Origin of the sequence: Robinsoniella peoriensis (genome assembly GCF_000797495.1) — a bacterium.
GTDB classification, from domain to species: domain Bacteria; phylum Bacillota; class Clostridia; order Lachnospirales; family Lachnospiraceae; genus Robinsoniella; species Robinsoniella peoriensis.
Map to the genome: position 1 here is coordinate 57,672 of NZ_JTGN01000005.1, position 115,343 is coordinate 173,014.

The following is a 115,343-nucleotide window of genomic DNA, read 5'->3' on the forward strand; positions in this document are numbered from 1 at the left end:
CATCATGAATATTCAGATAGCCGTCTTTTAACGCTTCGATGATAATCACTCCTGTTCTGTATTGATAATCTCATTATAAGTGATATTTGGAAAAAAGCAATTGGAAAATGAAAGGAATTCTAAAAAAACAATTGTTCTGTTTTTTGAAAGGCAGTATAATAATCAAATACAGAAAAAAGCCTGCAGATTATACGATTTGCATGCGGATTGGAGTTCATATGGAATACATACCGGCAAAGACTATTGTTACCAGAACAAAGAGCGCAGATTCCTGGTTTGGAATCGATTATAATATGAATATTTATAAAGGATGCTGTCACGGGTGCATTTACTGCGACAGCCGCTCCGAGTGTTACCGCATTGATGATTTCGACCGGGTGAGGGCGAAAGAAAATGCTTTGCAGATTATCCGGGATGATTTGCGAAGAAAAGTAAAAACAGGAGTAGTAGGAACAGGTGCCATGAGTGATCCCTACAATCCTTTTGAAAAAAATCTGATGCTTACCCGTCATGCTTTGGAACTTGTTGACGCTTTTGGTTTTGGTGCTGCAATTGCGACAAAAAGCCCCCTTATCACAAGAGACATAGATATTCTGGAAGAAATAAAGGAACATTCACCTGTTTTGTGCAAGATTACCGTAACTACGGCAGATGATGAATTATGTAAGAAAATAGAACCCGGGGTGGCGCCTTCATCCAGCCGTTTTGAAGCCCTGAGAGAATTGTCCGCACATGGTATCTTTGCGGGTATTTTGCTGATGCCGGTGCTGCCTTTTTTAGAGGACAGTGAAGAAAATATACTGCGTATCGTGCAGCTGACAGCAGAAATGGGCGGTAAATTTATCTATCCTGCCTTTGGTGTGACTCTGCGCCTGAATCAAAGAGAATGGTATTTTGAAAAGTTAGATGAATTATTTCCTGGTGAAAAACTGGTGGAAAAATATATCAGGCGATTTGGTAATTACTATGAATGCAGAAGTCCCAGGGCGAAAAAATTATGGGGAATATTTGCAAATGAATGCGAAAAGTTTGGAATACGTTATAAAATGCAGGATATTATTTACGGTTATCAGAAGAACTATCAGATTACCCAATTGAGCTTGTTTGATTTATAAAAGAGGGAGAGTAATTATGGATCATAAATATATACGGTCAATAAAAATAGAGTGGGAAAAAACAGATCCGGATGCTTACTATCGTGATATTAAAGCACTGGCTTCCATAAAAGAACTGGATTTTCACCAAAATATTACTTTTTTCGTTGGGGAAAATGGTTCCGGGAAATCTACACTGCTGGAGGCAATTGCGGTAGCATATGGCTTTAACCCGGAGGGCGGCAGCGTTCATTACAATTTTTCCTCCAATGACACCCATACGGATTTGTGGAAGCATCTTCGTATCGTAAAAGGCATTCGAAAAGCAAAAGACGGGTTTTTCTTAAGGGCAGAGAGTTTCTACAATGTGGCAACTAAGATGGAGGAACTGGCGAAAACCACTGGCGGAGGAATCATGATGGATCCGGCATTCTTGAGCGGTTATGGAGGAAAATCGCTTCATCACCAGTCGCATGGGGAGAGTTTTCTGGCGATTGTACAGAATCGTTTCCGGGGAGACGGGGTTTATATTTTAGATGAGCCGGAAGCGGCACTGTCGCCCCAGAGACAGTTGACGCTTTTATTATATATCTCACAGCTTGCAAAAGAAGGATCACAATTTATCATAGCCACGCATTCGCCTGTTTTACTTGGTATGCCGGATGCCGGGATATACTCTTTTGATGCTGACAGTGTATTACCCATAGCATATGAAGATGCAGAATGCTATCAGGTAATGGAAATGTTTATCAATCATCGAAAAGTAATTTTAGACCGGCTGCTGAATGGCGACGAGATATAAGGTATTATTATATATGGAAGAAACTAGTGTCTTCCGGCATAAATACGCCGAGAGGATCTAGAACCCAGACGCAGTATATTTTCCAAAATAAAATATTTTCATATAATGCATCCTTTTTCCAATCGTATCTGTCTAATGATTGTAAACACATAAAAGTGCGGAAAAAATGTGGAGAAAATGCACTTTGAAAAAGGAGGTGTTCCATTGAAGCATCTGGTAATCAAGGCACAGAAAAATGATGAAGAGGCTTTCATCAAGCTTATGGAATTAAATAAGCAGAGCATGTACAAGATCGCGAAATCTTATCTGCACCACGAGGAAGATATTGCTGATGCCATGCAGGAAACGGTTTTAAAGTGTTATGAAAAGTTAGAAACATTGAAAGAGCCAAGATATTTCAAAACATGGCTGGTTCGTATTCTGATTAATAATTGCAAAGACATTTTAAAACAAAATAAGTCATTATGCCTGATGGATGAGTTCCCGGAATTGGCTGATCCCGACCTGCCCCAGGATAACCTGGAATTTACAGAACTTTTGAATGCTCTGAATGAGAAGTACCGTACAATCCTGATCTTATATTATGTAGAAGGTTTTAATACAAGAGAGATTGCAGAACTTCTGGAAATGAATGAGCATACGGTGAAAAGCCGCTTGCTTCGTGCAAGGCAGAACTTTGCAAGAGAATATCAAAAGGACATAGCCTGTGCAGGCAGGTAGTAAGTTGGAAGAAAATAATAAAATAGAAAGGATGCCACAATTTTATTCTTTCAATCTGCTTTATCGTGGCCATATTACACATTATACTGTAATATGCAATGGGTGAAAAAATGGGAAAATTATATTCGGAAGAAGAAGCTAAGAAAATTTTAAAAGAAGAAATTACAACTTCAAATGTGGTTGACCAGAAAATGAATCAGGCATATCAGGAAATTCGAAGTAAAAAAACCGGAAGAGGAAAGCGTCGTGCTTATAAGAAAGTAGTTGTGGCAGCAGCGGCGGCAGCACTTATCGCAACCACTTCCTTAGTGGCTCTGGCGGCAAATGGATTCTTCCAAAAAGAAGTAGTGGAAAGCAATGATTCGGTATCGTATAAGTTTACGGTTGATTATGAATTAAGTGCAAATAAAATTGATGTGAAGCCTGGGTATCTGCCGGAAGGGTATACAACTGAATTTGCCGAGAATAAATTCTGTAAAGAAGATAGCTGGGGAAACGGAATATCCATCATTCCTATGACTACAGTGGATATTGACCGGATCAACAACGAATTTTCTGTGGACAAGATTGAAAATGTGGAAAAGACTACTTTAAATGGGATGGAAGCCCATGTAATTACCGTAAAGGAAGCGGAAAAATACAGGAGGGGGAACTGTGTGCTCTTATTTAATCCTGAGGATGGTTATGTCATAGAGGTATGGGGGTTCTATGACGTTCCGGTTGATGAATTAAAGAAAGTGGCAGACCAGCTTATAATAGAAAAATCCCAGGATGAAACGGTGGCACTCCCTACAGCTGAAGAGTTGGAAAAAGAAAAGGAAATGCAGCTGGAAGACCAGAAACGGGTTGAACAGTACCAGAAAGCAAAAGAAGCAGGAGTTGGAGAAGACAGGATTGTGCCCATAGGACAGGAAATTAAGGCTCAGGATTTCGATGATGATGAGCTTGCTGCAGAAGGTGGTGGGTTCAACAAATTTGGATATACCATTGAAAGCGCACAATATGTGGATACCATATCAGAATATCCAAAGGAAAATTTCTATAATTATGATGAGGAGATAGCATCCTGCCTGAACGAAGACGGAAGCCTGCGCGATCATCTTCGCCAGAAGATGAGTGAAGACGGCAAGTTGAATGTTGACGAAAGTACGGAAGAGTCTGTGGGAAGTAAGTTCCTGGTAGTGGATGTCCAGGTGAAGAACTATGCTGAAAAAGCAGTGGATGCCCCGTTATATCTGAATATTGCAAGGCTGCAGCAGCGTGCAGATGGGACATATGACCAGGACAGCAAATGGGAATATATGCCTGTTCCTATGGAGAATTGGCCGATACTTGAGATGCCGGTATACTTTGATAAACCGCAGAATGTAGAAGGCAATGACAGAATTCATCAATTTTTCTTCCGTACGATTCAGCCGGGTGAAACGTTAAGCTATACCCTGATGTATGTAATAGATGATGATATGACTGGGGAAATATTCCTGGCACCGCCAATCACAAGCGCAGACGCGGAACTGACCACGCAATATTTTTCCTTAAAAACTAATTGACAATTTCTGAAAGAAGTGATATTGTTAGTACTATAGTTGATAAGAGTAAATGCAATGAAGAGGAATAGTACAATTATTTCTGATTACAGAAAGCTGTCGGTTGATGCGAGACAGTTGAGGAAGAAATTGGAACTCACCTTGGAGCGGCTGCCCCAAATTCTTAATATAGTTTAAATGCTGGATAGAGAAAAGTAGACGCAGACGGAACCCCAACCGTTATCTGGGTAGGATATAAGATTCTATTGAATCCGTATCTGATGAGTGTATGAAGAAATTCATAAAATAGAGTGGTACCGCGCAAGACAAGTATATTTTAGTCTTTCGTCTCTAAATGACAACGGGATTGTCAGGAGACGAAGGACTTTTTTTGTTTCCTAAAATAAGTTGTTATCGAGATTTGCCTGCTGAACAGGTGTGGCAGGATGCAGATACATGTTATCTGACATTTAAGAATTGCAGACGATTATCAACATATACATGGAACAGGCGGACATGGCAAAACAAGAAAAGGAGATTAAGAATATGAAAAATGTGAATAAGTACACAAGGCAGTATTTTATGCCGCCAGTAAATGCAATGAACTGGGCAAAGAAGGATCATATTGAAAAAGCACCAATCTGGTGCAGTGTAGACCTGAGGGATGGAAATCAGGCTTTAATTGTTCCTATGTCATTAGAGCAGAAGATAGAATTTTTTAAATTATTAGTAAAAGTTGGATTTAAAGAAATTGAAGTTGGATTTCCGGCTGCGTCGGATACGGAATATCAGTTTTTGAGAGCATTGATTGAAAAAGATTTAATTCCTGATGATGTTACCATTCAGGTGCTGACACAGGCGAGAGAACACATTATCCGTAAAACCTTTGAAGCATTGAAGGGAGCAAAAAAAGCAGTTGTTCATGTATATAACTCCACTTCCCAGGCACAGAGAGAACAGGTATTTAAGAAATCAAAAGAAGAAATTCTGAATATTGCAGTAGAGGGTGCATCGTTATTAAAGAAACTGGCAGCAGAAACAGAAGGAAACTTCTCATTTGAATACAGCCCGGAGAGTTTTACAGGAACAGAAGTGGAATATTCCCTGGAAGTATGTAACGCAGTATTAGATGTATGGCAGCCGACTCCTGACAATAAGGTTATCATCAATTTGCCAAGTACGGTTCAGCATTCAATGCCTCACGTATATGCAAGCCAGATTGAATATATGTGTGATCATATGAAATACCGGGAAAATGTTATCGTTTCCCTGCATCCGCACAATGACAGAGGATGTGGTGTTTCCGATGCGGAAATGGGTATCTTGGCAGGTGCTGACAGAATTGAAGGTACTTTGTTCGGCAACGGAGAGCGTACCGGTAATGTAGACATTGTGACTTTGGCAATGAATATGTATTCCCAGGGGGTGGATCCGGAACTTGACTTCAGTAACATGCCTGCAATCTGCGACGCATACGAAGAGTTTACCGGAATGAAGATTGATATGAGAAGCCCATACAGCGGTGCGTTAGTGTTTGCGGCCTTCTCAGGTTCCCACCAGGATGCAATTGCAAAGGGCATGAAATACAGAGAAGAGCATGACTGTGACCAGTGGACAGTTCCATATCTGCCTATCGACCCTACCGATGTGGGAAGACTGTACGAAGCAGATGTTATCCGTATCAACAGCCAGTCCGGAAAAGGCGGTATCGGATATATTCTGGAACAGAATTTCGGCCTGAATTTACCTGCAAAGATGAGAGAAGCAATGGGGTACGCAGCGAAATCCGTATCGGACGAACAGCACAAAGAACTTATGCCGGAAGAAATCTTCCAGCTGTTCAAAGACAAATACGAAGATATTACAACTCCATACGATATTACAGAAGTACATTTCAAACAGCATAATGGCATCATAGCAGAAGTTGTAGTAGATGTAAATGGAGAAAGCCGCACTGCTATTGCAGCCGGTAATGGACGTTTGAATGCCGTAAGCAATGCGCTTAAGAAACAGTTCCGTCTGGAATACGATTTAATTACTTACCAGGAACATGCATTAGAACAGAGTTCCAGCTCCAAAGCGATCGCTTATGTGGGAATCCGCAATAAAGACGGCGAACTCTTCTGGGGTGCAGGCGTAGATCAGGATATTATCCAGGCATCTATTCATGCATTAGTTACAGCAATTAATAATATGGTTGCAGAATAAAATAAAATTATATAAAAAGCCTTAATATTTATGTGTTTATCATAAATATCAAGGCTTTTCCAATGCAATGCAATGGTGTAATCATTGCCGTATTATTTGATGTGCTGCGGAATATAATAATGATCAGATAAGTCCGTTATCTTTACACAGCGCTTCGATACTGCGGTCATATGTGGCTTCCGCTTCTGCTGAAAAGAAGCAGCCGGGTACCCCTTCGTTATTGTCACGGTGATGAGCCACACATTCACAGCATTTACCGTGACGGGGGCAATCGTATGTACAGGTACATGGTCTTTTGTTAGAACAGCCCATTATATAGTCCTCCTTATGTTTAGTGAGACTATTTTATCAATAAAAAGTAAAAATTGCAAGTTAAGAGATATATAGAGAGGAGCATCAGGCCCCTCTCTGATAAAAAATCTTATTTGCTTTTGTTTACGAAAGATTCGCAGTCTGTACATTCGATCTTAGTTGGGTTAGATTCATGTGTTCCAACTTTGATAGCATTAAGTGTACAATAGTTTTCTGTTTCTGCATGATGAGTGCAATTGTTTACGGAACATTTGATGGATTCGTTTTTCATATTTTTCACCTCCTTGATAATGGTACTAAATAGTTTGCACAAAAATGAAAATTATATACCTGCTGAAGCACAAAAAAAAATATTTAGAAGGAAAATCTAATGCTAAATTTTAAATGTTATCCACAGAAGAACCGACAGACAAACCCAGTAAATTACAAAATTATATAAAATATTTCAAAATAATTAAATTGTTGCAAAAATATTACTGAGAGATTAAATCAACATTAAAATGCCCAAAAACAAAGGGGTTTAGAGAAAAATGTTGTAAAATGTAGAAAAATAATCCATAAAAATAGTAAAAACTTGGAAAAAAGAACTAGTAATATTATATAAAAATATGCACATAAAATCGTTAAAATATATAATAAGTGCACATATCAACAATGTGATAAAAAAATGTACATGTAAGATATTACAAAAATATGAATTCGTGCTTGACACATTCTTTTCTTTTCAATATAATTGCAATACACAGACAAGCGAGGGGGCTTTGTGTACATAATATTTGTTTTTAAATATTTAAAAATATAAAAATAAAGGGGAGCAATTATTTTAGGAAAGATGAGGAACGCCGTATGTGGCTGTTAAAATCGCTAGTTAGGAAGTTGTACAAATTAAAAAAATATTTGTTCAGACGAAGATACCGCGGATGCCGTATTAATTGCGTAGCTGCTACTTTTGTTGCAGTTATATGTACTGCAGTCCTGCTTTGTGCAGTCGGCTTCAGTGATGGCGGTAAAAACAAGGTATATGCCGTTACACAACAGAATGCGGTTTCAGACGAAACACCGCAAAAGGCGAAAGATAAAAAATTCCAGGCAGGCCTTATGGGTATCATGAATTGTATATCCAGTATGGAAGAACTGTCCAGGTCTTCAAAAGCACAGGAAGTATCAGGAGCAGGAGAGGAAATACTGGTAGGTGCATCCAAAGCCAGCAGGAGAGAAGTAAACAGGATGACAATTGAAAAGGGAATGGAACAGGCCGGTGCAGTTGGTTACAGTGCTTCGCAGATTGTGAAGGACAACCATATGCCGGTGGAAGATTACGATGCACTTCTTCGCATAGTGGAAGCGGAAGCAACCGGCGGGGATATGAAAAGTAAGATTCTGGTGGCAAATGTAGTGCTGAACAGAGTGAATAACAGCCATTTCCCGGATAGTATTTATGATGTTGTATGGGAGCGGGTGAATGGTGATCCGCAGTTTTCGCCCACGGCAGACGGAAGAATTGACAGTGTTACGATTTCGGATGAAACAATTGAAGCAGTTGACCGTGCTTTAAATGGGGAAGACTATTCCGAAGGGGCATTGTACTTTATTGCAAGATCCAGTGCAGACCAGATTAATGTGAACTGGTTTGATACCAAATTGCAGAAATTGTTCGTGTATGGCGGACATGAATTTTTTACATACGAAGGTTATTGATAAATAGGCGGCTGCGTTTTTGTGCGGCTGCCTTTTTTCGTCTTGTGTACTTTGGAAAGGTATGCTATAATCTGTACTTAAAGAATATAATTTAAACCAAATGTAAAGGATGAAGATGATGGATTTGTTATACAAAAGTACGAGAAGTAATGAAACTGCAGTAACAGCTTCCCAGGCAATTTTAAAGGGATTATCCGCAGACGGTGGGCTATTTGTTCCATCCGGCATTCCTGCATTAGATGTAGACATGGAGACTTTGGCAGGTATGAGCTACCAGGAAACAGCATATGAGGTTATGAAGCTGTTTTTTACGGATTTTACAGAGGAAGAATTAAAATCCTGTATTGCCAAAGCATACGATGAAAAGTTTGATACTACTGAGATAGCACCGATTAAGAAAGAAGATGGCGCTTACTATCTGGAGCTGTTTCATGGCGCTACAATTGCATTTAAAGATATGGCACTTTCAATTCTGCCTCATTTACTTACAACTTCAGCGAAAAAAAATAATGTAAAGAATGAAATCGTAATTCTGACAGCTACTTCAGGAGATACCGGAAAAGCTGCTTTAGCCGGTTTTGCAGATGTTCCCGGTACCAGAATTGTAGTTTTCTATCCCAAAGACGGTGTTAGTCCGATACAGGAAAAACAGATGGTTACCCAGAAGGGTGATAATACGTTTGTTGTGGGGATTAATGGAAACTTTGATGATGCACAGACAGGTGTAAAGAATATATTCGGGGATAAGGAACTGGAAGCACAGATGGCAGATGCCGGATTCCAATTTTCTTCTGCCAACTCCATCAATATCGGACGTCTGGTGCCACAGGTGGTTTATTATGTATATGCTTATGCAAAATTATATGCGTCAAAAGAGATAGACAAATCTGAGAAAATCAACGTAGTTGTACCGACCGGTAACTTCGGGAATATTCTGGCTGCATATTATGCTAAGAATATGGGGGTGCCGATTGATAAGCTGATCTGCGCGTCTAATGATAACAAAGTATTGTATGATTTCTTTACAACCGGTACATATGACAGAAACCGTGAATTTATTCTTACCACATCTCCATCTATGGATATTTTGATATCCAGTAATCTGGAACGCCTTATTTATAAGATTGCCGGAGAAGATGCGGATAAGAATCTTGAAATGATGGCTGCCCTTGGCAAAGAAGGTAAGTACCACATTACGGAAGAGATGAAGGCACAGCTTTCTGATTTCTGTGGTAATTATGCCACGGAAGAAGAAACTGCACAGGAAATTGCTTCGGTTTACCAAAAAACCGGATATATCATGGACACCCATACAGCAGTAGCTTCCTGTGTATTTAAAAAATACGAAGCAGAGAAAAAAGATAATAACAAGTCTGTAATTGCATCTACCGCAAGTCCTTATAAATTTACAAGGAGTGTTATGGATGCTATTGATATGAAGTATGATGCTATGACTGATTTTGAATTGGTAGATGAGCTTTGCAAGATTTCTAAAGTGAAAGTTCCGGGTGCAATTGAAGAAATCAGAACAGCTCCGGTACTTCACGATACTGTTGTAGAAGTAAATGAGATGAAAGACATCGTGAAAAAGTTCTTAAATATATAAGCGGGTCTTGGAAAGGCAGGGTTTTGTTATGGATAGTATGTACATGCTCATGGATTTACTTTTCGTAGGCTGCGGCGTATATGTTTTATATGCTTTTTATCTTATGAAAACAAAAGGTGAGATAAAAGAAAATGTTTTGTTATCCAGAGATATCTCGGTTTCAAAATGTAAGGATAAAGCAGGTTACATCAAATATATGACACCAAGGCTTTTAGTCTTTGGTATTGTATTGCTGATCATTGGAATCGTCAGTCTTATAGGTGACTATTTTAAAATTTTGGGAATGGGGTCATTAATCATTCTGGCAATCGGACTGATTGTGATGGTATGGTTTGTAATGATTACCAGAAAGTCAATGAAAATATACTGGTAAATATTAAAAAGAGTTTCAACCGCTGTGTCATGGTGGTTGAAACTCTTTTTATAGATAATAAGATAAGCCTATTCAGCCGATCCGCGTTCATGGAGTGGTGTGTACTCTTTATGCTTGGCAACACTCTTGTAAGCAGGACGGATAATTTTTCCGTTATTTGCCAATTCTTCGATACGGTGAGCGCTCCATCCGACAACACGGGCGATTGCAAAGATCGGGGTAAATAACTCAGTCGGAAGATCCAGCATGCTATAAACAAATCCGCTGTAGAAGTCTACGTTAGCGCTTACACCTTTATAGATTTTACGTTCTTCGCCGATAACCTGGGGAGCCAGGCGCTCAATCATGGAGTAGAGCTTAAATTCTTCTTCCCGGCCTTTTTCTTTAGACAGGCTTTCTACAAAAGATTTAAAAATATTTGCTCTTGGATCTGATAAGGAGTAAACCGCATGTCCCATACCATAGATCAATCCGGCATGGTCAAATGCTTCTTTGTTTAACAAGCGTTTCAGGTAATTTTTGATTTCACCTTCATCGGACCAGTCTTTTACTGATTTTTTCATGTCTTCAAACATCTTAACTACTTTGATATTGGCTCCGCCGTGTTTCGGTCCTTTTAAAGAACCAAGAGAAGCAGCCATAGAAGAGTAGGTGTCAGTTCCGGATGAAGAGACTACATGGGTTGTAAAGGTAGAGTTATTACCGCCGCCATGTTCCATATGCAGAATCAGTGCAACATCTAAAATCTTGGCTTCCAGTTTCGTGAATTTGCTGTTTGGACGTAATATGTGAAGTATGTTTTCAGCGGTAGATAGTTCTGGCTGGGGTGAGTGGATAAAAAGGCTGTTGCCGTCGTGATAGTGGCTGTATGCCTGGTAGCCATATACAGAAAGCATAGGGAAAAGGCTGATTAACTGCAGGCATTGTCTAAGGACATTTGGAATGGAAACGTCATCTGCCCTGTCATCATAGGAATAAAGTGTCAGGACGCTTCGTGCAAGGGTGTTCATCATATCCTGGCTTGGCGCTTTCATAATGATATCCCGGACAAAGCTGGTAGGCAGTGTACGGTATGTAGCAAGCAGGTTGGAAAAGTCACGTAACTGCTCTTCCGTTGGAAGTGTACCGAAAAGAAGCAGATAAGTTACTTCTTCGAAGCCATAACGGTCATCATGGATGAACCCCTGGACGATGTCTTCCACATCGATACCGCGGTAGAAGAGTTTACCTTCACAGGGAATCATTTCGCTGTCTACAACGGTATAAGAGCGGATCTCTGCAATGTCGGTCAGGCCTGCAAGAACGCCCTTACCACTAATGTCACGAAGACCTCTTTTTACCTCGTATTTTGTGTACAGCTCCGTGTTGATCTGGCTGGTATCAGTTGCCAGCTTAGATAGAGCGAGAATATCAGGTGTAATTTCTGAATACGTACTCATAGTTGTTTCCTCCTGTTCTGTTTTAGTGTGCTAAAGGATTAAAATCCATTCTTTATCATATCATAAATTGGAAAAGAAAAATAGTAAAATTTTTTAATTGTAAAATATGTATAAAATAAGAAAAATAGATTGTTAATTGCTTGACATTTAAAATTAATGATGCGATAATAAAAACAAATTTTGAACAGTGAGATCCGGGTGGATAACACCGCCCGGTATATTTATGCAATAGTACATAATTTCTGGTAAATCATTCTTTATTGAATTATATATTGAAATTGAATGAATACTAGAGTATAATATTTATATAATAACATAAACAGTAAGTTACCTGGGGTGTTCGACAATCCTATCATTTTGAACCTACATGTACTTTTATGGGATTCCTACATTGCTGTGAAGGATGTCAGGCCACCGATTGCAGTGGAAGACAGATGTCGCAGTTGCGGTTACCCACCTAGCTTTGCTAGGAGTCAAAAGATAGGAAACGGCACTTTGGGGCTTACAAAAAAGAGCATTTGCTTAGCAGATGTTCTTTTTTTGCGTTATTATGTTGTTTGAAAAATGTGGAAAAACAAGTTGTAAGCTTTTTAGACTGGGTGTATAATAGTGACATCGTATAAAGATCGATATAAGTACATAAAACTAAAAGGAGCAGACAGAGATATGGGGATGAAGACGAGTTTGTTTGGGAAAACCGGAAATGGCCAGGAGGCCAAAATTGTTACGATTATGAATAAAAAGGGCATGGGGATTGAAGTGACAAATTATGGAGCTACCCTGGTGTCTGCAACAGTGCCGGATGAAAAAGGCCATATTGAAGATGTGTTATTAGGATATGAAGATGTTACGGATTATGCTGCCAACGGCGGTTTCTTTGGAGCTGTGATCGGAAGGAATGGCAATCGTATCGGTAAAGCAAAAGTAACGATTAATGGTGTGGATTATCAGATGGAACAGAATGAAAATGGCAATAGTCTTCACAGCGGAACCAGAGGATTTGATAAGGTAATCTGGGATATGGAGCTTCTGGAAGAAGAGGCAACAGTAAAATTTACCCATCATAGTCCGGATGGAGATGAAGGACTGCCCGGAAATTTTGATGTTACGGTATCTTATACACTGACAGATGAAAATGAAATCAGGATTCATTATACAGGGGTGTCTGATGCAGATACGATTGCAAATATGACAAATCACAGCTACTTTAATCTGGCGGGCCATGATAAAGGGACGATACTGGATCACACCTTATGGATGGATGCAGATGCCTTTACCGTAATCGATGAAGAATCTATTCCGACAGGAGAGTTGAGAAGTGTGGAAGGAACTCCTATGGATTTCCGGAAAACAAGACGTATTGGTGATGATATTGATGATACATATGAACAGATACAGCTGGCTCACGGCTATGACCATAACTTTGTATTGAATCAAAATGGTGAAGAAAAACTGCGTAAAATAGCTAAGGTAACAGATCCGTTAACCAAAAGAACAATGGAAGTTTACACGGATTGTGTAGGTGTACAATTCTATACCGGAAACTTTATTGAAAAAACACAGATAGGAAAAGGCGGCATCGCATATCAGAAGAGAAGCGGATTGTGTCTGGAAACACAATTTTTCCCGGATGCGCCTAATCATGAGCATTTTCCTTCTTCCATTTTGAAGGCAGGGGAAGTTTATGATACAACAACAATCTATAAATTTGTATAGGATTGTAAAGATTGAATTTGAGCAGGTCCGGCATTTTAACTCTTTTGGCAGTACAATTTAATTGTATTGTCAAAAGAGTATAAAATGCCGGATCTTTTACTATTTCAAAAAAATAACACTATGTCCTTATTTCACGTTCTTTTTCTCCTGTTTTTGGATATACTAGTAAATAAATGAAGAGAAAACAGGAGCAAGGAATGAAGGATGACAATACCTTTGGAAAAATTCTTATATTAAGCGGCTGTATCATGGCTTTTTTACTGCTGTGTTTTTATGACACTTATAAAAAAAAGGGTGATGATGTCCTGAATAAATTACAGGAGACAATTCAGACAGATTTGGCAAAGCAAAAAGAAGCCCCGGAAACAAATGAGACAAAGACGGCTAAAAAGAAGTCCGATGGAAAAGAAAAAGAAAGTAATCAGCAGGCAGCAGACGAGCAGAAGCAGTCGAAGGAAGAGGAAACGCAGGATGGACAGGCGGCACCCGGGGATACACAGACTGCAGCACCGGAAAATCCCCTCATACGTGTTTTGATTAAGACAGATGATTATGCAGGTGAGTATCATAGTAGTGTTACTCTTCAGTGCAGTTCGGATTATGTGCTGCAATATGGAGAAGCAACAGAAGAACATCCGTCTTCTGAACCGCTGACGATAACTGCCGACAGCCCTTATTTGAGTAACGGTGTATTGAGAATCCAGCCAAAGGGAGAAGACGGTGAGATTACTTTGCCGGGGTTGAAAAGGGGTTATGAAAATCCATCGTACCTGGGGAACTTTGAAATTGTAAAAAGGGATGCAGGGCTTCTTGTTATAAATGAGCTGCCCCTGGAAACTTATCTCTGTTCCGTTGTGCCCAGTGAAATGCCGGCTGCATATCCGCTTGAATCTCTCAAAGTGCAGGCGATCTGCGCCAGAAGCTATGCGCTTAAACAGATGCAGAACGGGCGGGGAGCTGAATTTGATGTAGACGTTGACGATAGTGTCTCCTATCAGGTTTATAATAACCAGAAGCGGGATGAGCGTGCTACAGAGGCCGTAAATGCTACCGCCGGAGAGGTGATGCGTTCCAATGGAGAAATTGTAGATGCGCTTTATTATTCTACATCCTGCGGTGTGAATCTGAGTCAGGATCTGTCTCAGGAAACAGTTTTTGCCTCATTTATGACAACTGATAATCATACGGCGTATGAAGCAACTGAACCCTGGTACCGCTGGAAGGCTGTTTTTACAGTCGATGAGCTTACGCGGCTGGCAAATGCGTGGCAGCCGGGCACTGGGAATGTAACGTCTCTAAGTATCGATTCCAGAGAAACAAACGGGGCAATTGCGAAATTTACCGTTCAGGGAGAGAATCAGAATATTTCGGTAGAGGGAGAGTACACGGTTCGTAAATTGCTGTCCCCTGCCAATATTGCGGTAGTGGAACAGGATGGAAGCGAAGCCACCGGTATGTCACTGCTGCCAAGTGCATTTTTTTATCTGACTCCCAATTATGAAAACGATGCATTGGTAAGCTATACGCTTACAGGCGGTGGATACGGGCATGGAAAAGGAATGAGCCAAAACGGAGCAAGGCATATGGCGGACGCAGGTATGGGATATGAAGAAATATTAAAATATTTTTATGGTGATGTACAGATTGGATAAAAGATTAATATGTCCCTCTAAAAATGCAGAGCCGTTCAAACGTGTGCAGAACGTGCGTGGGTCAAACATGCGGGCTTGCAGTGAGACCAAAAACGTGCTATGATTGGTTCACATAAAAAAGTTAGAGGGGTATTATGAAAGCTATTTGCACTATCATCAGATTTATTTTGAATTTTTTGAGGAAAGCTAAGCGGGACCGTGTGGATGCTTATTCTGCACAGTCTGCTTTTTATGTTATCATGAGTTTTATACCCTTTATCATGCTCCTGCTGACTCTGCTCAAGTATACCCCGCTTACTCCGGACGATGTGGTGGATATGGTAATGGGTGTTTTGCCTGCTTCTTTTCGCGAGGTTCTGGATGGACTGGTGGGCGGTGTCTATACCGGATCTACCGCATTGCTGTCAGGAACGGCTATTGCTGCCGTGTGGGCTGCGGGAAGAGGAGTTATGGCAGTTACAAACGGGTTAAACTCCGTTCAGGGAATTCGTGAGACTAGAAATTATATTTATATGCGTCTGCGTTCCGCATTCTATACAGTGCTCTTTCTGGTTTCTATTGTAGCAGCAATGCTGTTGCTGGTATTTGGAAATCAGGTACATGATCTGATCATCAGATATGTTCCTCTTCTAAAAGAATTCTCCGGATTTATAATCAGCGTCAGAACCATTGCAACAATTACGCTGCTCACGCTGCTATTTATGGCGATGTATAAACTGCTGCCCAACCGTAAGGACAGATTTGCCAACCTTCTACCCGGAGGATTATTTACGGCACTTGCCTGGTCCATTTTTTCTTATGGATTTTCCATTTATTTTGAAATGGCAAAAAGAATGTCATCCATTTACGGAAGTCTGACATCTGCTGTTATGGTAATGCTGTGGCTGTATTTCTGCATGTGGTTTATATTCATTGGTGCTGAAATTAACTGCTATTTAGAAGATAGTTCGAGTTTTGACTTGACAGATTAAGTAAATATGATAAAATAGGTCATAGTAATAGTAAGTGAGCAATATAAAATTTATTAATAATAAAAAGCGATGAAGGTGTCAGTAGAAGATCATTTTCTTACAGAGAGAGGAAGCCGTCGGCTGGAAGCATCCTTAAGTTCAGATGATAAATTCGAATTTCCCACCGGAGCTGCATTTTTGAAATCACAGTAGGAAATGCCGACCATGCGCGTTAAGCATACTTAATTAAGAGCCTGCAGCAGCAGGAATTAGGGTGGTACCACGGAACTCCAAGCTTCGTCCCTTACACCAGGGGGATGAGGCTTTTTTTGCGCGAAAGCAAAGAGGCAAAGGGCGATAGCCCGCGACCGAGCCGTCAGGCGAGGTGGCACGCCGGATGAACGGCTGCCAGCAAGTGAAGGGATGCGAGTAAATAGCCTGCTTGCAGAGCGATTTGCACAAGGATCCACAAGAACCAGATCAATTGAAAAGGAGAATTAAAATGAAAGACAAATTGCAAGCTATCAAAGAAGAAGCATTGAGTCAGATCCAAAATTCCGATGCACTGGACAAATTAAATGACGTTCGTGTGTCATTCCTGGGTAAAAAGGGGCAGCTGACAGCAGTTTTAAAAGGAATGAAAGATGTAACACCGGAAGAACGTCCACTGGTAGGACAGATGGTGAATGATACCAGAGCTGCTATTGAAAACTTTTTGGAAGAAACAAAAAAGAAGTTAGAATCTAAGGTTCGGGAAGAAAAATTAAAAAGTGAAGTGATTGACGTTACACTTCCGGCGAAGAAGAATAATGTAGGTCATCGTCATCCAAATACCATTGCTTTAGAAGAAGTGGAACGTATCTTTGTTGGCATGGGATATGAAGTGGTGGAAGGACCGGAGGTAGAGTACGATCTTTACAATTTTGAAAAATTAAATATTCCGGCGAATCATCCGGCTAAGGATGAGCAGGATACTTTTTATGTAAATAAAGACATTGTTTTAAGGACACAGACTTCACCGGTACAGGCGCGTGTAATGGAACAGGGCAAACTTCCTATCCGTATGATTGCACCTGGAAGAGTATTCCGCTCCGATGAAGTAGATGCTACACATTCACCGTCTTTCCACCAGATCGAAGGATTGGTAATTGATAAGAATATTACATTTGCAGATTTAAAAGGAACGCTGGAAGAGTTTGCAAAAGAATTGTTCGGGCCTGAGACGAAGACAAAATTCCGTCCTCATCATTTCCCGTTTACAGAGCCAAGTGCAGAAGTAGATGTGACTTGCTTTAAATGCGGCGGAGAAGGATGCCGTTTCTGTAAAGGTTCCGGATGGATTGAAATTCTGGGCTGTGGAATGGTACATCCTCATGTTTTAGAAATGTGCGGCATTGACCCTGAGGTCTACAGCGGTTTTGCATTTGGTGTGGGACTGGAACGTATTGCTCTTTTGAAATATGAAATTGACGATATGAGATTACTGTATGAAAACGATATTCGTTTCTTAAAACAATTTTAAAGGAAATTAAGTAAAGAGAGGAAAACAGAATGAATACATCATTATCATGGATTAAAGCATACGTTCCGGACCTGGAAGCGGATGCACAGGAATATACGGATGCAATGACATTGTCAGGCACCAAGGTAGAAGGATTTGAGAGGCTGGATGAAGATCTGGAAAAAATTATAATCGGACAGATAGAATCTATAGAGAGACATCCGGATGCAGATAAGCTGATTATCTGCCAGGTAAATGTGGGTACGGAAACGGTACAGATCGTAACAGGCGCTCCAAATGTAAAAGAAGGAGATAAGATTCCGGTTGTTCTGGACGGTGGACGCGTAGCGGGCGGACATGACGGCAAGAAGACAAAAGGCGGAGTAAAGATCAAAAACGGAAAACTGCGAGGAATTGAATCCTGCGGTATGATGTGCTCTATTGAAGAACTGGGTTCTACAAGAGAGATGTATCCGGAAGCACCAGAGTATGGTATTTATATTTTCCCGGAGGATGCAAAGGTAGGAGAAAGTGCCATACATGCGCTGGATTTAGACGATGTTGTATTCGAATATGAGATTACATCCAACCGTGTGGACTGCTATAGCGTAATCGGTATTGCCAGAGAAGCGGCTGCTACATTTAATAAAAAGTTTGTACCTCCGGTTGTTGCTAAAACCGGAAATAACGAAGATGTAAATGATTATATCAAAGTGACAGTACAGGATACGGAGCTGTGCCCCCGCTACTGTGCAAGAGTAGTTAAGAATATTAAAATAGCTCCATCACCGAAATGGATGCAGAGACGCCTCGCAGCAAACGGTATCCGTCCAATTAATAACATTGTCGATATTACCAATTATGTTATGGAAGAGTACGGTCAGCCTATGCATGCTTATGACTATGATACCATTGCAAATCATGAAATCATTGTGAGACGTGCAAATGCAGATGAGAAATTTGTTACCCTGGACGGTCAGGAAAGAACGATGGATGAGTCTGTTCTGATGATCTGTGATGGGGAAAAAGCAGTTGGTATTGCCGGAATCATGGGTGGAGAAAATTCTATGATTACGGATGATGTTAAAACAATGCTCTTTGAAGCGGCATGCTTTGATGGAACGAATATCAGACTTTCCAGTAAGAAAGTAGGACTTCGTACGGATGCTTCCGGTAAATTTGAAAAAGGGCTGGATCCAAATAATGCCCAGGCAGCGATAGACCGTGCATGCCAGCTTGTAGAAGAGCTGGGAGCAGGAGAAGTTGTTGGCGGTATGGCTGACGTGTATGGTAAGAAGAAAAATCCGGTTCGTATTGGTTTTGATGCTGATAAGATTAATACGCTGTTGGGAACTGATATTTCAAAAGAAGAAATGCTGGGATATTTTGAGAAAATTGGATTGGAATACGATGCAGCGGCAAACGAGATTATAGCACCTACTTTCCGCCATGATTTGTTCCGCATGGCTGATCTGGCTGAAGAAGTAGCAAGATTTTATGGTTATGACAATATACCGACGACACTTCCAAGAGGAGAAGCAACCACCGGGAAGCTGACCTTTAAGTTGAGAATCGAAGAAGTGGCAAGGGATATTGCAGAATTCTGCGGTTTTTCTCAGGGTATGACGTATTCTTTCGAAAGTCCTAAGGTGTTTGACAAACTGCTCTTGCCGGAAGATTCGGAATATAGAAAGGCAATCCAGATCTCTAATCCTTTGGGGGAAGATTTCAGTATCATGAGAACCATTTCTCTGAATGGGATGCTGACCTCCCTGGCATTTAATTACAATCACAGAAATAAAAATGTTCGTTTGTATGAACTTGGAAATGTATATCTGCCAACAGAACTTCCGCTTAAGGATCTTCCTGATGAGAGAATGCAGTTTACGCTTGGAATGTATGGAGAAGGTGATTTCTATACAATGAAAGGTGTAATTGAAGAGTTCTTTGAGAAAATAGGACTGCATGAGAAGGAAACCTATGATCCCAGGTCTGGCAAACCGTTTTTGCATCCGGGACGTCAGGCAAATATCATTTACAATGGAAAAGTTGTGGGATATTTGGGCGAAGTGCATCCGGAAGTAGCGGATAATTATGATATTGGCGATCGTGTTTATGTTGCAGTGCTGGATATGCCTCTGGTAGTGGAAATGTCTACCTTTGACCGTAAGTTTGAAGGAATTGCCAAGTTCCCTGCAGTTAACCGTGACCTTAGTATGGTTGTGCCAAAAGAAATTCTGGCGGGTCAGATTGAAGCTATGATTGCACAGAGAGGCGGCAAAATATTAGAAAGCTACCAGTTATTTGATATTTATGAAGGCTCTCAGATTAAAGAAGGATTTAAATCCATTGCTTACTCTATTACATTCAGGGCTAAAGATAAAACGTTGGAAGAAGCTGAAGTTTCTGCAGCAATGAAGAAAATTTTGAATGGCTTAGAATCCATGGGAATCGAGCTGAGACAGTAGTTATGAAAATTTATATAATGAGGCATGGGGAGACAGACTGGAATACCCAGAAACGTCTCCAGGGCCGCACGGATATCCCGTTAAATGAAAATGGGAGAAAATTGGCAAAGATTACGGCAGAAGCTTTAAAAGAGATACCATTTGATCTGGCTATCAGCAGTCCGCTGGAACGGGCTCTGGAAACAGCCAGAATTGTAATGGGAGAACGCAATGCTCCTATATTAACTGATGAGCGGATTATAGAGATCAGCTTTGGTGTTTTTGAAGGGATGATAAGCGGCAGGGAAAACTACGAGATTCCGGATCCCGAGTTTTCTAACTTCTTTCGGGCACCGGATAAGTATGTTCCTCCTTCAGATGGAGAGGATATCCGATCTCTGGGGGAGAGGACAAAAGCATTTATGGACGATATTTTAAATCGTGAGGAGTATCAGGATAAAACAATCCTGATTACAACTCACGGCGGTGCAATGCGGGGATTACTCAACAGCGTGCGTACGTTTGAAATGTCTGATTTCTGGAATGGCGGAGTTCCGAAAAATTGCTGTGTGGCAATTCTGGAATGCCATGATAAAAAGGCAGAAGTGCTGGAAGAAAATAAAATATATTATGAGGTATGAAAAATGCCTGTACCGGAAGGTGCTTTTTGGTTGTATCCGCAACTGTGAAGTTACCCTATGGTACAGGCATTTTCTGTTGTTACTGGAATCCTGTTTCGTAATCTTGATATTGGATGAAAATAATGTCGTTTCCGGAAATAATGACAGGGTTTAATTTTTTAATACTTCCGATGGAATCGATTTAAATAAATTAATATTGGGTGTATGGTTGGTAAATGCGGCGAAGAAAAATGCTAACAGAAGCAGAAGGCACAGGCACAATATATTCGAAGTGTGATTTCCCGTTTTTTTGCATGCACTCAAGTACCAACTGCAAAAGTAACAGATCAGAACGCCCAGGACAAATGTCAGAATATCCATGGCCAGGTAGTTTGTTCCGATTATACCGGTGTAAGTATAAAAGAATGCAACGATAAACAACAATCCTGCGAAGCATCCGATTGTTTTGGCGGTGACAAAGGAGGAAAAGTTCTTCCCAATCAAAAAGTATTCAATAAATGTGAGAAACAGAAAAGGAAAGAATAACATTTTCAGGTGTTCCCAGGTGGATTCATTAATCGGGGAAATAAAGGCAATAAGGTAATGGTAGCCGCTCCATTTATATATAAAGTGGAAAAGAGTTCCAAAAACGATAGCCAGCAGGGCAAAGGTAAGCTCATAGTAAAAGTATTGTTTTTTAATTGATTTCATAGTTATACCTCCTGCATACCGCGGGCTCCGCCTGCGATACTGCATTAATAAATAGTTTGATAGGAAGTTTCAAACGTACCTCCAAAAGGGGATTTTAACTTAGTGTATGGGATATTAGAAAAATTATGTAAAAGATTAGAATTAATCCATTGCAATTATATATAAATTTTGATAAAATAATATATAAATAATTTAATTGGACGTTTATATGCGATAAAATCGTGTGAAAGGAAGGGTATATTCGGTTATGAAGGTGAGTATAAAAAGTATTAGCGAGAAGACCGGTTTCTCGCCGGCTACTATTTCCAATGCGCTTAATCATAAAAAAGGTGTGAATGCGCAGACATCAGCAGAAATTTTTCGTGTGGCTAAGGAGATGGGATATATCAGTGAATCCAGTATTCGTAAGATCAAATTTGTCATCTTTAAAAAGAATGGTTTGATTATCGATGATACGCCATTTTTCTCGCTGTTGATTGATGGATTCGAGAAGGAATGCCGGGAGTCAGGGTTTGAGATGGTTATATGCCATTTGAACCAGAAAGATGAAGACTATGAAGAACAGGTGCACTGGATGATTAATGACAGTGCGTCTGCTATTGTATTGCTTGGCACGGAGCTTATGGAAGAGGATGTGAAGATCTTTAAAAGCGCAGGATGTCCGTTTTTAATGCTGGATTATTGGGCTGGAGATATGTCATTTAACGGAGTGCTGATTAATAATGCGGATTCTTCCAGGAAAGCAGTGGAGTATCTGATTCAAAAAGGCCATAAGGAAATCGGTTATCTGAGAGGGAGTTTTCGTATTAAGGCATTTCGTTCCAGAGCGGTAGGCTATGGTACTGCAATGCAAAAAGCAAATCTTCCGGTAAAAAATGAGAATACGGTAACCCTTCCCACTACATTAAATGGAGCATACCAGGAAATGCTGAAGTACCTGCAGAAGAAATCAAAATTACCTACGGCGTATTTTGCGGACAATGATATGATTGCCCTTGGTGCAATGAAAGCGCTTCAGGAAATGGGATACCGGGTACCCGAAGACGTTTCGCTGGTTGGTTTTGATGATCTCCCTTTCAGTGAGATATCATCCCCGGCGCTTACCACCCTTCGCGTACCAAAGCAGGAGATGGGGAAACTTGCAGTGCGCCGGGTAATTGATATGATTAAAAAAGATGATGACCAGGTCAATACAAAGATTCAGGTGTGTACGAAATTTATTGAACGTAATAGTGTTTGCGAACGGTCGTAAAGCACGCTTGTTTGAAAACAGCCGGGGGAAACCCCGGCTCAGACTGCATATAGATCAACTCCATTTGAATTTACCGGGAATAAAAATGTGTTCCTGCCGGGCGCATATCCGGCGTAATGGGAAGCTTAGATTAATGGGAAGTAAAACAGGAATCCGCCGTAATAAAAGGATATCCTGATAGTTTACTTCCCATTTTTTTGTCTTTTTGTATAGTTGTATTATCCTATCAGTAATTATCACAGCGCGCTCTGTTAATTTTCAAATAAAATTTGATTAGCAATTTACTTTAAAGGGTTATACTCTAAAATAAGATTTGCCCCCACAATAATTATTTAAAAAAGTTTGTAACGAATTTTATACTTGAGAGTCTTATATACGAAAGCGAGGTGAGAAAGTGACAGATTTTAACGAAATATACAAGCTTTATTTCAGGGATGTATATAAATATGTTTTATCCTTAAGCAGAAATGAAGCAATTGCTGAAGAAATAACCCAAGAAACTTTTTTTAAAGCACTAAGAAATATCGACAAATTTGAGGGGAAGTGCAAACTTTATGTTTGGCTATGTCAAATTGCCAAAAACTGTTATTTTACTTCTGTTAAAAATGAACAGAAATCAACAATGTTAAATGAAACACAGGAAACTGCCAATGAAGTAAACATTGAACAGAGTTTATTGACAAAGGAGAGTGCCTTGGAAATCCATAAAGCCCTGCACAGCTTAGAAGAGCCTTATAAGGAGGTTTTTACACTGAGAGTTTTTGGAGAATTATCTTTTCAACAAATAGGCATCTTGTTTGAGAAAACGGAAAGTTGGGCCAGAGTCACTTACCATCGAGCCAAAACAAAATTAAAGGAGAGACTATAATATGAGTATAAATTGTGAAGTTGTCAAAGATTTACTGCCGCTGTATCACGATAATGTATGCAGTGAAGACAGCCGTAAGTTAATTGAGGAGCACTTATCCACCTGCTTAAAGTGCACAGAAGAGCTAAAGCAAATAAATGAAGAAATTTTGACAGTAAGTCATACGGAAGATATAAGCCTGATAAGTAATATTTCGAAAAAATGGAAGCGAGATATATTATCTGCTTTTTTACTGGGTACCTTAATGCTTTCGATTCTGGCAAGCATTGGCTGTGCAGCAGCATTTATGGCAATAGGAAGCTATGTTACGGCAGAGGGTGTATTAGTGGAACCCTTTGCATTAATTCCAATTGCATATTTTTTTGCATTTACTGCGATACTGTCTGCAATCGGCTTAGCTGTCACTTATCTTGTGAAGCACAATAAAAAGAAGAGGGAGATAAAGAAATGAAAAAAGCTTTTAAAGTAATTGGAATTATAGTTGCCGTAATAATCAGCATTGTTATAATACTGGCTGTTCTCCTGCTGATCAAGGGTCCAAGTGATGTTATTGTTTTAACGGAAGAAGAATTGAATGCGCAGAATTCCGAGCAAATTGAATTATTTTCGAACATAGATATATCCGGTTTTAACACGGCAACGCTAACCGGTGAAACGGTATCTTCCGACATTTTTAAAGATTATGAAATTACAATGATAAACCTGTGGACAACGGATTGCAGCCCCTGTATTGCTGAAATGCCCGATATTGCAAAGCTGTATAATGCAAAACCAAAGGGCAGCAATATTATTTCAATTTGTGTCGATACTGTGAATCTAAAAAAAGATATAGACAAAAAAGCAGTTAAATTCGCGACCCGAATTATGAGTGATGCAGGTGTGAATTTTATGACACTTATTCCTGACCAAGTGCTTCAAGAGGAGCTAACAGACCGGACGAATATTTTTCCGACAACTATTTTTGTAGACAGTAAGGGCAAGGTGGTCGGAGAGCCTCATTTTGGAGGTACATCAGAAGATGATTACAGAGAAGCGATTCAAGATAGAATTGCTCTTGTTTCGAATAAAACAGAGCAGAAATGAAAGGTGTTAATATGAAACTCACACGTCTTATTTACTTTAAATTTTATATTCTGGTAGCATCACTGGTGATGATAGGAATTGGTTTTATGCGGGAGGAACAATTCACGGTTCTAAAAAAAGCAGTCAACATTTGTCTTGAGTGCATAGGGATAGGCTGATGAATCAAATGAAAAACAAAAGACATATCATTCAGCTGATCTCTGCCATTTTTACAAATGGGTATTTGGCCGGGTACACTAAGGGAAAAATATTCACGGGAAACACAAAGCTGTTTTGTGTGCCGGTACTTAATTGTTATTCCTGCCCAGGCGCACTGGGTTCTTGTCCGATAGGGGCACTGCAGGCGGTATTGGGAGATCACAACTATAATTTTTCCTTTTATGTTTTCGGGTTTATTATGCTGTTTGGTGTTTTACTCGGGCGCTTTATCTGTGGATTTTTATGCCCTTTTGGGTTTATACAAGACTTGCTTTACAAAATTAAAACCCCGAAGCTAAAAATACCAGGCAAGGTCGATAAACTCCTGCGGTATCTAAAATATATTATTTTACTCGTTTTCGTTATTGCTTTGCCGATTATTATTACAAATCAATATGGAATGGGAAATCCATTTTTTTGCAAACTGATTTGCCCCGCCGGAACATTAGGCGGCGGTATCCCCTTAATGGCAATTAATGAAGAATTAAAAAACACTATAGGGTTATTGTTTTATTGGAAATTAGGCATATTGATTGGGATTTTGCTATCTTGCATTTTTGTTTATCGCCCCTTTTGCAAGTACCTTTGTCCATTGGGAGCACTGTATGCCTTATTCAATAAATTCAGTTTTTATCAGCTTGCCATTGATAAGACAAAGTGCACTAACTGTAAGCTGTGCGTGAAAAACTGCAAAATGAATGTGGAAGTTACAAAAGATATCAATAGTAAAGAGTGCATCCGCTGCGGCGAGTGTAAAAGCATCTGCCCACATATGGCGATTAGTTCCCGTTTCAGCAGATAGTCACTGTTTGGCATTCGCTGCAGCACGTTTCGGAGTGCCGGCAAAAAGCCGGGCGCGCCTGGCTTTTTTAATCTTGTAGAGCAGGCACTGGAGGCTTTTGGGTCATGGATCGATCAACGGAAGTCAACCCGGAAGGATAAAGCTGTCACATATAAATTACTCCAACTCACAAAGGGTCGGAGTAATTTTATTTTATGCCGCGTCATTATTTGGTAATTGCAATGTAACAAAACAAATCAAATTGCAAAAATTTAAATGTTTGTAAAAATAAATTCAAGAGTTGAAAATGTAGTTTTATATAAATATTTATGTGAATATATATAATCTTTATATTTTAATCAATATTAATGTAAGAAATGCACAAAATACAACAAGTAACATTGTTAAAATATACAGAATAACGATAATTTACTTGAATAAATTTAAATATTATGGTAATATTGGTTTAAATCAAATTTAAATAAATTTAAGAGATAACAAGAAAAGACTTGAATATTTAAAGAATGATTTAAATTATTCAAAAAAATATCTTATTCAGGAGGATTTCATTATGAAGAGTAAAAAGATTATATCATTATTATTGGTATCAGCTATGCTGGCTGCAACGGTTCTGAGTGGATGTTCCGGCGGAGGTTCAGGGGCTGGGACAGATGCCGGGACGGAAGCGGGAACTGCAAAAGGAAGTGAAGCAAAGCAAAACGGTGCGTCTTCGGGAGATTCCACAGAAGTGACATTCTGGACATTAAATACCAGGCAGAATGCAGTGGAACCAATTGTGGAAGAATTTAATGCAGCACATGACGATATGAAAGTTACCGTTGCTTATTATGATACCGATGGTATTAAGGATGCATGTAAGGTTGCGGCCTCTTCTAAAACACTTCCGAATATGTGGTTCAACTGGGGCGGAAGCCTGGGCGGATTCTATGCGGAAAACGGACTTACATATGATATGACGGAATATGCAGGGGAACATAAATGGAACGAAACATTCAGTGAAGGAGCGTTGACGCTGTGCGAACTTGGCGGACAGCTTTCCGGTTATCCAACCAGCTACAATGTACTTGACGTTTATTATCGAAAAGATATTTTTGAAAAATACAATATTGCAGTACCTTCTACCTTTGAAGAGTTTGAGCAGGCATGTGCGGTATTAAAGGAAAATGGTATTACACCCATCTCCACAGCGGGACTAAACGGATGGCATGTAATGCGTTTTGTAGAACTTTTAATTGAACACTATGCCGGGGCTGAGGAACATGATAAGATGAATACCTTTGAAAGCAGTTATGATAATGATGCTACGGTACAGGCACTGACAAAATATAAAGAATTCTGTGATAAGGGTTATTTTCCGGAAGGATTTGTTACAGCAGACCCCAATGATACCCAGATGGCAGTATTTTCAGGAACAGCCGCAATGGATATTCAGGGACAGTGGTACGATGGAAAAATCGTACAGGAAGAACAGGATATTAATCTGTACGGAACATTCCCGTTCCCTTCAGGCGGAACAAACAGATTATCGGCATTTGTGGAGATGACACAGTTTAATGCAGACAATACGGATGCTCAGTTAAATGCTTGTGTGGAATTTATGGATTATTATTACAGCAAAGAAAATACAGACAAGTATGCAGAGTATTATAATCTGCCGCTTCCAAAAGCAGATGCAGAAATGCCGGAAGGGCAGCCCAATGTTCCGATTATGCTGGAAACAGCGGAAAAGAATGGTACCTTTACAATTACCGATCAGGCTTTCCCGACAGAAATTGCAGATGCCCTGTTTGATGTGCAGGACGGAATAGCAAACGGGCAGACCTCACCGGAGGATGGAGCAAAGAAGATCCAGGAAGCGATTGACGCTTACAATAATAAGTAAGTTCCCATGATTCTGTACCGGCGGGTGGATTGCTTTGCCTGCCGGATAACAATAGATTGGAGTGAAACCATGAAGAAAAAAACTAAAATAGACTGGGGTGCATATGCATTTATGATTCCGGCAGGGATTATCTATCTCTCCGTAATTGTTGCGCCAGTGTGTTATTCCTTTTTTATAAGCCTGTTCAAATGGAATGGAATCGGCGATATGGAATTTGTAGGGGCAAAAAATTACATACAGTTATTTACTAATGACCCGATTTTTATAACCGCTATTAAAAATAATCTGATTTGGATTGTGCTGACTGTTTTTGTTACGATGACGGTAGCACTGGCCTTTGCAGTAATATTGAATAAGAAATTTAAGGGGCGCACATTTTTTCGTGGATTCTTTTATTTTCCATGTGTAATCGCTCCAATCGCTGTATCGATTATCTGGAGATGGATTTATAACCCTAATATCGGATTTATTAATCAATTCTGCCAGGCACTTGGAATTAATTTTTCCCAGAGCTGGATATCAGATCCGAATGTTAGCTTATATGCAATTTTTGCGGCATCTTTATGGCAGGCAATCGGTCAGCCTATGATTCTGTTTCTCGCGGGACTTCAGGCAGTATCAATTGATGTACTGGAGGCAGCAACGATTGATGGGGCATCCGGCATTAAGAAATTTTTCTTTATTACTGTACCGCTTCTGAAAGAGACATTTGTAATCGTCATAGCGACTCTGGTAGTGGCAGCCATGAAAGTATTTGATGTGGTGCAGGGACTTACCGGCGGTGGGCCAAATAACTCCACACAGATGCTGTCTACCTATATGTATTCTCAGACTTTCCAGTACAATAATGTAGGTATGGGAACGACGGTAGCGTGTATTATGGTTATCATCATGCTGGTTGTAATTGTGCCGTATGTTGTATTTACGGCGAAAGAAGATTAGGAGGCTGTTATGGACGGAAAACAGATGAAATTTTCAAAAAAAGTGATCCTGTATGTCATATTGGCGGTACTGGCGCTGATCTGGATTGTTCCTATGCTCACCCTGCTTCTGACAGCGATCAAAGGAAAAAAAGATTTCTACAGCGGGCTCAGCCTGTTCAGCGTTCCGACAGAGATTGCCTGGGATAACTTTACCAATGCAATTACCAAAGGAAGACTGCTTACTTACATGAAAAACGACCTGATTGTTTCCGGTCTGAAGGTGCCCATTGGAATTGTTATTGAAGCTCTTGCTGCTTTTGCACTAACCAGGCTGAATATCAAACATAAAACCGGATGGTTTGTGTTTTTCCTGGTGGGAATGATGCTTCCCATGCAGACAGCACTGGTTCCGATCAATATTATCTACAGTAAATTAAATCTTTTAAATTCTTATTTCGGTTTATTTTATGTATATGTTGGTTTTGGAATTTCTTACGGCATTTTGATACTCAGAGGATTTTTTAAAGGGATACCAAAGGATATCGATGAGGCGGCTTATATTGATGGCTGTACCAGGTGGCAGATGTTCTGGCGGATATTACTTCCCATTGCAAAACCGGCAGTGGCGACGCTTATTATAACGGATTTTCTGGCAACCTGGAATGAATACCTTTTAGCAAGCGTTATTATAAATGATAATATGAAGAAGACGGTTCCGGTAGGTATTATGACTTTTGTTGGGGAACATGGTACGGATTATGGTTATCTCTGTGCCGGTGTACTCTTATCGGTGATACCGGTATTGGCAGTCTATCTGATTTTCCAGCGCTATTTTGTAGAAGGTATGGCAGGAGCTGTGAAATCGTGATGTTTCATAAAAAGGGATAGGAAATGGCAGTCAGACAGAACTGTCTGCCGGGAAAGCGAGGATATAGACATGAAATTACGCGGCTATGAGAAACAAATTGAAAAGTGGGATATACTGGAGATTGCCTGCGAAGGACCGGATGATGGAAATCCTTTTGTGGATTATCAGATCCGGGGTGTATTTGAAAGTAAGAATGAAGTAAAAAGCATAGATGGGTTCTATGACGGAAATGGGATTTACAAAATACGGTTTATGCCATCTTTTGAGGAGAATTATACATTTGAGATTACAGGAAATTTTAGCGATGAGACAGTAAAAGGGGATTTTATTGTAACGGCTCCATCCAGGGATAACCATGGACCGGTGCATGTGGCTAATACATATCATTTTGCTTATGAAGACGGAACCCCATATTATTCCATCGGAACTACCTGTTATGTATGGGAACTGCAGTCTGAAGAGTTACAGGACAAAACACTGGAGACCTTGAAGAACAGTGCATTTAATAAAATCCGGTTTTGCATTTTTCCAAAGCATTATGACTATAACCTGACAGAACCAAGATCTTATCCGTATGTGGGATCCCCTTGTGAAAGCTCGGTGCTCACCAAGGAAAACTTTATGGAATACAATGGGTTGGCAGAGGGCAATGACTGGGATTTTGAACGGTTTAACACAGAGCATTTCCAGCATATTGAAAAGTGCATCGGGCAGCTTCGTGATCTGGGAATTGAAGCGGATCTCATTGTGATGCACCCATATGACCGATGGGGATTTAGCATGATGAATGAAAAATGTGATGATCTGTATTGGAAATATGTAATTGCCCGCTTTGCAGCTTATCGAAATGTGTGGTGGTCCCTGGCAAACGAATACGATCTGATGCCTCAAAAATCCATAGCGGACTGGGAGCGTTATGCGAAGATCATCTGTGATTTTGACCCATATGCCCATCTGCGTTCCATCCATAACTGCAAACCTTTTTACGACCACTCCAGACCATGGATTACCCATTGCAGTATCCAGCGGCAGGATGTCTATAAATCTGCTGAACTGGTAACAGAGTGGAGAGAGCGGTATAAGAAACCGATTGTGCTGGATGAAATAGCCTATGAAGGGAATATTCAGCATGGATGGGGAAATATCAGTGGAAGGGAACTTACCAGGAGATTTTGGGAGGCATCCCTTCGGGGCGGCTATGCAGGACATGGAGAAACTTATATGCATCCCCAGGATATTCTCTGGTGGTCCCACGGCGGTGAACTTCACGGAGACAGCCCGGAAAGGTTCAAATTCCTCTATCGTATATTAAGTGAAACACCAGGTATGGGGCTGATGCCAATACAAAGAGGATGGGATGAAATATGTGCAACGGCTGAATCCACCACAGCAGCAGGCAAACCGGTACAGGATTATTATTTGTGCTATTATGGATTCAATCGTCCTGCTTTTCGGGAGTTTTATTTTGATGAAGAGAGCAGATTTGAAGTGGAAGTGATCGATACCTGGGAAATGACAATAGAAAAGAAAGGCGTGGCATCCGGGAAGTTTAAAGTGGAACTGCCAGGGAAGGAATACATGGCAGTGCGGCTTCGGCGTGTATGAAAATAGAAAAGCAGAAATTTTTATAAATGATATAGGTAAGATTGGGCATGACGGGAGTCGTGCCCTTTTTGCTGTGGATAAAAGCTAAATATAAGAGTTACGGAATTTTATATAAATAATAATTCAGTTCGTTTATATAAAAAATTATAGTAAAATTTATATGAATATTTATAGCGATTCGCCATATTTGATGTAAAAAGCGTATTACTACTAATATAAAAGATGTTTTTCACAAATTAAGTACTGCAAAATTAGAGGAAAACAACAAAAATTAAATATAAGAATAAAATTTTATATAAAAATACTTGAATTATTTACATAAACGTTTATAATATAAGTATAGAAAAAGATAAATACAAAGTAAATAAATGAAACATGAAAAATCAAATTGGAGGTAAGGATTATGGCACATATCAAATTAGGTTATGCACCTACCAGAAGGAGTATTTTCAGTGCTCCGGACGCAATCAAATACAGAGGTCTTACAGCTGACCGGTTGAAGGAACTGGGCGTAGACTTTGTGGATATTACAGATATCAACGAAGAAGGACTTCTTTATAATGATGAAGATATGCTGAAAATTGCTGAGAAATTCAAAACAGAGAAGATTGACGGTTTATTCCTTCCGCATTGCAATTTCGGTACGGAATATGAATGTGCAAGACTGGCTAAAGAGTTAAACGTACCTGTTTTATTATGGGGACCGCTGGATGAAAGACCAGATGAAAATGGTGTTCGTCTGCGTGATACCCAGTGCGGATTATTTGCAACCGGCAAGGTTTTAAGAAGATTCCAGATTCCATTTACCTATATGACCAACTGCAGATTAAATGATCCGGTTTTTGAGCGTGGCTTAAAGGATTTCATGGCTGTCTGTAATGTAGTAAAAACATTTAAGAAAATCCGTATCTTACAGATTTCCACAAGACCTTTTGATTTCTGGACGACGATGTGTAATGAAGGCGAACTTCTGGAGAAGTTTAATATTCAGCTTTCCCCGATTCCGATGCCGGAACTGACGCAGGAGATGAAGAAAGTAAAAGCAGAGAAAACTGAAGTAGAGAAGGTAATTGCTTACATAAAAGAAAATATGGAAATCCAGATCAAAGAGGATGAAGTGGAAAATGTGGCTGCATTGAAAGTAGCTATGAAGAGTCTGGCGACAAAGTACGGCTGTAATGCGATTGCGATTCAGTGCTGGAACTGCCTGCAGTCAGAAATTGGAATTATGCCTTGTGCCGCCAATGCGTTATTAAATGATGAAGGTATCCCGGTTGTTTGTGAAACAGACATCCACGGAGCGATTACTTCCTTATTGGTAGAAGCAGCAGGCATGGACGAGACAAGAAGTTTCTTTGCTGACTGGACCATCCGCCATCCGGATATTGAAAATGGAGAATTGCTGCAGCACTGCGGTCCATGGCCGATTTCCGTTGCAAGAGAAACGCCGAAGCTGACTTATCCGCTGGCATTTGATCATCCGGGAAGCATTACGGCAGAAGCCAGACACGGAGAAGTTACGCTTGTCAGATTTGATGGAGACAATGGAGAATATTCGATGCTTCTTGGAAATGCAAAAGGCGTGGACGGACCAAAGGGTATGGGAACCTATCTCTGGGTAGAAGTGGATAATATTAAGCGCCTGGAGGATAAAATCGTCTGCGGACCTTACATCCATCACTGCGTAGGTATTCATAAAAATGTTGTACCTGTATTATATGAAGCATGTAAATACATCAATGTGAAACCGGATTTATATGATCCGATTGAAGAAGATGTGAAAGCATATTTAAGAGGAGAATGAATCTATGAAGAATTTAAAAGCATTGTCATTTGAACTGCGAAAAAATGTCCTGGATATGATCTATAAAGCAAAGACCGGTCATATCGGCGGTGATTTTAGTGTGATGGACGTTTTGGTTACCCTTTATTTTAAGCAGATGAATATTTCTCCTGATAACCAGGATGATGAAAACAGAGACCGTATTGTTCTCAGTAAAGGTCATTCAGTAGAAGCATATTACAGCGTACTTGCTGCAAAAGGATTCTTTCCTATTGATGAAGTAATTGAGCAGTTTTCTACCTTTGGGAGCAAATATATCGGACATCCCAATAATAAACTTCCAGGTATTGAGATGAACTCCGGTTCCCTGGGACATGGACTTCCTGTCTGTGTCGGCATGGCGCTGGCAGGTAAGATGAATCAAAAGGATTACCGCGTTTATACGGTTATGGGCGATGGTGAACTTGCGGAAGGCTCCGTATGGGAAGGTGCTATGGCAGCAGGACATTATAAATTAGATAACCTTGTTGCAGTGGTCGACAGAAACCGTCTTCAGATTTCCGGAGGTACGGAAGAGGTTATGGCACATGATGATCTGGATGCCAGATTTGGCAGCTTTGGATGGCATGTAGTTCATGCAGACGGAAATAATATTGATGCTTTAAATGCAGCATTCGAAGAAGCTAAAACGGTCAAAGGAAAACCAACGGTAGTCATTGCAGACACTACAAAGGGCTGTGGCGTTTCCTTTATGGAAAATCAGGCAGCATGGCACCACAAAGTACCAACTGCAGATGAATACGAAAAAGCAACTATTGAATTAGCAGAGAAAAAGGAGGCGGCTCTTCATGAATAAGATTCCAAATCGTCAGGCTATATGTGATGTATTAATTGAAAAAGCAAACACCGATAAAGATATTGTGGTATTATGCAGTGACTCCAGAGGTTCCGCATCCCTGGCTCCATTTACGAAGGCTCATCCGGATCAGTTTGTTGAAGTGGGAATCGCAGAGCAGAACCTGGTAAGTATTTCAGCAGGACTTGCAAAGTGCGGCAAGAAACCATTTGCGGCTTCTCCTGCCTGCTTCTTATCAACAAGAAGCTTTGAACAGGCTAAAGTAGATGTGGCATACTCTAATACGAATGTGAAATTAATCGGTATCAGCGGCGGGATCAGTTATGGTGCCCTTGGAATGAGTCATCATTCTGCACAGGATATTGCGGCGCTTGCCAGTGTTCCCAACATGAGAGTTTACCTTCCAAGTGACAGACATCAGACAAAGTGTCTGGTAGAAGCTTTGCTGCAGGATGAAAAACCGGCATACATCCGTGTCGGCAGAAATGCAGTAGAAGATATCTATGAAGAAGGAAATGTTCCATTTGAAATGGATAAAGCAACCGTTGTTACACAAGGTAGTGATCTTGCAATTGTTGCCTGCGGTGAAATGGTAAAACCGGCTGTAGATGCAGCTGCTATGTTAAAAGAAAAAGGGATTGGGGCAACAGTTCTGGATATGTACTGTGTGAAACCACTGGATAAAGAAGCAGTAGTGAAGGCTGCCGGAAATGCGAAGGCAGTGATCACAATCGAAGAGCATGCACCCTTTGGAGGTCTGGGATCAATGGTCAGCCAGGCAGTTGCCAGCGAATGCCCGAAAAAAGTCATCAATATGACCCTGCCGGACGCTCCTGTTATCACCGGTACGTCAAAAGAAGTATTTGATTACTATGGCTTGAATGCAGAGGGGATTGTAAAGAAAGCCCTGGAAATTCTGCAGTAATTTGTATATTGGCAATGAAGAAATAGAATGTTATAAAAAACTGTATTCCCATTTTGCTGAGATGTTGTGCAGTAAATGGGGCATGTGAGGAAAGTGTGAAAGAAAAGCACTTTCACACTGCTGATTTGGAATAGCACAAGCTGGCTTGCGCTATTCATGGAGATAAGTGTGAAAGAAAAGCACTTTCACACTGCTGATTTGGAATAGCACAAGCTGGCTTGCGCTATTCATGGAGATAAGTGTGAAAGAAAATCGCTTTCACACTGCTGATTTGGAATAGCACAAGCTGGCTTGCGCTATTCATGGAGATAAGTGTGAAAGAAAATCACTTTCAAACTACTAATTCAGGAATAGTGCAAGCCAGCTTGTGCTATTCAGAGGGTGTAACTATGGCGAAAAAGTATGTTTTAGGAATAGATCAGAGTACCCAGGGAACGAAAGCATTGCTTTTTGATGAGGAAGGAGCGCTCCTTTACCGGAGTGACCTGCCTCATGAGCAGATTATAAATGAAAAAGGCTGGGTATCTCATAATCCGATGGAAATCTATCGGAATACAGTCCAGGCAGTTAAGAACCTGCTGGAAGAGAATAAGATTGATAAGAATAAAATTGAAGTTATCGGCATCAGTAACCAGAGGGAAACAGCACTGGTTTGGGAAAAAGAAAGCGGTCAACCGGTTGCAGATGCCGTTGTCTGGCAGTGTGCAAGAGGGGAAGCTATCTGTAATCAGATAGAAGAGAAAGGCTGCGGTGAAATGATCCGTTTACATACGGGATTGCAGCTGTCTCCCTATTTTTCAGCGGGAAAGATTGCATGGGTATTACAGAATATTCCGGGAGCCCGAGAAAAGGCTGATCGTGGTGAACTTTGCTGCGGTACAATCGACAGCTGGCTGGTCTATAAACTGACCGGACATAAAATATTCCGTACGGATTATTCCAATGCCAGCAGAACCCAGATGTTTAATATCAGTACATTGACCTGGGACGAAGAAGTGTGCGGTTTATTTGGTATACCAGTGAAATGTCTGGCTGAAGTGACTGATTCTAATGGCTATTACGGAGAAACGGATTTCGAAGGATATTTTGATCACCCGGTAGCGATACGTGGTGTTATGGGAGATTCCCATGGTGCGTTATTTGGACAGGGATGTCTGGAAAAAGGCATGATAAAAACCACATACGGTACCGGATCTTCGGTGATGATGAATATCGGAGAAGAGCCGGTACTGAGTAAAAAAGTAGTAACTTCTCTGGCATGGAGTATGGATGGTAAAGTGAACTATGTACTGGAAGGGAATATAAACTATACCGGTGCAGTGATCACCTGGCTGAAGGAAGATTTAAAGCTGATTCAGTCTGCAAAGGATACAGAAGAACTGGCCAGAATGGCAAATCCGGAGGATCATACTTATCTGGTACCTGCATTTTCAGGATTATCCGCACCTTACTGGGACGGCAAGGCAGCTGCAATGATCAGCGGTATTACCAGAACGACAGGCCAGGCTGAAATTGTGCGTGCAGGACTGGAATGTATCGCATACCAGATTACGGACGTGGTCCGTGCCATGGGTGATGAATCCGGAATTGAGATTGGCGAACTCAGGGTAGACGGAGGTCCCACAAAAAATGGCTATTTAATGCAGTTCCAAAGCGATATGCTGGGAATCGGAGTACAGGTACCCGACCAGGAGGAACTGTCAGGAATCGGCGCGGCATACGCCGCAGGAATCGCCGTAGGAATGTATGACAAAAATCAGATCTTCGACGGAATGAAGCGGACTAAGTTCACACCTCAAATGGCTAAAGCGATGCAAAAAGCCAAGTACGAGGGGTGGATAAATGCCGTTAAGATGGTGTTGACTGAAAAGTAGACGCTATTTAGATATAGGCTGTGTACGAAAGGAGGAGGAAGCAGGCAATTGTCCGCTTCCTCCTCCTTTTAAATGTAGTTCCATGAATACCCGCGTGCCGCCAAAAAGTGCTCCGGCAAGGTTAGAAAATGCCCCTATTTAAGATAAGCAAGACTTCTAATTATTTTCCAAGAATCTCCTTCAAATCTTCTCCCGCATCCCCTGTCGGATGAATATTGAAATTAGCTACCAGATATTCCAGTACGTTTGGAGATATAAATGCCGGCAGTGTAGGACCAAGGTAAATATTCTTAATTCCAAGAGATAAGAGTGTCAGCAGGATGCAGACAGCCTTTTGTTCATACCAGGAAAGCACCAGGGTCAGAGGCAGTTCATTTACATCACAGGAGAAGGCATTTGCAAGTGCAACAGCTACTTTAATGGCGCTGAATGCATCGTTGCACTGTCCCATATCCAGGATACGCGGCAGTCCGCCCAGTGTTCCCAGGTCTAAATCGTTAAAACGGAATTTTCCACAGGCAAGAGTGAGGATCAGGGAATCTGCCGGTGTTTGTTTCACGAAGTCGGTATAGTAGTTTCTGCCCGGTTTTGCCCCGTCACATCCTCCAACAAGGAAGATATGCTTCAAATCACCGGAGTTCACAGCATTGATTACGGTATCTGCTGCGGCAAGAACGGTATCGTGTCCGAATCCGGTAGTTACCTGTGTACCGCCATTGATTCCGGGAATAGTAACTGCTTCGTCATAACCGCCCAGTTCCAGGGCTTTTTTAATAACAGGAGAGAAATCTTTTGTGCCGCCCGCTTCATCAATATGGGCCATGCCAGGGTAGGCAACTTCAGCCGTTGTAAATACACGGTCCTGGTAACTTTCTTTGGGCGGCATCAGGCAGTTTGTGGTAAACAGTACCGGAGCCGGAATGTCAGCAAATTCTTTTTGCTGGTTCTGCCATGCTGTACCGAAGTGTCCTTTTAAGTGGGGATAAGCATTTAATTTTGGATAAGCATGTGCAGGCAGCATTTCCCCATGGGTATAGATCTGAATGCCCGTGTCCTTTGTCTGTTCCAGCAGCAGTGCAAGATCGTGGAGATCATGACCGGAGATAACAATAAACGGTCCTTTTTCCATAGTAAGGGAAACTGTTTTTGGGGATGGGGTTCCGTAGGTTTTTGTATTTGCAGTATCTAAAAGCTCCATACATTTCAGGTTGACCTGACCTGTTTCCATTACGAAAGGCAGAAGTTCTTCCATGGTGTAATCATATCCAACAGCGAAAAGGCCCTTGTAAAAGAACTCATTTACTTGTGTATCCTGGTAGCCCAGTACCATTGCATGGTATGCATAAGCTGCCATACCGCGCAGACCGAAGAGGATCAGGGATTTTAAGCTTCGTATGTCCTCCTGGGCATTCCAGAGCATGTCACAATCATAGTCATCATTTCTGGAACAGGGAGATCCGCAGGAGCCGCATTTTGGAATTAAAGCATCCTTTTCCTGATGTACCCGGCTGATCAGCTTTTCAATTGCTTCATCATCAAAGCTTACATTTGTGAGTGTGGCAAATAATCCTTCAATCATAATGCGGTGGGTGGATGCAGAGGGGGTATTGCCGTCTGTGGCTCTTGCAAGACCAATCAGTGCTCCTGTTAACTGGTCCTGAAGTCTGGCTGTACTTTCCTTTTTGCCGCAGACCCCGGATTTTCCTGTACAACCGGTACATCCGGCTGTTTGTTCACATTGAAAGCAAAACATTTTGTTCATAATTAATTCCTCCATATTTTTTAATTTATAATTTAAAGAGCGATCTCCCGCAAAGCGGATCAACCATTTAGCTACAGCAGTTTTAAGACACGCTCTAAAGTGCTCATGGTAACCTTGAATTACATATAAATGAAAAGGCAAGTCTGAACTAAACAGAGACAAATTCCGATTTCAGAATTTTACCGTCGATTGAAATAATTACCACCCGGCAGGTTAAATTTTTACCGCTTTGCGCCAGGGCAGTTTTGACTGCATGTTCCATACCTCCGCAGCAGGGAACTTCCATGCGTACTATGGTAATGCTTTTTAAATCATTTAAACGGATGATTTCTGAGAGCTTTTCGGAATAATCCCCATCATCCAGCTTCGGGCAGCCAATCAGTGTGATATGATTCTTTATAAAGTCCTGATGAAAACTGCCATAGGAAAATGCAGTACAATCGGCTGCGACTAACAAATCCGCCTGGTCAAAATAAGGTGCCTGTACAGGAACCAGTTTGATCTGTACCGGCCATTGGGAGAGCTCGCTTACGACAGGGCTGTCCGTATTTACGGGTGTGTGTCTTTCGTGGCTGATTGTGTGGGATCTGCTTCCCGGACATCCGCCGTGGTGCCCATGGTGCTGCATAGAAGTATCCGGCTGCGCCAGTGATTTGCGTTTTGCTGCCATGTTCGCCAAAACGGCTTCTTTATCGTAAGCAGGTGCCTCTCTTTCTTCAAAGGAAATAGCATCCTCGGGACAAGCAGGCAGACAGTCGCCAAGACCATCGCAATAATCTTCTCTCAGAAGTACAGCTTTGCCCTTTACAATCCCGATAGCACCTTCGTGGCAGGCATCGGCACAAATACCGCAGCCCGTGCATTTCTCCTCATTTATTTTTATAATTTTACGTATCATATAGATTCCTCCTCCTGCATATCACAAGTCTTCTTGCAATATCGCGTAAATATATTGTTTATAGCTTGAATTCTCAAACACGTTTTAAGATTTATCCCTTGACTTCATGCTCAAATTCTACTATATTAAAAAGAAAAGTTCTGTTGTAATTACAACAAAAATGAAAAAAAGGAAAAATAATATGATGCAGTCACCGCTTTTTAAAGGTATCGAAGAAAATGATTTGAACGAGTTGATGAAATGTCTGAATGCGAAGGAGTCGGCATATGAGAAAAACGAATTTATATTTCGGGCGGGAGACAGAGCTTCTTCTATTGGTGTTATCTTATCCGGAGCAGTATATGTATTAAAGGAAGATTTCTGGGGAAACCGTACCATACTGGCAAAGTTAGAAGAGGGAGATCTGTTTGGAGAGGCATTTGCCTGCAGAGAAGAAGAGAAGCTTCCGGTAAGTGTTATGTCGTCTGCGAAGTCCCGGATTTTATTTGTGGATTATCGGCGGATTATAACCAATTGTCCCAATACCTGTGTATTCCACGCCAGATTAATTGAAAATATGATTCGTATTCTGGCCGGGAAAAATGTGATGCTGACACAGAAAATGGAGCATATGAGCAAAAGAACTACCAGGGAAAAAATTTTGTCTTATTTATCGGCGCAGGCTGTCCGGAGCGGGAGCAATGCATTTACGATACCATTTAACCGCCAGGAACTGGCTGATTTCCTCTGTGTAGAGCGAAGTGCAATGTCTGCAGAGCTGGGAAGAATGCGCAGGGAGGGGTTACTTACCTGTGAGAAAAGCCGGTTTGTGCTGAATAAACAATAATGTATACTCACCACAAACCGGCTTTTTCTAATGGTTTTACAGAAGTTTTTTCCCGCCATCTTTTGTAAGATATTCCACAACATCCTTTACCTGATTCAACTGCCATACATCTTTTAGAGGAATTTCTGTTTGAAAACGTTCCTCAAAGGCACAGACCAGATTGGCAACATCCAGAGAGTTTAAAGCCAGATCTGCAACAAAATTGGTATCGTAGGTTAAAGTTTTAATTCCAGTGATCTGATAAACGGTTTCCTCAATAATTTTAAATGCCTGCTCCTCAGTCATGGGCGGTATCACCTCTTTTCAATTTCTGAATGGATGTTTTGCGAAATTCAGTTTCGGAGATTTTTATAGAATAAATACGCATATAAGTAGGAAGCGCGTGATTTAGTTCCAATACTTCTTCCTGAATCTGCTCCAGTACCTGAAAGGAGGACATCCCGTGTGTCTGGGCTGAGTCGGCATAAATAATCACGGACAGCTTTACATCATCGGCTGCTTTTCCGTTACTGGCACCATAGACCATGGCTTCTTTTACCAGCGGAAGCTTTAAAATGCGTTTTTCCAGTTCTTCCGGAACTACTTTTTTTCCATTACTGAATACGATCAGGTTCTTTTTTCGTCCACTGATATATAAATGGCCTTTGCGATCCATATATCCCAGATCCCCGGTTCGAAACCAGCCATCTTCAAAGGTTTTTTTGGTCATTTGAGGATTTTTATAATACCCTTTAAATACCGAGGGTCCTTTTATAAGAATTTCCCCATTGGAAAACTTAACTTCCATTTCCGGAAGCAGCAGACCTACAGACGCGTACTTATTGTCTTTGTTGCGGTTGACACTTACCAGAGGGCTGCATTCTGTGATGCCGTATCCCTGAAGAACAGTAATGCCGTATGCTTGAAACTCTCCTGATATTTCTTCATTCATATGAGCGCCGCCGCTGATAATCAGCGTTGCGTTTTCCCCAAGAACCTTTTTGACGGCATCATTCAGATAAGGTTTGCCTGGCAGGTGGAGTTTTTGAAGCTTTTCATACTTCTGTACAGCATTAGCTGCTTCCTCACGTATGCCGCATCGTTCCTGTTCCAGGTGAATGCTCTTTAAAAGGGTTTCGGTAATCATAGGAACAGATAAGATCAGGGTGGGAGAAAAAAGTTTCAGTTCTTCCATCAATGTTTTCAGGTTCCCATTGATGCAGATGTTCTGCCCCTGGGTTAAGACGTTGATAGCGCCGCAAACCAGTGAATAGGTATGGTATAAGGGCAGGGGAGTGAAAACACGGTCTCCGGTCGTCACCAGCGCCTGGGCGTTACAGGCATTGTGCAGCAGGTTTCCATGGCTGAGCATCACCAGCTTTGATGCACTGGTAGTCCCTGAGGTATTGATTAGAAGTGCCAGGTCATCCTCCTTTACCGCCGCCATAACGGGAGCCAGCAACGTATCGTCTGGATCGCAGGGAGATGATTTTCTGATGCATTCCCAAAAGGATAAGATAAGGTCGTTTTCCCCATAGTCCATAGAAATAATGGTCTCAGCAGGAAATGTACTTTCTTCCGTCAGGGAAATAAATTCTCCGGAAACCACGGCAGCCTGTACGTCGGCATGATCCAGCATGCGGCAGATCTCCACAGCCGTCTGTTCCACATCAATGGCTACGGTTACGCTGCCAATGCAGCCGACTGCCCAAAATGCTACCAGCCATTCGTAACGGTTTTCACTGATAATGGCAATGTGCTTGCGGGAGAGTCCCAGTGATGTAAGTGCTTTTGCGAAAGCGCAGATATCCCGGGAGAGCTGCTGGTAAGAATATTCAAATAACTCCCGTCTGGAATTAAAAATGGTAACAGCCGTATTATCTTTATGCAAAGGAGCCATTTTAGACAGGCATTCCGGTAAGGTGGTGTATTGATGAATTTTATTTAGCGGATATTTTCGATTCATAAATTCCTCCATGGGGGTCTGATTTAATAAGTCCACTGTAATTCCTGGTTCATTTGTTCGTAATTGGATTCAACTATATTGATAAATACATCAACCAGCCTGCCGTCGAATTGTGTGTTTCTCCCTTCGCGCAATTCACAGAGCGCTTTTTCCAGAGATAATTTCTTGCGGTAATGGCGGTTAGACATCATAGCGTCAAAGGCATCTGCAATAGTGATGATACGTGCCTGGAGGGGAATCTCTTCTCCCTGGCGCTGATTGGGATATCCGCAGCCATCATATCTTTCATGATGGGACAAAACAATATCATCCAGATCCTGAAACATGTCGATGCAGGAGAGGATTTTTGCACCCATTCTGGGATGGAGGCGGATACTGTCATATTCTTCGTCAGTCAGTTCTTTATTTTTACACAGTACGGAGTCTGCAACCCCTACTTTACCAATGTCATGGAGCAGTCCCGCAACACGTACACATTCACAGAAGGAATCGTTTTTGTTCAGTGCTTTCGCCAGCTTCAGGCTATAATAGGATACCCGGTCGGAATGGCCTCCGGTATAGATATCTTTGGCATCTACAAGAAGCCGAAGGGCTTCTACTGTCTGCATATAGCTTTCCTTTAATTTCGATATGGCTTCAGCAAGTGCTTTGTTATTGGTGTTTAAGAGAATATTTAAAATGGTATTGTGTAAAGCGGTGGAGATCTGTTCCACATATACAGAGACCAGATAAGCCTGCACTTCATCCAGGGCGTTCTGTCTGCGCAGTCCGATTACCCCCAGCCAGGCATCCCTTCCGCCGGGGAGGGGGAGAAGCGTTAGATTATCCTCACTGATGATTTTATTTTCGGACAAACAGGTCTGAAACAGGTCGATACGGACCTGAAAATCTTCTTTGCTAAAGGTTTCGAATTCTTTATCAAAGCAGCCTGTTCCGCAGAATACGTTCTCAGGGAGTACATCTACCGGCATGGAACGAATGATATTTCTGGGCTTCAGCCACACAAAAATATTCCGGTTACCAAGTAAATGATGGATCTGATCCATGATCTGTCCGGCTATATCTGTTAAGGGAAGCAGATGATGAAGCCGGGGGATACCGGAAAGTATCTGGGTAAGTCCATCCTGATATCTTTCTATGGTTCTTATCTGGCGGATGGATTTGAGGCTGCTTTCTACCAGCAGTTCCAATTGGTCGAAACGGTCCGTTTTTTCAAAATAACCCTGGATATCTAATTCACGGATTGTATTCAGGGGCGGTGCGATCTCTTTATGACCGGTCAGTAAAATAACAAAAATTCTCCGGTCAAATTCCCGAAGGCGAGCCAATACTTCATCGCCGCAGATTGGAGACATCAAAAAGTCGAGAAGCAGTATATCATAAGAATGCTGTTTCATTTGTTCCAGTGCATTTATTGGGTCATTTGATGTATCCACGGTAAAACCGGATGCATCAAAATAAGAAGACAGAGCATCGGTGATATTACAGTCATCGTCTAATACCATCATTGAAAAACCATTTTTTTCCCGACCTATTCTGTTCTTGCGCATACTAATACCTCTCTTTAGCTTATTTTATTCGGCGGATACCGGAATTTTTACGTAGAAGACAGCGCCGCCAGCCGGATTGTCCTCTACCCACATACTCCCACCAAATTTACCCCTTATCAGGCCTTCTGAACTGTAAAGGCCTAAACCGGTTCCATTTGCTCCCTTAGTCGTAATCATGCTGTGAAAAAGCTTCTTTTTCACCTCCGGCGAAATACCGGGACCGTGATCAGCGACTTTAATAATAATAAACTCATCTTCCAGATAAGGATTCAATATGATTTCCCCGCCTGTCTCTTTCATGGAGTACACAGCATTATCAATCAGGTTGTTTAATACCTGTACCAGATTATTTACATCTCCATTTAATAAAAGTTCAGGGGGTACCTTATTTATAATAGTTAATTGGCATTTGTTCTTTGTCAGGCTGTGATTCATCAGCAGCTGTACCTTTTTTACGACTTCGTCCATGGAGAATTCTACAATATCTGAGGTGTTCATATTAGTAGCCAGACCTTTTACTGTAGTAATGATATCGGACATATAGCTGCAGCAGCCGCGGATTTTAGCCAGCCATTCTCTCATTTCCTGTGCGATTTCCTGATGGTCTTCCAGAGTTACCGCAGGGTCATCAATGCTGAGTTCATATTCTGTTACCAGGTTGCCCAGACTTTCCACATTACCGGAGATGGACATAATCGGTGTTTTCAGGTTATGGGAGATCCCGCCCATCATCTGACCCAGGGACGCCAGGCGCTCTCTTTCCATGGTACGGCTTAAGTTCAGCTGTTCCCGTTTCATGTTTTCTTTTAGCTCGGTCACATCTTTTAACAGAGCGACAACACCCACCATGTTGTTCTTCTGAAAGATGGGAGATACTTCAACGGAATAGTAGAATTTTCCGTCTTCACGCAATACAGCCTGTTCATAAGAGATAACACTGATAGACTGTTTACAGATGTCAAAAAAATTCAAAAGGTTATAGATTACATCTTTTTTTCGGTCTTCCAGAGCGTCTACGGCGTTTTGAAGATAAGTATCCACCTTCATACCGTAAGATTCCCCAAAGGTTTCCTCAAAAGCCTGATTCGTATTCAGAATAAAGCCATCAGAGGAGATTACTGCATAGCAGTCTGAAATATTATTTAAAATATTTTCCTGGGCAGTCGGCTTGATCTGCAGGAAATTCAGGTAATAAATAGCAATACCATGAAATGCTATCGTTACCAGAAAAGCCAGTGGTGTGGCTGTTATGGGCAGAGGGAGTATTTTCAGCGTTGCAACTAAGTTTACAAGGACCGGTATCCCAAGACCGGCGGCAAATAAGGATGCCTGCCACAATATTCCCCTGTTCCTGCATTTATAGCCATAGCGCAGACTGATGATAATAGAAGCAATACAATAAACATAATACTGGGTACCGGATAATATAAACAGCGGACCAAACTCCACCTCTGAAGCATAGATGGAAAAATTCCGGTAAAATAAATGATGGTACGGATTGGTAAATACAATCAGTGATGTCATAACAGGAAGCAGGTATAATAAATAATATGCCTTTGGCAGATGTGTAAACTGTTTAACAAAGGTTATGGAAATCAACAGTGTAGTTACGACCATAAGGGCACATGCCGAACAGGTTATGGCATCCATCAGCATCAAAAGGTTCTTCCTGGAATCCGGAATACATAAGATTCCCAGGATAGCAGTCATCCAGATAAGTAAAAAGACGGAGGATGCCACATAGAGCTTTTGAATCAGTTTTAAGCGTCCTTTTGAGATGCAGCTGATGATGAAAAAAAGCAAGATAGCAATGGCGATATCTACGATATGAGGGGCTATTCCCAGCAAAATTTATTCCTCCTTCCGGGTGCAGTCAAAGCACCGGCTGATTTTTGTAAGATCCGGCTGGGGCCAGGTAAATCCAAGCTGCTGCAGCTGATAAGCCGTATCCCTTGCCTGAATCTGAATCTGTGTATGGAAAGCGGTGCCGGAAAAATAAGCCTCGGCAACTGCCTGAATAAAAGGAGAACTGTTTTGTGCAGCCTGATCACGGAGCAATTCTTCGAATTCTTCCCGTTTAGCCAGTTCCATATCACAGCAGGATTTTAAAATATCTCCCAATGCGGATTCCTGGGGATTGATTACATGGAAAGCAGTGCCCGGCTGATATAATAATTTTACGATTGCCTCCGCACACAAATCCACGCTGGTCATTTCCATAAATACACGGTCAAATTCCCTGGGAATCTTCTTTAAAATCAGCAATCCCCTGATAATGCGGTAAAATGCATTACTGTCTGGATTTAACTGGAAGACGCCGTCTTTTGCCCGGGAAACCAGGCGCCCGACACGGAAGATCCTGGCATTTACACCATCCTCTATAGCTTCGGCAACAGCAGCTTCCGCAAGAATTTTGCTTTTTGTATATGGATTATCCATCCAGTTTTGCCCCATGTCCAGATCACGTTCGCTGTAAAATACAGGGAGTCCGGGGGCATCCATAATATATTCTCCGGCTACACTGATTGTGGAAATATGTATCAGTGCGGCAGCGGCATCTCTGGCAAAAGCTATGCAGTTTTCGGTTCCAAAGGTATTTGTAAGGGCAAGCTCATCATTTGGGGCATAGTGTCTTACATCTGCTGCACAATGGATGACCATATCAACACGATCTGTCAATCGTTCATATTCGGGTGCTGATATGCCAAAATGCTTAAGGGTGATATCACCGTTTACAATTTCTATACGCCGGGAGACAAAAGAGTAAAAACTTTCTCCAAAATAGCTGGAAATAACTTCTTTAAGCTTCTTTTCCCCTCCGGTACGTACCAGGCAGATTAATTTCTCTATCCCGGTTCCAAGCAATTCATACAGCAGATGTGCCCCCAGATATCCGGTTGCGCCGGTTAAAAGAGTTATCCGGCTTTTTGGGACAGCCTTGTTATTGTCAGGCAGAAACCTTGCAAGCCTTTCTGATTCTGCCCCTGTTTCCACAGTGGCGGCTGTTTCCGGATGGATCTGGTTACGGCTTCCTGTTATTTTCTCAATCTGACCCGAAAGAGTGGGACAGCTGTAAAAATCATTTAATGAGAAATCGATGTGGTTTTTGTAATACTGGCTGAGTACCATAATTGCAGTCAGGGATGTTCCGCCCTGTTTAAAAAAGGAAACATTCCAGTCCGGCTTTTTCCCAAGCGCTTCTTCCCAGACTGACTGCAGTAATGCCTCCTGAGGATTAGCAAGGGGCTGTCTTTTTGGTATATTCTCTTTCGGCGGTTCCATTTCCATCAGCTGTCGGATATCCAGCTTACCACTGGCGGTACGTGGAAGAGCACTTAACGGAATAAATATAGAAGGAATCATATAGTCGGGCAGCTGTTCCATTAAATAATCCCTTAACTTTTCCTCTGTGTATTGATTGGCAGGAACCAGAAATCCCCTCAGTGACTGCACCATATCATTGTTCTTCACAGGAACTACAGCCGCTTCAGAAGCAAAGCGTGACTGAATGATCTGGGAGGCAATCTCTTCCGGTTCAATCCGGTGACCGTTTAATTTCAACTGGTTATCAACACGCCCCAGGCATTGCCAGTTCCCGTCGGCACGAAGCCTCCCAAGATCTCCTGTTTTGTACATGCGCTGGTTTGCGCATAGCAGATCCGGTACAAATACCTGGTTTGTCAGATCTTCCCGGTTAATATATCCTGCAGCCAGGCATTCCCCGGCAATGTAGATTTCGCCTACCGCGGTTGGGGGAAGTGGGCGCCTGTTTTCATCCAGCAGATAATAACGGCAGTTTCCGATAGGTTTTCCGATGTGAATGCTCTCAGATACAGTCACATTCCCCAGGCAGTTGTGAACAGAAGTTTCCGTAGGTCCGTAAATGTTGTAAATCCGGGCATTTGTCAACTCACGGATTTTATCCCTCAGCGAGAGGGTCCAGGGTTCCCCAAGCAGGATGATAATTTCAGCTTCTTTTAATGCTTCACAAAATGCGGAATCGCCCAGGCACATCTGAAGCCTTGATGGAGTCATCTGTATAATTTTCCCCTGGTCTTTTATAATCCGGTCTGCCAGTTTCCAGGGAAGAAGCATTTCTTCTTCATCTGCTATGGAGATGCATCTGCCGTTGGCAAGGGCAAGCAGGGTTTCTGTAGTAAATACGTCAAAAACACAGTTGGATGCGCAGAGGACAGGACTGCCGTTTTCACCCAGCAGAGGGGTAACGGTACCTGACAGGTTGGAAATAGCCTTGTGCAGCATCATAACGCCTTTCGGCTTACCGGTGGAACCGGATGTATAGATTACATTTAACACATCCTCCGGGGTTCTTTTGAGTTCCGGAGTCCAGTGGTCATCCAGGGTAAAATTCAGGGGAAGCACCGGGCAGGCTGAAATATCAGGGGGCGTGACAGAATCTCCCAATAACAGCAGACGGGCTTTTGCATTTTCCAGCATATAGGAAATGCGTTCCGACGGAAAATCAGGATCTACAGGAAGATAAGCAGCGCCTGCTTTTAAAATACCGAGCATGGTTACCGGCATGTCCCCGTCACGTTTTGGCATAAATGCAACCACATCCCCATGGAGTACGCCTTCCCGAATCAGGTAAACAGCAAGAGCATCGGAACGCTGTTTTAACTGTGCAAAGGTATAACTGGAATTTTCACCCCAGCAGACAGCTGTACTTTGCGGAGAAAGCAGGGCATAGCGGTCAATCATCTGATCAACCATTGCGGCGTCATAAGGCATCCGCATCTGATTTGGTATTTCCAGTAACTGCAGCTGATCCACAGGTGCTGTGGGAGATACTTCACTGAGAGGCATTTCCGGATGGATCAGCATGGTTTCCAGAATATGGAGGTAGGACCTGCTGTAAAATTCCATTGTGATACGGTCAAAAATATTTTTCGCATATTCCAGTGTGAAACGGTATCCATCAAGGGTATGTATGGTCTCCAGGTGTAATTCCACTTTAGCTGCATGAATGTCGGAAGGTACCATCTCAAGGTGTGCATCACCCAGAGAGAATTCAGAAGGGTTCACGGGCGCCAGGGAAAATAAAGCGTGATACAGTGCCTGGCTGCCACGGCGTTCCTCTGTTTGTGCCAGATTAACGATCTCTTCTAATGAAAGATCCTGATGATCCAGCATATCCAGTACGTCCTGTTTTACTTCCTTTAAATAAGCCATAAAATTCTTGTCGGAAGAAGGATTTAATAAAACAGGCAGCGTATTCACAAAAACTCCGGTAAGTTCAGACAGTTCCATGTGCCGCCGTCCGGAGACGGGAGATCCGATTATCAGATTTTCATTTCCGGCAAATTTGGAAAGCATAAGCGCATAGACACTGAGCAGCAGCATATATGGGGTAACCTGATGAGTTTTACAAAATGCTTCGAAAGGAACCAGTATATTTTGCGGCATGCTAAATACGACTTTGTCCCCTTCACCCAGAAATTCTTTCGGGCGGGGGCGGTCAGTCGGCATGGTCCATTGTGGTACAGATCCCTGTAAACGGTTTTTCCAATATTCCCGCTGTTCCAGGAGCCATTCTTTGGGCTGCTGTTCCATCCACCAGGCATAGTCTCGGTATCGGACCGCAGCAGGGGCGGGGATTTCATTGCGGTAATATTGATCCAGCCTGGACAGGGTAAGGGCACTGCTGATTCCATCGGATATAATGTGATGCATATCAAAAAGCAGATATTGTTCCCGGGCTTCTGTTTCCAGCAGCATTACCCGAAAGAGCGGAGGAACGGCAAGCTCAAATGGACGCACAAATTCTTCCAGTGCCTCATGTGGGTTGTTATGGCTTCTACGCTCTAAATGGAATTCTGCTTCTGAATGAATACGGGAAACAACATTCATTCCCTCAATTTCAAAACCGGTACGCAGCATTTCATCATCCGCGATTAACTGCAGCAGTGCGGCTTCCAAACGATCAGCATCAATCGGGGTAGAAACACGGAATACACCCGGCATATGATAACTGATACCGGTATTATCCAATTGCTGTAATACATAGAAATTTTTCTGCGCCGCTGTAAGAGGGTAGGTACTGCGGTTTGGTGCCGGAGGTATTTTACCCTGCCGCGGGCTTACAGCTACCGGTTCGCCTCTAAGGAAGTTGCCAAAGCGGCGGATCGTATTATTGGCATACAGATCGGAGATTTTCGGTAATTTCGAAAACACTGCCTCTACCTCTGTAAGCATGGCTACTGCATTTAAGGAATCCCCGCCGGATAAAAAATAGTTGGTGTGAATGCCAAGCTGCTCATTGGACAGCAGCCTTCTCCATATTTCCAGCAACTTTTCTTCAATTTCATCAGCAGGAGATTCATGTTCATCGGGAAGCTCCGGCTTCTGAAGGTTATTATAATCTGTCTTTCCGTTAGCCGTCAGTGGAATCTCGGGAAGCTTCACAGCCAATACGGGCAGCAGGTAATGAGGGAGGTAGCTGGAGGCGAATGCCAGCAGGTCTTCCCCTGAAAGATTCTGATCTGATGTAAAGTATGCAATTAAATGATGATCAAAAGCACGTACGGCTACATTTTTAACCAAAGGATGATTTTGGAGCTGTTCTTCAATTTCTGCAGGTTCTACGCGGTGTCCCAGAATCTTCAGCTGACTGTCAATACGCCCCTGGAAGACGATCTCCCCTCTGGAATTCCAATAGCCTAAATCTCCGGTCCGGTATAGACGTTCACCTGGAAGATAGGGGTCAGCAACGAATTTCTGCGCCGTCAGCTCCGGAGCATTCAGGTATCCTGCGGCAAGACAGGTTCCCCCGATATATAATTCTCCGGCAGATCCGATGGGAAGAGGGCGCATAGAATCATCCAGGATATAAATGCGGCAGTTTGCCATAGGTTTTCCGATGGTGATCATTTCGTTGCCGGATACCACACTGTGGCTGACTGCAACGGTTGCCTCTGACGGTCCGTATTGATTATACAGCCGTGCAAGAGTACAGGAGCGCAGAATCTGGTAGATTTCAGGCGAAAGACTTTCACCACCGCATATGATTGTTTCGATACGGTTCATGGCACTTAAAAATGCAGGCTCTTTTAAGTAAGACTTCAGCCTTGATGGTGTCATTGAGAGAAAACCAACGTCGAAACGCTCAATCAGCTTAGCCAGTGAAGCCGGATGATTCATTTCTTCCTGTGAAGTGAATACAATGGTTCTGCCGTTCAGCAGTGCGCTCATACTTTCCAGCAAAAAGGCATCAAAACTAACATTACAAATAGAAAGAACAGCACCCTTTGGATAAAGGGGCGCCATATTATTAGCCAGATTCATTACACTGTACTGGCAGATCTGAACGGCCTTCGGCTTACCGGTACTGCCTGAGGTATATACCAGGTAAGCGAGACTGTCGGATGTAATTGCCGGCATATTGTCAATGGCGAAATCGGCTGCCTGATTCGCAGGGTGAACCAGGAGACTGCGGATACTATTTTGAGGAATCCGGGTATCCATTTCTTCGCCTTCTTCTGTGATACAGTAAGCGGCTCCGCTTTCCGCTAAAAGTTCAAGAAGCCGGTTCTTTGGCATCGTGATATCCAATAAAAGCCACGCATTTCCCGATATGGCAACCGCGCACATTGCTTTAAATAATGATTCACTGCGCTCCAGTAACAATGCGATGGTTTCATTTCCGTCAGGAACAGCGGTAAGCAGATTCCGGGCAATGGTAAGTGCGTCCTGGTAAAGTTCGCCGTAAGTCGTACGGCGGCCGCAGCAGATGATTGCCGCACGATCCGGCATAGTGAGTGCCTTATCGCGAAGGACATCCCGTAATGTACTTTCTTTTGGATACCATGCATCTGTCTGGTTAAAATCAAAAATCAGATGTTCTTCCTCCTCTTCGCTGATCACGGAAAGATCCGCAATTGGAATATCCGGATTCATAAGGGCACTATGGAGGATCTGCATAAGATGGTGGTGCAGGGTATCTATTTCCTCTTCTGAGAAAATCTGGGTAAGGTAATCATAATCTACTAAAAATCGGTTATCCGCATCCCGGCTGCTCAGGTGGACGCACAGAGATTCCGCCTGATATCCGCTGTAAAGCCAGCGCCCCTCCAGCGTAACCTGGGCCCCTCTCAGATGATGGATCTGCGTGTTCTGATAGGAAAGTGCAATGCTGAATAACTGGCTGGCTGCCAGATCGTTATCTTTTGCGGTAATTGTCTTTTTAATCTCACTAAATGGAAAGCGCTGATGATAAAGCAGTTTAAACCAGTCATTTTTCAATTTTTCATTAAATTCCTGAAAAGAAATCGAATCATCCAGTTCATTTACAAAAGGAAGAGTATTCACAAACATGCCGGCAGTCTGTTTTTCCTGATAGTTTATGCGGTTTACAGTTGGAACACCGATGCAAAAGCGTGTCTGCCCCTTAATACGTTTTAAATATATGGCAAGAACCATATAAAAGACAGCAAAAGGAGACACCTTATTCTGTGCACAAAAACTCCCGATCATACGATTGGAACGATTTGAGAGCGAATAAGACTTTCGAATGCCCACAGGGCTGATATGTGCATACTGGTATTCTTTTGTAAACGCAGGCGGAATATCGGTCAGCATTTCCTGCCAATATGCACGGTCCTTGTCACTTCGCCTGGAAGTAAGATAGTCCAGTTCAGTCTGGATATGTACAGCATATTCCGGCATAGAAGTACAATCCGGTGCTTCGTTTTGGAGCAGCCGGAAATAGTTATGAATGATCTGGTTGGTGACAAGGGTTTGTGACCATGCATCTGCAATAATATGGTGGATCTTTGTCAAAATACCCCCTGTATTTTCAGATAGTTTAAAAATAATCATCTGACACAGTGGAGAGTCACAAAGGGTAATATGTTCTCTGGCAACAGAAACGTCCCAAATAGATGCGCCCTCCTGGTTTGTTTTGGAAAAATCCAGAAAAGGTGCTGTCTTTGGTATTTCCGGATCAATATATTGGACAGGGTTATGTTCCTGAAGCGTGATCCGGGTTCTAAGCGTTGAGAATGCTTCATAAGCGAAGGTAATGCACTGCTGGAGCAGTTCAGCATTAAAATTTCCTTCAATGCGTAATACGGTACAGATATTGTTGATCGGAACTCCGGGATTTGCCATTTCCAGGTTCCAGATATTCTGCTGGCTGTAAGATAGAGGTAAGTATTTTATCGTTGTATCGTCTGCAAAGTTATGATTATCCACTTTTTTTCCTTTCGTACAATGAACTTGACATAAAAATAAGTATCCAATAGAATGAAAATAGGATTGGAGTACTGTTAATGAATACGCTTAATTTTTATGATGTTTTTGTTTACATATGTAAAGGAACCGACCCATCTCTTCGCAACCGGCGTCTTCAAAAATGTGCCCGGCATTTTGCAGGGCTGTATGGAGACGAAATCAACTGCTATACAGAAAAATATGGGAATTATGGAAAACCGTATTTTTCAGAAAACAGGGGAGTCCATTATTCAATTTCCCACAGTGGGGACTACTGGATGTGCGCATTTCATAAAGAACCCATCGGATTTGATATACAAGAGCATAAAGCGATAGATTTTATAAATATTGCGAAACACTGGTATCATCCGCAAGAATATGAAACAGTTCTTGAAAAAGGCGCAAACCAATTTTACGATATTTGGTGCGCCAAGGAAAGTTATCTGAAATATATAGGCATGGGACTGCGTCAGCCAATGAAAGATTTTTCAGTTATTGAGGAAAATAAACTGAAAAATCGGATATTAGACACAGAACTGGTAAATATTTCCAGAAAGCCCGGATATTCTTTATGCATATGTGCAGAAAAAATCATAAATATTTATTTTTTAGTATATTTCTAAAAATTGTATAGCTTATTATACAAGGATTAACCATATAGTGTCAATAGAGGAAATTTTGGGTTTCCCGATTTCGGATCTTCTGCATATACTGGTAAAAAAGAGATTGGATAATTACTATGTTTCATGTAAAATCAAATGATGGTACGAAATTGGCTGTTTATGATCCCAATCCACAGGGGAAATGGACGATTGTATTAATCCATGGCTGGCCGCTGTCGCACAAAATGTATGAATATCAGGAGGAATTGTTACTAAATTGCGGTTTCCGTGTGGTAACTATGGACTTAAGGGGATATGGGAATTCGGATGCTCCACGATGCGGTTATTATTATGACCAGATGGCAAGAGATATCTATAATATAGTAAAAGCGCTGCGCCTGAAGTCTTTTATATTATGCGGATTTTCGATGGGTGGAGCTATTGCACTGCGCTACATGAATTGTTTTCAGGGATATGGGGTTCATAAATTAATACTTATTGCAGCAGCGGCACCCAGCTGGACACAGAGAGAAGGGTTTCCATTTGGGCTTCCCCGGGAAAAGGCAGATGAGTTAATCTGTCAGGCGGCAACGGACAGACCGCAGTTATGCCACAATTTTGCACACGAGATGTTATTTGCAAGTCCTCACAGCGAGCCGCTGAAGAACTGGTTTGAAGATATTGCACTTTCAGCATCCGGTATTGCCACCATTCAGTCCGCTTATGCCTTACGGGATGAAGACGGAAGAGAAGATTTGAAAGCTGTACACGTTCCTACGGCAATCTTTGCCGGAGCTAAGGATCAGGTAGTATTAAAGGAATTGACAGAGTGTCAGCATCGTGAGATAGCAAATTCCAGGTTATACATTCTGAAAAATAGTGCACATGGAGTGTTCTATGATGAATTAGATCGGTTTAATGAGTATTTTCTTGAATTTATAAACGAATAAAAATGAGTATTTTTTTGAAATTATAAACGAATAAATCGGACTATAGGGGGAATGGAAACTGTAAAAAGGTTTCCATTCTTTCCTATTTTATAAGTTTTTGATCTAATATGGGAAAATGTATCTAAAAAAGCGCTTGCTGTTTGTTACCTCAAATTATATAATGATATTATATGGATGATACTCATACAAAAGGTGACGCAGCTTGGAATGACATGAGAATGTAAATCTAGGGGGTATCGTTTCGGGGGAAGGAAATTGAAAAAAAGAATTATAAAATATCGGTCAGTTTTTCTGGTACTTGTTTTATTAATAGCAGCTATAGTAGCAGGTGTAATTTGCGTGGACTTTACATTGCAGACGAATAATAATTCTCAGAAGCTTTCTATGGAGATTACCGCAAGAGATATCCAAAAGAAGTGTATTAATGTTTCCTTTATCTTAGATGATCATTTTTCAGATCTGGAATCCCTGGCAACTACGATTTCCAGATTTGATCAATATGAGAATGAAGAGTTGATGGACATCCTTGCTCAGTTCGGGAACCACCATGATAATTGCCGGGTGAGTATTGCAGATCCTTTGGGACGGACATATGAGAAGGACAGGGAGGAGGTATCTATTGCTGACCGTGATTATTTTAAGAGTGCTTTAAAAGGCGGCCGGATTATTTCTGATCTGATCAAATCCAGGGTGACGGGAGAGTACAGCATCGTATTTGCAGTGCCGGTGTACCGGGAGGGAAAGGCTGTTGGGGTATTGCGTACAGTCTATCAGAATATACAGCTAAACCGGCTTTTGCATGTTTCCGGAATGGATGCCCAGGAAAATGCCTACATCGTTCAGCGTGACGGGACCATTGCCCTGTCTATGAACGGAGAACTGTGCGGTGAAAACATAGAGGCGGCGCTGGGGACTGGAACTGCCCAGGACAAAATTGATCAAATCCACTATAATATGGGAAAAACAGCGGTGGGGAATCTGGCTTTTGAGGTGGATGATTTTCTTTATTATTGCAATTATGCACCTGTTCCCGGAGGAAAGTGGTATCTTTTTAACATATCGTCTGCATCAAAACTGGGTGAATATACCTCGAAAAGTACCGTAACCGGAATGTTGTTTATGGGTAAAATGGTAGTGCTTTTTCTGATTATTATGGGAGGGATTTTGTGCTATCTGTATTTTAATAACAAACAGATGCGCAAGCTTGCAAATTTGCTTGAGAATGTATCCAGTCATGCCCCGGGCGGAATGTTCCGATATGATCCCAAATCAATGCAGCTGTCTTTTATCAATAATGGATTATACCAGATGCTGGGCTGCAGGGAAGAGGATTTCAAAGAAAATTTTCACAACAATTATCTGGAGCTGGTATATGACCAGGACAGGCAGATGGTATTAGAGAATATAGAAAAAATGATACCGGAACGAAAAAGCTTTAAAATGAGGTTTCGACTGAACAGCCTTTCTTCACCTGCTTACTGGGTACAGCAGGTCAGTAATATTTTTGAAGAAGATGGGGAACTGCATGTCTATGGAATTCTGGTGGATATTGCGGAATACAAGGCATTTGAAGATGAGCTGTCATTTAACAATCAACGTTATAAAATCATTGTCAACCAGATGGAATCTTGCTTCGTAGAATACGATGTCCATGATATGCGTGTTCTGGTAATGCAAAATTTTGAAGAGATATTCGGCAGAATGCTGAAAATGGAAATTGAATCAGAAGATGGAAAAGAGTTTGTCTATGAAGAAGACTGGAATATGATAAAAGATAATTTTAAAAAAGTTCTTTATGGAGAGAAGCCCTATGAAGAATGTGAGGCAAGAATCAAAAAAGGTGATGAGACCTATCTCTGGTGCCTGATCCGTTTTTATTCCATGGTAGATGAAAATGGTGCAATCAGCCGTCTGATCTGTAAGATTAACAACATAGATAAACGTAAGCGCCGTTCTATAGAATTAGAAAGTAAGGTACAAAAAGATCCAATGACTGGCCTTTATAACAAGAGCGTCTCTAAAAAATTAATAGAGGATCATTTGGAATCGGCGCCTGATGATATCCAGGGATTATTTGTTCTGGATATTGATAATTTCAAGGGCATCAACGATACCTATGGGCACCATAATGGAGACCGGGTATTAAATATGATGGCTCAAACGCTTCATAATCTGTTTCGGAAAAGCGATGTAGTAGGGCGGATTGGCGGAGATGAGTTCATTGTATGCATGAAAGACTGCTACAATGAAGAATATGCTATGAAAAAAGCAGGTCAGCTGTCACATGACTTTGCCGAAATCACAGCAGAAGCGAATCTAGCTGCAACCTGCAGTATCGGTGTGGCGCTCTATCCAAAACATGGAAAAGACTGGGATGAGTTATTTGAAAAAGCCGACATCGCACTGTACCAGGCGAAGAGATGTGGGAAAAACCAGTATGCGGTTTATTTTGAAAAAGGATTGGATGAGAAGGAATAACAGAATTAGAATAGATGGAAAATAGACAGTAAAGCAGGTAAGCGGCAGTAAATGAATAGAATGCTGCTAATAGTCAATAGAAGAATAGAAAATATAAAAACAATAGAAAATTAAAAACAATAGAAAGATAACAGGTGAATTTGTGAAGACAGGAACGCAAAAAAGAGAAATGAAAAAGACGGATGGCCGGAAGGATTATCAGAATAAGGAAGGGAAAAGTCTTGAAAAAGGCAAGTCAGGGAAGAAGAAAGCTGATATGGCAAAAAGAGATGATGCTTTTAAAGGGGACAAGAATAATAGAAAATCAAGACCAGGACGGGAAGAAGATAGACAGAGCAGGGTATCAGGAGTAAGCCGGGAAGATTGGCATAGTAAAAAGCCGAAAGCTGGTCGGGATGATAATAGGGAAAGTAGAAAATTGGGAGCAGAGCCGGGAAATAGAGGAAGTAGAAATTCTGGGGCAGAGCCGGGAAATAGAGGAAGTAGAAAACCAGAAACGGAGTCTTTAAATAGAGAAAATAGAAAACCTGGAGCGGTGACGGGAAATAGAGAAAATAGAAAACCTGGAACGGAGAGGGGAAATAGAGGAAGTAGAAATTCTGGGACAGAGTCAGGAAATAGAGGAAGTAGAAATTCTGGAGCAGAGTTAGGAAATAGAGAAAATAGAAAACCTGGAGCAGCGTCGGGAAATAGAGAAAATAGAAAACCTGGAACGGAGACGGGAAATAGGGAGAGTCGGAAACCTGGAGCGGTGTCGGGAAATAGGGAAAGTCGGAAACCTGGAGCGGCGTCGGAAAATAGGGGAAGTCGGAAACCTGGAGCGGCGTCGGAAAATAAGCAAAAAAGAAACTTCGATAGCGGGGAAGGAAGAAAAAATAGTAAAAGGGGTCAATCTGGAGAAAAGAAACAAAGTGATTTAAAAAAGGTAAATGGTATGGAGATATGCCCTGTTTCTAAAAAATGCGGTGGCTGTCAGTATCAGGGAATTCCTTACCAGGAGCAATTAAAATTAAAAGAAAAAGAAATCAGGAAATGGATTGGAAAGTTCTGTAAAGTAAATGCTGTGATTGGAATGGAAAACCCTTACCATTACCGAAATAAGGTTCACGCAGTATTTGACAGGGATAAAAGAGGGAATCCCATCTGTGGTGTATACCAGGCGGGAACGCACAATGTGGTTCCAATAGAATCCTGTATGATCGAGGATCAGAAAGCAGATGAAATTATTCAGAGTATCCGGGGACTTTTAAAATCATTTAAAATAAGAACTTATGACGAGGATACGGGATATGGACTCCTTCGCCATGTGCTTGTAAAACGTGGATTTACCACGAACGAAATCATGGTGGTACTGGTGACGGCCTCCCCGGTATTCCCTTCCAAAAACAATTTTGTCGGCGCGATACGCAAACTTCATCCGGAGATTACGACCATTATCCAGAATGTAAATGCCAGAGGAACCAGTATGGTCCTTGGAGATAAGGAAAAAACACTGTTTGGTAAAGGCTACATCGAGGATATACTCTGCGGCTGTACATTCCGCATCTCTTCAAAATCCTTCTATCAGGTGAATCCCGTACAGACGGAAGTTCTGTACAAAAAAGCTATTGATGCAGCAGGTCTTATGGGAAATGAATCGGTAATTGATGCATATTGCGGCATTGGAACAATCGGTTTAATTGCAAGCAAGAAAGCAAAGCAGGTAATTGGCGTGGAGTTAAACAAAGATGCAGTCCGCGACGCAGTAACCAATGCCAAGCGCAATGAGATAGAGAATGTAAGATTTTACTGTGCCGATGCAGGGAATTTCATGGCGGATATGGCAGCTCAGGGCGAAAAAGCAGACGTGGTATTTATGGATCCGCCAAGAAGCGGAAGTACAGAAGAATTTATGGATTCTATGGTGCAGATGGGGCCTGAGAGAGTGGTTTATGTTTCCTGTAACCCGGAGACGTTAGGCAGGGATTTAGAGTATTTGACGAAGAAAGGGTATGGATGTAAGGGGAGTTGGGGTGTGGATATGTTTGGATGGACTGGGCATGTGGAAGTCGTTTGTTTGCTTTCCAAACTTCATGCAAAACAGAATATAAAAGTGGAATTGAAAATGGATGAAATGGATTTGACTGCTGCGGAAAGTAAAGCCACTTATGAAGAAATCAAAAAATATGTGATTAAGCAGACTGGCTTGAAAGTCAGTAATCTGAATATCGCTCAGGTGAAACAAAAATGCGGAATTATTGAGAGGGAGAATTATTATAAAGCGAAATCAGAGGATGCAAAGCAACCTAAATGTTTACCGGAAAAGGAAAAGGCGATAAAGGATGCGCTGAATCATTTTGGAATGATTTAGTTTATGAAATAATCAAGAAAAGGTTGGCAATTTTGCGATAATATATTTTCTTAAAGAGGATAAATGTAAGAAAACCAAGAAATATTGTGCCTGAATAAGAATATTATTGTGAGAAATAGAAACGATAGTAGCCATGAAATGATTATCAAATTATACATAAGATGTATTCAGATTAAGGGGATGATTGATGTACAAGTTTAGAATAGATAAAATTATAGCAAATACTGCGTATGAAACAAAGGAGAAGTGAATATGGGGGTAAGATTAACGGGTGTAAGTACTCCGATTGGTGGAGTTTCTTGGGAGTATACAGAAAAAGAAAACAAGGAAAAATTGGAAATTATAGGTCCAGACAGAAAAATCAATGTATTTATTAGTTCAATATGCGGTCAGGATAAATATGACAGTGTGCGAATACGAATCAAAGGATGTATTGAAAAAACAAATCTTGCAAATGTATATACATTTGAAGGAAAGCGAGCATCAAGTATACCCGCTGGTACTCATTATACATTTGCACTAGAAGAAAGTGATGTATGTATATTTCTTATAGATAACGAAGACGGGATTACTTTAGGCGTTCAAAAAGAGATAGATATCGTAAATAAATATAATATTAAGGCAATTTACTATTTTTGTGATGAGAAAAGCAGTAAAAAGACTGTATTAGAAAAAAGTTTGATGGGTGCAAAATTTGCAAAAAGTAAGACAGTACATAAATTTGATGATTTGGTTCAAGAAAGTGCATTATCATTGATTGATGACATTGTTTGGGTATACAAGTTATATTGTAAAGATAAAATGAGTTTCAGACTAGAAGAGGATGATCTGAAAAGAATACAGGAGATAAAGATGGTGGCACTTACAAATACAGTGCTTCCAAAATCTACATTAACTAATATTGATAAGTGTAAATCATATATTACTAAGTTTGTTACGGGATTTGAATATAACAAATTTGATGATGAAACAGAAAAAACTAGTGATATTGATTCTTGGGGGGTAGAATTTCTGAAAATTCTCTTTGAAGGTAAGTCGATAAGACAATTCAATTTGAATTTGTTCTTGGAATTATTGAAAGAACAACAAGGTGAAGTGTACCCAATAATTGAAAAAAGGTGGTATGCCATTCAAGCATATTTTATGGGAGATGTTAATAAGTGCGTAGCCTTTTTGCAGGAAGCACTTCAATATGCAAAGGATAATAATACCGAATCATGGATTGTAAAAGATATATTGATTGATTTACGGAATCAAACAATGCTTTGTGATACCTTGGAAAATAAATTTTCCATGCCTGAAGCACAAAAGGAATTGGATAATAGTGATGATGAGGTGTATTATCCGCTTTTGGATAGATTTAATGAAACTTTACAAGAAAAGTATATGGAAGGATTGATTAAAAAAACAATAGAGTCGCCATACACGATCTCTTTGGGAAATAATTTAAATCAATATGGAGACTTATTAGCAAGTATATATATTGTTTCAATCTACAATGGATCATTAACTCATATTAATTTGATGTATGAAAGAATAAAGAAGTTTTTGTTTTATCTATGCAACAAATTCGATGATTGGAATTTTAAAAGAGATATTTTGAAAATGGCAATTTTCCTTGGAAAAGAAAAGGAAGTAAAGGGATTTAAAGATTCATATCCAGAAATACTTAATAATTTATCAGATAGTGATGCATGTGAAATAATGTCATTTTGCAATAATGAACCAGTTTTATTCAAAAAAGATAAAATATTGTTACTTGGACTCGGAACGGTAGGATACTATTTGAATGATTCCGAATTCGAGAAATATAAATCTAGGACCATTACACTGATTATAGAGTGGATAAATAAGGAAAATTCAGTGGTTTCAATTGGTGCTTATATATTTTCGTTTTTATCGGAATGCTATTTGAGAATTTCACAAGATGAATTATGTGATATTTGCTGTATGTTTATGGAAAAACATTTCGTTAGATGGTATAGAGAACTGTTTAAGTTTATATTTCAACATATTAAATTGAATGAGTTAAGTGATGGGAGAAATAAGAAACTTTTGAATTATGTTTGTGCGATATTAAAAAATGAAGAGGAAATTCAGCTGGTTAAAGATGCACCTTCATTTTTGTACATGTTACGTAAACAAGATAGCATAATAACGGAAGAAATGGATAGGCTAGTATGCGAAAAAATACCAAATTTCTATGATAAGATATATAAGTTGGAAACTACAGAATGTCCAAAAGAAGAAATGCCAGCATTTGTTCAAGAATATGTGCTTTATATTGAAGATAACAATATAAAGCAAGGTCAAAATGGAACTTATTTTGGTCATGGAACAAGAGAAATTAGTACAATAAGGAACATAATAACACAAGAAGAGATAAAATATGAACGTGATTTATTTGGTTCTATCATTAGTGTAGTGTCAAATACTTTGCTTATGTCAAAAGAAGGAATAAACGAGAAAATAGACGCTGTAAGTTTATTGACATGCATCCTTGTTATGTATCCAGAGGCAATTGAGAATGATGGTGAGATTTTTGATAGGATATATGACAATCAAAATAATATTGAGGCAAATGGCGTAGACTTTATGTCGAGCAATATAGATGAGATTGCATTAAAGGTGAGTTTGCAATTTATGTTTTCTTTTATGGGGAAGAATGTTGAAACGCAAATAATGGAATTAATGCCTTTTGTGAAAAATAGTGTGGCAACCGTAATCTCTGTTGCAAGAATGATAAAGGAATGCTTAGCGCTAGATGAAAATATAAGGTTTTCGGATAAAATCGAGAGCGTTGTCTTACAAAACGCTTTACAGTGGATTTACTTGGAAAATCTTGATGCAAGATGGTATGCAGCAAATATTTTGTTTAGTTTATTAAAGAATCCTGAGAATGCAGGGATAATTAATCATAAGTTAGTTGAGCTCATTGATAGAGATAATGTGTATATTAAAAATCTTATATTAAGAAATATCTATACAACTGACGGTGTTGCGAATGATGTTTGTAAGTACATTGTTGATAAATGCAGTAATGATCCCAATTATGTTGTGCGTGTGGTATGTGAGAAAGAGCGAATTAAACATGAAGCAGAGGAGAAAGCGGATGAAAAAGAAAACTAAATACTATCGCTATATTTAAGTATCCATTCCGTGCGGGTTGTTGGTTGAAGATGGCATATATGAACAAGATGAGTCACTTAAGATCGAGACAGTGCGTGCTATTACGGAGTGCTTTTTTCGATGTCAATTAATCAGATGGCGAAAATGTTGAAAAAATCAGTTTTGATAAAATCTGCCTACACAATAGTTTTTGAAAAACATCAGAAAAAAGGGAAATGACTTAAATCCAAGAGGTTCATACTTTGTAAGTATTTAGAAGGTGTGAGTTTGGACAATGCTTCACGTGTTGAGACTGTTGTTCTGCTTGAGAAGAAAGCCTAGTAAATCAAAGGGGTTGGGGGTTTTGGGCGCAGTATGTGGGTGTGCTTTTTTGGGTGGTTGATGTGAAATATGTTTTTCCAGTTACCCTGGTGGGGTAAGGAAAATTAACGTTTTGGCAAAAGTAAAATTTTTAGTTTGAAATTATAGACGAAGAATAAAGAATTTAATAAAATATAACATTTTATATGATTAAATAGAGGTTGGTGATATATGATGAGGTGGTTGCATCTATCGGATATTCATTTAAATAAAGAGTTTAATGATATGATGTCAAATGTTATGAGGTATGAGCTACCACAATATATATTAGATCATAGCATTAAGGCGGATTATTTATTTATTACGGGGGATTATCGTGATTCAGCATATAAAAGAGTTAGTGAATTTAATGAAGAAATAGATCTTGCTGCAGAAAATGTATCCAAGTATATTTTGAATATTGCAAAATGTCTAAATATATCACAAGATCATATATTTCTAGTACCAGGGAATCATGATCTTGAAAGAGGAGACGAAGACGAAAATATAGTTGAACTTACAAATAAACATTTAGTGTATAAGGATGGAATAGGTAAGAATGAGAAAAATTATTTACAGGAACGATTTGAATTCTTCTATAAAGTTTACGAACATATTCATCCGGAAGATAAAAGCTGGGAAAAAGACCTTCATCAATATATTTCAAGGGATGGGTTTGATTTGCTATTGTTAAATTCTGCAATAGCTTGCTATGGTAAAGAAAAAGAAGGCGAAATAATAATTGATACCATAGAAGTTGAAAGAGTTATGCATAAACCGTATTTAGAAAATACCCATAAACCGCTTTTTGTTTTATCACATTACAGCCTGGAATGTCTCGCCCCAAACGAGCAAGAAAATTTGAAGCAATTATTTAGAGATAGACCAGTATTTTATTTATGTGGACATTCCCATAAGTTAAATTTTTGCTATGATGATGAAATTGATACTTGGGAAATAATGGTGGGAACTACAAAAAAGGCAGATGGTGCGGCGCCTATTATTTCACTTGGTGAAATGACAATAGGAGGCGACTTATCATCTTTAGATTTCTACAAATATGATTATACAAATAAAGGGCGATGGATCCCATATCAAAGTTTGAAATGTCAAAAATATTTAGAAAAATTAGAATTTTTTGGTAAGAATTATAAGTTAAAGAATATAGAGGATGCTCAAATAATACAACTTCAAATGCAAAGTACAATGGCATCAACTAGACAAGATAGGAAAGATACGCTTAAAATACTGTCTGCTTTGCGATATGAGTTGCTGGATATCAGAGGAGTAAATACATATACTATTTGTGTATATGAATTACCAGTTACTGCTTCTATTTTGATTGGCTACGCTTTACATATGAGAAAAAATATTAATTTGTTTTATCAAGCCGGGGTGGCGTTCTATTCAAATACTTCCACGAAAAATATATTGAAATTTCAAGAATCTATCGAAAATAGAATTTTGAATTCAATAAAAACAGTAAAAGTGGATTTGTGTTTTTATATTCAGGCAAAAATGAGGGATGATGGTATAGCTTCATTTTTGGAGCACATTAACATACTGGAGAAAAGAGGAAAATTAACTCCCTACATTGTAATGTTAAAGAATACTGAACGATATAATCAAGATTTTAATTTGAGAATTAGTGCATCAATTATATCTGATAAAATAGTAGAATATTATGATAATATAAAGATAAAATATTGTAAAAAAGTTAAAGTGCATTTGTTTTATAATGGTTTTTCAGGTTTGGCTGTTTTCCTGGGAAATCAAATGCCAACAACATTTCCTATTCAGCTGTACGATTATGACATGTCCAATCAAACTTACTCGCCATCTTTTCAGCTTAAGTCTAATATTTTTGATATGTAGTATTAGAATTCTATCCCACCACATGTTGAACCGTAGTGCTGTTGGTGCGGAAAGGTTGATTCCAGGCGGGTTTGCGTGACTATTTGAGTTGGACACATTATCGCCTGTTTATGGGCGTGGAAAATGAAAATGCCCGTGAATTCCATTTAGAAGAAGTAGTAAAATCGAATTGGAGCACACGGCAGTTGGAAAGGCAAATAAATTCTTTCTTTTATGAAAGGCGGGTGTAGGGATTATTTTTTTTAGGCATAGCAAGCAATGTCTGAATCGCTGCTTTTCCGACAAAGGTGGAAGGGAAAACACGGATAGATTCAGGATTGTTATTAAAAGCATCGCTTCCAAGAATACTGGTAATTCCAGATGCTATAAAATCCATTGTGATATAATCAGAATCTGACAACTTGCTGTAATCTATTTTGAAATGTACAAACCATGCAGTAAGTAAAGCTTTTTTGACGAAAGACTGAAGAAAAGAAGATTCACTTCTTGCTAGGAGGTGAATTCTTTTTAAGTGAAGAGATACTTCCTGGTTGGATACTAACTTTTTATTATTGGAAAGAAGTGCAGACATGAAAGACACCACTATTTCATGGTTCATATTATTTTCTACAGCTTTTTGAACAACATCTTCTACATTTTTATAATGATAGTATATAGAATTTCGATTTAGGCCACTTTCCTGAGATAGCCGAAGAATGGTAATACTTCTAAAACCTTCGTATTCTAAAATTTTCCAAAATGCATTTTCTATTTTTTCTGTTGCAGATAGGTTTTCTGCATCATTTCTTGGGCGTCCCATAACTCCTCCTTAAAAATTAGACACTTTGACTAATATTGACTGTTTTATTATACCATGCACGAATATATAATAAAACAAAGAAATAAAAGATTGGAGATGATAGTATGGTAGATTCATGGAGTGTAGATGCAATTCCAACTCTGAAGAATAGAAATGTTGTGATAACAAGTTCTACCAGTGCGTGTCTGAAAATTCATTCCCGCCATTTGCACGTCCCACTTTGCTACATAATTGCCCTGAATTCAGGTTACGTAGCCCGCTCGCGCCCTTCATCCGGGACAAATCTCTCACAAAGTGTCTCTCAGCTGCCAGAAAGCAATTTTAAAACACGCTCTAGCGGGATTGGTCTAGAGGTTGCAAAAGTTTTTGTTAAAAGAGGCAAATGTGACATTAGAAAGGTAGACTTATTATGAAATGGTGGAATAGACATTGGTATCAGGCAGGACTTGTGCCAGCAGCAAGTGCACTGATTGTTTTAATTGTCAATTGGGGTGATGTTTCAGTCCTTGCAAGGGTGGGACTAATTAATTTCATTGGAATTATGGTTCATCAGTTTGAGGAATATGGTTTTCCGGGAGGAACACCTTACTTTATGAATAAATATATGCGTGGAGGAGATGAGAGATATCCATTAAACCAGTTGTCAGCGATGCTTGTAAATGTAATTATAGGATATATCTGTTATCTTTTACCCATATTTTTTCCTAATGTAATGTGGCTGGGAATGACGACAATCCTTTTCGGCTGTGTATTCCAGGTGGTAATGCATCTGGGGGTATTTGGAGTAAAGTATCATAAAATCTATAATCCAGGTCTTGGTGCTGTCCTTTGCATTCATGTGCCATGTGGTATTTACTATATCTGGTTTGCTGTAAGCAATCAGTTAATGACTGGAAGAGACTGGCTCTTTACCGTGATCTATCTGGTGGGAATGATTACGTTTACTGCCTTGGTCGGGCAGATTCTGTTCTCATCGAAGGACTGCAAGTATCCTTTTGATGAAAAAGAAGTAGAAGCAGGTGAAAGATTTGCAAAATGGATGGAATTATGAGATGATAAATTAAAAGTTACAAGCGGTAATGCATACAACACTTGGCAGTGTTGTATGCATATTTGTGTATTGAGAATCCGTGCATTTTCAGTTATAATAAAGTGAATATATTTTGTCATAAAAGTGGCTCATGGATAATCCCTATGAGTACGAAACTTCATGACAGGTTGGGGAAAATACATTATATAATAAAAATATAACAATATCTACTGGGAGGATTGAGACTTTGCAAGTAAGAGGATTTACGGAGAAAGACTGGAAACTTTTTAGAAATAAGATAGCGGGCTGGCAGGAAGCCTATATGGACAGGCTAAATAAGGAATACATAAAATTACTAGGTGAAGATAAGAATGCCTCAGCTAAATTTTGGAATCTGGATAAGAGAATAAAGGAAGATAAGAAGAAAACTGGTGTTAGAGTAGAAATGAGCCGGTCAAATCTTATTTACAATATTATTTCGCTTATAAATGAAGGTGCAATTAGTTATGGGGATCTCGAAGAATTTAGTGATGAACTGAAAGAAACGGTGAAATTATCTGTTGACAGATAATTTGCAATATGTAAAAGTCTTGACAGAAAGTACAATCTGGTAATACCGCATACTATCTGGCAAAAGATAAGCGATTCTGCAATGTTAATATTCTCCAGAAAAAGTTGCTGAATTCTTCTTTCTTTCATGATATACTTTTTGTATTATATATGGAAAATATCCCTGTCATAGAGTGGTTAATAATTCAGGCAGGATGGTATCGGACTGAATTATTAACGTGAGATGCTTTGCAATGAATGGATTACTCTGAATAATAAAACGCATGTTGATTGGAAGATATATCATGAAGTGAGAAAGAGATAGAATGGAGAAACCTGTGAACACAGCACAAAAAACAAAATCTTTGCGAAAACACCCGCTTATAGAATTATTAAAACATAACAAAGGAAATCCAAGAACTCTGATATTAATGGAGCCGCTATGGGGTATTCCATATAATCTGATCGCACCTTTTGCCACACTATATATGTACTCACAGGGAATAACGGACGTACAAATCGGACTGATTTTGTCTATTTCCATGTTTGTTCAGGTGTTCTTTTCCTTCTTTGGCGGCATCATAACAGATAAGATGGGGCGAAAATTTACAACCATGATGGGTGATTTCTTTGGTTGGACTGTTGCTTGCCTGATATGGAGCATATCGGGTAACTTCTGGCTCTTTTTAATTGCAGTTTTGTTCAACAGCTTTGAGCAGATTAACCAGACCGCATGGTATTGCTTATTGATTGAAGATGCGGAACCCAAAGATTTATTGGGAATATATACTTGGGTGAATATCGGCGGATTGATTGCAATCTTTTTTGCACCGATTTCTGGATTGCTGATCAATTCCTTTACTGTGGTTCCGGTTGTCAGGGTTTTATATTTGGTTTTCGCTGTGAATATGCTGATTAAGGTAATTGTTACTTTTCGGTATTGTAAAGAAACCCGGCAAGGCAAGATCCGAATGGCTGAGACTAAAGATACCCCTGTTTCACGGATGTTATATGAATACAAGTATTTGATACCTAAAGTGCTGAAGAATAAAGAGATTATGAAAGTACTTATTGTCTCCGTGATATTGTATATCACGAATCTGGTCAGCACCAATTTCTTTAGTTTGTACGCAACACAAGAGTTAGGTATAGAATCGCGCTATCTGGCTTTTTTTCCGATTTTGAACGCGGCTGTGATGTTGATTTTCTTGATAGGAATACAGCACCGATTGGAATTCGTGAAATTCCGCATCCCTATGTGGAGCGGTTTGGTATTGTATGCTGCAGCAGCGATACTTCTGATACTGGCACCGAATGGTAATATGCCGTTTATTATTATTTATGTCTTTGTTGTGGCAGTAGCCGGTTCTCTTGTCATGCCTCGTAAGGATGCCTTGATCCAGCTAAGTATTAATCCGGAGGAGCGGGCTCGTATTAATGCGTTGATTATGTCCTTCACGATTGCTTTTTCTTCACCATTCGGTTATTTTGCAGGGTGGTTATCAAGTATTGACCGCCGGCTGCCATTTGTGTTTACATTTATTTTATTTATTGTGGCAATCATAATCGTGGGTCGCATCCGTGATCCCGAATTTGCTAAGGAGCATGAAGAGGCTGATAATTAATGGGGGTTATCTTCCGATAGCATCTAATATCGCTGAAATGAGTGAAACCTATTTGGAATTTATTAACGAAATAATGTGAAATAGTGTGTTTCTATGAAATTAAAATGGATAAATTTTTTCTGGATAGGGGACGGGGTAAGGCCGTATGAGTAAAAAAAATGGGTTTTGTCAGGTGGAAATGAACCACAGGGCAAAACCCATTTTTTTTAGCAAAAATGAAAATATTAGTCAAAACTTATACCCTGTGGAGAAATATGTTCAGGAACCGATTTTAGCATCAAAAGAAAGCTATTATTATAGACGGTTAATCTGAAATATAGTAAACTTATCTTAGTGATAAATTAGAATTCAGCAGGGAACTATTTTACAGGAGGTAATTTAAATGAAATATGAAGGTGTATGCATTGCGGTGAAAGATATAAATCTATCAAAAAAATTCTATCAGGAGTTATTTGGACTTGAGATTTTTCAAGATTATGGTATAAATGTTTCTTTTGGCGGGTTGTCTTTGCAACAGGAATTTGACTGGATGCTAGGTGTCCCGAAGGAGAGTATACTGAATAAATCTCATAATATGGAGTTATATTTTGAGGAAGATGATTTTGACGGCTTTATTGCTAAATTAGAGCAGCGTAACGACATTCAATACATTGGTGATGGTATTAAAGAAGCTGGGTGGGGACAACGCTCTATACGTTTTTACGATTTGGATGATCATATTATCGAAGTAGGTGAAAATATGAAAATTGTTGTGAAGCGTTTCCTTGATTCCGGAATGTCAATGGAGGAAACTTCAAAACGTATGGATGTATCTATATCGGATTTAGAGACACTTTTGTGTAGTTAATTCGATAAACTACAATGAAGATTGGGGGATTAAAAGTGGAACAGAGAACACTTTTTAAACAAAATTTGGAACGGGAGAACACTTTGCTGGAAGAGCCGGAAGAAGTAATGCCTGCTAAGAATGTTTTGCAGTTATCTTGCGAAATTGATGATGTGCTGACCTATGCCATCGTTCATATCGGTGCATACGTTGTCAGAGATGTTTGTGTGAAAAATGTTTCCGAAGCAGATTTGGATAATCTGGTTGTTAAAATCAGCGCAAATATTGAAATGGTGGAGAACTTTAAATTTGGCATTGAGAAGATAAAACCGGACGAAGAGCTGCATTTTAAGAATCTGAATGTTCCGATTAATGCCGGTTATCTGGCATCGCTTACGGAAAGAAACATCTGCCAGCTGACAGTGGGGATATATTTTGAAGAGACTCAGCTTGCATCTCAGACTGTAACTATTACGGCACTTGCCTTTGATCAGTGGCCGGGACTTCAGTATACACCAGAGCTTCTGGCAGCGTTTTCTATGCCGAATCATCCTGTGGTTACAAGCATAATACAGCTTGCGTCAAAATATCTGGAAAAATGGACCGAAGATCCTTCTCTTGCCGGATATCAGTTCCAGGATCCGAATCGAGTTAAAAATATGGCTGCTGCAGTGTATGCGGCAATTCAACAGAAAAACATTACTTATGCAGAGCCTCCTTCAAGCTTTGAGGTGTTTGGTCAGCGGATACGTCTGGCGGATGCTGTGTTAGATCAGCATCTGGGAACCTGCATGGATATGACGTTACTTTATGTGGCATGCCTGGAAGCCATGGGATTGAATTCGGTCATGGTGATGATGAAGGGCCATATATTCGCCGGTGTCTGGCTTCTTGAGGAGTCTTTTTCGGACATGATTATGGATGATCCTTCCCAGTTGGAAAAACGTATGTCCAAGGGCATTCATGAGATGATTGTCGTTGAATGTACCGCTATGTGTGCCGGAAAGAGCAGAAGTTTTGATGAGGCAGTCACGTTTGCAGAACGTGAAGTATCGAATTATGGTAATTTTGCTTTTGTTATCGACGTGAAGCGCGCCAGAAGCATGGGAATAAGGCCCCTTCCGGTTCGGGTAAAGACGTCAGCTGGCTTTGAGGTTCAGCATGAAGAACGCAAAGAGAAGGATGTTACGAATGCACCGAAAGCGATTGGAGATACTTTTGAACTGCCTGATTCAGCACAGAAGGATACGGTTACAAAGCTGACTCAGTGGGAGCGTAAGCTTTTAGATCTGAGTTTACGAAATATGCTGATTAATATGAGAATGACGAAGGCGGTGGTTCCGCTGTTGTCTTCCGATGTGAGTATTTTGGAGGATGCCCTGTCGGATGGAGAGGAGTTCCAGGTTATGCCGCGCCCGGCGGATATGTCAATCGCAGGTGATGGAGGAGTACCGGTAGAAGCACTGGGAGAGCTGGGCCCTTTTGCGGATTTTATTGCATTGGAGAGTAAACACCGACGGCTGCATTCTCTGTATACAGAAAAGGAATTAAACAGCTGTCTGACCAAGATGTACCGGTCAGCAAAAACGTCAATGGAAGAGAACGGTGCCAGCACGCTGTATCTTGCACTGGGCTTACTCCGTTGGTTTGAAGGTAAAAAGAGCGCCACGGTAAGATATGCACCGATTGTATTGGTTCCTATTGATATCGTTCGTAAATCTGCAAGCAAAGGCTATGCCATGCGCATGCGTGATGAGGATGCGCAGATTAATATCACACTTTTAGAATTTTTAAAACAGAGCTTCGACACGCAAATTTATGGACTGAATCCGCCGCCAATGGATGAGCATGGACTGGATCTTCCTAAGATATTTGCGATTATTCGGCATGCAGTGATGAATCTTCCTATGTGGGATGTGGTGGAAGCGGGATTTATCGGCAATTTTTCATTTTCACAGTTTGTGATGTGGAATGATATACATACAGATAGTGCCTTTCTTAAGAATAACAAAATAGTCCATAGTCTGATGAATGGAGCCGTAGATTGGGATTGCAAGATACCCGAGGGTGTAGATACGGATGAAGCATATCTGCCGATAACAGTGGATTCCTCACAGCTGCGGGCAATTAATATGGCAGCAGCAGGTGTCAGTTTTGTGCTGCACGGACCACCTGGAACCGGAAAATCACAGACTATTACAGCAATGGTTGCAAATGCGCTTACAAAGGGGAAGACGGTTCTTTTTGTGGCGGAGAAAATGGCTGCACTTGAGGTTGTGCAAAAGAGACTGGCAGCACTTGGTATTCAGGATTTTTGTCTGGAGCTTCATTCCAATAAAGCGACTAAGAAAGCCGTGCTGGATCAGCTGAAAAGAGGTCTGGAGATTGGTGTCTGGGGTATTACAACGGAATACGATAAGAAAATCCAGGATATTCGGAAAATGCGTGGGGATCTGGATGCCTATGCAAAGGCACTGCATGTAATGAGACCGTTTGGAAAAACGCTGCGTCAGCTGATGGATATTTATGAAATGATTCCGGAGCTGGAGAAGAGCGTTCGTTTTGATCATGCTTATGTAAGCTCGCTTACAGAGAGTGATCTGGATCATAAGGTTAACAGCCTGGAGCGGCTGATTGCTGCCGGTAAAGGGATCGGACACCCTCATAACCATCCATTGGCTGCGGTTCAGCAGACTGAATATAATCAACGTCTGAAATTTGAACTGGAAGGTGTTGTACGTACTTATGCTTCGGCGCTGGAAACGTTCAGGGATCATGTGTTGGCCTTTGTAGAATTGGTGGGTATTGAGCCGCCGGTAACGGAAGACCAATGGAATCATATTTGCAATTATGCCAAAAGTGTGATTGCAGCAGAGGAGATACCTGTATTTTTAAAGCGGGCTGATGATATTGACCAGGCATTTTCTGAGCCAATGATGTATCTGGAACATAAAACTGAATTTTCTGCAAAGAGAGCTGATTTCTTTGCTCAGTGGAATGAGAATTTTCTGCGCATGAATATGGACATTTTTCGTGAGAAATATGACCAGGCTAATAAAAAATTCTTTGGTAAAGGGAAAGCATTTGCTGCATTAACTTCTGAAATGCAGGCTTATGCGTCCTTTCAGATAGAAACGGATCGGATTCCCGTATATCTGACGGATATAACATTCTACCAGCGTGAATTGCAGGATATATCCGATGCCGAGGCTGCATTGCCGTATGAGTGGAAGAAAATATTGCAGGATTATCCGTCTGCAGCTGCATTGAAGGGATATAAGGAAAATATGAAGAAACAGCTGCAGGTGATGGAGCAGTTCTCAGTTCAAATCCAGAAGCCCTGTATTCAAATAGCTCAGAGCCTGCCTGGCGATTTACAGGCAGTGAAGAATGGTGAGGCTGAAGCGACGGCATTGCTTAATCTGAAGTTTGCGGATGATGAATTGAATTGGATGGAAAGCCGTCTTAAGATGTGTTCATGCATCCTTGAAAATGCCGCTTCGATTAAAGATTGGATTGTATACAGACAGTTTGCTGCTGAGTGCCGCGAGCAGGGACTGGCTCCGGTATGTGAGGCTTATGAAGCAGGATTGCCTCATGAAGAGGTTATGACAGTTTATCTGCGGTCTATCTACAGATCTATAATTCTGGCAGTGATTGAGAAAGAACCGGTATTGAACAGCTTTACGGGGATTGGATTTAATGAGAAGATTGTCCAGTTTAAGAAGCTGGATCAGGAATTTATGGAACTGACCAAGGATGAGATGTTCTGCAAACTGACACATCAGCTTCCGACATCGTATGATTCTGTGGAGGTTAGCAAGGAGCTCAATATACTAAGAAGAGCAATCAGCAGCAATGGAAGAGGCTTATCTGTGCGAACGTTGTTTGAACAGATTCCGCACATTCTGACCAGATTATGCCCATGCATGCTGATGAGTCCCATTTCTGCAGCGCAGTATCTGAAAGCAGAAAATGATTTGTTTGATATTGTAATATTTGACGAGGCATCCCAGCTGCCTACCTGTAAGGCGGTAGGTGTTCTGGCCCGTGGTAAGAATGCTGTTATTGTAGGGGATCCGAATCAGATGCCGCCAACCAGCTTTTTTGCCGGGAATACGGTAGATGAAGATAATTTGGATATTGAGGATCTGGATAGTATTCTGGATGACTGTCTGGCACTTGGCATGCATTCAGCATATCTGCACTGGCATTATCGCAGCAGACATGAAAGTCTGATCGCTTTCAGCAATCAGGAATTTTATGAGAATTCAATGCTTACCTTCCCGTCAGTTAATGACAGGGAAAAGAGGGTGCGCCTGGTTAAGGCAGATGGTTTTTTTGACCGTGGAAAAGGGCGTGTGAATGAGGGGGAAGCAAGGGCGATCGTTGCTGAGATAAAGAGAAGATATCAGAAGCCGGAATTGATAAATCAGACGATTGGAGTTGTTACATTTAATATCAGTCAGCAGACATTAATTGAGGATTTGCTGCAGGAAGAGTATCAGAAGGATGCTGCATTTGATAAGTGGGCGAATGTTGGTGAAGAAACCATGTTCATTAAGAATCTTGAAAATGTACAGGGAGATGAGCGTGATGTTATCTTGTTCTCAATTACTTTCGGTCCGGATGCAGACGGTAAGCTTTCCTTGAATTTTGGTCCGCTGAATAAGAATGGCGGCTGGAAGCGGCTGAACGTTGCGGTATCCCGCGCAAGAACGGAGATGGTGGTATTTACAACTATGACTGCCGATATGATTGATCTGAAACGCACAAAATCCAAAGGCGTTGAATCGCTGAAAGGTTTCCTTGAATTTGCTCAGAAGGGACGGCTGCAGGGAGAATATGTGGAGACCAGGGTTCAAAATTCTCAGGGTATCATGGAGCATATCTGCCAGCGTATTACAGATGACGGTTATAAGTATCAAAAGGCGGTAGGGCATTCTAAGTTTAAGGTGGATATTGCTGTGATCAATCCATACGATGAGAAAGAATATCTGCTTGGTATCATGCTGGATGGAGAATCCTATCGTCAGTCTTCCAACACAAAGGATCGGGAAGTGGCACAGATCAGTATTCTTAACGGACTTGGCTGGAAGCTGCATCGTATCTGGACGATGGATTGGTGGGATAATCGGGATAAGGAACTGTCTAAGCTGATGCAGATTCTTGAGGAAAAGAAAGCAGCTGCATATCAGATGTATCAGGAGCAATACACGGTTGATGCAGTGAATAATGATGTATTGGAGGATACAATCAGCGACAGGGCGGAAACGGAAGCTATTCCTTCTGATGCAGAATTAGCAGAGCCGGTAGAGAACGCAGTAAAAAATACAGAGAAGCAGGCTGCGGAGCAGATTCCAGTGGTTGATGTGAAAGAACGTTTTGTGGTAAAGAACCCTGTCATCGAGGCTGCTAATGTCAAAGTGGCTGCCGGAAAGAATGAAGCAGCCAGCACTATCACGCAGGCCGAACAAGTGGAACTGGATTATCGATTAGAGGAATATGTACCTGCAGAGGTTGAGATGACAGATCTGTCTACGATGGATTATGTCAAGAAGGAAAACCTGATGCAAATTACAGAGAAATTGCAGCAGCTCATCGATGCAGAGGCTCCAATTACCTATGATAAGCTGGTTAAGAAGACTCTTAGGGCATTTAATATTTCGCGTTCAAGTACACAGACTCTGGAAGCAACTGACAAGGCACTGAAAAAGGCCTCATCAAGGATGAATAAACAATCCGGTGTTAAGTTCTACTGGCGCAGGGATCAGAACCCGGAAAGGTATTGGAGGTATCGCAATGACAGCAGTTTGGCGGATAAGCGATCTGGGGATGAAATATGTCAGCAGGAGCTTAAGAACGCTGTATGCGTGACATTGAGAGAAAAGGTGGCTTTGGAAAAGGACAGTCTTGTCAGGGAAACCATTCGTACTATGGGATATGCCAGAAGCAGTGCGGCATTGATAGCTGCAGTTGAAAGAGGCCTTAAATATGGGCGGAAAACTGGTGAGATTGTGCAGGATGCGGAGAACCGGTTTACGCTGAATGAAAATATGTAAAGTGGAAAATGAAAGCCGGGTATATAATGGATACGAAAAAAGGTACAGAAAGGATCAGGTTAAGATAAGTGAACTATCAAAAGATAGACGGAATAGAATTCAAAATGGGTAAGCAATTTGACTTTAGTTTCTTAAAAAAATATGGTAAAGTGTTTAAAGTATTTGATGACCAAGATTCAGGAAATATTTGTTTTGGAATAGAGAGTCAAGGAGGAAGAATATTTGTCAAATTTGCAGGAGCACAAACTGCAGAATATGATGGGGATATTTCTAAAGCAATTGAAAGATTAAAGTCAACAGTACCTGTATATGACTCTATCAAACACATCTCACTGATTAAGTATATTAGATTTCTTAATTGATACAGCCAAAATGGGGTATGTTGCAATTGATTTTTACGATGGCAGTATTATGTACAACAGATTAAATAAGACTACTAATATTTGTGATATAGATTTCTTCAGAAAGAGTCCAAGCAGCAACGATATGGGACAGATGTGGGGAAGTGCAAGATTTATGTCACCGGAAGAATATAAATTGGGAGAAATTCTAGATGAAATCACCAATGTTTTTACAATTGGACAGATGGGATTTTCTTTGTTTACGGATAGCGAACGTGATAAGGAAGGATGGCCACTGTCTGCATCAAGTTATAATGTTCTTATGAAAGCAATCAGTCCGAATCGGATGGATAGATATATAAGTTTAGCTGAGTTTAGTAAGTGCTGGAATGAAGCCATTAAAAGCAGTATTGCCGTCAGGTATATCTGATAATTTGGGTCTGATGCTTCAGTGGACATGGTATCACGATGACATAGAGATTATTGATGAGGAAAAATAGGGAGGAGGCGTACACGTATGGGGTTTATTCGCGATTTGTTTAAAAAGATAAAGACTATCGAAGTCAAAAGGCAAAATATAACAGCAGAACAAAATGTAAATGTCATGCAATTACTGAGCCTTCGTGAGTATATGAATGAAATTCTTCAGGCGGATAGATATATTGCAAAGAGTGAATATAAAGACGAGATTCATAAGCACAAAGACGTAATAGAATTCTTTATAGTGCTTAAAAATAGTAGTATGCTTGATTTGTTTTGCAAAAAGTATAGTGTTGATTTGGAAGTGGTACAAGAGAGTATAGATTTATATTCGAACTTTGAATGCTTTGTTGACCGGCACAATGAAATATTTGTTTCAAATAAGATGCTGGCAGAAAAAGAATATTTGGATAATATTTTAAAGACAGTAGATCGGAAGATATTATTAGACGATGATCAGCGCAAAGTAATATTAACAGATGAAGATTATTGTTTGGTTATTGCCGGTGCCGGAGCAGGAAAAACAACAACAGTAGCAGCCAAGGTAAAGTATCTTGTGGAAAAAAGAAAAGTTGATCCGGCTCAGATTTTGGTAGTGTCATTTACAAATAAGGCGGTTAATGAGCTAAAAGAAAAAATAAATGATGATCTGAATATAAAATGCCCTATTGCAACGTTTCATTCAACAGGAAATGCTATTATTCATAAGAATGCACCTGATGAAAAGTTGAATATCGTAGAGAATTCAAAACTGTATTTTGTTATAAGGGATTATTTTAGGGGGTCTATTATTCAGAATGAAAATGTAGTTAATAAGCTGATTATGTTTTTTGCATCATACTTTGATGCACCATATGAAGGTGATAACTTAAATGTTTTTTTTAATCAGATAGCTAAAGCAAATTATTCTACCATGAGAAGTGATTTGGAGGATTTTAAAAGGGAGGTTATAGATTCTCGTACAAATAAGTCAGTTACAATACAGAATGAAGTGTTGCGCTCACACCAGGAAGTTGAAATAGCCAATTTCCTGTATTTGAATAATATTGATTATGAGTATGAGCCTATTTATCAGTATAATATTACATACGCGCGCAAACCATATACACCCGATTTTATTATAAAGCAGGATGGAAAGGTTGCATATATTGAGCATTTTGGGATTACTGAAGATGGAAAAAATGACAGATTCAGTGATAAGGAAGTAGAAGCATATAAGAAAGCAGTAAATGACAAAGTAATACTTCATCGTAAGCATGGAACGATTCTGATCTATACATTTTCAAAATATAAAGATGGTAAACCGTTACTTACTCACTTAAGAGAAAGGATGGAGCAGCATGGATTTGAATTAAAGCAGCGTTCTAATAAAGAAGTTATGGAAATGCTCGTAGCTGGTGAGGAAAATAGATATGTTCGTAAACTGGTTAATCTTATCTGTCGATTTATATCTAATTTTAAGGTAAATGGATACACGTCAGAAGATTTTAATCGAATGTATCACTCTACCCAGAACGTGAGGACAAGACTATTTTTAGATATTTGTAACGACTGCTTTTTAGAATATGAGAAATATTTAAAGAAAAATAAAGCTGTTGATTTTCAGGATATGATAAATGAGTCTGCAAGAATTTTACGTGAAGTACAAGAAATGAAACAAAAACTGGATTTTAAATACGTGATTGTTGATGAATATCAGGATATCTCCCGTCAGAGATTTGATCTGACTAAGGCTCTTTCAGAAGTAACGGATGCAAAGATCATTGCAGTGGGGGATGATTGGCAGTCAATCTATGCATTTAGTGGTTCAGATATTACCCTGTTTACAAAATTTCAGGAAAAAATGGGATATGCTAAACTCCTGAAGATTGTAAAAACATATCGTAATTCCCAGCAAGTAATAGATATTGCCGGTAATTTTATTCAGAAAAATACAGAACAAATTTCAAAAAAACTGGAATCACCAAAGCAAATTAGTGAGCCGGTAATTATCTATACTTATGACGGAACATACAAAGGTAAAAATGGAACTAGAAGAAGCGGTGTTAATTATGCAACTGCCAATGCCACCCAGGTGGCATTGAAACAAATAGTGCATTACAGTAAACAAGAAGGACGAAAGTCAGAGTCCATACTGTTACTTGGACGATTTGGGTTTGACGGTGACCAGTTAGAAAAATCAGGTTTATTTGAATACACGAGCAGAGGCAGTAAGATTAAAAGTGTGATGTTTCCAGAGCTGGATATTACATTTATGACAGCGCATTCGTCCAAAGGTCTTGGTTATGATGAGGTTATTATTATAAATGGAAAAAATGAAACTTATGGATTTCCATCAAAAATAGAGGATGATCCGGTATTGTCCTTTGTGATAAAAGGGGATCGATCCATTGATTATGCTGAGGAACGCAGACTTTTTTATGTTGCAATGACAAGAACAAAAAATCGTGTTTACTTTATTGCACCGGAACAGAATCCGTCTGAGTTTTTGGTTGAGTTAAAGAGAGATTACAAAAACGTAGTAATTCATGGAAATTGGAACGAAGAGGAACCTAAAACGATAGGACGAAAGTCATGCCCATTATGTGGATATCCGCTGCAGCTTAAATATAAAAATTCATATGGATTAAGGTTATATATTTGTACAAATGAACCGGAATTATGTGGATTCATGACGAATGAGCATAAAGCAGGAAAGCTTTCAATATTGAAATGTGATCAATGCAGAGATGGTTATCTTATTGTAAAATCTTCTAAATCGAATGATTACTTTCAGGGATGTACAAACTATAAGAAGGATGGAACTGGCTGCAACAATGTGATAAGCAAAAATAAGTTTTATGATATGATGGGATATGAACTCGAATCAGATCAGCTGCAGGAAACAAAAGATGATACAAAAAGCCAGCTGATGCACAACTCACAAAGCGATACAGAAAATAAAAAGAAACAAAAAATACTGCATGTGTATGAAACCCGGGAAGATAGTATTTCCATAAAGATAGGCAAATTTGAACCCGTTTTATGTAGAGAACGGGATTTGAATGAAATCGTACATTGTATTCTTAGTGCGCTGCAAAGTGTTAGTAATGTTCGTTATTATGGCATAACAATGCTGACGGATGTGCTCGTAGGAAATACTACGAAAAGACTATTGGATAATAAGCTAAATACAGTACCACAATTTGGGAAAATAAACTATGCATCCAGAGACGAGATCTACGCAATTATTGAATGGCTGATTGATAATAAATTTATTTTAAAAACAAAAGGCCAGTATCCTGTACTGCATCCAACCTATAATGGAATGCATTACGATGAGAAGATGACATTAAAGCAACTGAAACAATTAAAAAGGTATTTAGAGCAGCAGACAAAGAATGTGATAGAAAATGTAGATATCCGTGCCACCACACGGTGAGGATTGTATAAAATTGTGTTAAAAATAAATGCTACAGGAGGTATATATGATTAAGGTTCAAAACCTGTCCTACTCGTATCAACAAAAGGACTTATATAAAAAGGTTTCATTTACAATAGAGGATAATAAGCATTGTGCATTGATTGGTGCCAATGGTACAGGAAAAAGTACGCTGCTGAATTTGCTGATGAACTCAGATGAGTATCTGTACGATGGAAAAATAGAAATTGAAGGCTCAGGCAGGATTGGATATGTCAGCCAATTTTCGCAATTAGATCAAAAAGAAGATTTGACTGTTTTTCAGTATCTCAGTGAGGAGTTTGTGAAGCTTGAGCAGAAAATCATTGATTACTGTAAGGAAATGGAGACTGCTGTCAATCTGGAATCTATTTTTGAGGAATATCAGAAAGTACTGGATGAATTTAATGCCATTGATGGAGATTGTTACGAAAGCAATATTAAGAAGCAGTTAAAAGTAGCTGATTTACAAAAGGCAGAAGGACAGAAAATCAGTAGTCTGAGTGGCGGAGAATTTAAGCTGGTTCAGGTGATCAGAGAGATGATGCTTAGCCCAAGACTTCTGATAATGGATGAACCTGATGTGTTTTTGGATTTTGATCATCTGAATGCTTTGAGCAATCTGATTAATGCCCATAAAGGAACCCTTCTTATTATCACCCATAACCGGTATCTGTTAAACCATTGTTTTAATAAGATACTTCACATGGAAAACATGGATCTTCAAGAATTTGAAGGAACCTATACAGTATATAATTATGAACTTCTTGCCACAAAGATTGATCTGGAAGCAGCAGCTGCTGCAGACCAGGCAGAGATAGACCGTCAAAGTAAAATCTTAGAAAAGGCCAGAGTAAAAGCAACATCAATGGATAATGCATCCCTCGGTAAAGCGGTACATGCAAGACAGACTTTGCTTGATCGGCTAAAAACCAGAAAAACTAAGGCTCCTTTCGTAGATATCAAATATCCGGAGATTCATTTTGAACTTGAAAGAGAAGTGGTAAATGAAAACATTCTTGAATTGACTGATTATAGTGTTGCATTTGATGAACAGCTTTTAGACCATGTTAATTTTGTAATGAAACCCCAGGATCATGTCGCAATTGTTGGAAATAATGGAACTGGAAAAACAACATTGCTTCGTGAAATCTTTGAAAATAATAAAGAAGCTATTAGGATTAGTGAGCATGCTGAGATTGGTATTTTTTCTCAGATTACGGGCTCATTATATGATGACACAAAAACTTTGCTTGAGATTTTTGAAGAAAAGGGTGTTGAAACCAAACAGAATGCAGTGGACTATTTGAAAAAATATGGATTTGAAGAAGAGACTCTAGATCAAAAAGTGAGTGAATTATCTGGTGGAGAAAAAGACTTATTTCAATTAGCTGTGATTTCATTAGGAAGGGCTAACTTCCTTCTGTTGGATGAGCCCACGGGGCATTTGGATGTTTATGCACAGATTGCATTGGAGCAGGCGATTTCAGCGTACAAAGGTGCAATCCTTATGGTATCTCATGACTTTTACACGGTAGCCAATTGCGTGGACTATGTATTATTGGTAGAAAATAATACTGTACGGAGAATGTCTATCCGTAAATTCAGACAGATGATTTATGCCAATCATTTTGACAAGGATTATCTGCTTTTGGAACAAAAGAAGAAAGAGACAGAAACCAGAATTCAACAGTTGCTTCAGATAAATGAATTTAGTAAGGCAAAGGATCTAATGGGATTATTAGGAGAAATTATTAAGAAAATGAGAGCATTGGAGTAGAAGTCATTGCACATGTAATATCAACTCATACTACAGAATATTTGCAAGAACGATATTTTGAGGGGGAGTCATATCAGCAGGTATGGGTTCTAACGATTCCATGAAATGGAATTGTAACTTTGTATAATAAGAATTTAGATGAAGCGCGTATAGGGGGAAATCGTGGCGGCAGCTCTCTATGATACGGACCTGGAAAACGGACATTTTTGTATAAAGGATGGCTACAGTCATCTGAAAGAAGAGATGCTTCTTTACGCTGAAAAGAATCTAAAGAACGATGATGTATTTGAATCATTTATTGCAGATTCTGATTTGGAATTTCAGCGTATTGCTTATCGAAACGGATACTTTCCAACTACAAATAAAGAGTGTGATGCATATTTTCCCATTGAAGAACGCTCTCTGGACTATAAATTGCCTGAGGGATTTCGAATTGCCAGCATGGCCGATCAATATGATATATTCAAGTATGGAGAGGTATTGTTTAAGGGTTTTAACCATGAAAAAGAAGACAAAAAATTTTCCCCGACAGAAAAGGAAATTGAACATGGTCATGATGAATTTAATGCTCCGAAAGTAAATAAGGAACTGAAAATGATTGCACTTGATTCAGACGGCGAGTTTGCTGCTTATTGCGGTATGTGGTATGATCAGGATTCGGAATATGGAATTGTTGAACCGCTGGCAACAATACCAAAATACAGAAAAATGGGGCTTGGCAGAGCTGTTGTCTATGAAGGAATAAAACGATGCAGAGAATTAGGAGCGAAATACATATTTGTGGGCTCTTCTCAGCAATTTTATTATTCCATTGGATTTATTCCTTATGGAAACGGAACCTATTGGGCGAAGAAGCGTGTTCAGTAATGTAAAAGCAGCAATCCAGGAAGATGCGGTCCCATAAAGTGTGATACACGGCTGCCAGAAAGTAATTTTCAAACACGCTGTAGAGTGATAAATGAAAGGAGATGTGATGAAAAAATATAATTATTTTGTTGTACTAAATGAGAGCAAAGAAAAAGTCCTTTTTTGTAAAAGGATGAAGGAGTCATGTAAAGGTATATATAGTTTTGTAGGTGGTAAAGTTGAAACTGGTGAAGACAGTATGAATGCTGCTTACAGAAAATTACAGAAAGAGACTGGTATGGGGAAGTTTGATATTAGATTATTTCATCTGATGGACATTACAAATTATGATCAGGATATTTTAATAGAACTTTATGTAGGGCGCATTCAAAAAAGTGAGAAGTTGCAAGAAGAATTAAATTCGTTGGAATGGCTTTCAATAAAGGAAGATTTCACAAATCAGGAACGTTTTGCAGGAGAACAGAATATTTCATACATCATGAAGGTGGCAATGAAATATCTGCTGAAGGAATTTGCTGCAGACAGAAGTATTGATTTAAATTCAATTTGTATTGGAGTCGATGGTTGTAAGGGTGGATGGGTTGCGGCTGTAATTAATAAGGGCAACTTATCAATTGAGAAATATGATTCTATCAAAGCAATTTTGGAAGATAATCCAGTATTTCATGAGTTTATTGTTGATATGGTTATTGGTCTGCCAAATAATGATTCACATATAAGACCTGATACAGAAGCTAGAACCCTAATACCAGGTAGAACTTCAACAATATTTGCAGTGCCTAGCAGACAGGCTGTTTATGCTAAATCAGAAGTGAAGCAGGCAGAAGAGAATAAGAAGGCATTAGGTAAAGGTCTGGCCAAACAGTCCATGGCTATTATTCCGAAAATAAGAGAATTAGATTCTTTTCTTAATTCTGAAACAAAATACAAGAACATTATAAAAGAGAGTCATCCCGAGGTATGTTTTGCAAGATTAAACAGTGCTGTTGTTATGACAAAGAAAGCCCAATTTTCGGGATTGTGTGAAAGAGTTCATATACTAAAAAAATATATATCAGAGGCAGATATAAGTGATATTCTAAAAAAAGCGAAAGAGTTAAAGTGCAATGCAGATGACATTGTTGACGCAATGTGTCTGGCCTTAACTGCAAATTTAAATCATCAAGGTCTGGGTGAAACAATTCCGGCTAAACCAATGCGTGATGAAAAAGGATTATTTATGCAAATGATTATTCCCAAAGAAGTGTGAGCACTTATGCCTTAGAATTTAACTAAAGACATAAGCACTTCTGGCAACGATTTAAAGTGTACTTTATGTTGCCAATTTTTACTGACACAGCAGGTATTTTGTATACATTTTTTATTTACAGCAACCCCAAAAGTCTATCAGATTCTGTACATGATAAACATTCATAAATTTTACATTATTTTTATAATTAAAGCTATTGACTTTTTATTCACAAAGTGAGATGATAGAAACAAATTCGGAAAAATGAAAGTGAGGTAAATTAAGATGAGTAATATTGATTTAACACAGTATGGCATTAATGGTGTAACAGAAATCGTTCGCAATCCTTCTTTTGATATGTTATTTGAGGAAGAGACAAAAGCAAGTTTAGAGGGTTTTGAAAAAGGCCAGGTAAGTGAACTTGGTGCAGTTAATGTTATGACTGGTATTTATACTGGACGTTCACCTCAGGACAAGTACATAGTTATGGATGAAAATTCTAAGGATAACGTATGGTGGACTTCTGCTGAATATAAGAATGACAATCATCCGGCTAGCCAGGAAGCATGGGATACAGTAAAGAAACTTGCTCAGGAAGTTCTTTCTAACAAAAGACTTTTTGTTGTAGACGCATTCTGTGGTGCTAACGAAGATACACGTATGGCAATTCGTTTTATCGTTGAGGTTGCTTGGCAGGCTCATTTCGTTACAAATATGTTTATCCAGCCTACAGCTGAAGAACTTGAAAACTTCGAACCAGATTTCATCGTATATAACGCTTCTAAAGCAAAAGTTGATAATTATAAAGAGTTAGGTCTTAATTCTGAAACTGCTGTAATGTTCAACATTTCCAGCCGCGAGCAGGTTATCGTTAATTCTTGGTACGGTGGAGAAATGAAGAAGGGTATGTTCTCTATGATGAACTACTATCTGCCACTGAAAGGCATTGCTTCTATGCATTGCTCAGCAAATACTGATTTGAACGGTGAAAATACAGCAATTTTCTTCGGACTTTCCGGTACAGGTAAGACTACATTGTCAACAGATCCGAAAAGACTTCTGATCGGTGATGACGAACATGGCTGGGATGACAAGGGTATCTTTAACTTTGAAGGCGGATGCTACGCAAAAGTTATCAACCTTGACAAAGAATCTGAGCCAGATATCTACAATGCGATTAAACGCGACGCTCTTTTAGAGAATGTTACGGTTGACGCTGATGGTAAAATTGATTTCGATGATAAGAGCGTGACTGAGAATACTCGTGTATCTTACCCGATTAACCATATTAAAAATATTGTTCGTCCAGTTTCAACTGCTCCGGCTGCAAAGGATGTTATCTTCTTATCAGCAGATGCATTTGGTGTTCTTCCTCCAGTATCAGTTTTAACTCCAGAGCAGACACAGTATTACTTCCTGTCTGGATTTACAGCAAAACTTGCTGGTACAGAGCGTGGAATTACAGAGCCTACACCTACTTTCTCTGCTTGCTTTGGACAGGCATTCCTGGAACTGCATCCTACAAAATATGCAGAGGAACTTGTTAAGAGAATGCAGATGAGCGGCGCTAAAGCATATCTTGTAAATACAGGATGGAATGGTTCCGGAAAACGTATCTCTATCCGTGATACACGTGGTATCATTGATGCGATTTTAGATGGTTCTATTGCAAAAGCACCAATGAAAAATCTTCCATACTTTAACTTTGAAATTCCTACAGAGCTTCCAGGCGTTGATCCTAAGATTTTAGATCCTCGTGATACTTATGCAACTGCTTCCGATTGGGAGACAAAAGCAGTAGATCTGGCACAGCGTTTTGTAAAGAACTTTGCAAAATATGAAGGTAATGAGGCTGGAAAAGCATTAGTTTCTGCAGGTCCTCAGTTATAAGATTAACCGGATTCTCTATTTTAATGAGTACGATGGTGTAATAATATAATGTGAATAAGATAGGGATCGGACTACAAAACCGCAAGGTTTGGCAGTCCGGTTCTTTTTTGCATCTAAACTTACCAGGATCAGGCAACGCAAAACTATTTCTGCTAGGGAATTGTTCTTTGAACCTCCTAAAAAACATTAATGAAGATACGCTAAAGCTGGATAAGGTTTTTTTCTGTTCTCCGAAGGCCAACGCGTTCCCCGGAAATGGGTTATCATATGTCAGCAGCTTTGAATAATTGGTATTTGGACGGTAATGGTAAGCCATAAGTTTTTGATGCGTCAATTATAGGGGCAAATTCTGCAGGTTTATATTACAGCACATATCTTAACATATCTACATATAATATAAAAAATTCTGGCGCATGCAGCCAGCATATAAAGGTTTCGATGAATCATGTTTAATGAAGATATATGCAGTAAAATCATATTGCCTATCTGTCCGGACTATAATAAGAAAAGACAGATTTTTAACAGGTCTATACAAAAATATCCTTCAGCTATTGTATATTGTGAGAATGCTGAGGACGTAAAAGAGGCAGTACTCTACGCCGCCAGACATGAGATGGACATCCGTGTAAGGGCAGGAGGGCATAATTATGAAGGGTTTTGTATTGGAAATAAGAGATTAGTAATAGACACCAGCCTTTTCAAGGACAAGAGTATTTGCGAAGACACCCATACCGTACAAATTGGAAGCGGTGTAAATAATAGAGAACTCTACCATTTTTTGTTCCAGTATGGTTACCCTTTCCCCAGTGGTACGTGTCCTACCGTAAATGCAGTGGGTCTGACCCAAGGCGGTGGCTGGGGACATTCGTCCAGAATGTTTGGGCTAACTTGTGATTTACTTGTGGAGGCCGAGCTTGTGGATGCCCGGGGAAACCTGATTGTTGTAAATGAAACCGATCATCCGGATCTTTTTTGGGCGCTGAAGGGTGGAGGCGGAGGGAATTTTGGCGTAATTACTTCGCTCCGATATCATCTTTTGCCTAAGTATTCCAATGTAACCTATGTGGAAATTCTATATTCCAAAATCAATGAGAAAACAGCCCTTCTTTTCTTTCAGACCTGGCAGGAGTGGGTACAGAAGAAAGAAAAGCGATTTACTCCCAACAGCCGTATCTTTAATTCCGAAAAAGAAGGTATGGGAATATTTTTAAGGGGATTTTTTTACGGGACTCCGGAAGAAGCATCTGCGTCGGTACAGCCATTCTTAAAGATATGTAGGGCAAAAGCTACATTTCGTTATGTCACTTTTTTGGAGGCCACCGAGATAGATGCGTCAGTTTATCCCAAATCAGAAAAATTTCAATTTGCAGGGCGTTTTGCACGTGGAAGCTATTCGAACAGACAGATAGAGTCTATCCTTCGTCTGATAAAAGAAAGGGCCAGGGGATCAATCTATGCTTCGGTTGCCCTTTATGCCCTTGGGGGAAAGGTTCGTGATACGGATCCCTGTGACACAGCCTTTTACTACAGAAAAGCAGATTATATTATTGGGATTGAAACGATTTGGAGAGCACCAGGTGCCCAGCCGGAAAATCGAGCATGGCTCCATTCACGTTTCAGATGTCTGTGTTCCCTGACCATGGGTTCGTATATTAATTTTCCTTATATTTGTACCGGAAATTATATGAAAGCATACTATGGGGGAAATGCGAAACGTTTGATGTGCATTAAGAAAAAGTACGATCCATGTAATCTATTTCGTTTTGCACAAAGTATAAGACCATGTAGAAACAGAGTTGACATGCTTTAGTACTATAGCGAACAAATTCTTGAATTGGGGTTTAGCTGAGAAGGTGACGCTTTGTAGCTGGAGATGGTGTACGGAAAGAGAAGGTGGCGAACCATGGCAAGGGGTACAGTTCATTTACTTACCTTTCCGGAGTGTTTTTTGGCGGATAGTATTCGACTGGCTCCCATCGGATACTAAGCGGGTACTGAACCGAGAAATGCATCAGGATTTCTCGGTGAATGCCCGCGTGCCGCCAAAAAGCGCTTCGGAAAGGTTAGAAAATACCAGTTCTGCGGTCAGCTGACGGAGCCCATACCAGTTTTCCACTCCCATCTTTCCGTTGCACTATCTCCATCTACAAAGCGTCCCTTCCTCAGCTAAACCCAAATTTAAGATCTTTTATACATAAAAATAATGACAGTTGCTAATGCTAAAAAATAAAAAGGGGTGTTTTTATGGCAGTAGCACACAAGGGCAGTATATCTATGGGACTGGTTTTAATACCGATTGGAATGTATAAATCAACCATAGATAATGACATTCATTTTAACCAGTTAGATAAAGAGAGCAAGGCTCGGATCAGATATAAAAAATACTGCAGTCACTGTGGCAAAGAGGTAACTTCTCAGGACATTGTCAAAGGTTATGAATACGAAAAGGATAAATACGTCATTATGACGGATGAAGACTTGGAGAAAATTAAGACGAAGAGGGACAAAACGATTCATATCATACAATTTGCCAAAATCAGTGAAGTTGATATGATTTATTATGAAAAAGATTATTATGCTATACCGGACACAGGGGCAGAAAAAGCTTATGAGTTATTGCGTCAGGCATTGCTCGCCCAGAAGAAAGTTGCTATTGCAAAATCAGTCATGGGAACAAACGAAAAATTGTTGGTATTATACCCAACGAAAGAGGGTATGATTGTGAAAACGTTATATTACCATGATGAAATTGCTGCGGTACCAAAACAGATACCGAAAATGCAATTGGAAAAAAACGAATTGGATATGGCAAAACTTTTAATCGAAAATATGACGAAACCTTTTGTCGCTGCTGAATTCCATGATGAGTACCAGGCAAGACTGCGGGAAGCTATTATGAAAAAGATACAGGGTCAGGAAATTGTGACAGCGGATCAGGGAACTGATGGCAATAATATTATTAATTTAATGGATGCTTTGGAAAAAAGTCTGGAAATTACACAAAACCAGCAGGGAATGGCATAAATGGATATTTTCAATGACCGCAGCGTAGAACCGATGCTCATATCTGAGATGCGGGATCCCTTTAATAATCCTAATTGGATTTACGAATTAAAATTGGATGGCAGCCGTTGTATTGCATATCTGGATCGAAAGAGCGTGGAATTAAGAAATAAGCGGAATATGCTTCTTTTACAAAAGTTTCCGGAACTCAAAGAGATATTTAAACTGGTTACCGATCAGTGTATTCTGGATGGGGAGTTAGTTGTTTTAAAAAACGGAGTCCCCGATTTCTACGAGCTGCAGCGGAGAAGTCTGCTTTCTGACCAGTTTAAAATAGAATTGGCTTCGAGAAGGTATCCGGCATCTTTTGTCGCTTATGATTGTCTCTATTATGGGGGCAGGCAAATAACTCTGGAACCACTATTAGAAAGAAAAGAATTCTTAAAAAAATCTTTTGGTGCAGAAACGGCTAAATTTGCAATTTCAAGATTTATACCGGAAAACGGCATTGGGCTATATAATATAGCAGACCAGAAAAAACTGGAGGGTGTAGTAGCTAAACGCTCAGACAGCCTGTATTTCATGGGGAAGCGGACAAAGGATTGGATTAAGTTTAAACGAATGGCAGATGAAGATTATATTGTCACCGGATATATAGTGAAAAAAGAGAATACCTTTAGTATTATTTTGGGCAGATTTAAAAATAACAGGCTGCTATATAAGGGACTTGTTACCTCCGGAGTAACAACGGAAGTTATAAAAAGCCTGAATCCGGTATCCAACAATCCATTTTCCATATTGCCAAAAGGAAATGAAGACGCTATATGGGTTACGTTTAAGGTGTGTACCATTGAATACATGCCGAATACAAGAGATGCTATGAGACAGCCGGTATGGAAGGGGTTCCGGGATGATATATTTCCGGAAGAAGTAACGGAAGATTAAAATTCAACAACTAGAGGGTCAGTGGAGTAAGCAAGTCAAGGAGTTCTCTTATTAAATGTAACATTTTGAAGGAACAGATGGCCGAAGACCAGAAATGCAGTTTTCGGCCTTTGCTTACGTAACTATTAATTCTTTTAACGCAGGGGCTTATGTATAAACTTGGAATCAGAATACTGGAAGTATATTTTAAAAGGCTTTTCCCCCACATAATCAAAGATATTACGGTACATATAGATTATGGTCCGGTATTTACGAAGATCATTATACTGGACCTGGTGCCGTGCAGTGATGCCGGATACAGCATTTAATATTTGCCTTTCAAAGGTCACATTTCGCACGATAGCGTGTACTACACAATTACCATTTTGATCTATATTATGTTCAGAATCAATTAGTACATATTCCGGGTCCTTCAGGTATGCAGCTTCTATGGGGATGCGTATGATTGAAGCAAATATGAGTATAAGGATAAAAATTCTCCAGAAAGGTGTTATTGTCAGTTTTCTGTATATTTTAGTCCTGCGCTGGAAATTTAAATTGCCGGCTGGTTTAGTTAAGGCATTGTCTTTTTTATTTTCCATAGTGGTTCCCTCCAATGTATTGATATTTTATCATAACAAACAGGTGGTTTAATATGGTAAAATATGGTAATGGAATTTTGGAGTAATTACGCTAAGGAAAAATCTTACTTCAAAATTTGGAATGCAGTATGTGCTAGTATAAACAGAATGATTTTCTATTTCCTGGACATAATTAAATACGAACGACTGGATAGAAATCATTTGGAACGGAGGAATGAAATGGAACCTTTTGCAGAGTATCTGGAAGCCATTGGCGATGAGGGGCATCGCGACCGTATACGGGAAGTTTTGAACTGGGTGAAACATAAATTTCCAAATCTGGAATCTAAAATCGCATGGAATCAGCCGATGTTTACGGATCATGGAACATTTATTATCGGGTTTAGTATATCAAAACAGCATTTTGCTGTTTCTCCTGAAGTCAGAGGAATTGATGAATTTTCGGAAGAAATAATAAAATCCGGATATAGCCATGGTAAAAATATATTTCGGATCAAGTGGGATGATCCAATTGATTATCCACTGTTAGAGCGTATGATACAGTACAATATAAAGGATAAAGAAGACTGCACAGCTTTTTGGAGAAAATAAATGGGAGGAACACATGCGAAAAGTAATTTTATTTATTGCCATGAGCCTTGACGGCTATATTGCAGGAAAAAACGGAAATATCGACTGGCTGTGTGGACAAGAACCTGCCGCGGACGATATGGTCAGCTATTTTGAGTTTATCAAAGGAATTGACACGGTGATCATAGGATGGAAGACCTATCATCAGATAGTGACAGAATTGTCTCCGGATGATTGGATGTACAAAGACCTGACAAGTTATGTGATTACGCATAAGGAGCTTCATGATACAGAAAATATTAAATTTGTAAATGAGAGTGTCTGTGAGCTTGTAAAAAATTTAAAAGAGGAACCAGGGAAAGATATTTGGATCTGTGGTGGCGCAACAGTTATTCAGCCGCTTGTTCAAGAAAATTTAATTGATAAATTTCATATCTCTATTATCCCCACAATTTTAGGTAATGGAATTCGTCTGTTTGAAATAACAGAAGGTGAAGGACAAAAACAATTGAAATTAATTAAATCACAAAGTTATAATGGGATTACAGACGTAATCTATGAATTGAGATAAATTTGTTTTGTTGTTTTTGATGTTATTGCACCTGAAAAAATCAGAAAACATCTCTTTGGGGATGTTTTTGTCTTATGCCTATTTTTCTTGAGGAATAGCGATTTGACAGATACAGAAAGTTTTGATATACTTAGCACAAGATAAAACAGTGAGTAAATACTCAATGAAAGGAGAATGTAATGACAACACGGGCAGAACAAAAAGCAAAACGAGAAGAAGAGATTTTAATTGCATCTATAGAACTTTTTATAAAAAAAGGATATGCATCCACAAAAACAAGTGAAATATCGAAATCTATAAATATAAGTGAAGGATTGCTTTTTCATTATTTCAAAACAAAAGAAATCCTATTGGAGACCCTGGTAGATATTGCACTGCAGAAAAGTGACACTTGGACAGGCCTTGAAAATCTGGATCCAATTACTTACTTTGAACAAGTTGCCGAATCTGTATTGCGCTGCTTAAAAGAGGATGAAATGGGATCGAAATTTTTTATTCTTGTAGCACAGCTAAAACAAAGTGAAGGTATTCCAAAACATATCTATGAGAAAGTGAAATCCAGGGAGCAGGATGCTGATAAAATAGCTGAAATCATTAAAAGAGGGCAGCAGATGGGCACAATTCGACAAGGTAACCCTTATGCTTTGACTTATTTATTTAGCAACACTTTACAGGCAATAGCGGTGCAGTATGCTTTACATAGCAAAATGCCGTTTCCGGAAGTTGAATGGATTGTTGATATGTTAAGAAATCATCAAAACTAAATATAGTTATAAATTTAAAAGCCGTTTGTTCTAAATGATATGCCCTCTGTCAAGTAGACAGGTTAAATATCTAAAATAAAGTGCAGACGAACGATCACACAGATTTGTGTGGTCGTTTTTCTACGCACACCATTTTTCTTTATATTTCATAATTCTTTTGTTCTGAGCTATTGGATATTCCTTAACTATTTCTGCCTGCAGCGCTTCATTTCTTACTTCTAAAGGGGTTTTGCAATGGTATCTATCTTGTGGACGTTCTGTTGAATAGAATCGCATGTAATCATTTATTGCATGCCTTAAAGAAACCTCATCTGTGATTTTATACATTTGATACATTTCAGCTTTTATAATGCCCCAAAAACCTTCGGTAGGTCCGTTATCAATACAATGTCCAACTCTTGACATAGATTGTTCCATTTCCTGCTCAATAAGCTTTCGTTTAAACACTATACTTGTATACTGAAACCCTCTGTCTGAATGAAAAAGTGGCTTAGCATCAGGATTGGAGGCGATTGCTTTATCAAATGTTTTGAATACCAGATGATTATCATTTCTGCAGCTTATGACATGTGAAACCGGATATCTATCATACAGATCCAAAATGGCACTTAAATAGAGCTTCTTTTGTGTGCCTGGTACTTTGAATTCCGTTACATCTGTTGCCCATTTCTGATTAGGTGCATCTGCATAAAAATCTCTTCCAAGTTTATTTTCAGCCGTTTCATCAGGTGTAGAAGATTTGTACTTCTTCTTTTTCTTTCGGATTACTGCGTGGATGTCAAGTTTCTGCATAATTCTATGAACTCGTTTTTGTCCATAATGAGTATGATTAAAGTGGTTGATCCATGATGTCATTCTGCGATATCCCAAGATGTGATTAAATCGTTGATCATACTCCTTAATTAGCTCCGCAAGTTCTATGTTTTTCAACTCCTGCTCAGGTATTTCACGATGAAGCCATTTGTAATAGGCAGCTCGGGATATTTCCAGTTGTTTACACATCCAGTTAATGCTCCAATATTTGTTTTCAAAAAAGAACTTTATTGCCATAAATCTAGAATCGTATCGTAGTTTTCCTAACCTCACATCCTTTCGAATTCTTTCACTTTTTTTAACAGTTCTGTGACCATATCCTTTTCTTCAAGTTGACGCTTTAATCTAAGGTTTTCGCGCCTCAGGCGTTCTAATTCATCGACCCCAGCATCCGTTTTATGATGACCGCGTTTATCTATTAATGCATTATCACCATTAGCATCATATTTCTTTACCCAGGAATAGACTTGGCTATAAGATACATCATACAATGATGCAGTATCTTTATAATTACGCTGGTGTTTTATACAGTATTCAACGATTTCTTTGCGTTCTTGAATCGTTGTTTTTCTTCTTGCTTCTGCCATATAGACCTCCCTTTTAGGATTATAATCCTCAAGTTCTCTATTGGCATTATACTTCATTATCCACTTTCTTAAAACATATCGGGTGGAAATGCCGTATTTAACAATAATATCATCTACAGAACCTTCTCCTGATAAGACAGCTTCTACACATTGAATTTTCAGTTCTTTAGAATACTTCTTATTTCCATTACCGGTAATGAAAGCAGATATACCATGAATTTGATACTGATTGATCCATTCTCTTAGAGTTGTGTATCCTACATGGTTCTTATTTGCAAGATGCTGAATAGAACCATATCCATCTAAATATTCTTGAGCTGCTTTCGCTCTGAATTCAGGAGTGTGTTTGGATTTAGACATAAAATACCTCCTAAGTAGATTTTGGTTATTTACCTTGTCTACCTAAGAGGTATCATATCAAAAGAGCAGGCGGCTTATTGTATTTAGCAAACAAATCCTTATAGTGACGGGGTTTAGAGATAAAAAGTGGAAAATTAAGGAATGGTATTTTACCGGTTGACAGATATTAAAAGCTTTGATATACTGATGAAGTATTAACTCAACGAGTTTATACTCAATGAGTTCAAACTTGAAGTAATGATAGTAAAGGACTACATAAGAAGATTATATTCCGAAGATAGATAGAAATTATATTTAACGGATGTGAGCCTTTTGCATTGAGAAGAGTAAAAATTACTTTTACAAAGATGATCAAATTAAAATAAGGAGGATTTAGAAATGGATAATTACGAATTTGCAATAAAAGTGAGTGAATTAAAAAAGTCTTATAGAGAAAAAGACGTTTTAAAAGGAGTTACATTTGAAGTTCAGAAGGGCACCATTTTCTGTCTGCTGGGATCGAATGGAGCCGGTAAAACAACAACCGTGAAAATCTTAGCAACATTGCTTCAGATGGATAGCGGAACTGCTTTCGTCTGCGGACAAAATGTAAAAAAGGATGGGGCGCAGGTTAGAAAAAAGATCAGCCTGACCGGACAGTTTGCAGCTGTGGATGAAATACTGAGCGGGAGGGAAAATATGGAGATGGTTGCCCGGTTGAGCCATATCAAAAATTATAAGATGCAGGCAGATAAATTGTTAAGAGATTTCCAGTTGGAAGATGCGGCAGATAAGCGGACTTCCACTTACTCCGGAGGAATGCGCAGGAGGTTAGATATCGCAATGAGTCTATTAGGAAATCCTTCTGTTATATTTTTGGATGAACCGACAACCGGTCTTGACCCACAAAGCAGAAATGCAATGTGGAACATTATTCAAAAGCTTAAAGAGAGTGGAGTTACCATCTTTTTAACCACCCAGTATTTAGAAGAGGCGGAAGAACTTGCTGATCGGGTTGCAATCTTGCATGAGGGTGTTATTATTGCAAATGGCAGTGTGGAAGAGATTAAGAAGATATCATCCAGCGAATATATTCTATTTACTTTAAAACATCGTGAGAATTTGCAAAAGATGAAAAAATTGTTTTCAGAGGATATAACAGCGGTGGATGAAGATAACTTGACGGTGACGATAGAAATAACTGGTGGAATGAAACAAATAACAAATATATTTACAACAATGGAACAGTATGGGGTAATTTCTTCCTCATTTACGCAGAAGAAAGCAACATTAGAAGATGTATTCCTTAATTTAGTGGATGGGCAAAGGAGAATAGTACATGAATAAAATAGCACTTAGTTTAAATGACACGTTTACAATGGTTTCAAGAAGTATGAAACATACAACCAGGCATGTTGAAATATTAATCATGACAGCGGTTTTGCCTTTGGCGCAGTTATTGATGCTTGTGTTTATCATAGGGGGTTCGATGGAGATTGGAGACTTCTCCTATCTGGATTATATTCTGCCGGGTATCTTATTAATGTCAATAGCAAGCAGTGCTTCCATGACTGCCATTTCAGTTAAAGAAGATATGACTAAGGGAATTATGGATCGGTTTCGTACGATGGATATTGGTAAAACAGCCGTATTAAATGGTCATATGGCAGCAACTTTATTAAGATGTGCCATTACAGCACTGGTAGTTTTAAGCGTCGCGGTGTTAATCGGATTTCGGTCTAATGCCGGTTTTATAAATTATTTAACGGTCTTTATGGTTGTATTTATTTTTACGCTGATGTATACGTGGGCGGCGATTGTCTGGGGACTTTTTTGTCCCAGCTTAGAGGCGGTAAGTGCATTTACTTATGTCGGAATGCTTCTTCCTTATGTCAGTTCCTGCTTTGTACCTGTGGATACTTTGCCGGCGGCTATTCAGGTCTTTGCAGAGAACCAGCCATTTACACCGATAGCAGACAGTCTCAGGGGATTGCTTCTGGGTTTTGATACTGGAAATAGTATTATTATATCGATAGTCTGGTGTCTGGGATTGTTTGTAGTGTTCTATATCTGCTCTTTAAAAATTTATCACAAAAGAGCAAATAAGTAGGAACGGTTTTATCCGGTAAGGAAAGGAAGATAAGAGGGTGGATAAGGATTTTCATTAAATTATCTGTTTTTCATTCTGTGAATCTGGTATAATAATAAAAATATAAATTTTTTACAATCATGATGCTGCAGGGAGAGGGGTTATAATATTGGTTCGTGAACTGGATAGAAATGAATTGGAATATGGTATAAATTTAGCTTGGCACGTGTTTTTAGAGTTTGAGGCTCCGGATTACAGTTAATTCTTCTCCGTTTGCAATTCCTGTTTATCATAAATTTGGATTCGTAGATACAGATACGGAAAAAGTTACAAATGGTTTGATGTATACACCAATGGAAATTAGTCTGTTAGAGGTTCGTGGCAGCGCGCAAGAAAGGGAGGAATGCTTATGATAAATCTGGAAACTAGTCGTCTTATATTAAGAGATTATAGTGAAAAAGATGAGGAACTTTATTATCGGCTGAAAAGACATGATAAAACAATGTATTACCTGCAGGATATTAAGATTCATTCTGCCGGCGAGGCGAGAGAAGAATTTCAAAATATGCTTCAGGATATGAATTCGAAAGACAGAAAATTCTATTTTCTTCACATGATGTTAAAAGGTTCCGGGCAGCAGGTAGGAAGTATTGGTTATACCGTTATGGATCATACACCCGTAGGGAAACTTGTGCATTTGGGATATTTCACGTATCCTGAGTTTTGGGGGAATGGGTACACAACAGAAGCCTTAGAGAAAGTACTTGAATTTGCATTTGCTGAAAACGGGGTATACCGAATTACAACGGGTTGTTTGGAAGAGAACAAAGGTTCAGAAAAGGTTATGATAAACTGTGGATTGGTGAAAGAAGCGGAACACGTAGATTGGGAATGGCATGATGGTAAAATGAAAACACGGTTGGAATATCGATTGCTAAAGCAGGAATGGAAACTTAATAAGTAAAAGAAAAAGTTTTTTAATATATCAGGAGTCCATTTAAAAAGGGCTCCTTTTACTTTTGCGCCCATTCTAAGAGAGTTTCTTTTATTATATTAAGCCCCCTGGCCAGATCTTCATGACGATCAGGAGAGCAGACAGCCAGGCGGACAGCCGGAATAAGATTGCTGTTTCCTACTAAAAAACGTTCACTGCAAAACACATGTACGCCCTTCTTTTTTAAACAAATTTCCAACGCATGACTATTAATAGGTTTACGGAGTGTCAGCCAGCGAAACTGGCTTCTTTGGTTTCCCCAAAGTTCATTTCCGGCTAATATGTTTTCCGTAATTCTATTTCTTTTTTTGATTTCCTGAATCTTATCCGTAATAATGTTCCCTGCCAAACCAGTTTGAATTAACTGTGCGGCAAGTTCAGTTTCGATAGGTGATGACATAACATTAATATTTCTGATTCCAGTCAGCAGGCTTTCGCGAAAAATAAGGGGTGTAACCATAAAAGATATTCTTAACCCGGCTGACAGAGCATTAGAAAGTGTGCAAATATGAATGGTTTGATCGGGTATTAATTCATACAGAGAAATGCCTGGCTTTTCGGATAAAAAGGTATAGGTGCCATCTTCAATATTAATCAGTGCGTATTTTTCTATAATGCGGCTCAACTGGGAGCGTTCATTTATATCCATTGTGACAGTCGTTGGATTATGGAAATCGGGAATCACATATATTCCCTTTATACGCTCTGTCCTGCATACCTGTTCTAAATATTTTAGATCCATTTGTTTGCCCAGATAAGGAATAGGAACCAGTATGATTCCCAGCATATTTGCAATATTTTTAATTCCCGGGTAAGTAAGGGAGTTTGTAACAATTTTATCACCGTAGTGAAAGAGTGAAGCTAATACAACCGTTAAGGAATTCTGTAATCCGGATGTGATTAAAATATTTTCTGGCTTCGTATGAATGCCCAGCATTTTCAGCCATAGGCAGGCACTTTCTTTTTGCGGCAGACTTCCTGAAATATCGGTGTATTTTAGTATGTTATCAATATTTACCTTGGATGGAAGCCTTTTTAGCATCTGCGTTATATACTTATTTTGCTGATATAGCGGATGAGATGCGCCAAGGTTAATGCAATTGAAATCTTCGATCTCGTGTAACATCGGAAGATTTGCGCTTACATCGGAAGCAACGTAGGTTCCTCTTCCGATGGTTCCACTGATTAAGCCCTTTGCTTCACATAATTTAAATGCTCTTGTAATCGTACTCAGGTTAACATCCAGATAATCAGCTAACTCCCTTTGGGGAGGCAGCTTATCATTAGGACGCAAAATTCCCGCACCGATATCTTTTTCTAATGCAGCTGCGATAGAAAGATATACTGGCTTTTTTTCTTTATTTAGTTTTGGCCTCCAGCTCATAGGATAATTTTCAAATGAATTAACCGGCATGATTTCCACCTCTCACAAATAATTGTTCTGCATACAATTTTAGCATTGAAACCATACAATATCAAGAGTTATAATTTGGGGGTAAACAGCCAGACTTAGTCCTTCCGCAAAAGGAATGTGAGCATTGGTGCAAAGAATTTGAAACGAACTTTATAGTAAAAGAGGATAAAGAATATGGTAAAAGAAATATTGCTGCTTGGGGATAAACGATTATATCAAAAAAGTGAATCAGTACAAGTGGGTAAGGATCTGGATCCTATTATCGCCGATCTGCATGACACCTTAATGGATTTTAGAATCAGGTATCAGGCGGGGCGTGCTATTGCAGCACCACAAATCGGAGTAGGGGAACGTATTATTTATATGCATCTGGATTCACCCACAGTCTTTATTAACCCGGAACTGGAATTTCCGGACGGCGAAGAAATGGAAGTTCTGGATGATTGCATGTCTTTTCCTGATTTATATGTAAGAGTAAAAAGGCACAAACGCTGTATCATACAATATTTTGATACAGACTGGAAGAAAAGGGAGATGATTTTAGAGGGGGATCTGGCAGAATTATTACAGCACGAATATGATCATTTGGACGGTATACTTGCAACTATGAGGGCAATAGACAATAAAGCATTTTACATGAGAGAGGAGATAATATGAAAAAGTTAGGGATACTTGGTGGCATCAGCTCAGCTTCCACGGCAGAATATTATAAAAAAATATTGAATTTGTATTATGGAAAATTTCAGAATTATTATTACCCGGAGATAGTGATAGAGAGTCTTAATTTCCAGTATTTTACCGACCTTGAAAATCAGAACCGCTTGGATGAATATTTAAATTACATTAAAAAGGGAATTGTAAATTTAAAAAATGCAGGTGCAGACATAGTAATCATGGCTGCCAACTCTCCCCATTCGGTATATGGTTTACTGGAAAAGGAACTTGAAATACCAATTTTAAATATTGTGGATTCTGTAGCGAAACAGGCACAGGCACTGAAGATGAGAAAGCTGCTTTTGACCGGAATACGGTATACAATGAAGCATTCCTTTTATAAGGACAGAATGAAGAAATATGGGATTGAAATGATATCGCCGGATGAAAAACATCAGAATATAATTAATCATATCATTTTTGATGAATTGGTAATAAATAAAATTAATCAACAATCTCAGAGGAAATTTATCGAGATTGTTGATTATTACAAGAAAGAATATGGAATTCAGGGGGTAGTCTTAGGGTGTACAGAACTGCCCCTGTTGGCGGAGGGGTTGGAAGCACCCGTACCATTTCTGGATTCTCTGGAATTGCATTGCTTGGATACTTTGGCGTATATTTTACTCCCGGAATGAAGTGAATGATAATTATAGCCGATTCTTTTCTCCCCATTCACACATTCCGTCCAGAATTGGTATCAGGGATTTTCCGCGTTCTGTCAGGCTGTATTCTACTTTGGGTGGAATCTGCGGGTATTCTTTCCGGTTGACAAGCTGATCATTTTCCAGTTCTTTTAATGTGGAACTAAGGGTTTTATAAGAAATTGTACCGATATATTTTTTCATTTCATTAAATCTCACGATGCCATATTCCATCAAAGTATATAGGATTGTCATTTTATATTTTCCGTTAATCAGTGACAGGGTATAGCTGAAACCTGTTCCTTCTAAATTTGAATCTGAGATACATTCCAAACCCATATTTACACTCTCCTTAAAGTAAGTATTATACATAATTGTTAGTATCGCACTTTTATGTGCGTACTTGTTTTAAGTATAGTTCTGGGTATAATTATATTGTAGATAAAAGAAAAAGTCAATTCCGGAGGAGCCAGTAAATGTAATTTCTAAAATGAAATTCGAACAATTAGCAAATGTTTATTCCGGAGCAGGCAGTAAGCGTATAATGAAAATGGAGGATACCGTAATGGGAAAGAAAATAATTATATTAAATGGAAGTCCAAGACAAAAAGGAAATACGGCAGGATTAATTGAAGCATTTACGAAAGGGGCAGAAAGTTCAGGAAACACCGTGATGAGATTTGATCTGCAGAAGATGAATATTCATCCATGCCTAGGCTGTTATGGCGGAGGAAAAAATCCGGATAGCCCTTGCGTGCAAAAGGATGATATGGATCAAATTTATCCCTATTACATAGATGCAGATGTGGTAGTGCTTGCAACGCCGCTTTATTACTGGTCCATGAGCGGACAATTAAAATGTGCGTTTGACCGTTTGTTTGCAGTTGCAGAATGTGATTCCGGTTATAACAATCCGAAAAAAGATAGTATTCTTTTGATGGCAGCAGAGGGGAACGGATTTGATGAGACGGTATACTGGTATGACCATTTAAGCCAACATATCGGATGGAAAGACCTGGGCCGGGTACTTGCCGGTGGTGTTATGAATGTAGGTGATATCAACGGAAGCGAGAAACTCACAGAAGCCGAAAATTTAGGGGCATCTATTTCATAGGAAAGATGAAGAGTAGAAAATATTGTAAATTTGAATTTAGCTAATTAAGACGCTTTGTAGATGTAGGTAGTGTACGGAAAGAGAAGGGGACGGACCAGGACATTGGTTTGGAAGGCTTACCGCAGAACTGGCATTTTCTAACCTTCCCGGAGCACTTTTTGGCGGCACGCGGGCATTCGCTCCGAAATCCTGATGCATTTCGCAGCTCACTGCCCGCTTAGTATCCGATGGGAGCCAGTCGAATTGTATCCGCCAAAAATCACTCCGGGTAGGTAAGTAAATGCTCAGCTCTGCTATACGCCTTCCAAACCAATGTCCTGGTCCGCCCCCTTCTCTTTCCGAGATAGCATTCGTTGATACAAAGCTGGTTTTCTCAGCATGATGGGACCCTGGGGTTGTGGCATGCCGGACGTGATTGGCGTAAAGCTACTGATGTAAAGCAACTGATCTTGAGAACGGAATTTGTTTTTCATTCCGCGATTAGAAAAAGAAGTAGACGTTATCTTCTTTTATGCATAAACAGCCAAAAATATACTGCAATCCATCCAATAAAGAACAGCCAGCCACACCCATCTTTCTGTACACTACTATCATTTACAAAGCGTCCCCTTCTCAGCTAAACCCAAATTTAAGATGAAATTATTCTCTATAGTACTGGAGCGTGTTTTAAAATTCATTCCTGCCATCTGCATGCCCCACTTTGCGGCATATTTGCCCCGAATTCAGGTTGCGTAGCCCGCTACGCGCCCTTCATCCGGGACAAATCTCCCACAAACTGTGACGCACAGCTGCCAGAAAGCAATTTTAAAACACGCTCTAGGAGTATAGAGTTAAATTAGAAAAATTCTTGTCCATTATAGGACGATATGTTACAATGGGGAAGTTGTATGCATCACCTTATTAATGGGCATTATAATTAGAAACATTATATGACACAGCAAGATAATCTTTTGTTAAAGGAAGTAGATAAAAATGGATAATGTATTTTTTAAAGAATTTTTGATGTTAAGTGATATTCGAACACTGCTTTGTCTGGGGCTATTAGTTGCCTTATTCATAGTTATGAACAGAATTCAAAAGCGAAAGGTAAGCTTTTCCAAAAGAATGATTATTGGTACCGTATTCGGATTGGTGCTGGGACTGATAGTACAGGCTATATCCGGATTTGTTAATCAGCCGATGGATATTACTTTCGTTGCGGAAACCACAAAGTGGTATGGGTTATTTGGCAACGGATTTATAGATCTGATCAGAATGCTGGTTGTACCGTTGGTTATGGTATCGATTATCCATGTGATTATCAACATGCAAAAAGATGCCAACATTGGTAAACTGACTAAGAATACCATTGTTGTAACTATGGTAATGGTTATTATAGCTGTTGTGGTAGGCCTTTGCGTAGGCATCCTGTTCAAAGTTGGAACAGGGATGTCGACTACTGCTGAAGCAGTAGAGATGAAAGAAATTAAAACAGTAGTAGATACCTTGAGAGGATTACTGCCTGCTAATCCGGCACAGGCAATGGTGGATGTAAATATTATTGCACTGGTGATTGTAGCTGTATTTTTTGGCCTGGGAGCCAAAAGAATGTCCAAAAAATACTTTGATGTTGTAAAGCCATTTTTTGATTTGATTAATGCACTGCATAAAATTATTATGAGTATTGCCATGACAATTATCAAATATATGCCATATGCAGTAATTGCTTTACTGGCTAATACGATTGCCCAAAAGGGTATTGAAAGTATTTTGGAAGTGGGTATTTTTATTGCAGCCCTTTATACAGCGGTGGCAATTATGTTTATCATCCAGTTGATTACTTTGGTGATATTTGGTGTGAATCCGGGGATTTATCTTAAAAAAGGTATCTCTGTTATGATTCTGGCATTTACTTCAAGGTCCAGTGTAGGTTCCCTGCCTCTTACCATTGAAACCCTAACGGATAAAATGGGCGTAAATGACGGCACAGCCAATTTTGTTGCCGGTTTTGGTACAACTGCGGGTATGCAGGGATGTGCAGGAGTATTTCCGGCGTTGCTCCTTATATTTGTGGCTAATGTAAATGGTATGCCTATAGATATTACTTTTATTGCAATGTCCATTATTGTTGTGACTTTAGGTTCGTTGGGAATCGCAGGAATACCGGGAACAGCCACTATGGCAGCCTCCGTTGCCCTGTCTGGTGTGGGTCTGGCATCTTCCTTTCCGGTAGTCAGCCCGATTCTGGCAATCGATCCTATCATTGACATGGGAAGGACACTGCTTAATGTGACCGGATCTATGGTTAATGCCATTGTCGTAGACAGAACATTAGGTCAAATGAATATGGAAAAATTTAAGGATATGAATACAGAAGTTATACCGGAAAGTAGGAAAGAGTAGTAAAATTGATAAGGTGAATAGGCAGCAAAGAAGATGTGCCATGCAGGATGCGGCACATCTTCTTTTTGGAGAATGAAATAGGCGGGGCTGCCCCGTCTGTTTTTATGTCACATATCACATTGACATTTTTCGATATGACGTTTATACTAAGATATATCGAAAAAAATGAATGTGAGGTGATTTTATGGGGAACTATGAGAATGAAGCAAAAGTTTTTAAAGCTTTTTGCGATGAGAATCGGTTACAGATATTAGAAATGCTCCGCAGCGGGGAAAAATGCGGATGCAGGCTTCTGGCTGAACTGGATATTAGTCAGTCAACCCTGTCTCATCATATGAAAATCTTATGTGATTCCGGAGTTGTCTCCGGGAGGAAGGTTGGAAAATGGACACATTATTCTATCAGCAGACAGGGCAGTGAAAGAGCAGGCATGCTTCTTAGGGAATTGACAAAAACTGAGGGTTCAGAATAAGAGGTTAATAAATAATATGAAACATATGAAACCATGGAAGAAAAATTTTTTTACTATATGGAGCGGGCAGGCAGTTTCTCAATTTTCCAGTTCTGTTTTACAATTTGCTATCGTCTGGTATTTAACGGATGTGACAGGTTCTGCGTTAGTACTATCGGCAGCCATGCTAATGGGTTTTCTGCCCCAGGGGATTTTAGGACCGTTTATCGGTGTGTATATTGACCGCTATCAACGAAAGAAAATTATGATTATATCTGATCTTTTGATTTCTGCAGCCAGTTTTGTCCTGGTTATTGCTGGGGTGTTCGGATTCCTTTCAACAGGAGTTATTTTGGCTGTTTTGCTGGTACGTTCGATTGGTTCCGCTTTTCATACACCGTGCCTGCAGGCGGCAACACCTCAGATTGTTCCAGCGGATCAGCTGACTCGCTGTGCGGGATATTCTCAGTCACTGCAATCTGTTTCACAGATATTCAGCCCTGTATTGGCGGCTGTACTTTATCAGATATGGAGCCTGAGTGGAATTATTTTTTTAGATGTTATTGGAGCGCTGATTGCAGTATTCACATTGATAATCAGTTATATTCCAGAGTTAGAAAAAGGTGAAGAGACAAAAAGACTGCCCGTAATACGTGAAATGCTGGAAGGTTTTCGGATTTTACGTACAAATAAAGGAATGCTTGGGCTGGTATTAATCAGCGCATTATATACATTGGCACTGATGCCCACCAGTGCATTGTTTCCCTTAATGAGCATGTCCTATTTTGGAGGAACAAGCACCTATGCAAGTATTGTTGAGGTTATTTTTTCAGTAGGGCTGCTGATCGGTTCTTTAATTTTAAGCAGGTGGGGCGGGACAAAAAACAAAGTTTACACGATTATAGGTTCTTATCTGTTAATGAGTGGGAGCCTTTTTGCTTCCGGATTGCTTCCTCAGAATGGATTTGTCGCTTTTACCATATTTTCTTGTATGATGGGCATATCCGGACCGTTTTATTGGGGAATGTATACACCGCTGCTGCAAAGTAAATTTGATGCGAAATATTTGGGAAGAGTGATGTCTCTGTCAGGCAGTATTATGGTAATCACATCACCGATAGGGCTTTCTTTGTCCGGAGTATTTGCAGAGGCATTTGGGGTAGAGAAATGGTTTTTGGTAGCTGGTACATTGACTTTCCTGGCGGCAGTACTGTGCCTGTGTATTCCAGCCATTCGTAACTGTGATAAAAACACGCTCCAGGAGAGGAAGAAACAGGCAGTATGAATGAATAATACCATCAGTCTGCTCATATACCATAGGTAGAAGCGAGGTGATATGAATGGAAGATTGTCTGTCGGTAGATGGGCTTAGTAAAGCTTATGGCAAAAAGAAAATAGTCAAATCTCTGGAATTCCAGGTGAAACAGGGACAAGTGCTGGCATTTTTGGGGCCAAATGGTGCGGGGAAAAGTACAACAATGAATATGATTGGAACCCTTCTTGCCAAAACAGATGGGAAAATATATATTGACAACAAAGATATGGACACTGATAAAAATGAGATTAAGAGAAAAATCGGTATGGTTTTCCAGGAAGATGTACTGGATGGGGATTTGACGATCTATCAGAATCTGTGGTTTAGAGGGGGATTGTACTGGAAACGTGACAGCGAATTGAAGAAACAGATTGGTGAGCTGATTCATTTGCTGGACATGGAAAAGATTCAGAATCAAAGATACGGGGAATGTTCCGGCGGACAGCGAAGACTGGCACAGATTGCCCGTGCATTAATATCTAAACCCAGACTGCTGATTCTGGATGAACCCACTACCGGTCTGGACCCGGTTACCAGACAAAATGTCTGGGATGTGCTGCTAAAGCTGAAAGAGCAGCTGCAGATGACGATATTTTATACCACACACTATCTGGATGAAGCGTCCTATGCAGATACACTTTGTATTTTAAAAGATGGTAAAATAGCTGCTTGCGGAAGTCTGAGACAGATTCAGTCAAAATGGAAAAACAGTCTGAAAACGCCGGATTTGGACGAAATATATTTTCAATTGTTAAAAGGAGAAGCATTATGAGAAGCTTGCGGTTTCTGGTACAGAGAAATATAGCTTTATTCTTAAATAACCGGATGAATATAATGCTGTCTTTTGCTTCCATACCGGTAGTAATCAGTCTGTATACTTTTTTTCTCAGAGATTTTCTGACTGATATGGTAAGCCAGACAGGGATCAGCCCGTTTTATGTACAGCAGTTAACCGACCGTATGATGTTTGCCGGTCTTTTGATTGTTATTAATACCACCACTTGCTTTGGTATCATTCAGATTTGTGTCAATGACATGGGAACCGGCATACGAAAAGATTTTCTGGTTGCACCGGTTTCACCATTTTCTATTTTGTCCGGTTATTGGTTTACCAGTATGCTGGTTTCCTGCATTTTTACAGTGCTGACAGCTTTGGGCGGTGAAGTCTTTTTTTCATTTCAGTACAGCAGTACCCTGCCTGTGTTCAGACAGTTGAAAATTCTCATGATTATTATGTTTTCATCCTGTGTTAATTCGGGAATCCTATTGTGCTTTGCACACAAATTAAAAAGTACCACTACATTTTCTACCTTTGCCAATCTTTATGGTACAGTAATAGGTTTTCTGGCTGGTGCCTATCTGCCTTATTATTTTTATCCGGCTTGGATGAAATCCATATTGCTGTGGTTTCCGCCCACTCAGCTGACCAGTATTATCAGACGGGAATACATAAGTATTGCAAATAATTGGGTAGAAAATGGGAACAACCCGGATTTTCTGGGAACGGTGTATCAGAATTTTGGTGTGGAATTAATTCATAACAGCCGAATTCTGTCCGTATTGCAGCAATGGTCCATACTGATATTGGCACTGGCTGTCATACTATCCTATTTATGGGTTTGCAGCTATGAGAGAGTTCCATGCAGTAATACAGGGAAGAGTTTTCATGATTGATTATGCAGTAATTTTTCCAATTCAATACCCAGGCTGTTTTTCATAATTTCTAATTCTTTGTTACTGGGCCGGTTATTATCGGAATACATTTTATCGTGAGGCAGCAGCCAGACAGGGCCTTTATTCGGGGTATCTCCTGAAACCCTTGGGAATATATGCCAATGTAAAAACAGGGATAACGGCAGCAGGCTTATGGGCTGCGATATACAGCTGTGAACGGATATCACTCCTGTTAATTCAATTATATAGGGTAGTTACGTTACGATGAAGTCAAAGCTTTCTGGAAATGAATGGACTGAGGATAAGTACAACAATTGCATTTAAGTATCGCTTACATTATAATATTGTTAAATACCACAAATATGGGCTGCATCAGACCATCACAGCAAGGATCAGTCTTTTAGATGCATGATGCAGACATACACAAAGCCTATATAAGGAGAGCAAAGATATGAAATATTTTGGAAATGGATTAAGCGAATTGCATAAAGAACTTAACAGCATGATTCGTAAGCCGGATAAGATCCAACAGGCAAAGGATATTTTCCTAAAGCTCCATGGGAAGCTGCACGAGTCTAAAGTATCAGATGGAACACACAATGAAGTGGACGAGCTGGTCAGAGACCTGGAAGATGAGGAATATTCTATTATGCCGACGAGCAGGGATGAGACAATTGCATGGGTTTTATGGCATATAGCAAGGATTGAGGATTTAACCATGAATATACTTATTGCCGACGGCAATCAGGTATTTGATGATCGGTGGAAAACGAGATTGAATACTACGGTCACCGATACGGGAAATGCACTGACAGATGAAGAAATCATATGTTTAAGCAAAAGTTTAAATATTCCCGAACTGTTAAACTACAGAAATGAAGTTGGAAGGAGAACCAGAGAAATTGTTCAAAATCTCTTAGCCGAAGATATGAAAAGAAATGTTTCACAGCAGGGGTTAGACCGGATTTTGTCGGAAGGAGGCATTACACAACAGGAAGATTCTATATGGCTTCTGGATTTTTGGGGTAAAAAGGATGTGGCAGGGCTTTTATTAATGCCTCCGACCAGACATGTAATAATGCATCTGAATGATTGCTGCAAATGGAAATCCGTGATCCGGACGAAAAAGAAAACCAGAGATGTAAGCGAGCATCTGCAATAGATCACCAGGGTATAGCAACAGCTTCAGGAAATTAATCCTGAGGCTGTATTTGATTAGATTTTAATGAAGTCCTATTTCACATCCTGATATTTAATCCGGTATTCTGAAGGAGAAATCCCCATAATCTGCTTAAATGCTTTACTGAAATAAAACTGGTTGGAATATCCGCATAATTCCGCCACTTCACGGATGGACATGGTGGAAGAGAGAAAGTAATGGCATGCCTGTTCTATCCGGTATTTTGTTAAATATTCGATTGGCGGGATACCTTCCTGTTTCTTGAATATCCTGCTGAGGTAAGCGGGAGTAATCGAAAATTTTGTGGCAATATTGTGTATATTGATTTCCTGGGAATAGTGTGAGTGGATATATGCCTTAATTTTATCAATAAATTGTGAAGAGTCAGAATTTATTTCCATATTCATCAGCGTATTTTTACAGGCTTGTTCAAATAAAAACAGCAGGGAATCGGTAAGGTCGGTATATCCCTTGGAGGTAGAGAGGTATTCTTCTATTTCCAGAGCGTAATTAGTGAACAATTTATGATCGGTATAATCAAATATATAATATAAAATCTTTTTCAGGCATTCATCCAATTGCTTTTGTGTTATCTTATCTTTGTCACATAAATGTAAAAAAACTTTCAAATGGTTTAGAAAAGAGGGGAGATTCTTATTCTGTATGTCCAATTTGAATTTCTTTTCCGTTGAATCATCCAGAATTTGGCGGAACTCGGTTCCATTTTCCAGAAAATCTTTTTGATAAAGGATGGAGGAATGGCCGAATATCAGATGATTGGCTATCTGGGTCCGCATCAGGGTATGTTTGCTCCGGATATCTGACAGGTCGCAGGTTCTTGAACTGAGACACATTGTAACCGGATAGCCGGAAGGTTTTAAAATGTCCATCAGCCCCAGAAGTAAATTTTTTATCTTTGTAGTATTATTTTGTTTCAGGGAAACTAACAGGAATTTTTCATTTCTGGTAACCCCGTCCAATAAATATACAGTATCATGATTACCCAGGTAATTATGCTGTAAATCTGCGGCAGATAATTGAGAAAGGGCTTCCTCAGAGGGATAAATATCATGCAGCGTAAGTGAGGAGTAGGATCCGACGTTAATCAGGATGCCGTAATAAACAGCCGGTTCCAGTTTCTGTAATTCCTGACTGGAAAGTGAGCCCTTATAATTATGCAGCAGGGAATTCAACATGGAGTGTATGTTTTCTTTTTTTGATGTCTGGATTTTCTCCGACAAGGTATTCAGTGTGTAGTGTAAATCTTCCACAGAGACTGGCTTTAACAGGTAATCATCTACCCCCAGTTTCATTGACTGCCTGGCATATTCAAAATCTTTATATCCGCTTAAAATAACCGTATAAACGGGGATATCATTTTCTTTTAGGTTTTGAATCAGATCCAGTCCGGATGCAATCGGCATACGGATATCCGTAAATAAAATATCAGGCGACAGATCGTATATTTTTTGGTAGGCTTCCTGGCCATTGAGTGCAGTACCTACAATCTCAATGTCAGCAGAAGCTTTTTTCAGTTTTGCGCATAAATCTTTTTGAATCAACAGCTGGTCTTCAGCTACAAATACTTTAATCATCCGGGAGTACTCCTTTCATTGTAATTCTGCTTCCGGGAGAAAGGTTCGAAACAGTAAAATCGAATTTACATGAAAAATGTGCATATAAACGTGCAAAAGTGTTGTAAAGTCCTAAACCATCTATTTCAATATCTTTGTAAGAAAAATTACGGTCCAAGAGGGTGGTTTCTTTGAATACCTGAAGTTCTTTTAGAACATCATCCGGAAATCCCTGACCGTTGTCTTCCACAATAATAATCCATTGTTTCTGACTGATATAAAATTGCAGTGAAATCTTCCAGGGAGGAGCGGAGCATTCAAAAGCATGTTTAAAACAATTCTCTACAAAGGGCTGGATTGTCAGCTTGGGAATACGAAGGTCATAAAGGCTGGAATCAATTTGAAGTTCATAGCTTGAATTTCCATCATTAGAGATCTTCATAAACTCCAGATAATTTTTGGTGTGGTTAATTTCTTCTATTAATGGTACAATCTGTTCTTTGGATGTAATATAGCGCATCATGGAGGAGAAGCCCTGACACATCCTGGTGGTAACTTCACTGCCGTACACCTCACTTGCTGCGCTGATTGCGTTTAAGGCATTGTATAAAAAATGAGGATTTATCTGAGCCTGCAAAGCTGTGAGATTCGCGTTGCTTTCCCTGATCTGCAGTTCATAATTTTGGGCGATGGACTGTTCCAGCCGCTTTAGCATGTGATTGAAAGACGTATTAATGATTTCAAATTCATCAAAGATATCCTCCGGCAGATCCAGGCAGGTATCCTGGTCTAACTGCAGGTTATCAATATGGTTAATCAGCTGCTTTAGTGGTTTCGTTACAACGGATAGTATAATAAACATAATAATTAATGCAGCCAGAAGCACAAGCAGAACCGTAAAGACAGTCGTTGCAATATACGAGATATTCTGTGACTGCATTGTTTTGTTATTTGAAATCAATACTGTCGTAAAAGGTGTAAGACTGCTTCCGGATGAATTGTAAGAATAGCTGTTGGCGAAATTATCTGTCTTACCGTTTTTTATATTTTCTAATACAGAAGCCAGCTGTTCGTCAGTAATGACATATTCGTCCTGCTCATATGGATAAATGATATTATATTCGGAATCCAGAATTAATATTTCTTTTTCATTAGAAAACGTATTCTGTGTACAAATATCAGCCAATACACTGTAAGGTACCTGTATCTCTACCATAGTATCCCGGGTGATGGAGTTATCAGAGAAATTCTTACATACCGAAAGAACGGTTCTGGAAGAGCTGTTCCAGTCATTTAAATGTGGACCGTAATACAGCGCGGAAGCATTTGCTTCCGTCAATAATTCGATAGCTCTGTTTTCTGCCAGGGTTGCCGAGATCAGTTCCCGGTCGCTCAGATAAATTCCGGTATAGTAAAAATAGCCGCATTCGCGGTTATATAACATGACGTTGGAGATAATGGGAGAAAACATCATATTTATCAGTGTCTTCTGTATAATCCGCTCCTCTGAAAGCTGTTCCATATATTCCCTGGAAGTATGTTCAGCCCCGGCAGTGTTCAGGGAAGAAATAATCTGTTTCAGAGAATCATTTTTTGTGATTGAAGTTGCGGCGATATTCATTTGCTCATAGAGGGAATCTACCTGAGCGGAAACCCGGTCTAAAACAATCTGGGATGAAGATATTTCAGTAGATTTTGCATTTCGGATAGCGGTGGTGGAAAAGAGTAGAGATACTATTAGTGCAAGACAGATGAAAAGGCTGCCTACAGAAAAAAATAGTCTTAATTTAAATTTTCCTTTTGTTTTATGTTTGATCATTCATATACGCGCATACAGTAAGCTTTCAACTGTGAGAACAGTTCATCATCTTAACGTATTTCCTTTCCTTTGTATAGTTCCTGGAAGTTCATTATAACAAAGTTTTCTTTCAAAAAACAGTAAAATAGTTATATGTCAAAAAATTATAAAGCAGGTTGACAAAAAAGTACATACCAAATGTGTTGCAGGATTCTTATAATGATAACCATGGAGTTGCCGGTAAATGGCAGAAAAGGGGGTGCTATTGTTTTGAAAGCCGTAAAATTGAGAAGCTGACAGAGTTTGAAAGAAAGTCGCTTTCAAACTACTAATTAAGGAATAGCATAAGCCAGCCTGCGCTATTCAGGGGTATAATCATGGAAGGAGAAACAAATGAAAAGGAAGATAGGAAAAAGATTATTATCGATGTTATTAAGTACAAGCATGCTGTTTGGAACTGTACTTCCGGCAGCAGCAGCAGAGCCTGGGAAAGAGCCCAAAACCGGAAATGCACAGATCGTGGTGGATTACAATACCAGTATAGGGACAGGAAACCCGATGATCTTTGGGGGACTTGGTACGCCAGCCGCAGAAAGTAATGCATGGAAAAGCCTGACACAGGAAACAGGATTAAAAGTAATGGGAGTAGATGTAGATCTGTCTAAATTATTCCCGGAAGGTACCGATGCGGACTCTGAGGTACTGGAGTCTTATACTCATGTAGCGGGAGGTATTCTTACAAGAATAAAGGGTGCAGGTATCAAAGCTTTTATAACTTTTGACAAGCTGCCGTCATGGTATCAGAGTACCCCGGACAAGGCAGGTGCATTTGCTGCAATGGTAGAGACCTTTCTAAGTGCCGCAAAACCAGATTATGAAGAAAGCATTGGATACGTGGAGTTAAAACCGGATACCGCTCTTAGCGCTGAGGATTTTACGAATTCTTATTATCAGGCTGCTGCAAAGGTTAGGAGTATACTTCCACAGGTACAGATCGGAGGAATGGGGTATGAACTGAAGGATAAAAATGATTCCCTCAGCACAGCGCCCAATGTGAAGGCAGTACTGAATGCCTATGCAGACCATGACCAGTCGCTCCTACAGTTTGTATCCTTCAAAGCATATGGTGCAGATCCTACGACGGATTGGAAAAATGATGTTTTCGGAGAATTCAAACCCGGAAGAAAAGCAGTCAGGGCAGCGCTTCACAATGCAGACATGCCGCTTTTTCTCACCGGATGGTCATCTATGGCAAAAGAGGCAGACAGCCCAGATGGTACCATCACCGGTGCAGATGGAATCAAGTACCATTCTCTGGCATTATTTAAGGCAATGCGTGACGGATGGGACATGGTTTTGTTCGACGGGTCTGTAGATGCCCGGACAAATGCCGGAAGTTATATGTACACGGAAGCTGACGGAGCCGTAACCCTGAATCCATTTGCGAAAGCATATACACTGCTGAGCAGTCAGATGGGACTGGGGGAAGGAGAATTTAAAGTTGTTTCCACTGATATGGGCAGCAGCTGGCCGGTGGATGATTCCATAGCAATGGTAAATTCCAAAAATGAGGCAATGATGCTGTTAACAAATTTCGGAGACCAGCAAAAGCAGAATGTGAGTATTGAGCTGCGCAACGTGCCTTACGAAGACGGCACTGTCACATTAAAAGGCTATGCGGCTAACACTGGTACGGAAGTTTCGAAAGAAGTTATATCGATACCGGATCTTGAGGTACACAATGGAATTATTACGGCATCTATTCCGATAATACCGGCAAAATCAGCCATGGGACTGGTAGTGACAGGCGGAACAGACAGAACCCTGCCGGCGCAGGAAATGTATGAATTTGAGAGCCAGGATAATCACTTTGGGGGCAATACGGAAATTTCCTGGACTACAGGGGCTTCTTTTAACCGTACAGTAAAAGGGTTTGGAGGAGCGGATAACTTTGTTACGCTGCGCAAGGTCGCGGCAGACGGATCGGGTACCTATAAGGCACACTTATACGCATCACCTTCCGGAAACGTCAGCGGTACCAAAGTAAGTGTCAACGGTGGAGAGCCCATGGACATTGATGTCTCGGGCATTTCATTAACAAAGGATGTTTCATTTGATATTTCTTTGGAGGGCGGAAATCAGAATACCATTAAATTTTATACGGAATCCGGGGATTTACGGCCTGACAAATTAGTTTTAGAATCGGGAGATGTTGCATTATCAATCGGAATCCAGAATCTGAATGCATTGGAAAAAGATGGGGATGCATATGTTCTTCCAAAAGTAAAGCAGGATTTTGTGATTGACGCAAGAATTTTCCCTGCTTCCTCTGCAGCAGGAAAAACGCTGGAATATACATCTTCTGACAGCAGCGTGGTATCCGTAAATGAAAATGGACTGCTTACCCCTAACAAGGAAGGGAAGGCTGAAATTACGGTATCTGTCAAAGGGGAGGCAGTTTCATCTTCTTTTGAAATCATCGTTAAAAATTCAGTTGCTTCCGTATCGGTATCACCGAAGGCATTGACACTGAAACAGGGGGAAAGCCAGACGCTTACGGCTTCCATTGTACCGTCAGATGCCGCGAACAAAAATATATCCTGGGAATCTTCACGACCGGATATTGCCAGCGTAACACCTGGGGCAGACGGGACAGCGCTTGTCACGGCAGCAGGGGAAACTGGTGCTTCTGTTATAATGGTTATTACCCAGGATGGAAATAAAAGAGATACGGCAGCGGTTACTGTGGTAGAACCGGCAGAAGGGGGAACCGTAACCATTGACTATGGGAATACCATTGCTGCCGGCTCACCGAAGATATTCGGGGTAACGCATTATCCCAGCCTTGACGGGAAAGATTCTGACATCGGAGATCATTCTAAGGTATGGCCAATGCTGACAAATGAAGCCGGAGTTCGGTTCATGAGAGCAGATGCGCGTCTCCAGGAAATTCTTCCTGTCTGGACAAAAACTCCGGATACAAATTGGGCACCGGCAGACGGAACCCAGGGATCTGACCAGCCATCTTATGTGCGGTCTGATTACTATTATGTTCCAACACCCGACGGGACCGGAGAAAACAGATTCACTCTGGAGGGCTATCGGGCGGATATGGATTACTATAATGAGCGGGGCGAATATCTGAACGGGCTGTCTAATCCTGCGAACTGGAATACAGGCAGACTTCTGCGCTGGGTAAGAGAGGCAAAAACCCAGGGATATGAGGTGATGGCTATGACTTTCCAGATCCCGGAATGGCTGTCGGCAGGAGTAGTAACCGGAACTGCACATACGGAAAAAGTATGCAATGGTGCACCGAAGGATTGGGAAGTTTACAGGGATATTATTAAGAAAGTATATCTCATGTTAAAAGCAGAGGGAATTGACAGTTACGAATTCTTAAATGAACCTCATTGGTATGTACCCCAGGGAGGCGATCAGCGGGATCCGGAGGGGAATGCATATCCGGCTGGCAACAGACAGAACCTGATTGCCGCAGATCAGTTCTATCAGGCAATCGATGCCATCTATGAAGCAGAAGGCGGCAGCAAGCCGGAAGTTAAAATGGGCGGAGGTGCAGATGACAGCTGGGGAGGCGATTATGGAGTACTTGGAACAATTCTTTCAAAAAAGTATGAAAAATGGTTTGACAGAATAGATTTTGTTTCTATTCATAAATATGGAGAACGTCCGGCGAACCAGGATACCGGTAATCAGGGGGCGAATTCCAGAAATGCAAAGTATTGGTTAAGAAATAAGCTGGGAAGAGAAATACCCCTTTATTTAAATGAGTATAATGTCAGCACAGGCCAGCCTGCCAATGAAACTTATGGATACAAGAGCACAGGCTGGCATGCCAAAAACCTTATTGATATGATGACAGATCAATATGAGGGCGGAGGATATTACACCTGCTATCCGGCTGACGTACCAATGGATGATTATGAAGCCAGTTCCGGATGGATCGAACGGGGCAAAGGAATGTATACCTGGAATGCGGGGGAACCGTATCTTGCAAACTTTACAAAAACCTGGGGTATGCTTTCGGTTAATCTGGGACTGGGTAAAGGGTATTTTGACGTAAAATCCAGTTCAATTCAGGGAGGCATGACACAAAGCGTGGGTGCCGTAAATGCAGACGGAACTCCCGTAGCACTTATTAATAACTATACGGCAACCGCTTATGACCGTACCAAAGTGATTATGAAAAATGTTCCTTTTGAAGCAGGAGCAGAAGTGACAGCAAAAATATATCCTTATACGTATGATTCGGATATCAGCCATTTTGAATCACAGACAATAATGGTATCCGAAGATGGTACGGCAGAAGTTATTGTTCCTGTAATTGACGGATATGGTACGGCAGGCATTCTTCTGGAAGGAGAAATCACGGCAAAACCGGATGTAACCTATGAATTTGAGTCCTATAAAAATAATCTGAACGGGACGGCAAAAATCATGGAACAGTCTGGAATGTCTAATGGAAGATATGTAGAACAGATGAACGGCATAGAAAATGCTGTGGAAATTCCGGTAAACAGTAAAAACACAGTAAATGCGATTATGGAAGTGAGTTATTCCGGTTCCGGAAATCTGACTTACATTCTGGATGGACAGGAAAAGAGCTTACCGCTGCCGGATGGAAGCAATACAGTGAATTTCGAAGTGAATCTTAAGGAAGG

The 115,343-nt window shown here is 40.0% G+C and carries 92 protein-coding genes, 1 other RNA gene and 2 other annotated features (2 of these 95 cut by a window edge); of the genes, 73 read left to right on the forward strand and 20 right to left on the reverse strand.

Going from position 1 to position 115,343, the window contains the following annotated elements:
- Window positions 1-49 carry the start of an alpha/beta fold hydrolase gene (locus QR40_RS11300; RefSeq protein ID WP_052377839.1) on the reverse strand. Its footprint begins 698 nt before the window's first position, so 49 of the gene's 747 nt are visible here — the first part of the coding sequence; the start codon lies at window positions 47-49; its stop codon lies off the left edge, out of view.
- Window positions 50-218: 169 nt separating this feature from the next.
- Here QR40_RS11300 and QR40_RS11305 point away from each other — a divergent pair, with 169 nt between their 5' ends.
- The 5 genes from QR40_RS11305 to QR40_RS11325 all read left to right on the forward strand — a co-directional run bounded on the left by QR40_RS11305 (window position 219) and on the right by QR40_RS11325 (window position 6,350).
- Complete coding sequence (locus QR40_RS11305) at window positions 219-1,115, forward strand: SPL family radical SAM protein (RefSeq protein WP_044295406.1); 897 nt, start codon at window positions 219-221, stop codon at window positions 1,113-1,115.
- Window positions 1,116-1,131: 16 nt separating this feature from the next.
- Complete coding sequence (locus QR40_RS11310; RefSeq protein ID WP_044295052.1) at window positions 1,132-1,896, forward strand: AAA family ATPase; 765 nt, start codon at window positions 1,132-1,134, stop codon at window positions 1,894-1,896.
- 204 nt (window positions 1,897-2,100) lie between these two features.
- Complete coding sequence (locus tag QR40_RS11315) at window positions 2,101-2,616, forward strand: RNA polymerase sigma factor (RefSeq protein WP_027294607.1); 516 nt, start codon at window positions 2,101-2,103, stop codon at window positions 2,614-2,616.
- A gap of 98 nt (window positions 2,617-2,714) precedes the next feature.
- On the forward strand, window positions 2,715-4,166 hold the full coding sequence (locus QR40_RS11320) for a DUF4367 domain-containing protein (RefSeq protein WP_081820268.1): 1,452 nt from the start codon (window positions 2,715-2,717) through the stop codon (window positions 4,164-4,166).
- 45 nt (window positions 4,167-4,211) lie between these two features.
- Window positions 4,212-4,498: a binding site (T-box leader), on the forward strand.
- A gap of 190 nt (window positions 4,499-4,688) precedes the next feature.
- Window positions 4,689-6,350, forward strand: coding sequence for a 2-isopropylmalate synthase (locus QR40_RS11325; RefSeq protein ID WP_027294605.1), 1,662 nt, complete (start codon window positions 4,689-4,691; stop codon window positions 6,348-6,350).
- Between the two features lie 123 nt (window positions 6,351-6,473).
- Here QR40_RS11325 and QR40_RS11330 read toward each other — a convergent pair whose 3' ends face one another.
- Together QR40_RS11330 and QR40_RS11335 are read right to left on the reverse strand one after the other, a co-directional pair.
- Window positions 6,474-6,662: a hypothetical protein gene (locus tag QR40_RS11330; RefSeq protein ID WP_027294604.1), complete on the reverse strand. Its 189-nt coding sequence runs from the start codon at window positions 6,660-6,662 to the stop codon at window positions 6,474-6,476.
- Between the two features lie 109 nt (window positions 6,663-6,771).
- Window positions 6,772-6,933 (reverse strand): DUF1540 domain-containing protein, encoded by a 162-nt coding sequence (locus QR40_RS11335; protein ID WP_330373721.1) that lies wholly within the window; start codon window positions 6,931-6,933, stop codon window positions 6,772-6,774.
- A 626-nt stretch (window positions 6,934-7,559) separates the two neighbouring features.
- Here QR40_RS11335 and QR40_RS29760 point away from each other — a divergent pair.
- From QR40_RS29760 to QR40_RS11350, 3 genes are all read left to right on the forward strand, one after another.
- Window positions 7,560-8,360 carry a cell wall hydrolase gene (locus QR40_RS29760; protein ID WP_242858490.1) on the forward strand — a complete coding sequence of 267 codons (801 nt, stop codon included), beginning with the start codon at window positions 7,560-7,562 and terminating at the stop codon, window positions 8,358-8,360.
- Between the two features lie 118 nt (window positions 8,361-8,478).
- Window positions 8,479-9,966, forward strand: coding sequence for a threonine synthase (gene thrC / locus QR40_RS11345; RefSeq protein ID WP_027294603.1), 1,488 nt, complete (start codon window positions 8,479-8,481; stop codon window positions 9,964-9,966).
- A gap of 103 nt (window positions 9,967-10,069) precedes the next feature.
- The gene (locus tag QR40_RS11350) at window positions 10,070-10,339 is read left to right on the forward strand and encodes a hypothetical protein (protein WP_152614203.1); all 270 of its coding nucleotides are present in this window, start codon (window positions 10,070-10,072) and stop codon (window positions 10,337-10,339) included.
- Between the two features lie 68 nt (window positions 10,340-10,407).
- Here the strand turns inward: QR40_RS11350 and QR40_RS11355 are convergent, their stop codons facing one another.
- Window positions 10,408-11,778, reverse strand: coding sequence for a citrate/2-methylcitrate synthase (locus QR40_RS11355; RefSeq protein ID WP_027294601.1), 1,371 nt, complete (start codon window positions 11,776-11,778; stop codon window positions 10,408-10,410).
- 325 nt (window positions 11,779-12,103) lie between these two features.
- Between QR40_RS11355 and ssrS the strand changes: the two genes are divergently transcribed.
- From ssrS to QR40_RS11385, 7 genes are all read left to right on the forward strand, one after another.
- Window positions 12,104-12,284: non-coding RNA, 6S RNA (ssrS, locus tag QR40_RS30560), on the forward strand.
- A gap of 160 nt (window positions 12,285-12,444) precedes the next feature.
- Window positions 12,445-13,494 (forward strand): aldose epimerase family protein, encoded by a 1,050-nt coding sequence (locus QR40_RS11360; RefSeq protein ID WP_044295053.1) that lies wholly within the window; start codon window positions 12,445-12,447, stop codon window positions 13,492-13,494.
- 173 nt (window positions 13,495-13,667) lie between these two features.
- Window positions 13,668-15,146 (forward strand): SpoIID/LytB domain-containing protein, encoded by a 1,479-nt coding sequence (locus QR40_RS11365; protein WP_081998877.1) that lies wholly within the window; start codon window positions 13,668-13,670, stop codon window positions 15,144-15,146.
- A 134-nt stretch (window positions 15,147-15,280) separates the two neighbouring features.
- Window positions 15,281-16,117 carry a YihY/virulence factor BrkB family protein gene (locus QR40_RS11370; protein WP_027294599.1) on the forward strand — a complete coding sequence of 279 codons (837 nt, stop codon included), beginning with the start codon at window positions 15,281-15,283 and terminating at the stop codon, window positions 16,115-16,117.
- 60 nt (window positions 16,118-16,177) lie between these two features.
- Window positions 16,178-16,404 (forward strand) — a binding site (T-box leader).
- Between the two features lie 194 nt (window positions 16,405-16,598).
- A complete protein-coding gene (gene pheS, locus QR40_RS11375; protein ID WP_044295055.1) occupies window positions 16,599-17,618 on the forward strand; it encodes a phenylalanine--tRNA ligase subunit alpha in 1,020 nt (339 codons plus the stop codon).
- A 29-nt stretch (window positions 17,619-17,647) separates the two neighbouring features.
- Complete coding sequence (pheT, locus tag QR40_RS11380) at window positions 17,648-20,065, forward strand: phenylalanine--tRNA ligase subunit beta (RefSeq protein ID WP_044295056.1); 2,418 nt, start codon at window positions 17,648-17,650, stop codon at window positions 20,063-20,065.
- 2 nt (window positions 20,066-20,067) lie between these two features.
- Window positions 20,068-20,685: a histidine phosphatase family protein gene (locus QR40_RS11385; RefSeq protein ID WP_044295057.1), complete on the forward strand. Its 618-nt coding sequence runs from the start codon at window positions 20,068-20,070 to the stop codon at window positions 20,683-20,685.
- Window positions 20,686-20,835: 150 nt separating this feature from the next.
- On the opposite strand, the gene QR40_RS11390 is transcribed toward QR40_RS11385, so the two are convergent.
- Window positions 20,836-21,375: a DUF6512 family protein gene (locus QR40_RS11390; protein ID WP_052377836.1), complete on the reverse strand. Its 540-nt coding sequence runs from the start codon at window positions 21,373-21,375 to the stop codon at window positions 20,836-20,838.
- Between the two features lie 247 nt (window positions 21,376-21,622).
- Between QR40_RS11390 and QR40_RS11395 the strand changes: the two genes are divergently transcribed.
- The 14 genes from QR40_RS11395 (at window position 21,623) to QR40_RS11455 (ending at window position 36,294) form a co-directional block, all read left to right on the forward strand.
- A complete protein-coding gene (locus QR40_RS11395; RefSeq protein ID WP_044295058.1) occupies window positions 21,623-22,627 on the forward strand; it encodes a LacI family DNA-binding transcriptional regulator in 1,005 nt (334 codons plus the stop codon).
- 394 nt (window positions 22,628-23,021) lie between these two features.
- Entirely contained in the window at window positions 23,022-23,495 is a 474-nt protein-coding gene (locus tag QR40_RS11400) for an RNA polymerase sigma factor (protein ID WP_044295059.1), read from the forward strand.
- A 1-nt stretch (window position 23,496) separates the two neighbouring features.
- Window positions 23,497-23,946, forward strand: coding sequence for a DUF3955 domain-containing protein (locus tag QR40_RS11405; RefSeq protein WP_027294593.1), 450 nt, complete (start codon window positions 23,497-23,499; stop codon window positions 23,944-23,946).
- Window positions 23,943-24,578 carry a TlpA family protein disulfide reductase gene (locus QR40_RS11410; RefSeq protein WP_044295060.1) on the forward strand — a complete coding sequence of 212 codons (636 nt, stop codon included), beginning with the start codon at window positions 23,943-23,945 and terminating at the stop codon, window positions 24,576-24,578. The genes QR40_RS11405 and QR40_RS11410 overlap by 4 nt, the downstream gene beginning before the upstream one ends.
- A gap of 86 nt (window positions 24,579-24,664) precedes the next feature.
- Window positions 24,665-24,736, forward strand: a complete 72-nt coding sequence (locus QR40_RS33145) for a CD1871A family CXXC motif-containing protein (RefSeq protein WP_334291784.1) — start codon at window positions 24,665-24,667, stop codon at window positions 24,734-24,736.
- A gap of 8 nt (window positions 24,737-24,744) precedes the next feature.
- A complete protein-coding gene (locus tag QR40_RS11415) occupies window positions 24,745-25,578 on the forward strand; it encodes a 4Fe-4S binding protein (RefSeq protein ID WP_052430840.1) in 834 nt (277 codons plus the stop codon).
- Window positions 25,579-26,128: 550 nt separating this feature from the next.
- Window positions 26,129-27,460, forward strand: coding sequence for an ABC transporter substrate-binding protein (locus tag QR40_RS11420; protein ID WP_044295062.1), 1,332 nt, complete (start codon window positions 26,129-26,131; stop codon window positions 27,458-27,460).
- 69 nt (window positions 27,461-27,529) lie between these two features.
- The gene (locus QR40_RS11425) at window positions 27,530-28,402 is read left to right on the forward strand and encodes a carbohydrate ABC transporter permease (protein WP_027294590.1); all 873 of its coding nucleotides are present in this window, start codon (window positions 27,530-27,532) and stop codon (window positions 28,400-28,402) included.
- 9 nt (window positions 28,403-28,411) lie between these two features.
- Window positions 28,412-29,251, forward strand: coding sequence for a carbohydrate ABC transporter permease (locus QR40_RS11430; RefSeq protein ID WP_044295063.1), 840 nt, complete (start codon window positions 28,412-28,414; stop codon window positions 29,249-29,251).
- A gap of 69 nt (window positions 29,252-29,320) precedes the next feature.
- Complete coding sequence (locus tag QR40_RS11435) at window positions 29,321-30,856, forward strand: DUF5605 domain-containing protein (RefSeq protein ID WP_044295064.1); 1,536 nt, start codon at window positions 29,321-29,323, stop codon at window positions 30,854-30,856.
- A gap of 403 nt (window positions 30,857-31,259) precedes the next feature.
- A complete protein-coding gene (locus tag QR40_RS11440) occupies window positions 31,260-32,660 on the forward strand; it encodes an L-fucose/L-arabinose isomerase family protein (RefSeq protein WP_044295065.1) in 1,401 nt (466 codons plus the stop codon).
- Window positions 32,661-32,664: 4 nt separating this feature from the next.
- The gene (locus QR40_RS11445) at window positions 32,665-33,495 is read left to right on the forward strand and encodes a transketolase (protein WP_044295066.1); all 831 of its coding nucleotides are present in this window, start codon (window positions 32,665-32,667) and stop codon (window positions 33,493-33,495) included.
- Window positions 33,488-34,420 (forward strand): transketolase family protein, encoded by a 933-nt coding sequence (locus tag QR40_RS11450; protein ID WP_027294585.1) that lies wholly within the window; start codon window positions 33,488-33,490, stop codon window positions 34,418-34,420. The genes QR40_RS11445 and QR40_RS11450 overlap by 8 nt, the downstream gene beginning before the upstream one ends.
- Window positions 34,421-34,809: 389 nt before the next feature.
- On the forward strand, window positions 34,810-36,294 hold the full coding sequence (locus QR40_RS11455) for an FGGY-family carbohydrate kinase (RefSeq protein ID WP_027294584.1): 1,485 nt from the start codon (window positions 34,810-34,812) through the stop codon (window positions 36,292-36,294).
- A gap of 160 nt (window positions 36,295-36,454) precedes the next feature.
- Here the strand turns inward: QR40_RS11455 and hcp are convergent, their stop codons facing one another.
- Window positions 36,455-38,059 carry a hydroxylamine reductase gene (gene hcp, locus QR40_RS11460; protein ID WP_334291785.1) on the reverse strand — a complete coding sequence of 535 codons (1,605 nt, stop codon included), beginning with the start codon at window positions 38,057-38,059 and terminating at the stop codon, window positions 36,455-36,457.
- A gap of 145 nt (window positions 38,060-38,204) precedes the next feature.
- Entirely contained in the window at window positions 38,205-38,954 is a 750-nt protein-coding gene (locus QR40_RS11465) for an ATP-binding protein (protein WP_044295067.1), read from the reverse strand.
- Between the two features lie 160 nt (window positions 38,955-39,114).
- On the opposite strand from QR40_RS11465, the gene QR40_RS11470 reads away from it, so the two are divergent.
- Entirely contained in the window at window positions 39,115-39,780 is a 666-nt protein-coding gene (locus tag QR40_RS11470) for a Crp/Fnr family transcriptional regulator (protein WP_027294581.1), read from the forward strand.
- Window positions 39,781-39,816: 36 nt separating this feature from the next.
- Here the strand turns inward: QR40_RS11470 and QR40_RS11475 are convergent, their stop codons facing one another.
- From QR40_RS11475 to QR40_RS11495, 5 genes are read right to left on the reverse strand one after another with little or no spacing between them, the layout of a single operon-like run.
- On the reverse strand, window positions 39,817-40,065 hold the full coding sequence (locus QR40_RS11475; RefSeq protein WP_044295068.1) for an acyl carrier protein: 249 nt from the start codon (window positions 40,063-40,065) through the stop codon (window positions 39,817-39,819).
- Window positions 40,058-41,725 (reverse strand): AMP-dependent synthetase/ligase, encoded by a 1,668-nt coding sequence (locus tag QR40_RS11480; RefSeq protein WP_044295069.1) that lies wholly within the window; start codon window positions 41,723-41,725, stop codon window positions 40,058-40,060. Before QR40_RS11480 ends, QR40_RS11475 begins: the two co-directional genes overlap by 8 nt.
- A gap of 23 nt (window positions 41,726-41,748) precedes the next feature.
- On the reverse strand, window positions 41,749-43,275 hold the full coding sequence (locus tag QR40_RS11485; protein WP_044295071.1) for an HD domain-containing response regulator: 1,527 nt from the start codon (window positions 43,273-43,275) through the stop codon (window positions 41,749-41,751).
- A 24-nt stretch (window positions 43,276-43,299) separates the two neighbouring features.
- Window positions 43,300-45,123, reverse strand: coding sequence for a histidine kinase N-terminal 7TM domain-containing protein (locus QR40_RS11490; RefSeq protein ID WP_242858492.1), 1,824 nt, complete (start codon window positions 45,121-45,123; stop codon window positions 43,300-43,302).
- Window positions 45,124-45,126: 3 nt separating this feature from the next.
- Complete coding sequence (locus tag QR40_RS11495) at window positions 45,127-52,488, reverse strand: non-ribosomal peptide synthetase (protein ID WP_044295073.1); 7,362 nt, start codon at window positions 52,486-52,488, stop codon at window positions 45,127-45,129.
- 77 nt (window positions 52,489-52,565) lie between these two features.
- Between QR40_RS11495 and QR40_RS29765 the strand changes: the two genes are divergently transcribed.
- From QR40_RS29765 to QR40_RS33150, 8 genes are all read left to right on the forward strand, one after another.
- A complete protein-coding gene (locus tag QR40_RS29765) occupies window positions 52,566-53,129 on the forward strand; it encodes a 4'-phosphopantetheinyl transferase family protein (RefSeq protein WP_052377835.1) in 564 nt (187 codons plus the stop codon).
- Between the two features lie 116 nt (window positions 53,130-53,245).
- Window positions 53,246-54,058 (forward strand): alpha/beta fold hydrolase, encoded by an 813-nt coding sequence (locus QR40_RS11505; RefSeq protein ID WP_044295075.1) that lies wholly within the window; start codon window positions 53,246-53,248, stop codon window positions 54,056-54,058.
- Window positions 54,059-54,313: 255 nt separating this feature from the next.
- Entirely contained in the window at window positions 54,314-56,536 is a 2,223-nt protein-coding gene (locus tag QR40_RS11510) for a diguanylate cyclase (protein WP_027294574.1), read from the forward strand.
- Between the two features lie 221 nt (window positions 56,537-56,757).
- Window positions 56,758-56,889, forward strand: coding sequence for a hypothetical protein (locus QR40_RS32550; protein WP_276325432.1), 132 nt, complete (start codon window positions 56,758-56,760; stop codon window positions 56,887-56,889).
- Window positions 56,890-57,470: 581 nt separating this feature from the next.
- Window positions 57,471-58,886, forward strand: a complete 1,416-nt coding sequence (rlmD, locus tag QR40_RS11515) for a 23S rRNA (uracil(1939)-C(5))-methyltransferase RlmD (protein ID WP_330373725.1) — start codon at window positions 57,471-57,473, stop codon at window positions 58,884-58,886.
- A 252-nt stretch (window positions 58,887-59,138) separates the two neighbouring features.
- Window positions 59,139-62,015 (forward strand): DUF6650 family protein, encoded by a 2,877-nt coding sequence (locus QR40_RS11520; protein ID WP_044295077.1) that lies wholly within the window; start codon window positions 59,139-59,141, stop codon window positions 62,013-62,015.
- Between the two features lie 531 nt (window positions 62,016-62,546).
- Entirely contained in the window at window positions 62,547-64,229 is a 1,683-nt protein-coding gene (locus tag QR40_RS11525; protein WP_044295085.1) for an SAVED domain-containing protein, read from the forward strand.
- Between the two features lie 110 nt (window positions 64,230-64,339).
- Window positions 64,340-64,459 (forward strand): DUF1016 N-terminal domain-containing protein, encoded by a 120-nt coding sequence (locus tag QR40_RS33150; RefSeq protein ID WP_462687242.1) that lies wholly within the window; start codon window positions 64,340-64,342, stop codon window positions 64,457-64,459.
- On the opposite strand, the gene QR40_RS11530 is transcribed toward QR40_RS33150, so the two are convergent.
- Both QR40_RS11530 and QR40_RS33645 read right to left on the reverse strand, forming a co-directional pair.
- On the reverse strand, window positions 64,441-65,028 hold the full coding sequence (locus QR40_RS11530; protein ID WP_044295087.1) for a TetR/AcrR family transcriptional regulator: 588 nt from the start codon (window positions 65,026-65,028) through the stop codon (window positions 64,441-64,443). The genes QR40_RS33150 and QR40_RS11530 overlap by 19 nt on opposite strands.
- Before the next feature lie 113 nt (window positions 65,029-65,141).
- The gene (locus QR40_RS33645; protein WP_395013613.1) at window positions 65,142-65,234 is read right to left on the reverse strand and encodes a hypothetical protein; all 93 of its coding nucleotides are present in this window, start codon (window positions 65,232-65,234) and stop codon (window positions 65,142-65,144) included.
- Between QR40_RS33645 and QR40_RS33650 the strand changes: the two genes are divergently transcribed.
- The 20 genes from QR40_RS33650 (at window position 65,220) to QR40_RS11635 (ending at window position 91,579) form a co-directional block, all read left to right on the forward strand.
- The gene (locus QR40_RS33650) at window positions 65,220-65,441 is read left to right on the forward strand and encodes a hypothetical protein (protein ID WP_395013624.1); all 222 of its coding nucleotides are present in this window, start codon (window positions 65,220-65,222) and stop codon (window positions 65,439-65,441) included. The two genes, QR40_RS33645 and QR40_RS33650, sit on opposite strands and share 15 nt — an antisense overlap.
- Entirely contained in the window at window positions 65,438-66,079 is a 642-nt protein-coding gene (locus tag QR40_RS11540; protein WP_044295090.1) for an HXXEE domain-containing protein, read from the forward strand. Before QR40_RS33650 ends, QR40_RS11540 begins: the two co-directional genes overlap by 4 nt.
- Before the next feature lie 226 nt (window positions 66,080-66,305).
- On the forward strand, window positions 66,306-66,629 hold the full coding sequence (locus QR40_RS11545; protein WP_044295093.1) for a hypothetical protein: 324 nt from the start codon (window positions 66,306-66,308) through the stop codon (window positions 66,627-66,629).
- A gap of 409 nt (window positions 66,630-67,038) precedes the next feature.
- Window positions 67,039-68,232 carry an MFS transporter gene (locus QR40_RS11550; protein WP_330373736.1) on the forward strand — a complete coding sequence of 398 codons (1,194 nt, stop codon included), beginning with the start codon at window positions 67,039-67,041 and terminating at the stop codon, window positions 68,230-68,232.
- 382 nt (window positions 68,233-68,614) lie between these two features.
- Complete coding sequence (locus QR40_RS11555; RefSeq protein ID WP_044295094.1) at window positions 68,615-69,079, forward strand: VOC family protein; 465 nt, start codon at window positions 68,615-68,617, stop codon at window positions 69,077-69,079.
- Window positions 69,080-69,114: 35 nt separating this feature from the next.
- On the forward strand, window positions 69,115-75,120 hold the full coding sequence (locus tag QR40_RS11560) for a DUF4011 domain-containing protein (protein ID WP_242858494.1): 6,006 nt from the start codon (window positions 69,115-69,117) through the stop codon (window positions 75,118-75,120).
- 68 nt (window positions 75,121-75,188) lie between these two features.
- A complete protein-coding gene (locus QR40_RS32065) occupies window positions 75,189-75,482 on the forward strand; it encodes a hypothetical protein (RefSeq protein WP_044295095.1) in 294 nt (97 codons plus the stop codon).
- 10 nt (window positions 75,483-75,492) lie between these two features.
- Window positions 75,493-75,891 (forward strand): serine/threonine-protein kinase, encoded by a 399-nt coding sequence (locus tag QR40_RS32070; protein WP_200889748.1) that lies wholly within the window; start codon window positions 75,493-75,495, stop codon window positions 75,889-75,891.
- A gap of 87 nt (window positions 75,892-75,978) precedes the next feature.
- Window positions 75,979-79,362: a UvrD-helicase domain-containing protein gene (locus QR40_RS11575; RefSeq protein ID WP_044295099.1), complete on the forward strand. Its 3,384-nt coding sequence runs from the start codon at window positions 75,979-75,981 to the stop codon at window positions 79,360-79,362.
- Between the two features lie 46 nt (window positions 79,363-79,408).
- Window positions 79,409-81,160, forward strand: a complete 1,752-nt coding sequence (locus QR40_RS11580; RefSeq protein ID WP_044295101.1) for an ABC-F family ATP-binding cassette domain-containing protein — start codon at window positions 79,409-79,411, stop codon at window positions 81,158-81,160.
- Between the two features lie 162 nt (window positions 81,161-81,322).
- On the forward strand, window positions 81,323-82,027 hold the full coding sequence (locus QR40_RS11585) for a GNAT family N-acetyltransferase (RefSeq protein ID WP_052430804.1): 705 nt from the start codon (window positions 81,323-81,325) through the stop codon (window positions 82,025-82,027).
- A gap of 91 nt (window positions 82,028-82,118) precedes the next feature.
- A complete protein-coding gene (locus QR40_RS29770; RefSeq protein WP_081820264.1) occupies window positions 82,119-83,276 on the forward strand; it encodes a DUF429 domain-containing protein in 1,158 nt (385 codons plus the stop codon).
- A gap of 264 nt (window positions 83,277-83,540) precedes the next feature.
- Window positions 83,541-85,145 carry a phosphoenolpyruvate carboxykinase (ATP) gene (pckA, locus tag QR40_RS11600; RefSeq protein WP_027294568.1) on the forward strand — a complete coding sequence of 535 codons (1,605 nt, stop codon included), beginning with the start codon at window positions 83,541-83,543 and terminating at the stop codon, window positions 85,143-85,145.
- A gap of 445 nt (window positions 85,146-85,590) precedes the next feature.
- Window positions 85,591-86,955 carry an FAD-dependent oxidoreductase gene (locus tag QR40_RS11605; RefSeq protein WP_044295103.1) on the forward strand — a complete coding sequence of 455 codons (1,365 nt, stop codon included), beginning with the start codon at window positions 85,591-85,593 and terminating at the stop codon, window positions 86,953-86,955.
- A gap of 434 nt (window positions 86,956-87,389) precedes the next feature.
- A complete protein-coding gene (ku, locus tag QR40_RS11610) occupies window positions 87,390-88,169 on the forward strand; it encodes a non-homologous end joining protein Ku (protein WP_027294566.1) in 780 nt (259 codons plus the stop codon).
- Window positions 88,170-89,093 carry an ATP-dependent DNA ligase gene (locus QR40_RS11615; RefSeq protein ID WP_044295104.1) on the forward strand — a complete coding sequence of 308 codons (924 nt, stop codon included), beginning with the start codon at window positions 88,170-88,172 and terminating at the stop codon, window positions 89,091-89,093.
- A gap of 149 nt (window positions 89,094-89,242) precedes the next feature.
- Window positions 89,243-89,401, forward strand: a complete 159-nt coding sequence (locus QR40_RS31760) for a hypothetical protein (RefSeq protein WP_156042926.1) — start codon at window positions 89,243-89,245, stop codon at window positions 89,399-89,401.
- Window positions 89,402-89,893: 492 nt separating this feature from the next.
- On the forward strand, window positions 89,894-90,265 hold the full coding sequence (locus QR40_RS11625; protein WP_027294563.1) for an iron chaperone: 372 nt from the start codon (window positions 89,894-89,896) through the stop codon (window positions 90,263-90,265).
- A gap of 13 nt (window positions 90,266-90,278) precedes the next feature.
- On the forward strand, window positions 90,279-90,815 hold the full coding sequence (locus QR40_RS11630) for a dihydrofolate reductase family protein (protein WP_044295108.1): 537 nt from the start codon (window positions 90,279-90,281) through the stop codon (window positions 90,813-90,815).
- Between the two features lie 179 nt (window positions 90,816-90,994).
- Window positions 90,995-91,579, forward strand: a complete 585-nt coding sequence (locus QR40_RS11635) for a TetR/AcrR family transcriptional regulator (protein WP_044295110.1) — start codon at window positions 90,995-90,997, stop codon at window positions 91,577-91,579.
- 120 nt (window positions 91,580-91,699) lie between these two features.
- Here QR40_RS11635 and QR40_RS11640 read toward each other — a convergent pair whose 3' ends face one another.
- Together QR40_RS11640 and QR40_RS11645 are read right to left on the reverse strand one after the other, a co-directional pair.
- Entirely contained in the window at window positions 91,700-92,629 is a 930-nt protein-coding gene (locus QR40_RS11640) for an IS3 family transposase (RefSeq protein ID WP_152614204.1), read from the reverse strand.
- Between the two features lie 32 nt (window positions 92,630-92,661).
- Entirely contained in the window at window positions 92,662-93,339 is a 678-nt protein-coding gene (locus QR40_RS11645) for a helix-turn-helix domain-containing protein (RefSeq protein ID WP_044295113.1), read from the reverse strand.
- Between the two features lie 378 nt (window positions 93,340-93,717).
- On the opposite strand from QR40_RS11645, the gene QR40_RS11650 reads away from it, so the two are divergent.
- From QR40_RS11650 to QR40_RS11660, 4 genes are all read left to right on the forward strand, one after another.
- Entirely contained in the window at window positions 93,718-94,665 is a 948-nt protein-coding gene (locus QR40_RS11650) for an ABC transporter ATP-binding protein (RefSeq protein WP_027294560.1), read from the forward strand.
- Window positions 94,658-95,428, forward strand: coding sequence for an ABC transporter permease (locus QR40_RS11655; RefSeq protein WP_044295115.1), 771 nt, complete (start codon window positions 94,658-94,660; stop codon window positions 95,426-95,428). Before QR40_RS11650 ends, QR40_RS11655 begins: the two co-directional genes overlap by 8 nt.
- A 218-nt stretch (window positions 95,429-95,646) precedes the next feature.
- Window positions 95,647-95,820, forward strand: coding sequence for a GNAT family N-acetyltransferase (locus tag QR40_RS33155; RefSeq protein WP_081998881.1), 174 nt, complete (start codon window positions 95,647-95,649; stop codon window positions 95,818-95,820).
- On the forward strand, window positions 95,817-96,371 hold the full coding sequence (locus QR40_RS11660; RefSeq protein WP_044295117.1) for a GNAT family N-acetyltransferase: 555 nt from the start codon (window positions 95,817-95,819) through the stop codon (window positions 96,369-96,371). The genes QR40_RS33155 and QR40_RS11660 overlap by 4 nt, the downstream gene beginning before the upstream one ends.
- A gap of 49 nt (window positions 96,372-96,420) precedes the next feature.
- Here QR40_RS11660 and QR40_RS11665 read toward each other — a convergent pair whose 3' ends face one another.
- On the reverse strand, window positions 96,421-97,815 hold the full coding sequence (locus QR40_RS11665; protein WP_044295118.1) for an aminotransferase-like domain-containing protein: 1,395 nt from the start codon (window positions 97,813-97,815) through the stop codon (window positions 96,421-96,423).
- A 174-nt stretch (window positions 97,816-97,989) separates the two neighbouring features.
- Between QR40_RS11665 and QR40_RS11670 the strand changes: the two genes are divergently transcribed.
- Window positions 97,990-98,472, forward strand: coding sequence for a peptide deformylase (locus QR40_RS11670; RefSeq protein WP_044295119.1), 483 nt, complete (start codon window positions 97,990-97,992; stop codon window positions 98,470-98,472).
- A complete protein-coding gene (locus QR40_RS11675; RefSeq protein WP_044295120.1) occupies window positions 98,469-99,167 on the forward strand; it encodes an aspartate/glutamate racemase family protein in 699 nt (232 codons plus the stop codon). The genes QR40_RS11670 and QR40_RS11675 overlap by 4 nt, the downstream gene beginning before the upstream one ends.
- A 12-nt stretch (window positions 99,168-99,179) precedes the next feature.
- Here QR40_RS11675 and QR40_RS11680 read toward each other — a convergent pair whose 3' ends face one another.
- Window positions 99,180-99,512, reverse strand: coding sequence for a winged helix-turn-helix transcriptional regulator (locus tag QR40_RS11680; RefSeq protein WP_044295121.1), 333 nt, complete (start codon window positions 99,510-99,512; stop codon window positions 99,180-99,182).
- A 151-nt stretch (window positions 99,513-99,663) separates the two neighbouring features.
- Here QR40_RS11680 and QR40_RS11685 point away from each other — a divergent pair, with 151 nt between their 5' ends.
- From QR40_RS11685 to QR40_RS11725, 8 genes are all read left to right on the forward strand, one after another.
- Complete coding sequence (locus QR40_RS11685; protein WP_330373727.1) at window positions 99,664-100,287, forward strand: flavodoxin family protein; 624 nt, start codon at window positions 99,664-99,666, stop codon at window positions 100,285-100,287.
- Window positions 100,288-100,958: 671 nt separating this feature from the next.
- Window positions 100,959-101,126, forward strand: coding sequence for a DUF6783 domain-containing protein (locus tag QR40_RS33165; RefSeq protein ID WP_416389845.1), 168 nt, complete (start codon window positions 100,959-100,961; stop codon window positions 101,124-101,126).
- A 133-nt stretch (window positions 101,127-101,259) separates the two neighbouring features.
- Window positions 101,260-102,669: a cation:dicarboxylate symporter family transporter gene (locus tag QR40_RS11695; RefSeq protein ID WP_044295125.1), complete on the forward strand. Its 1,410-nt coding sequence runs from the start codon at window positions 101,260-101,262 to the stop codon at window positions 102,667-102,669.
- A gap of 184 nt (window positions 102,670-102,853) precedes the next feature.
- Window positions 102,854-103,141, forward strand: a complete 288-nt coding sequence (locus tag QR40_RS11700; RefSeq protein WP_027294553.1) for an ArsR/SmtB family transcription factor — start codon at window positions 102,854-102,856, stop codon at window positions 103,139-103,141.
- 16 nt (window positions 103,142-103,157) lie between these two features.
- Window positions 103,158-104,405 (forward strand): MFS transporter, encoded by a 1,248-nt coding sequence (locus QR40_RS11705; RefSeq protein WP_044295126.1) that lies wholly within the window; start codon window positions 103,158-103,160, stop codon window positions 104,403-104,405.
- Between the two features lie 55 nt (window positions 104,406-104,460).
- Window positions 104,461-105,207, forward strand: a complete 747-nt coding sequence (locus QR40_RS11710; RefSeq protein WP_052430805.1) for an ABC transporter ATP-binding protein — start codon at window positions 104,461-104,463, stop codon at window positions 105,205-105,207.
- On the forward strand, window positions 105,204-106,109 hold the full coding sequence (locus QR40_RS11715; RefSeq protein ID WP_044295127.1) for an ABC transporter permease: 906 nt from the start codon (window positions 105,204-105,206) through the stop codon (window positions 106,107-106,109). Before QR40_RS11710 ends, QR40_RS11715 begins: the two co-directional genes overlap by 4 nt.
- A 451-nt stretch (window positions 106,110-106,560) precedes the next feature.
- Complete coding sequence (locus QR40_RS11725) at window positions 106,561-107,271, forward strand: DinB family protein (RefSeq protein ID WP_044295129.1); 711 nt, start codon at window positions 106,561-106,563, stop codon at window positions 107,269-107,271.
- Between the two features lie 71 nt (window positions 107,272-107,342).
- On the opposite strand, the gene QR40_RS11730 is transcribed toward QR40_RS11725, so the two are convergent.
- A complete protein-coding gene (locus QR40_RS11730) occupies window positions 107,343-108,884 on the reverse strand; it encodes a response regulator transcription factor (protein ID WP_044295130.1) in 1,542 nt (513 codons plus the stop codon).
- Window positions 108,877-110,682 (reverse strand): cache domain-containing sensor histidine kinase, encoded by a 1,806-nt coding sequence (locus tag QR40_RS11735; protein ID WP_027294547.1) that lies wholly within the window; start codon window positions 110,680-110,682, stop codon window positions 108,877-108,879. Before QR40_RS11735 ends, QR40_RS11730 begins: the two co-directional genes overlap by 8 nt.
- 372 nt (window positions 110,683-111,054) lie before the next feature.
- On the opposite strand from QR40_RS11735, the gene QR40_RS11740 reads away from it, so the two are divergent.
- Window positions 111,055-115,343: the 5' portion of an Ig-like domain-containing protein gene (locus QR40_RS11740; protein WP_044295131.1), read on the forward strand. 2,305 nt of this gene lie beyond the right edge of the window; the window shows 4,289 of its 6,594 coding nt (coding positions 1-4,289); it begins with the start codon at window positions 111,055-111,057; its stop codon lies off the right edge, out of view.

Excerpts from the sequence above, each read along its gene's own strand:
- QR40_RS11305 (WP_044295406.1), top strand. The coding sequence starts at position 219 with ATGGAATACATACCGGCAAAGACTATTGTTACCAGAACAAAGAGCGCA.
- QR40_RS11310 (WP_044295052.1), top strand. The coding sequence starts at position 1,132 with ATGGATCATAAATATATACGGTCAATAAAAATAGAGTGGGAAAAAACA.
- QR40_RS11320 (WP_081820268.1), top strand. The coding sequence starts at position 2,715 with ATGGGTGAAAAAATGGGAAAATTATATTCGGAAGAAGAAGCTAAGAAA.
- QR40_RS11325 (WP_027294605.1), top strand. The coding sequence starts at position 4,689 with ATGAAAAATGTGAATAAGTACACAAGGCAGTATTTTATGCCGCCAGTA.
- QR40_RS11330 (WP_027294604.1), bottom strand. The coding sequence starts at position 6,662 with ATGGGCTGTTCTAACAAAAGACCATGTACCTGTACATACGATTGCCCC.
- QR40_RS11335 (WP_330373721.1), bottom strand. The coding sequence starts at position 6,933 with ATGAAAAACGAATCCATCAAATGTTCCGTAAACAATTGCACTCATCAT.
- thrC (WP_027294603.1), top strand. The coding sequence starts at position 8,479 with ATGGATTTGTTATACAAAAGTACGAGAAGTAATGAAACTGCAGTAACA.
- QR40_RS11350 (WP_152614203.1), top strand. The coding sequence starts at position 10,070 with ATGAAAACAAAAGGTGAGATAAAAGAAAATGTTTTGTTATCCAGAGAT.
- QR40_RS11355 (WP_027294601.1), bottom strand. The coding sequence starts at position 11,778 with ATGAGTACGTATTCAGAAATTACACCTGATATTCTCGCTCTATCTAAG.
- QR40_RS11360 (WP_044295053.1), top strand. The coding sequence starts at position 12,445 with ATGGGGATGAAGACGAGTTTGTTTGGGAAAACCGGAAATGGCCAGGAG.
- QR40_RS11365 (WP_081998877.1), top strand. The coding sequence starts at position 13,668 with ATGAAGAGAAAACAGGAGCAAGGAATGAAGGATGACAATACCTTTGGA.
- QR40_RS11370 (WP_027294599.1), top strand. The coding sequence starts at position 15,281 with ATGAAAGCTATTTGCACTATCATCAGATTTATTTTGAATTTTTTGAGG.
- pheS (WP_044295055.1), top strand. The coding sequence starts at position 16,599 with ATGAAAGACAAATTGCAAGCTATCAAAGAAGAAGCATTGAGTCAGATC.
- pheT (WP_044295056.1), top strand. The coding sequence starts at position 17,648 with ATGAATACATCATTATCATGGATTAAAGCATACGTTCCGGACCTGGAA.
- QR40_RS11385 (WP_044295057.1), top strand. The coding sequence starts at position 20,068 with ATGAAAATTTATATAATGAGGCATGGGGAGACAGACTGGAATACCCAG.
- QR40_RS11390 (WP_052377836.1), bottom strand. The coding sequence starts at position 21,375 with ATGAAATCAATTAAAAAACAATACTTTTACTATGAGCTTACCTTTGCC.
- QR40_RS11395 (WP_044295058.1), top strand. The coding sequence starts at position 21,623 with ATGAAGGTGAGTATAAAAAGTATTAGCGAGAAGACCGGTTTCTCGCCG.
- QR40_RS11405 (WP_027294593.1), top strand. The coding sequence starts at position 23,497 with ATGAGTATAAATTGTGAAGTTGTCAAAGATTTACTGCCGCTGTATCAC.
- QR40_RS11410 (WP_044295060.1), top strand. The coding sequence starts at position 23,943 with ATGAAAAAAGCTTTTAAAGTAATTGGAATTATAGTTGCCGTAATAATC.
- QR40_RS11415 (WP_052430840.1), top strand. The coding sequence starts at position 24,745 with ATGAAAAACAAAAGACATATCATTCAGCTGATCTCTGCCATTTTTACA.
- QR40_RS11420 (WP_044295062.1), top strand. The coding sequence starts at position 26,129 with ATGAAGAGTAAAAAGATTATATCATTATTATTGGTATCAGCTATGCTG.
- QR40_RS11425 (WP_027294590.1), top strand. The coding sequence starts at position 27,530 with ATGAAGAAAAAAACTAAAATAGACTGGGGTGCATATGCATTTATGATT.
- QR40_RS11430 (WP_044295063.1), top strand. The coding sequence starts at position 28,412 with ATGGACGGAAAACAGATGAAATTTTCAAAAAAAGTGATCCTGTATGTC.
- QR40_RS11435 (WP_044295064.1), top strand. The coding sequence starts at position 29,321 with ATGAAATTACGCGGCTATGAGAAACAAATTGAAAAGTGGGATATACTG.
- QR40_RS11440 (WP_044295065.1), top strand. The coding sequence starts at position 31,260 with ATGGCACATATCAAATTAGGTTATGCACCTACCAGAAGGAGTATTTTC.
- QR40_RS11445 (WP_044295066.1), top strand. The coding sequence starts at position 32,665 with ATGAAGAATTTAAAAGCATTGTCATTTGAACTGCGAAAAAATGTCCTG.
- QR40_RS11450 (WP_027294585.1), top strand. The coding sequence starts at position 33,488 with ATGAATAAGATTCCAAATCGTCAGGCTATATGTGATGTATTAATTGAA.
- QR40_RS11455 (WP_027294584.1), top strand. The coding sequence starts at position 34,810 with ATGGCGAAAAAGTATGTTTTAGGAATAGATCAGAGTACCCAGGGAACG.
- QR40_RS11465 (WP_044295067.1), bottom strand. The coding sequence starts at position 38,954 with ATGATACGTAAAATTATAAAAATAAATGAGGAGAAATGCACGGGCTGC.
- QR40_RS11470 (WP_027294581.1), top strand. The coding sequence starts at position 39,115 with ATGAAAAAAAGGAAAAATAATATGATGCAGTCACCGCTTTTTAAAGGT.
- QR40_RS11475 (WP_044295068.1), bottom strand. The coding sequence starts at position 40,065 with ATGACTGAGGAGCAGGCATTTAAAATTATTGAGGAAACCGTTTATCAG.
- QR40_RS11480 (WP_044295069.1), bottom strand. The coding sequence starts at position 41,725 with ATGAATCGAAAATATCCGCTAAATAAAATTCATCAATACACCACCTTA.
- QR40_RS11485 (WP_044295071.1), bottom strand. The coding sequence starts at position 43,275 with ATGCGCAAGAACAGAATAGGTCGGGAAAAAAATGGTTTTTCAATGATG.
- QR40_RS29765 (WP_052377835.1), top strand. The coding sequence starts at position 52,566 with ATGAATACGCTTAATTTTTATGATGTTTTTGTTTACATATGTAAAGGA.
- QR40_RS11505 (WP_044295075.1), top strand. The coding sequence starts at position 53,246 with ATGTTTCATGTAAAATCAAATGATGGTACGAAATTGGCTGTTTATGAT.
- rlmD (WP_330373725.1), top strand. The coding sequence starts at position 57,471 with ATGGAGATATGCCCTGTTTCTAAAAAATGCGGTGGCTGTCAGTATCAG.
- QR40_RS11520 (WP_044295077.1), top strand. The coding sequence starts at position 59,139 with ATGGGGGTAAGATTAACGGGTGTAAGTACTCCGATTGGTGGAGTTTCT.
- QR40_RS11525 (WP_044295085.1), top strand. The coding sequence starts at position 62,547 with ATGATGAGGTGGTTGCATCTATCGGATATTCATTTAAATAAAGAGTTT.
- QR40_RS33150 (WP_462687242.1), top strand. The coding sequence starts at position 64,340 with ATGGGCGTGGAAAATGAAAATGCCCGTGAATTCCATTTAGAAGAAGTA.
- QR40_RS11530 (WP_044295087.1), bottom strand. The coding sequence starts at position 65,028 with ATGGGACGCCCAAGAAATGATGCAGAAAACCTATCTGCAACAGAAAAA.
- QR40_RS33645 (WP_395013613.1), bottom strand. The coding sequence starts at position 65,234 with ATGGCGGGAATGAATTTTCAGACACGCACTGGTAGAACTTGTTATCAC.
- QR40_RS11540 (WP_044295090.1), top strand. The coding sequence starts at position 65,438 with ATGAAATGGTGGAATAGACATTGGTATCAGGCAGGACTTGTGCCAGCA.
- QR40_RS11550 (WP_330373736.1), top strand. The coding sequence starts at position 67,039 with ATGGAGCCGCTATGGGGTATTCCATATAATCTGATCGCACCTTTTGCC.
- QR40_RS11555 (WP_044295094.1), top strand. The coding sequence starts at position 68,615 with ATGAAATATGAAGGTGTATGCATTGCGGTGAAAGATATAAATCTATCA.
- QR40_RS32070 (WP_200889748.1), top strand. The coding sequence starts at position 75,493 with ATGGGGTATGTTGCAATTGATTTTTACGATGGCAGTATTATGTACAAC.
- QR40_RS11575 (WP_044295099.1), top strand. The coding sequence starts at position 75,979 with ATGGGGTTTATTCGCGATTTGTTTAAAAAGATAAAGACTATCGAAGTC.
- QR40_RS11580 (WP_044295101.1), top strand. The coding sequence starts at position 79,409 with ATGATTAAGGTTCAAAACCTGTCCTACTCGTATCAACAAAAGGACTTA.
- QR40_RS29770 (WP_081820264.1), top strand. The coding sequence starts at position 82,119 with ATGAAAGGAGATGTGATGAAAAAATATAATTATTTTGTTGTACTAAAT.
- pckA (WP_027294568.1), top strand. The coding sequence starts at position 83,541 with ATGAGTAATATTGATTTAACACAGTATGGCATTAATGGTGTAACAGAA.
- QR40_RS11605 (WP_044295103.1), top strand. The coding sequence starts at position 85,591 with ATGTTTAATGAAGATATATGCAGTAAAATCATATTGCCTATCTGTCCG.
- ku (WP_027294566.1), top strand. The coding sequence starts at position 87,390 with ATGGCAGTAGCACACAAGGGCAGTATATCTATGGGACTGGTTTTAATA.
- QR40_RS11615 (WP_044295104.1), top strand. The coding sequence starts at position 88,170 with ATGGATATTTTCAATGACCGCAGCGTAGAACCGATGCTCATATCTGAG.
- QR40_RS31760 (WP_156042926.1), top strand. The coding sequence starts at position 89,243 with ATGTATAAACTTGGAATCAGAATACTGGAAGTATATTTTAAAAGGCTT.
- QR40_RS11625 (WP_027294563.1), top strand. The coding sequence starts at position 89,894 with ATGGAACCTTTTGCAGAGTATCTGGAAGCCATTGGCGATGAGGGGCAT.
- QR40_RS11630 (WP_044295108.1), top strand. The coding sequence starts at position 90,279 with ATGCGAAAAGTAATTTTATTTATTGCCATGAGCCTTGACGGCTATATT.
- QR40_RS11635 (WP_044295110.1), top strand. The coding sequence starts at position 90,995 with ATGACAACACGGGCAGAACAAAAAGCAAAACGAGAAGAAGAGATTTTA.
- QR40_RS11640 (WP_152614204.1), bottom strand. The coding sequence starts at position 92,629 with ATGGCAATAAAGTTCTTTTTTGAAAACAAATATTGGAGCATTAACTGG.
- QR40_RS11645 (WP_044295113.1), bottom strand. The coding sequence starts at position 93,339 with ATGTCTAAATCCAAACACACTCCTGAATTCAGAGCGAAAGCAGCTCAA.
- QR40_RS11650 (WP_027294560.1), top strand. The coding sequence starts at position 93,718 with ATGGATAATTACGAATTTGCAATAAAAGTGAGTGAATTAAAAAAGTCT.
- QR40_RS11655 (WP_044295115.1), top strand. The coding sequence starts at position 94,658 with ATGAATAAAATAGCACTTAGTTTAAATGACACGTTTACAATGGTTTCA.
- QR40_RS11660 (WP_044295117.1), top strand. The coding sequence starts at position 95,817 with ATGATAAATCTGGAAACTAGTCGTCTTATATTAAGAGATTATAGTGAA.
- QR40_RS11665 (WP_044295118.1), bottom strand. The coding sequence starts at position 97,815 with ATGCCGGTTAATTCATTTGAAAATTATCCTATGAGCTGGAGGCCAAAA.
- QR40_RS11670 (WP_044295119.1), top strand. The coding sequence starts at position 97,990 with ATGGTAAAAGAAATATTGCTGCTTGGGGATAAACGATTATATCAAAAA.
- QR40_RS11675 (WP_044295120.1), top strand. The coding sequence starts at position 98,469 with ATGAAAAAGTTAGGGATACTTGGTGGCATCAGCTCAGCTTCCACGGCA.
- QR40_RS11680 (WP_044295121.1), bottom strand. The coding sequence starts at position 99,512 with ATGGGTTTGGAATGTATCTCAGATTCAAATTTAGAAGGAACAGGTTTC.
- QR40_RS11685 (WP_330373727.1), top strand. The coding sequence starts at position 99,664 with ATGAAATTCGAACAATTAGCAAATGTTTATTCCGGAGCAGGCAGTAAG.
- QR40_RS11695 (WP_044295125.1), top strand. The coding sequence starts at position 101,260 with ATGGATAATGTATTTTTTAAAGAATTTTTGATGTTAAGTGATATTCGA.
- QR40_RS11700 (WP_027294553.1), top strand. The coding sequence starts at position 102,854 with ATGGGGAACTATGAGAATGAAGCAAAAGTTTTTAAAGCTTTTTGCGAT.
- QR40_RS11705 (WP_044295126.1), top strand. The coding sequence starts at position 103,158 with ATGAAACATATGAAACCATGGAAGAAAAATTTTTTTACTATATGGAGC.
- QR40_RS11710 (WP_052430805.1), top strand. The coding sequence starts at position 104,461 with ATGGAAGATTGTCTGTCGGTAGATGGGCTTAGTAAAGCTTATGGCAAA.
- QR40_RS11715 (WP_044295127.1), top strand. The coding sequence starts at position 105,204 with ATGAGAAGCTTGCGGTTTCTGGTACAGAGAAATATAGCTTTATTCTTA.
- QR40_RS11725 (WP_044295129.1), top strand. The coding sequence starts at position 106,561 with ATGAAATATTTTGGAAATGGATTAAGCGAATTGCATAAAGAACTTAAC.
- QR40_RS11730 (WP_044295130.1), bottom strand. The coding sequence starts at position 108,884 with ATGATTAAAGTATTTGTAGCTGAAGACCAGCTGTTGATTCAAAAAGAT.
- QR40_RS11735 (WP_027294547.1), bottom strand. The coding sequence starts at position 110,682 with ATGATCAAACATAAAACAAAAGGAAAATTTAAATTAAGACTATTTTTT.